Raw genomic sequence first — 115,343 nt, 5'->3', positions numbered from 1 at the left:
GCCCATCCTTATTTTAGATGAAGCCACTTCCGCCCTCGATACAGAAAGCGAGCGCCTGGTGCAACAAGCCATCAACGAACTGATGAAGAACCGTACCAGTCTTGTGATCGCGCACAGACTTTCCACCATCCGTCATGCCGACGAAATCATCGTCATGCACAAAGGCGAAATCGTGGAGCGCGGAAACCATGAGGTACTAATCGAAAAGAACGGGTATTATAAAAGGTTGGTGGACTTGCAGGAAGTGAAGTAAGGATGCTGAATTTTGGATTAGGATGAATCCCGGCTTCATTATCTAACTGACAAAGCGAGGCTCATGGCCCACTCGCTTGTATTGCTTACTGCAATAGTTTTCGCCAACATTCAATTGGCAATAATAAATTCCGCACAAAAAAAATTGGATTTTGAATTTTTGAATTACGGCAACCCATAACTCAACATCCAAAATCCAATAGTCAAAATTACTTTTCTTATCCGTTCTTCACCAGTCCCAACTTCGCTTCCATGCTCAGTGTAGCATGGGGAACGGCTCTCAGGCGGGCCTTATCAATCAGTTTACCACTCACGCGGCATACGCCGTATGTTTTGTTTTCGATGCGCATCAGTGCTTTTTCGAGGTGATCGATGAACTGGATCTGGCGGCTGGCCATCTGGCTCAGTTGTTCGCGTTCCATACTCATGCTTCCGTCTTCCATGGTCATGTAACGGGCATCGTCGTTATCGCCGCCCATTTCATCTTTGCGGGTGATGAGTCCCTGGAGATAGGTCAGTTCCTTGCGGGCTGCATCCAGTTTTTTGCCGATCAGTTCACGGAACTCGTTCAGTTCAGCATCGCTGTAGCGCATGGTTGGACCAACAGGTTCATTTTGCGGCTGATCGAGCACTGATCTTGTGAATTCCGGCTCATATTTAACGGCTACATTGGTAGTTGTTTTGGGGATCACCACCTTGGTTGGCTTTGCCGGTTCAGCTTTTTTAGGCGCCGCCTTGGGTGCTGTATTTTCCGGTGTTGCTTTCTCTTCTGCTTTTTTCTTGGCCACAGACTCTGTTTTAATGGGTTTGATATCCTGTTTCCTTGGTGCGGGCGCCGGGGCTACTGCTTTGGCCGGGGCCTTGGGCGTAACTTTTGGAGCCGCTGCTTTTTTAGCGGGCGCGACCTTTGCGGGCGCGGCTTTCTTTGGGGCAACCACGGGTTTTGTAGCTTTTTTAGCCGTTGTTTTCGCGGGTGATTTGGCAGCAGCTTTCGCTGGAGTCGCTTTTGTTGCTTTCGCTGCGGGCTTTGGGGCGGGCTTGGCGGCGGCCTTTTTAGGGGCGGCTTTAGCCGGCGCAGATTTACCCGTTGCTTTAGCGGCCGGTTTTGCGGGGGCTGCTTTTTTCGCCGGCTTCTTGGCGGCGGACGCGGATTTGGTGGCCTTGGCTACAGGTTTCTTGGTTGCCATACTGTTATCCTTTTTTAGTAACTAACACTTTTAATGGTACATCGTTAACTTCAATTTCAATGCCATCGGTCAGATCCGGTTGAATTTCAAGCCCATCGGCGAGAATTTCGGCGGCGATGTAAGTGCCGAAGGAGCGTATGGCTTCGTTCAGACTATCATGGCCGGACACTGAAACAAGGATGCGGTCCGTTAGTTCATACCCGTTGTCTTTTCTGATCTTCTGAATTCTGTTCACCAGTTCGCGGGCATTGCCTTCGTCAACTAAATCAGGAGTAACGGTAACATCCAGGGCTACTGTCAGAGCGTCTTTGGTGGCCACCATCCAGCCGGGAATGTCCTCGCTGGTGATTTCCACTTCATTAATCTGTAATATTAAGGGTTCGCTATCAATTAACAAAGTATATTGTCCCTCTTTTTCGATTTTGGAGATGTCGTCCTGGGTCATCTCTCCAATGGCTGCTGATGCGGCTTTCATCCTGGCACCCAACTTCTTACCGAGGGCCACGAAATTGGGTTTGATCTTCTTTTTGATGAATCCGTCGGTTTCCGTGAGGTATTGGATTTCCTTCACGTTCACCTCGGACCTGATCAGGTCTTCGATCTTTTCGATCTGAACTTTCATGGCCGGGTTCAGCACCGGGATCAGTATTTTCTGCAACGGCTGCCTTACCTTAATGTTTACCTTTTTACGGAGGGAAAGCACCAGCGAACAGATGTTCTGGGCCAGTTCCATGCGCTCTTCCAGGTCGGGCTGAATGGCGCTTTCCAGGGGTGCCGGGTAAAGGGCGTGGTGGACCGATTCCGCATTTATCCTGCCGGAAACAGCATTCAGGTTTTTAAACAACCATTCAGAGAAGAAAGGCGACACGGGCGCGATGAGCAGGGAAATGGTTTCCAGGCACTCATACAGTGTTTGGTAAGCGGCGATTTTATCGTGTTCGTAATCGCCTTTCCAGAACCGGCGGCGGCATAAACGCACATACCAGTTGCTCAGGTGTTCGTCCACAAACTCCTCGATCAGCCTGCCTGCGGTGGTGGGCTCATAATCGTTGAACGCGGCGGCAACCTTTCCTTTCAATGTATTGAGGGAAGAAATGATCCACTGGTCGATCTCCGGCCTTTCGTTCAGCGGAATGTACGCTTCTTTAAAAGCGAATCCATCCACATTGGCATACAGGGCGAAGAATTGGTAAGTGTTGTACATGGTGCCGAAGAACTTCCGTTGCACCTCGCGTATTCCTTCAATGTCGAATTTCAGACTGTCCCACGGAGAAGCATTGGTGATGAGGTACCAACGGGTAGCATCAGCACCAAAAGTATCGATGGTTTCAAACGGGTTCACCACATTGCCGAGGCGCTTACTCATCTTGTTCCCGTTCTTATCCAGTACGAGGCCGTTGGATACTACGGTTTTATAAGCTACCCCGGGGTATTTTTCTTCCGGCGCTTCAATACCAGCTTTCTTCAATTCCTCCTGGATATCTTCTTTGATCAGCGATCCGATGGCGTGCAGGGTATAGAACCAGCCACGGGTCTGGTCCACGCCTTCCGCGATGAAATCGGCGGGATAGTTTTTTACGAAAACATCTTTGTTTTCGAAGGGGAAATGCCATTGCGCATAAGGCATGGCACCGGAATCGAACCATACGTCGATCAGGTCGGAGACACGTTTCATGGGCGCACCGGAAGAAGCTACCAGGACGATGTCATCCACATAAGGTTTGTGGAGGTCCAGTATGCCCTCATGCAGGTAATGCCTGTTCACATCGCCTCCTAAAACTTCATTCGCTTTCCTGATCTCAGCGTTAAGCTCTTCGATGGACCCGATACATTTTTGTTCGCCACCATCTTTAACTTCCACATAATTTCCATCCGCGTCCACTGTTTTCCAAACGGGCAACGGCGTTCCCCAGTAGCGGCTCCTGCTCAGGTTCCAGTCTACCATATTTTCCAGCCAGTTACCAAAGCGGCCCGTTCCTGTGCTGGCCGGTTTCCAGTTGATGGTTTTGTTGAGTTCCACCATCCGGTCTTTCAGTGCGGTGGTTTTGATGAACCACGCATCCAACGGGTAATACAGGATGGGTTTATCAGTTCTCCAGCAATGAGGGTAGCTGTGTTCGTATTTTTCTACTTTGAAAGCGCGGTTCTCCAGTTTCAGTTTCACGGAGATGTCCACGTTCACATCTACATAATCCTTTTCATCTTTATAATTCTTCACATACCGGTTGCTGAACTCACCGAGGCCATCCACGAATTTGCCTTCGCGGTCCACCATGGTAAGGATGCCGATATTGTATTTTTTGCCCACCTTATAGTCATCGGCACCGAAAGCGGGCGCGGTATGTACGATACCGGTACCGTCTTCAGTGGTCACGAAAGTATCGCAGAGTATGCGGAACGGATCGGCATCAGGAGTAATGGCGCGGATCACGTCCAGGGAATTCGCTTCGAAAGCCAGCAATTGCTCGTAGCGGCAGCCTTCGAGTTCCTTCCCTTTGAATTCGGTAATGATCTTCCAGGGAATGAGTTTGGTTTCTTTGGAATAACCATCGAAATCACCGTTCTCGCCTTCAGCTTTCAGGTATTTGCCCACGAGATTTTTCGCCAGCACCACATTAACCGGAAGATGTGTGTAGGGGTTGAAGGTTTGCACCAACACATAGTCGATATTCGGCCCAACCGTTAAGCCGAGGTTGGAAGGAAGTGTCCAGGGCGTGGTGGTCCAGGCCATGAAGAATACTTCGGCGCCGTGCACCGCATCGTGGAGGAATTTATTTTTTTCGTCCTGCACCGCACGGAACATCACGGTGGCGCTGGTATCTTTTACATCTTTATAGGTACCGGGCTGGTTGAGTTCGTGCGAACTGAGGCCGGTTCCCGCCGCGGGTGAATAAGGCTGAATGCTCACACTTTCGTAGAGCAGTCCGCGGTCGTACATTTTTTTAAGGAGCCACCATAGGCTTTCAATATAGTTGTTATCGAAGGTGATGTAGGGTTGCTGCAGATCGACCCAATAGCCCATTTTGGTGGTGAGGTCGTCCCACTTGTCTTTATACCGGAGTACTGTTTCGCGGCATTTCTGGTTGTATTCTTCTACGGAAATTTTCTTGCCGATGTCTTCCTTGGTGATCCCTAACTCTTTCTCCACCTGCAGTTCAACGGGAAGTCCATGTGTATCCCAGCCCCCTTTTCTTTTCACCTGAAACCCCTGCATGGTTTTGTAACGGCATACAAGGTCTTTCAGGGTGCGGGAGATCACGTGGTGGATACCGGGCATGCCGTTGGCGCTGGGAGGACCTTCGTAGAATACGAATGGCTCCGCGTCTTCCCGGATGGAAACCGATTTTTCAAAAGCTTTGCCGGCTTCCCATTCCGCCAGGACTTCCTTTTCGATAGCGGGAAGGTTCAATTGCTGAAATTCTTTGTATCTGGCTGACATATATCTTTATTCTGCTGAAAATTGGCTTAAAAATGGGTGCAAAGGTACGAAATTAATCAACCAGTGACACCGCTATAGCTGCGGCACAAGGTTTGTTAAATATTCCGTAACGGGCCATAAAACCGAATGGGCGATCGTTAGATGAATGGAAGGTTGAATTCGAGATTACTTAAGTAGATGCATGTATCCTTAGAAAAATCCTCCGGGTTTATCCACATTTTCGATTTTTGGCATAGTTTCTGAAACATAACACGCGTAAATCTGAAGTTCAAAAAAGTTTTTGGAATCGTGCAACGGAACATTCGGATAGATGGTCAAAAATGAACAAGAAAAGCTAACAAACACATTTCTAAATATTTCTACGGTTTAGGGTTTAGGGGTTAAAACAGGGGAGTAGTCTTACTCCCCTCCTTTTTTTATAAAACCACCTCATTTCTACCCAATCTCCCTATTTTGGCACCATTCTTGTTACTTATATTATCAGAAATAAAGTCCAACATTCTCTACAAAACAAATATCACAATACCCAATATCGCATTGATAGCCTTCCCTGAATGCAATGTCCTGACGAACGATCGATCTATGTAAGAAGCCGCCTTGTCCGGGCGGCTTTTGTTTTTTGTATACTTCTTACATACGAAGGAGTATCTCTTCCTTAACGCATATAGTTCACCCATAAATGCTGCAAGAAAAATCCCACCCTTGCGGGCGGGATATGTTTTCGACTGTTGGACTATTTTTCGTCGGCCCTCCGAAGAGTCGGCTTGCCTGCATTGACGGAGCAATAAAGTATTGTAAAGTTGCAGGCAAACGGGCCAGTCATGTTTACGTTATGCGGAAATCCTGTTTACGGTTTCGGGAAATTATACCGCCACGTCTTCCGCCAGCACCATTGTTTTCTCCCCCTCTGCAATTTCCTCCACCCATTCTTTCAGTGTATTTACCAGTGCGGGGTGCACATTCAAACAGGGAATCATCGTAAATTCCTCGCCACCGGCATGGAGAAAAATCTCCTTTCCTTCCTCCGCTATTTCCTCCAGGGTCTCCAGGCAATCGCTCACAAACGCCGGACAGGCCACCAACAGCTTTTTCACGCCTTCACCAGGCAATTGGGCCAGCTTTTCAGCCGTATAAGGTTTCAGCCATTCATCCCTGCCCAATCTTGACTGGAACGAGAACCCGTATTTTTCTGGCGGTATGCCCAGTTTTTCCGTCACCTTCCGGGTGGTGATAAAACATTGGTGGCGGTAACACTGGCTGTGGGCCAGGGAATCCACTTCACAGCAGTCTGGGGTTTTAAGACAGTGGTTGCCGGTAATGTCTCCTTTATATATATGTCTTTCCGGAACACCGTGGTAACTGAAAAGTATTTTATCATAGGGCTGCTGCAGGAAGGGTTTTATACTATCCGCCAGCGCATTCAGGTAGCGTTCCTCATCGTAGAACGGTTTTATCACCGTCAATTCGAAGGGATATTTCCGCTCTTTATGGACCTTTCTCGCGTAAGCCACGGCCGTTTCGTAACTGGACATGGCGTAGTGCGGATACAGTGGCACCAGCACCACTTCCTCCAGCCCGGGTACTTTCAACATCAGTTCATCATAAGCCTCGCGCGGACTGGGATTACCGTAGCGCATCGCGATCGTGACCTGGTCGGCCACTTCTTTCTGAAGCGCATCCCGGAGTTGTTCTGTGAGAACGATCAGCGGAGAACCGTTCTCCGTCCATACCGTAGCATAGGCTTTCGCCGATTTCGGCGCCCGGAACGGGGCGATGATCCCCTTCACCAGCAGCGTCCGTGCCAGCCAGGAATAATCGATCACCCGGGGATCCATCAGGAATTCCACGAGGTATTTCCGCACATCTTTTACTGAAGTGGAATCCGGCGAACCCAGATTCATTAAAACAATCCCTTTTTTCATACTGATTCCTGTTGAGCAGCTGTCCTTAATGCTGAATGATGCCACAAAATTACGTTTCCCGGTTCATCAGCCTTCCATTTCCCCTCATGCCGCCGATGAAAAAGCCCATACAACAGCGCAAATGTGCAATTGTTGCGTGTTTTTCAATTAATTATGACAGACGATTGACATTAAACCATCTCTTTTGAACAACACCAGCGGTAATTTTGCCGTATTGATTCAGAAAGAGCATTGCATGGGAGGAAGTAATAAAGAAATTTCACGCTTTTACGTTGCCGGCATCAACTATAAAAAAACTGATGCCGCCGTGCGGGGGCGTTTTGCCGTGAACGAGGAACAATACGAAAGGATCCTCTTCAAGGCCAAAACCATGGGTATCCGTGAGGTTTTTATTCTTTCCACCTGCAACCGTACCGAAATTTATGGCGTGGCCGAAAACATCGAAGACCTGGCCCAGTTGCTCTGCTCCGAAACCGCGGGCGACTACCAGCTTTTCACCCAACTCGCCTACCTCCGCACCGGAGAAGACGCCATCAACCATATTTTCCGCGTAGCCTCCGGCCTTGATTCCCAAATACTTGGCGACTACGAGATTGTAGGACAGCTTAAACTGGCGGCAAAGTTCGCCAAACAACACGGCTGCATCGGCACCTTTCTGGAAAGGCTCATCAACCAGGTATTACAGTCTTCCAAAGAAATCAAAAACCAAACGGCATTGAGTGGCGGAACCGTCTCTGTTTCTTTCGCCGCCGTACAATACATCCGTGAAAACATTCCTCAGGTAAAAGGCAAACGCATTCTTCTGCTGGGCATCGGTAAGATCGGGCGCAATACCTGCAAGAACCTCGTAGACTATCTTCCAGCCACCGATATCGTGCTGATGAACCGTTCTATCGAGAAAGCGCAGGCGCTGGCTGAAACCATGCAACTTTCCTGGGCCGCTTTCAGCGACCTGGACGCGGAAGTGGAGAAAGCGGACATCATTCTCGTAGCCACCAACGCGGAAACACCGGCCATTCTCCCCATCCACCTGAATGGCGTGGGAGAAAAAACAATTATCGACCTTTCCATTCCCAATAATGTGGCGCCCGAAGTGGCCACCATCCCCGGTATTACCCTTGTGAACGTGGATGAGCTCTCCAAACTGAAAGACGAAACCCTTCAGAAAAGGGAAAAAGAAGTACCTAAAGCGGTACGCATCATCGGCAAGCACCAGCGCGAATTCGCGGAATGGGTGGGCATGCGCCAGCATGTTCCCGTGCTGAAAGCCGTAAAGGAAAAACTGCAGGAAATGCAGGGTCATCCTATCTTTGCGCCTGTATCGGCCCCGGTATGCTGCACCACTTCAGAAGACAAGATTCAGAAAGTCATCAACGTGATGGCCACCAAAATGAGGCGGGAGAACCAACGTGGATGTCATTATATCGAGGCCATCAACGATTTCATCACTCCCGGCGTACATTGATTTCCGCCGGACAACAAACCAGATTTTGAACCAGCCTTTAAGAATAGGTACGCGGGAAAGCCAGCTCGCCGTATGGCAGGCTACCCGGGTACAGGAACTGTTGCGCGATGCGGGCCACGAAAGCGAACTCGTTTACATTAAAAGTGAAGGCGATGTGGACCTCGTTACACCACTCTACGCTATGGGCGTGCAGGGTGTTTTCACCAAAACACTGGATGCCGCGCTGCTTTCCGGAAGAATAGACATCGCCGTGCACTCCATGAAAGATGTGCCCACCCAACTGGCGCAGGGGATTGTACCAGCCGCTGTATTGGAAAGAGCTTCTTATAAAGATATTCTCGTCCATAAAGGAGATACTGCTTTTATGGATGATCCTCGTTCTCTGGCCGTGATCGCCACCAGCAGTATACGCCGGAAAGCCCAGTGGTTAAGGCATTTCCCCAATCATACCATTGATAACCTCAGGGGAAACGTGAACACCAGGCTGCGTAAGGTGGCCGAAAGCAACTGGCAGGGCGCTATTTTCGCCGCCGCCGGACTGGAAAGAATAAACCTGCGCCCCGAGAACAGCATTGAACTCAACTGGATGCTGCCCGCTCCCGCACAGGGCGCCATCATGATTGTGTGCCGCGAAAATGATACACAAATGCTGGAAGCCTGTGCCCCCTTGAACCACCCGCTCACCGAACTGTGCACCTATATGGAGCGCTCGTTCCTGAATACGTTGATGGGCGGATGTTCCACACCCATCAGCGCATGGGCACGGGAAGAAAACGGGAACATTCTTTTTACCGGGAACATTACGGCTACCGATGGTTCGTTGTGGGCCGATATCCATAAAATCGTTTCGCTGGAAGAAGCAAAAAACACCGGCATAACCGCGGCAAAAGAATTGCTGGAAGGGGAAGGGAAAGCAGTAATAGGTAAAGTAAAATCACTCGCTTCCTGATGGGAAACGAAGCGCCATACCTGCTTTGTACACGTCCTGTTACAAACATTCAGCAACAAAAAGCTGCTGAAGCCGGTGTGGTATTGCATGGCATCTCCTTCATCGAAACGGTGGAAAGAAAAACGGAGGCATTGCTGAAACAAGTACAGAAACTGGCCACGAAGGAACTGAATGTGGTATTCACCAGCATGAACGCGGTGGAAGCCGTGGCGGGCATGATTTCAGCCGATGGCACAGTTAAAAAGAACCAACCCAAATGGAACCTTTATTCCATCGGGGGGAGAACGGCACAACTGCTCCGGCAACATTTCCATTCTTCTGTCATCAAAGGCGAGGCCCCTTATGGCGGTATGCTCGCTAAAAAAATCATCCTGGAAAATCCCCGGGGACCAGTTGTTTTTTTCTGTGGGAACATCAGGAGAAATGAACTGCCGGATCAGTTGCTCAAACACGGATTCTCCCTGGAGGAAATTACGGTGTACGATACCATTTCCACCCCACAACAACTGGAAATAAAATACAACGGGGTGTTGTTTTTCAGCCCCAGCGCCGTGGAAAGTTATTTCTCCCTGAATCCACCGCAACAAGATCAATATTTCTTCGCGATCGGACAAACAACGGCGGAGGCCATCCGTTCTTTCTCTAAGGACAATGTGCTTTTTTCTCCCACAACGGATAAGGAGGCCCTGATAGAAACGGCCATCGATTTCTTCAAACAACAAAAGACGACAAAACATATACCATGAGTACATTACAGAACGACCTGCTGCTGAAAGTATTGAACGGAGAGCAAACCAGTCGCCCACCGGTTTGGATGATGCGTCAGGCAGGGCGTTACCTTCCCGAATACATGAAGCTGCGCGAAAAGTACGGCTTCTTTGAAAGGTGCCAGACGCCGGAACTCGCCTGCGAAATCACCCTTCAACCCATCGATATTGTAGGTGTGGACGCCGCGATTCTTTTTTCAGATATCCTCGTTGTACCCCAGGCTATGGGTCTCGAAGTACAACTGATCGAAAGCAAAGGGCCGGTACTCCCCGACCCCATCAAAACAGCGGCCGACATGAACCGCATCCGCGTACCTGATGTGAATGAAACACTGCAGTATGTGTTTGATGCCATTCAACTCATCAAAAAAGAACTGAACGGACGCGTTCCGCTGATTGGCTTCGCGGGCGCCCCCTGGACCATCCTTTGTTATATGGTGCAGGGCAAGGGAAGCAAAACATTTGATGAGGCCAAAGCTTTCTGTTACACCCAACCGGAACTGGCGCATCAACTGCTGCAAATGATTACCGATACCACCATCGCTTACCTGAAAGCACAGGTGAAAGCCGGCGCTGATACCGTACAGGTGTTCGACAGCTGGGGCGGGCTGCTGGGTAAAGATGATTTTGAGCACATCTCCCTGCAATACATCCGTCAGATCGTGGCGGCGTTGAAGGATGAAGTGCCCGTGATCGTATTCGCAAAAGGCGCATGGCATTCACTCGAAAGCATGGCGGCAACAGGAGCTAAAGGACTGGGCATCGACTGGTGCATTCCGGCACACCTCGCACGCCAGTTCGCAGGAGACAACGTGGTATTGCAAGGCAATTTCGATCCGGCTAAACTGCTGTCACCCATCCCCGTTATTAAGAAAGAAGTAAAAGCCATGCTGGACGCGTTCGGCAACAAAGCCCATATTGCTAACCTGGGTCATGGTATTCTGCCCAATGTTCCCGTTGACCACGCGAAAGCCTTTGTGGACACGGTGAAAGAATACACATCATAGAATTGTAAAAAGAAAAACAGTTGACGAAGATCAGTTTTTCCAACCCGATTGGAACGGAGTTTTGCCGGAATAAAATTGTTTTTTATGAACCTACATTCAACCGAACTTATGCCCGAAGCCATCAGTGAAAACACCGTAAAGGAAGACTGGATCAGTTTCATTCATGACCTTCAGAACAAAATATGCGCGGCCCTCGAAGCCAGCGATGGCAAAGCTGTTTTTGTAGAAGACAAATGGGAACGCCCCGAAGGCGGCGGCGGAAAAACACGGGTAATCGCAAACGGAAACGTCTTTGAAAAAGGTGGTGTAAACACCAGCATCGTTTATGGTGAAGTAACGCCGATGATGCGTTCGCAATTAAAAATTGACGGTCATTCCTGGTTTGCCTGCGGCCTCTCGCTGGTGATTCATCCCTACAATCCATTCGTGCCCACAGTGCATTGTAATTACCGTATGTTCGAACTGTACAATGAAGACGGATCACTCGCCGACAGGTGGTTCGGTGGTGGAACAGACATTACCCCCTACTATCTTGACGAGGCAGATGTAACGCATTTCCACCGCACGTATAAAAACGCCTGCGACCAGGTCGATCCCTCCTTCTTCCCTGCTTTCAAGGAACATTGCGATCAGTATTTCGTGAACTGGCACCGTAACGAAGAAAGAAGAGGATTGGGCGGTATCTTCTACGATTACCAGCGTCCTTCTGAAGATAAACCTGTTGCGTTGTGGTTCGATCTGGCACGCGCCTGCGGATACGGCTTCATCGACGCGTATATTCCCATCGTGGAGAAAAACAAAAACGCAGGCTTCACGCCCGCCAACAAACACTGGCAGGAGATAAGAAGGGGACGTTATACCGAATTCAACCTGGTCCACGACCGCGGTACCATCTTCGGCCTCAAAACCAACGGGCGCATAGAATCTATTCTGATGAGTCTTCCGCCCACCGTTCGGTTTGAATACAATTATTATCCTGAACCCGGATCGGAAGAAGATAAACTCTTCCAGGCCTGCCTGCATCCGAGAGACTGGGTTTAGTGCACAAAATATATTTATGATCAGAAGAAACAGGATACTCCGCCAAACACCCGCCATCAGAAGCTTAGTGGCCGAAACCATACTCAGGCCCGAAGATTTCATCGTGCCGCTTTTCGTGGTGGAAGGAAAAAATGTGAAGGAAGAAATCTCTTCCATGCCCGGCTATTTCCGGATGAGCCTCGATCTGCTTCAGACTGAAGTGAAAGAACTGTGGAGCATGGGACTTCGCTCGGTGTTGCTCTTCATTAAATGCGACGATGCGAAGAAAGACAACAAAGGTACCGAAGCGCTGAACCCTGACGGATTGATGCAGCGCAGCATCCGGACCGTGAAAGATGCCTGTCCGGATATGCTGGTGATGACCGACGTGGCGCTGGACCCCTTCTCTTCTTTCGGCCACGATGGCATTGTGGAGAACGGTGAAATTGTGAACGATGCCACAGTCTCCGTGCTGGCGGCTATGAGCGTGAGCCATGCGGAAGCAGGCGCCGACTTTGTCGCCCCCAGCGATATGATGGACGGCAGGATACGCGCCATCCGAGAAGCACTGGAAGCGCACGGCTATACGAAAACAGGCATCATGAGTTACAGCGCGAAATACGCGTCCTGTTTTTACGGACCTTTCCGTGATGCCCTGGACAGCGCGCCCGGCTTCGGCGATAAAAAAACCTACCAGATGGATCCCGCCAACAGAAGGGAAGCGCTCCGCGAAACACTGATGGATGTGGAAGAAGGTGCTGACATTGTGATGGTGAAACCGGCGCTGGCCTACCTCGATATCATTCGTGAAATCAGGGATGCCGTAACCTTACCCGTGAGCGCCTACCAGGTGAGTGGAGAATACGCGATGATCAAAGCCGCGGCGGAACGGGGATGGCTAAACGAAGAAAAAGCCATCCTGGAAACGCTCACATCCATTAAACGTGCGGGCGCGGATATGATCGCCAGCTATTTTGCCAAAGATGCCGTAAAACTGATCGGCTAAACAGCACATATACCAAAGTATTTCAGATGAATAAAAGTATTGCCCTTTTCGAACGTGCGCAGCGCACAATCCCCGGAGGCGTGAACTCTCCGGTCCGCGCCTTCAAAAGCGTTGGCGGCACCCCCATCTTCATGCAGAAGGCCAAAGGTGCTTACCTGTACGATGCTGATGGCAAAAGATACATCGACTATATCTGCTCCTGGGGCCCCATGATCCTGGGTCATGCCTATGAGCCCGTTATTGAGGCCATCCGCGAAAAAGTGGCCGACTCCACCTCATTCGGGGCGCCCACCGAACTGGAAATAGAGATGGCCGAACTTATTGTATCGATGGTGCCGAACGTGGACCTGATCCGCATGGTGAGCAGCGGTACTGAAGCCTGTATGAGCGCGATCCGTTTGGCACGTGGTTATACCGGCCGGAACAAGATCATCAAATTTGAAGGCTGTTATCATGGTCACGCCGATTCTTTCCTTGTAAAAGCGGGCAGTGGGGTGGCCACTTTCAACATACAAGCCGTTCCCGGCGTAACCGGCGGCGTGGCCAATGATACACTGACTGCAGCCTACAATGACCTTAGCGCTGTAGAGAAACTGGTATCAGAACACAAAGGAGAGATCGCCGCGCTCATCATCGAGCCAGTTGCGGGTAATATGGGTTGTATCCTGCCCGAACCAGGCTTCCTGCAAGGATTGAGGGAAATATGCACCCGCGAAGGCATCGTGTATATTTTTGATGAAGTGATGACTGGCTTCCGCCTCGCCCCTGGCGGCGCGCAGGAAAAACTGCACATTGACGCCGACCTGGTTACTTACGGAAAAGTGATCGGCGCCGGTATGCCGGTTGGCGCCTTTGGCGGAAAAAAAGCCATTATGCAACAGATCGCGCCACTCGGTTCCGTTTACCAGGCCGGTACCTTGAGCGGGAACCCGGTTGCGATGATCGCCGGTTATACTTTACTGAAAGAACTGAAGCAAAATCCTTCGATTTATAGGGAACTGGAAGAAAAAACCGCATACCTGGAAACGGGTTTACGGAACGTACTGGATGAAAATGGCGTTTCGTATAAGATCAACAGGTTGGGCAGCATGATCAGTCTGCACTTCTCCAACCATGCGATCACCGATTTTAAATCTGCTTCGGAAGCGGATATTCCGAAGTTCAACCAATATTTTCACCACATGTTAGCGCATGGCATCTACCTGCCACCATCAGCCTACGAAAGCTGGTTCCTGAGCAACGCTTTAAGCTATGCCGACCTGGATGAAACCATTCGTGCAACCGCAGATTTCGTTAGAAACCATTAACGGCACCAAAACATTTCCCCGTTGCGTCGTAGCGTCGTTGCGAGAGATTTCTTCAAATATTTTTCTCGCAATTGCTTCGTGCCTTGCAACGCTACGGCGCAACGCTTTATTTTGCGCGAAATTAGCGCAGCAGCAATTCACAAGGCTTTAGCCCGGTTTGCTTTTTAAATGCAGTAGAGAAATGTGAGATGGAGGAATACCCCAGCATCATGGAAACCTCGGTAACACTCAGCCCACCTTCATAGAGGAGGTGGCGGGCATGGTTCATTCTTTCGTTCTGGTAGAAATCAAAAATGGTGGTGCCGAACATTTCCTTGAACCCTTTCTTCAGGTAACATTCGTTCATCGCCACTTTTTTGCTGAGTTCCTTAATGGTGATGGGATCGCCGAGGTTTTCGAGGAGCAGTTCCCGGGCACGGGTCACTTTTTCGCGGTCGGTTTCGTTGGAAAGGAATTTACAGGTAAAAGTGAGGGCCTCGGCTTCCACTTTGTCTTCCAGCATACACTCCATGCTGTACAGCAGCAGTATCTGCGTTTGCGCATGGATGAATATATTGGCGAGCGATTCCTCATATTCACTGTTCAGCACCTGTTCGAGGACCAGACGGGTCTTGTTGTTGATGGAAAGCGCTTTCGAAAAAGTAGTGCTCCTTTCAAAACTCAGGATGGAATAAGTAATATCTGATTTATCCTTCCCGCGTGCGTACTGCGCCAGGTGATCGGGATTAAAGCGGAAACTCAGCACATCCAGTGTATCCACCCTTCCGCCGCAGAAATCCTCCGTTTTATCCTTACAATCGCGGCAGGCCCCTTGCGTATTCTTACAATACACATTTCCTGTAATACAAAATTTCAGTTCAAGGTAGGATTCTTCCTGTTGTGCGGGATCAACATGATACACCAGCATGCCCACATCTTCAGCGGACCATTCGGGGAAACGACGGTAACGCTGCACCTGGTACTGAATACCTCCCTGCATGGTACTTTTCCTGGATTGCACCAGTTCCAGGTCGCCCTGGCTCATTTTACCACGCCTGGATAAAGCCAGGATATCATTTTTCACGAGCATAGGCTGCAAAGTTAGCTGCTGGAGTTGAAAACTGGTTTTGCCGATTGTCATGGAATGGTAAACCTTAACGGTGTTAGGTATACTCGGCGTACCCGGTGGCACCGTTAAAGCGGTGCCGCCGGGTACGGTGTTTTCCCGGTCGTAAAACCCGTCTTTTTCTCCCCATTGAGTGGGTATAAAAACATGTGGCGTGAATTGGCCTAACCCCCTAATTTTCTTACATTTGCTGGAATAATCCGATCGGAAAAAAGGATTAGGAGCAAGCATTTATGAGCACAGAAATTCAGGAACCAATCAGTACACCCGTAAACGGGTATGGCGCAGATAGTATCCAGGTATTGGAAGGCCTTGAGGCCGTAAGAAAAAGGCCGGCAATGTACATTGGCGATATCGGGGTGAAAGGTTTGCACCACCTTGTATATGAGGTGGTTGACAACTCCATAGATGAGGCCCTCGCCGGGTATTGTAAAAATATTTTCGTTACCATCCACGAAGACAATAGTATTTCCGTGCAGGATGACGGCCGTGGTATCCCCACCGGTATGCACCCGAAAGAGAAAAAATCAGCCCTGGAAGTGGTGATGACCGTTCTCCACGCGGGTGGTAAGTTCGACAAGAACACTTACAAGGTGTCTGGTGGTCTGCACGGTGTGGGTGTTTCCTGCGTAAACGCGCTTTCCCGCGATTTACTGGTGACCGTTCACCGGGAAGGAAAGGTTTTCCAGCAGGAATATAAGATCGGCGTACCCCAGTATGCCGTAAAAGAAGTGGGCACCACCGACCGTACAGGTACAACCGTTCATTTCTGGCCCGACACCACCATCTTTACCGTTTCTGAATACAACAGGGAAATCCTGGAAGGAAGGCTGCGCGAACTGGCTTACCTGAACAAAGGCATCAGCATCACGATCCGCGACCTCCGGGAGAAAAATGAAGAAGGTACGCCCTACGAAATCAACTTCTTCAGCGAAGGAGGTATCATTGAATTCGTGGAAATGCTGGACCGCAACGGTAAAAGGACACCACTTATCGGCAGTACATTGTATGTTGAAGGGTATGACGAAACCGCGCATGTTACCGTAGAAGTGGCCATGACCTACAACAACGATTTCAAGGAACACATTTTCTCTTACGTCAACAATATCAATACGATAGAAGGCGGTACACACGTAACGGGCTTCAGAAGGGCGCTTACCCGTGTGTTCAAGAACTACGGTGAGAAACAGGGCCTTTTCGAAAAAGCCAAGGTGGAAGTAGAAGGTGATGATTTCCGGGAAGGACTCAGCGCCATCATCTCCGTGAAAGTACCGGAACCCCAGTTTGAAGGACAGACGAAAACCAAGCTGGGCAACAGCGAAGTGAGCGGTATCGTGGAAACCACGGTGGCCCGCGTACTGGACGCCTACCTGGAAGAGAACCCCAAAGAAGCGAAGAACGTTATTTCCAAGGTGATCCTCGCCGCCCAGGCCAGGGTGGCCGCCAAAAAAGCACGTGAACTGGTGCAAAGGAAAACCGTGCTCAGCGGAGGTGGTCTTCCCGGTAAACTGGCAGACTGCTCCGAAAGGGATCCGGAAAGATGCGAACTGTATCTCGTCGAAGGAGACTCGGCCGGTGGTACCGCCAAACAGGGCCGCGACCGTAGCTACCAGGCGATTCTCCCACTCAGAGGTAAAATTCTGAACGTTGAAAAAGCACTGGAACATAAGATATTAGAGAATGAGGAAATCAGGAATATGTACACAGCCCTGGGTGTTACGGTAGGAACGCCTGAAGACCCCAAGGCGCTGAACCTGGTTAAACTCCGCTACCACAAGCTGATCATCATGACGGATGCCGATGTGGACGGATCGCACATCGCCACCCTGATCCTGACCTTTATTTTCAGGTATATGAAGGAACTGGTGCTGAACGGGTACGTTTACATCGCCCAGCCACCACTTTACCTGGTAAAGAAAGGCAAAGAACAGGTCTACGCCTGGAACGAAGAACAACGTAAAGCGCTGGTGGAGAAACTCGGCGGTGGCAAGGAAGATTCCGTTAACATCCAGCGATACAAGGGGTTAGGAGAAATGAACGCTGAACAATTGTGGGAAACAACTATGAATCCCGCCACCAGGACCCTGAAACGCGTAACCCTCGAAAGTGCCGCCGAAGCCGACCTGGTATTCAGTATGCTGATGGGCGACGAAGTAGCTCCCCGCAGGGAATTTATTGAGACACACGCTAAGTATGCAAAAATTGACGTATAAACCCTACCTTTAACGCAATTAACTACAATGCCTGTTTTGCTTGCAACAGGATTGTACCATTTAAGAACCAATAATCTCGAGCAACATGAGCAACAACGACATCATCACAGCTTATTGCGTGAAAACTAAGGAAAAGGACGTACCCATGCAGGATGCGGTAGTTACCAAAACCTCACGCGGTGGCTATATGGCGCAGGGCCATGATGGTAAAGGAAATAAACTCACCACCATGCTGGGCGAGGCAAAAGCGCTGGCCGCCATCAAGGCCGGTAATGCCAAACAAGGATGGTAAGAAAAAAGTCCCGCCAAACGGCGGGATTTTTTTTCACCCTACATTTGCCGGAAATCTCCGGAATTCATGCAAAGCCCGCTCTCAGCTATCCTTAAGAATATTTCGATGCCGGCCAGTCCGCCCTCGCATTATAAAAGCCGCGTATTCCTGCTTTCCCTCTGTTTCTTTCTTTTCTGCGGCAGCGCCTCCGCTCATTTTTACTACGACAGGAATTTTCCCTTTGCGGGTACAGCCCCAGATCTTTCGAAGATGCTTCCGGATTCCGCTGGAAAAAGTTCATTCTGGTCGATAAAGAACAAAACCTACTTCGTTGCCTTCAAACAAAAGCTCCTTGCCGAAGGACATCCAGAAAATGATTTCCGCTTCCAGGCCGATCTCGCCTTCTGCAATTATATTTTAGGAGATCCGCTGGCGGCAACTACTCTGGAAAACCTATACAAGAGTCACTCCGAAGAATCTAACCTGGCCGCGAACTTATCGCTGATCTATGAACAAAAAGGAAATAAAGAAAAGGCACTTCAGTTGGCAAAACGTAGTTATGCCCTTTTCCCCGGCGCCTGGTTCGGCAGTGGGCAACTACGGATCGACCTGCTTCAAGGAAACAATAAGGTACTTGCACTGAATGGCAACACGCCTTTTGACCATTGGCTGAACGATCCAAAGCAAACCATTGCCGCAAATACGGATACGCTAATGCTGCAACTGGCCTGGCAACTGCATTTGCGTACGGCCATTTTCCCTTCTCCCGATTCGGTTACCGCAAAGTTGCTCATCGCTTTCGCCGATCTCGTGGCCAAAACGAATACCCGTTCCACCGCCAAACCATTCTATGAAGCGGCATTACAATACGCCCCCGGGCAAAAAGCGTTTATCACAGCGCGTTTGGCGCTGATGGACGCTTCAGCAAAAGAAGTAAAAAAGACTTTCCGCTGGGCGGCATTGGTTTGGGGCGTTCCCATTCTGGCACTGCTTATCGCATTTACCGGGAACATCATCAACAGGAGAAAAAAACAGGCGGGAATCAGTTCATCGAGCGCTTCGCAAGGTCCAGGAAACGGAACACGTCTTCCATAGATTTCATCGGTTCCACCACCAGGAAGAAGTGCTTCCCGGTTTGTTTGAGTTTGGCTTTATTGGTACCGCGTTGAATGAAATCCAATAATTTATTGAAGGTTTCAGATTCAAAATAAGGAGAGTCGGGTTTGTTCACGAAGTAACAACGCAGCGTATCGTCTTTCAACGTGAGTTTCTCGAAACCGAGTTCCACGGCTATCTTCCGGCAACGAACTGTGGTAAACAGGTCCTCCACCTGGTGTGGTACAGGTCCGAAACGGTCGTTCATTTCGTGGTGGAAAGCGGTCAGTTCCTCTTCCGTATCGCAGTTGTCGAGGCGGCTGTACAGGGATAACCTTTCGGCGATGCTCTCCACATAATCGTCTGGAATAAGTATTTCGAGATCGGTATCGATGGAGCAATCCTGCACATAATCTTCCTGGCGGGAAATCTCTTCCTTAAACAGATCCCGGAACTCGGTACGTTTCAGTTCCTTGATGGCTTCGTCCAGTACTTTCTGGTACATTTCGAAACCGATCTCAGCCATGAAACCTGTTTGTTCTCCACCGAGCAGGTTGCCCGCGCCACGGATATCGAGGTCGCGCATGGCGATCTGGAAACCACTGCCCAATTCGCTGTGCTGTTCCAGTGTTTGCAGACGTTTACGGGAATCGGTGGGCAGAGTACTCATTGGCGGCGCCAGCAGGTAGCAGAACGCTTTGCGGTTGCTCCGGCCCACGCGTCCGCGCAGTTGGTGCAGATCACTTAATCCGAAATGGTGCGCGTTGTTGATGATGATGGTATTCACATTGGAAATATCCACACCGCTTTCCACGATGTTGGTACACACCAGCACATCGTATTTCTTATCAATGAAATCGAGTATTTTCTCTTCCAGTTCGTGCCCTTCCATTTGTCCGTGCGCATAAGAAATACTGAGGTCCGGACAAAGTCCCTGGATTAGTCCCGCCATTTCCTGGAGCCCCTGCACCCGGTTGTGGATAAAGAACACCTGGCCGCCGCGTTCCGTTTCAAAATAGATCGCGTCCCTGATGAAATCGTGGTTGAACACCTGCACTTCCGTTTGAATGGGCTGCCGGTTGGGAGGTGGAGTATTGATGATACTGAGGTCACGCGCGCCCATCAGGGAGAACTGCAACGTTCTTGGGATAGGCGTTGCCGTTAAGGTGAGGCAGTCCACGTTTGTTTTCAGCGTCTTCAGTTTCTCTTTTGCCGCCACACCAAACTTCTGTTCCTCATCGATCACGATGAGCCCCAGGTTCTTGAAATGCACATCTTTTCCAAGCAGGGCGTGCGTTCCCACAATGATATCAATCTTCCCTTCTTTGAGCCGCTGCAAGGTTTCTTTCTTCTCTTTGGAAGATTTGAACCTGTTGATATAATCCACGGTAACGGGGAAATCTTTCAACCGGTCACTGAAGTTTTTATAGTGCTGGAAAGCGAGGATCGTGGTTGGAACCAGGATCACGGCCTGTTTATTGTCGCAGCATGTTTTGAAAGCCGCGCGGATAGCTACTTCCGTTTTACCGAAGCCCACATCGCCACAAACGAGACGGTCCATCGGCGACGGGTTTTCCATATCTTTCTTCACATCGGCCGAAGCCTTGCTCTGGTCGGGCGTATCCTCGTAAATGAAGGACGCTTCCAGTTCGGTTTGCATGTAATTGTCGGGCGCGTGTGCAAACCCTTGCTGCGCCTTTCGTTGCGCATACAGTTGTATGAGATCGAAGGCGATTTCTTTTACCTTCGTTTTCGTTTTCTCCTTCAGTTTCTGCCAGGCATCGCTGCCAATCTTGTTCACTTTCGGCACCGATCCTTCCTTCCCGGTATACTTGGTGATCTTGTGCAGGGAGTTGATGTTCACGTACAGGATATCGTTATCCTTGTAGATGATGCGGACCGCTTCCTGCAGCCTGCCGTTCACTTCCAGCTTCTGCAATCCGCTATATACCCCCACCCCGTGATCAATATGCGTAACGTAATCACCGGGTTGAAGCTCGCGCAAAGTACGCAGCGTAATGGCTTTGTTCTTATTGTAAGCCTGCTTAACCTTGTATTTGTGGTAACGCTGGAATATCTGGTGGTCCGTGTAACAAACCGATTTTACATCGTGATCGATGAACCCTTCATGGATAGCGACCGGAACGGGCACGAATGGTATTTCCGAATTGAGGTCGGTGAAAATACTGTGTAAACGCTCCAACTGGCGCGGGTTTTCCGCGAACAGGTAAATACCGTACCCTTTCTGTTCCCAGTTCCTGAGGTCTTTGATGAGCAGGTCGAAATGCCGGTTAAAGGCGGGTTGCTCTATTGTGTTGAATTCAATTTCAACCTTTGCGAAATGTGATTTATACCCGATCTCTATCAGGTGGAACGCATCCAGTTTTTCGCGGATGGAATCTGCCGGAACGAAGTCCTGAACGGAAACCTGTTGCTTCACCGTGGTTTCATCGTCCTCTTCTTTGGGCGTGTATGGGATATCGAGGTAAAGTTGAAGGTCCTCTTCCTGCACGCGGATCTTTTCTTCCACCACATCCCAATCCTGGAGCCATACGATGGTTTCTTCGTCCACGAATTCAAGCAGGGACACTTTCTGGCCGGAATCGAACCTTGTTTCCACATTGGGAATGATGGTAACCTGGAGCAGTTTCCGTTCGCTCAACTGGGTTTCCGGGTCGAAGATGCGGATAGAATCCACATCGTTCCCGAACAGTTCAAGCCGGTAAGGTTTTTCGTTCCCGTAAGAATAGATATCGAGGATGCCACCGCGGACGGCGAACTGGCCGGGTTCATACACAAAATCAGTGCGCTGGAAACCGTATTCCACGAGTTGCGTCATTAACGCTTCGGGGCTGATCTCATCCCCGGCTTTCAGCCGGATGATGTTACCGGAAAGCGTTTCGGGCAACACCACTTTTTCGAACAACGCTTCCGGGTAGGTGACGATGATCTTTTTCGCGCCTTCCCTTCCGCTGAGCCGGGTGAGCGCCTCGGTGCGCAGCATTACGTGACTGCTGTTGAGCAGGCGGAAATTCTTTTTGTTCTTGAAGGAAGAGGGAAAATAGAAAAGATCGAGCGCTTCGGTGAGGTTCTCCAGCGTATTGTGAAAATAAGCTGCTTCTTCCGCATCATTCAAGATAATGAGGTGGTTGCGGTGCTTCGTAAATTCGTGTTTGAAAACAGCCGTTACCAGGAACTGGCTGGCGCTTCCGTGCAGGTTTTTACAGAAGATGCGTTGGGGTTCCTGCATAGTGAGCCTGTCCGCCAGTTGAAAAAGACGGGGGTGCTTCGCTTGTATGTCCAGTAACTCCTGCAGGTTCATCGTGCCATTCTGTACCGTTCCTTGCGGAACAGGGCGCAAAGGTACGACGATTCTTTTAATACACGGCCTTGTAGTCGAGCATCAGCCGGAGCGGTGTAACCGAATCTTTGCCCACGTGAACCGGGTTCAGGTTCCCGAACTGGTCCGATATGTTGGCATAGAAGAGGGAATCCACCCCCATCAGCACGGAGTAATCCCCCGCCGGAAGTTCAATGGAGAAGGTTCCATCCTTTTCTGTTTTGAACGATTTTACCAACGGGCTGTTGATCTTTTTGTAGAAAGAAGGATTGGCGGCGGCTTCAGCCATAGCAGGGGCAGTGAGTTCGTGGATGAACAGGGTACACTGAATGCCCGGCGGGGTATCAGCGGGATTGTCCGGGGAAGGCATCCTGTTCCCAGCCACCCAGAGTACCTGGCCGGAAATACCCTGCTTCAGGGCATTCCCTTTGTTGCCCGGGCGGGTGCCGCATGCGTTGAGGATGATCATCGACAGAATGGGTATTATTAGCTGAATTTTAGCCGATTTGAAAATCTGTTTCATAACTTGTATGCGTAATTAGATAAACATTGCTCACCTGGTGGCCAGAAGCCTGCTATTGCGTAAATTAATGATTAATCATACACCTTATATGAAGAAGGGCTGGAAATACCTGTTGTTGACCGCGTTAATCGGCTTTTGCGCCACAGTTTCCAGCCAGGAAAAAACGAATGTGGCGGCGTTGACCCGCTTGAAAGCAAGTTTCTCGGATTACGAAAAAGCCAGTTTGTCTAAGGCGCTTCAACTTTCTAAAACAAAGGGCTGGCCGGTAAGCAGCCGCGACGCAGCGGGAAATTTCATCATGTTGGCGGGTGTGGATGAGAATGGCTTTCCGGTCTATATCTCAAGTCATAATAATCTGACATCAGCAGCAACAGTAGGCACTAACCAGTTGTGGGCAGGCGGCACCACCGGGCTGAACCTGAACGGAAGCAGTGCCAGTGTACGTGGCAAAATGGGCATCTGGGACGAAGGCATGGTGAGGGGGACACATATAGAACTTACCGGCAGGGTGATACAGCAGGACAACGCTTCCACGCCACAGAACCATGCCACGCATGTAGCAGGTACATTAATAGCTTCAGGCGTGAATCCATTGGCCAAAGGAATGGCCTTTGGTTTCCAGCAATTACAGGCTTACGATTTCAACAGTTATCAAACGGAAATGGCTGGGGTAGCAGCCAACCTGCTCCTATCGAACCACTCCTACGGACAACCGGCAGGATGGCAATTCAACAGTACACAGAACAGGTGGGAATTTAACGCGCCCAATGGGGCCACGGAAGATTATAAATTCGGCTATTACAGCGCTGACGCGCAAAGATGGGACGAACTGGCTTACAACGCACCGAACTACCTGATCGTAAAGTCTGCCGGAAACAACAGGAGCCAGAACGGACCCGATCCCGGTAGCGTGTATTGGGGATATGACGCAAGCAATAACCTCGTGAACAAAGGGGAAAGACCGCAGAACCTGAGCAACAACGATGGTTACGACATTATTTCCACGTATGGCACCGCGAAAAATATCCTTACCATTGGTGCGGTTGATGCCCTTCCATCCGGGTACTATTCAGCATCGGACGTCAAAATATCGGATTTCAGCAGTTGGGGTCCAACTGACGATGGCCGGATCAAACCTGACCTGGTTGCTGTGGGAACCAATGTATTGTCTTCGTACGCCGGAAGCGACAACGCTTACACCAGCATCAGCGGTACCTCCATGGCTACGCCGAACGTTACGGGCTCTCTTCTATTGTTGCAGGAACTGTACGCCCAGAAGAACGGCAACGCAGTGATGAGATCGGCCACGTTAAAAGGTATTGCGCTGCACACGGCGGATGAAGCAGGAGCAAACCCTGGTCCGGATTATATTCATGGATGGGGTTTGCTGAACATGGTGAAAGCAGCCGCGGTAATTACGAACAGGAACGCCGGTTCCCTCATAGAGGAGCGCACACTCAATTCAGGTACCCCGCAAACCATTACCGTGGTCGCTTCCGGAAAAGAACCGCTGGTGGTGTCCATTTGCTGGACAGATCCGAAAGGAGAAGTGACCTCAGGGACACCGCTGAACAGCAGAACCTCCAAACTAGTTCATGACCTTGACGTGCGCGTGACCCGTGGATCCCAGTCGTTTTTACCTTGGAGACTGAATGTGCTCGCACCTTCCGCGGCAGCCACCAGAGCGGACAATACCGTGGATAATTTTGAAAAGATTGAGGTGCTTAATCCTATACCCGGCGAAACCTACACGATTACCGTTTCCAACAAAGGAACACTGTCGCAGGGTCCCCAGGCATATTCCCTCATTGCAACAGGGGTAAACGGGATAACCTACTGTACGTCCGCTTCCGCTGGTACAGGTGGGATTCTCGAGCAACTGGTGGCAGGCAGCACCACGTACACCCCCGTGGACCCGAGTGCCTGCGTTGGCTACATGAACGTTACGGGCAGTACTATTTCGGCAGAACCCGCCTCTAACCTCTCCTTTAGTGCTAAACTTACCAATTGCGGCGCTGGAACGAACGCTAAAATGGCCAAAATATTCATCGACTTCAACAACAACGGCACTTTCGATGTGAATGAACAGGTCGCGGCCACGGTTACCGGCATTACAGGAAACGGTACTTTTTCCGGGACAATCGCCATTCCCGCCACTGTTTCCATCGGAAGCACCACCAGGCTGCGACTCGTGATTCAGGAAACAACAAACATCAATAATATTAGTGCGTGTGGAAACTACGGCAATGGTTCCACCTACGATTTCCCTGTCTCTTTTGTGAAGCCATCCAAAGATGTGCGGGTCACCTCCCTGGTGTATCCGGCACCAGGTGAATGCGCCAATCCCGCGCAGCGCGTTACGCTCCGTTTGAGGAACCAGGGCACTGGTATGCTGGACAGTATTCCTGTTCGGGTGATCATTAAGTCGGGCGCTACGGAAATCGTGAACAACCTGAATTTTTACAGAGGTAAGGTGCGCGCCGGCTCGGAAGTGCAGTATACCGGTCAGTTCACCTTCGCCACAACGCCGGGTGCAAGTTACACCATCGAAGCGTATACCACTTTTGATGCATCGAATGATCAGAACCTGGCCAACGATACGGTTCGACAAAACATCACCATCGCCGCGGCCAGCGCCGCACCCACCGGCACCGCCACCATTTGCGGCCCGGGTACCGCGCAACTTCGCAGTAATGAGTCTTCAGGCAACCTTTTATGGTATACCACGAGTAACGGTACAGTGCCCATAGGTGCAGGGCAAAATGTGAATACCACCAGTATTCCGGCTAATAATACTTTTTACCTGGGCAGAAACGATTTCCGGAGTGTGGCGGCACCAGGCATCACTACTTTAGGCACCTCAACAGCCACGTATAACAGGTTTACCGCCTTTAATAACTTCAGCAACAGCACCCCCGTTATAATTGAAGGATTCCGTGTTTATACCGCTACATCGGGAAAAATTACGCTTACCGTAGCCAATCTTCAATCGTTCAATGGAACAAATATTTCTTACATACCGCTCGCTCGAACCGTGCTAGATGTACAAAGAAGCAGAAACGCGGATGGCTCCGACGCAGGCAGGTACTATCAGGTGAACCTGCCCGTGAATGAAACCGGAGATCATATTTTACTGATGGAGCTGGAACAGACCACTAACGGCGATACCGTTTACGCCATCATCAACCAAAACCTGGCCACCAATCCCTACCCCATAGGAAACGCCTTTTTCCGGCTCACGGGGAACAGCAACTACAATAACGATAATCCCAACAATTTCCAGAAATTCTTCTACCTCACTTATGATATTGTGGCGCGATCACAGGGTTGTGCAAGCGCTTCAAAAACCCCGATAGTAGCGCAACAGAGCACGGCCCCCGTTATCACACAAAACAGTAACCTGCTTACCAGTAATGTTACCACCGGTCTGCAATGGTACAGGAACAACATCGCCATCCCTGGTGCGACCGGTGCTACCTATACCATCATTGAACCAGGTTCCTACCGTGTGGACGCTACTGTTTCAGGATGCACCGTGCCTTCCAATACGATCAACGCACTCGTGACCGCGTTGGTTGACCTTGACAATATTTCCAATGGCGTACTGGTGGCCCCGAACCCCAATAACGGGAACTTCGAACTCGCCTTCCAGACCACCCGGACCGGTAAACTCGCCATTGCACTGTACAACACGCAAGGTCAGGCAATTTATAACGAAAACCGCAATACCTTCACCGGCACCTACCGCAAAAACTTCGCGTTGCAACACCTTGCCAACGGTATCTACTGGCTGAAGATCACCCACGCAGGAAAAGAATGGACCCAGAAACTGGTCATCGCCAAATAATGCTCAACCGAATTCCATAACCAAAGAGGGCGTATCGTTTTCGATACGCCCTCTTTGGTTAATTGAGTTGTATTTCTAACCGTATACAATAATAGTACATCCTGCAATGAAGCCTGTCTTTGCGTCCTTGCTCCTGCGAGGTACGAAGCAGCGCATTGCGAGGTACGAAGCAATTGCGTGAAAAGGAATTTAACCCATTGACAAAAGAATATTAAGTACAGCCCTTCTTCCGGCAATACGCAAATCAGGAAAGATCAAAAAAATCTAACGGAAAACTACTAGTAAGCGCGCTTCTTGAGCGTAGCGGAAACATCTCCCGCCTGAGGCTCCTGCTTCAATGGCACCACGGGCACATTGGCATTGCTCTGCGGCAATTGTTGTTTCAGCGCTGATATTTCCTGGTGCAATTTGAGTATCTCCGCGTGGTTAGAGATCATTTCATTTTCCAGTTCAAAAATGCGGGATTGTTTTTTTCTCAGTTGACGGGTACGAATAAAGAACCCTATGCCTACAAGCGTAGCGGCAAGCAGTGCAAACTGAATGATGTTGAGCGAGATTGTCAGGGCAACCAAAGTAGTAGATTTAATCGTTTAACATAACTACGGAGGATAAATCTTTTCAGATTTACCTTTTTTAGTAATTGGTTTTCCTGGATTTGAATAGAGGTTATTTCTGCAAAATTAACCGTTTCTTATTGAAAGGTTGACATTTGCTAAAAAATTTCCGCCAGAATAAGTGTTTTCACCTCATCCATGTGTACCCGCTTTTGCTCCATAGAGTCCCTGAAACGAATGGTAACCGTGCGGTCCTCTTTGGTCTGGTGGTCCACCGTAACACAGAAAGGCGTACCAATCGCATCCTGGCGGCGGTATCTTTTACCGATGGCGTCCTTTTCTTCGTAGAAGCATTTGAAGTGAGGCTTGCATGCATCCATCAGCTCCCGGGCCAGTTCGGGTAACCCGTCCTTTTTGGTGAGGGGGAACACGGCCAGTTTGATGGGGGCCAGTTTGGCCGGAAACTTCAGCACCACACGACTATCGGCCTTTTCAGGCGTGCTCAGGTCCTCTTCCGTGTAGGCGTGGCTCAGCACCATCATTACGGAGCGGTCCAGCCCGATGGAGGTTTCGATCACATACGGGATATAGTTCTGGTTGATCTCCGTATCGAAGTACTGCATTTTCTTTTTGCTGTATTCCTGGTGGTTGCGGAGGTCGAAGTCGGTACGGGAGTGAATGCCTTCCACTTCCTTGAAACCGATGGGGAAATCGAATTCAATATCACAGGCGGCATCGGCATAGTGGGCCAGTTTCACATGGTCGTGGAAACGGTATTTTTCCGCGGGAATGCCCAGGCTCTGGTGCCATTTCATGCGGGCTTCCTTCCAGTATTCGTACCATTCCTTCTGTGTTCCGGGTTTAATGAAAAACTGCATTTCCATCTGCTCGAATTCACGCATCCGGAAAATAAACTGCCGGGCCACGATCTCGTTCCGGAAGGCCTTCCCCACCTGGGCGATACCGAAAGGAATCTTCATCCTGCCGGTTTTCTGCACATTGAGGAAATTCACAAAAATGCCCTGGGCGGTTTCGGGACGGAGGTAAACCTTATTGTCTTCTTCGTTTTCGGAGGAAACGGCGCCGAATTCGGTGGAGAACATCAGGTTGAACTGGCGCACATCGGTCCAGTTCACGGTTCCGCTTACGGCGCATTTGATCTTTTTCTCATCGATCAGCGTTTTCAGTCCGGCATAGTCATCTGCCGCTTCCAGTTTTCTCATTTCAGCGATCAGCGCATCGGCTCCGGCGGTATCTCCTTTGGCTTTCAGCTCTTCCGCGTGGGCCTCAATCAGGTGGTCTACCCGGTATCTTTTTTTGGAATCTTTGTTATCGATCATGGGATCGCTGAAATTATCAACGTGTCCGCTTGCTTTCCAGGTGGTGGGGTGCATGAAGATGGCCGCGTCGATACCCACGATGTTCTCGTGCATTTGCGTCATGCTTTTCCACCAGTAATCACGGATGTTCCGCTTCAGTTCGCTGCCCCACTGGCCATAGTCGTACACCGCTGCCAGTCCATCATAAATTTCACTGGAAGGGAAAATGAATCCGTATTCTTTACAATGCGAAATAATCGCCTGGAATGTATTCGTATCGTTTGCCATAGGCTGCAAATATATTTTATTCCGGCTGATCCTGTAGCGCTTTTTCGGATTCAATTTCAACCTGTTGAATCCAGACGGCGTATTCGTTGGGGTATATTCTTTCCCCTTTGTGCATGGCATACACCCTGGTAAATTCCGCCCCGAAATACAGGATCATGGAGGAATAATACACCCAAAGCAGGATCAGGATAAGGGACCCTGCCGCACCATATACGGAACTGGCCTGGTTGCTGCCCAGGTATAAACCGATCAGGAACTCCCCCACCATGAAAAGAATAGCGGTGGTAAAAGCGCCCGCCCGCACATGCCGCCACTTTACTTTGGCATCGGGCAGCACTTTAAAGATGATTCCGAACAGCAGAGAAGTAACGAGGAAACTGATGGACAGGTTGATGATGTAGACCAGGTAGGAAGAAAGGTCAGGCAGCAATGCCGTGATGCGGTCAAGCAAAAGGCTGAGCAGACTGTGCACCATTAGTGTTACCAGCAAGAGAAAGCCCAGTCCCACCAGCATGGAAAAAGAGATCAGCCGGTTCAGCAGCATTTTCAGGAAGCCCCGTTTGGGCTTCGCTTTCAGGCGCCATATATAGTTAATGGAATCCTGTATTTCTCCGAACACGGTGGTAGCGGTTACCAGCAATGTGCCGATCCCGATTACGGCGGCGATTCCGCCGGATTGTGATTCCCTTGAAGCCCTGATGGCCCCTTCAATTTGTTTGGCCGCCTCGGCGCCTACGAAATCCGATATCTGGTTGAAGAGCGAGCCTTCTATCGCCTCCCTTCCCAGGAAAAGATCACTCACCCAGATGATCACCAGCAGCATGGCGGGCAGGGAAAAGACCGTATAATAGGCCAGGGCCGCGCTCATCCGCAAAACTTTATCGTCTATAAAATCGATGGCCGCCTGTTTGAGTACCTGGAAAGTTGATTTCATGGGAGATCGCCGGTTTTTAGGTGATGAATAAGGGACGAAGCCGCTACTGGTTTTATGGAAAAACCGTACCATTACCCGCTCAGGGCCTCAACTTCTCATTCTCCGTATGGCGCTTTCCATCACGATGCGTCTTTTTCTCGAAATTCTTTTCCAGCGCTTCAGTAAGGTCCACCCCGGTCTGATTGGCCAGGCACAGCAGCACCCAGAGTACATCGGCCATTTCATCGCCCAGTTCCTTGCCTTCGTCGGAGGCTTTAAAAGACTGCTCTCCATATTTTCTTACCATCAGCCGGGAGAGCTCCCCAACTTCTTCCATCAATATGCCCAGGTTGGTGAGTTCGTTGAAATAGCGGACACCAATGGTTTTGATCCATTCGTCCACGCGTTGTTGGGCATCTTTAAGTGTTAGTGTTCCTTCCATTTTCTATTCTTTTTGTTTGGTGTCCATAAAGATGGTGACCGGTCCATCGTTGAGCAGCGATACTTTCATATCGGCTCCGAAAATACCCGTTCCGATCTTCTTTCCGAGGTCTGCTTCAAGTTGAGTGATCATTTTTTCGTAGAGCGGAACGGCGATTTCCGGTTTACTGGCCTTGATATAGGAGGGCCGGTTTCCTTTTTTGGTGGCCGCATGCAGCGTGAACTGGCTCACCAATATCAGGTCTCCGCCGGTTTCCAGTAAACTCCGGTTCATTACGTCCTCTTCATCGTTAAAAATGCGCAACTGGACGATTTTTTTGCTCAGCCATGCAATGTCTTCTATCGTATCGCTGTCCTCAATACCCAACAGGACGAGTAATCCCGGTCCAATGGCGGCGCATGTGGTTCCATCCACGGTAACGGAAGCCTGGGATACCCGTTGAATAACGGTTCTCATATAAATGAATGAATTGAGTAATTTTAACCTGTAAAAGAAAAGAAAATAACAGAAAGCATCCCATGAAAATTGATCTTTCCCCTGAAATAAGCTTCCAGACGGCGCGCAGTGGTGGAAAAGGAGGGCAGAACGTGAATAAAGTGGAAACCATGGTGGAAGGATACTTTGACGTGGCCGCCAGCCGTTTATTGAATGAACAGCAGCAAGCGATGGTATTTCAGAAACTGGCGAACCGGATCAATGCATCGGGTGTTTTACTCGTTAAGTCGCAGGAAGAACGCTCACAATTAGGCAATAAACAACGCGTTCTGGAAAAAATGAATGAACTGGTAGCGTTGGCCATCACGCCCAAAAAAGCAAGGATAGCCACCAGGCCCGGAAAGGCAGTTAAAGAGAGAAGGCTCATACAAAAGAAGCAACAGAGCGAACGGAAACAGAACAGATCTCGTATAAGAAAGGGTGAGGATTATTAACTAAAAGAAACCGCATGAAATCAGTAATAAGGCAGTTATATGTATTATTCCTCCTGGCCATGCTCTTCACTTCCTGCCAGCGGGAACTAAGCACTGAAGGCGAGGAACCACCTGTTCCCACCTATCCTGTGCGGTTCTTCTTCGAAAACTTTGTGGATACTGAACCACTGCTTGCAAACAGTCAGTACACTACCCCCCAGGGAGAGGCTTTTGAAGTGCGCACCTTTAAATACTACATCAGCAACCTGGAACTGAGCAATTCCACAACAGGAAAAACAAGTTATGCCGCAGATTTCTACCACCTTGTGGACAACTTCAAAGCTGATTCAAAAAATTTCGAAGCGCGGTTTGAAGCGGGTACTTACGATAAAATACGTTTCCTCATAGGCGTGGACAGTACACGAAACGTCTCCGGTGCCCAAGCTGGCGCGCTGGACGCTAAATTGGGGATGTTCTGGACCTGGAATACCGGGTATGTATTCGCGAAACTGGAAGGTAGTTCACCTGCCGCAACAACACCAAACAAAGAGTTCTCTTATCATATAGGTGGTTTTCGTACCGGTGAATCCGCACTCCGTTATGTTGAATTCACCATTCCGTCTCCTGGAACATTAACGGTTGGACCTGGCGCAAACGGACAAGTGGCGATCATGGCCAATGTGAATACCTGGTTCAACAGGGTGCATGATCTTCCCATTGCCGGAAGTTCATTCATTCACAGTCCGGGCGGAGCCGCCATGCAATACGCCGACAATTACAGTGGCATGTTCACCCTACTGGCCGCCGGAAATCCCTAATATGAAAAAGCTCACCGTCATATCCTTCGCCCTGGCCACCTTATTTCTATTGGTGCTGCCTGCCGCGTGCAAAAAGGACAACGGTTTTTCCACCACGCCACTGACACTTGAAATCCCTGACGGGTTCCCAACGGAAACAACGGTATTCGCCAACAACCCGCTCACCAAAGAAGGATTTGAACTGGGTCGCCGCCTTTTTTATGATGGTAAATTGTCTAAGGATGGCAATTTCCCCTGCGCTTCCTGCCACCAGCAATTCGCGGCATTCGCTACGTTTGAACACGCCTTTAGCCACGGTTTCAACAATGCCTTCACCACCCGTAACGCGCCCGGCCTTTTCAACCTGGCCTGGCACAGCGAATTCCATTACGATGGCGGCATCAATCACCTTGAAGTACAACCGCTGGCACCTATTACCGCCACCAACGAAATGGCTGAAGACGTAGAAAATGTATTGAACAAACTACGCGCGGATTCCGCTTACCCGGAACAATTCAGGAAAGCTTTCGGTTCCCCGGAAATCAATAGCCAGCGCATGCTCCGGGCAATTACACAATTCGTGGGAAGTATGGTTTCCGCTGATTCGAAATACGATAAGGTAAAAAAAGGCACCGCCACTTTCACCCCGGTGGAAGCCGATGGATATGCGCTTTTCAAAGCCAACTGCGCTACGTGTCACAAGGAGCCGCTGTTCACCGACCTCAGCTACCGGAACAACGGGTTGGACATAAACCCCTTTATCAACGATTATGGGAGAATGGGCATCACCCGCAGAAAAGAGGATTCACTCAAATTCAAAGTACCGAGTTTAAGAAATCTGGCACTCACCTATCCTTATATGCACGATGGCCGGTTTTTCTCTATTGAAGCGGCTGTGCAACATTATATGAGCGGCATCCAGCAAAGCCCTACCCTGGATCCTTTGCTGCGCAACGGCATCCCGCTTACCCAGGGGCAGAAAGCCGCTATCGTGGCGTTTCTCCGCACATTAACCGACGAAACATTTATTGCCGACCCGCGCTTCAGCGCCCCGGAATAATCAGTCGTTTTCCTTGCGCCGCTTGGTGCGAAGGGTTTCCAATACTTTCCGCTGCAGTTCTACTTCCTCCCCCTGTTTTTGTATGGCGGTCTTGTTTTCTGCCATACTTTGTTCCAGTTGCAGTTTCTTTTTTTCCAAAGCAACAGAATCACTTTGCAGTCCCTGGAATTTCCTTTCCGCCTTCCGGATCAGTTCTTCCTGGGAACCGATCTCCAGTTCCAGCGCATGATCGCCCGCCAGCGGATGCAGGCTGTTGGCGAATTGCTTCACACCTTCCGCCAATGCGCCATCTGCACTTCTTCCAATAAAATTTTCAGCACCTTTTGCGGTGAGGATGGTTAATATAGTGGCGTCTTTATCTTTCCGGCCCTTTCGTTCCGTTTTCACATAAAGGTCCACGGATTCGGAACCAAGTTCCTTTAAACGCACCCCTTTGTATTCAGTATACCCTTTGTTGTTTTTCCCGGAGTACCCTCTTTTTTTCATTTCCTGCTTCACCGCTGTTTCCACCACATCGGGTGGATAAGGCAGCTCGGAGATGGTGGCGGGATATGTTTTTTTATTGTAGGAAGCCGTGCCTTCTGTGCTTTGAGCGAGGGCAGACACGCCAAAAAAAAGGACGGAAAGGAGAAGGGTAAAATTGCGCATACGCATAAGTTTTTGCCTGCTAAAGATACAAAAACCAATTGCTTCCAGTAGGTTTGTCGAACATTCGATTACCATTGAGCAGCATTAAACAACTGGCAGGACAAACTTTCTGGTACGGGCTCAGCAGCATGGGCGCCCGCTTCCTTAATTATTTGCTTACCCCTTACCTTACCGGCACCATGACCACCGAAGGGTATGGTGAAATGAGCATTGTGTATGGCGCCGTGCCTTTGCTGAACGTGATTTTCGCTTATGGACTGGAAACCGCTTATTTCCGTTTCGCGAAGCAGGGTAAGGAGCGGGAAGTGTACAATACTACTTCGCTTTCCATCATCTTCACCACTCTAATCTTCACGACCCTGCTCATCAGTTTCAGGGAGGAACTGGCAACGCTGGCGCTGATTCCGGCACACCCGGATTACATCACCATGATGGCGCTTATCATCGGACTGGACGCGCTGGCCATTCTTCCGTTCACCAAACTCCGGCAGGAAGGAAGGCCCATTAAATTCGCCACCATCCGCATCGCCAGTATTCTGATCAATATCGGGGCGGTGTATTTCTTTATTTCCGTATTGCCGGAATTGAAAGAGCAGTATCCTAACAATACCATCTTTGCGCTCTATAATAAGGATCACCAGGTAGGCTATGTGATCATGGCCAACCTGCTGCAGGCCTTCTTCACCCTTATTTTCCTTTCCAGGGAATGGCTCTCCATCAAATTCCAGTTCAACGCACGCCTTTGGAAGGAGATTATGGTCTACGCGCTCCCACTTACCATCGTGGGCTTCGGAGGCATGATTAACGAAACAATCGACCGGCTGATGTTGCCTTGGCGACTGGGTATAGACGTGGAAGCGGCCAAAGGAGAAACAGGCATTTACAACGCGGTGTACAAGCTTTCGCTCCTCATTACTTTGTTTGTGCAGGCTTTCCGTATGGGCGCCGAACCGTTTTTCTTCAAACAGGCTGAGGGGGAGAACGCGCAGAAAACGTACGCCAGGGTCATGAAATTTTTCGTGATCGCTGTTACAGGCATGTTCCTGTTCGTGGCCCTTTACCTGGAAGCCTGGAAACACTTTATCCAGAACCCGGAAATGTGGGTAGGGCTGAAAGTGGTGCCCATCCTGCTTTTCGCGAATATCTTCCTGGGCATATACTATAACCTTTCGATCTGGTATAAAATTTCGGGCAGAACACGGGCGGGCGCCACCATTACCCTGGTGGGCGCGGGCATTACGCTGCTGGTGAACTATTTCTTTATCCCCTATTTCAGTTATATGGCTAGCGCCTGGGCCACATTCCTCTGTTACGGTACCATGATGGTCATCTCTTTCACCTGGGGTCAGAAAGTTTACCCGGTTCCTTACGCCTGGAAAAAACTGCTCGCCTACATGGTCATTGTGGCCCTGTTGTTCTTTGTGCACAAGGGACTCACGGCAGTTGTTGCCAACAAAGTATTTTATTACGCGCTCGCTACATTATTACTGGCGGCATACGGATTTTTCATTCTCCGGGTGGAAAGAAAAGAATTCAAAAGGTTCCCGGTGATCGGGAAATACCTCTAGCGGTTAAGAAAGGGATTATGTTTTTTCTCATATCCGATTGTTGTGGGTTCTCCATGCCCGGGATATACCACCGTTTCGTCAGGCAGCGTAAAAAGTTGGGTTCGGATACTGTTCAGCAGCACCTCCATACTTCCGCCCGGGAGGTCGGTTCGGCCGATGCCTTCGTGGAAAAGCACATCTCCCCCTATCACAAAGCCCTGTTCCGCATGGTAGAACGAAACACTTCCGGGAGAATGTCCTGGTGTAAACAATACCTGGAGACGATCGGCCCCAAAAACAACATCGGTACCTTCCTGTAACCAGTGCATCGGGCCGGTGTAAGGTTCAAAGGGTAGTTGCCACATCAGTCCGGAGGCGGGGGCCATTTTATACACCTGCTCTTCGGCGGGATGGAGCCAGGGTTGCAGCCCCCAGGTTTCGGCCACAAACTTGTTTCCGAAGACATGATCGAGGTGTCCGTGGGTATTTAACAAAAGTTTTACTTCCATTCCCCGAACTTCAATCCATTGTTTCAAAACTTGCTTTTCTTCATCAAAATAACAGCCGGGATCAACAACTATACATTCATTTTTTTCGTTATGAAGTAGGTATGTATTCTCCCGGATAGGGCTGAACGTAAATGTTTCGAGGGTGAGCATAATTTTTAAATGATGGATTTTGAATTTTGAATGATGGCTGTTGAGTGCAGAAAAGTTGAAGGAATTTTAGCGAACGCACAAGGCAGGTGCATTTTTTGCTGTAAAAACCAAGCCAATCCAATTCAAAATTCAACATCCAACATCCAAAATTCCCAAAAGGAATTAACCCGAAAGGTATAATTTTAGATTCTAATTCAATAGTATGCAATTTCTTAAGAATAAAATTGTCGGGAGCCTGCAGTTGTGCTGTATGCTGCTGGCAACCCTTACATCCGTGGCGCAGGTGAGTTCTGTTGAATTCGGGAAGAACAGGGTACAACACAGAAAATTCACCTGGCAATACTACCAGTCGCCCAATTTTAATACCTATTTCAGCGATAACGGGCTAACGCTGGGCAAATATGTGGCGCAACTGGCGGAACAGGAACTGGGGCAACTGGAAAATTTTATTGAAGAGGGACTGCAACGCAGGATCAACCTGGTGGTGTACAATAATTTCGATGACCTTCAGCAATCCAACATCGGTGCCAACATCGACTGGCAGAATACGGGTGGGATCACGAAACTTGTGAACAATAAAATGATCGTGTACTTCACCGGCGATCACAACAACCTTAAAAAGCAAATTCGCGAGGGCATTGCCCGGGTATTGCTCGAAAACCAGCTCTTCGGCGAGGACCTCGGTGAATTCGCCGCCAACCAGGCCCTGCTCGATCTTCCTAAATGGCTCACCGACGGCTACGTGAAATTCGCCGCTGAAAACTGGAACGCCACACTCGACGACCAACTTCGTTCCGCCATGCTGAACGGCAGCTACCGTAACTTCTACCAGTTCGCTTTCGATAAACCTGAACTCGCGGGCCAGGCATTCTGGTTCTATATCGCCGAAGTGTATAAGATTGAAAATGTTCCTTATTTCCTATACCTCGCGAGGGTTTATAAAAACCTAAACACGGCCAGTCAGCGGATATCCAAAAAGAAATTTAAAGGGCTGCTCTCCGATTTCATGACCTTCCAGCAGGAAAAATATTACAAAGATATCCGGTCCCGCCGCAACGTTCCCAAAGGAACCGTTTCCGTAGTGGAACAGGTAGGCCCCCGCAAAGATTTCTTCCGCTTCTCCCCCAACCCGGCTCCCCGCAGCCAGACCTATGCTTTGGTGGAGTTTAAGAACGGGCAATACAGCGTTGTACTGTACGATAATTTTATCTTCAGAAAAGTACTGCTGAAATACGGGGTGCGTTCCCGCGACAATGAGATCAATCCCAACTACCCGCAACTGGCCTGGGATCCGAAAGGAACCCGTCTTGCAGTGCTTTATACGGAAGAAGGTAAGATCAAACTATTCGTATATGATGCCCTTAAAAGGTACAAGCCCGTGAAACAGGAACTGGATATGTTCAACCAGATTCAGGACATGAAATATATGCTGAACTCGAATACCCTCCTGTTCAGCGCCGTGCGCAACGGGCAGACCGATATCTACATTTACAAAATTGAAACACAACAGATCGAACAGGTCACCAACGATATTTACGATGACCTGGACGCCACGTTCGTGAGCTTTCCCAATAAAACGGGAATCATCTATTCTTCCAACAGACCGTCACCCGATGCGCCCACCGGCGATAGTATTCTTCCCAACGGCAGGTACAACATTTACCTCGCCAGCAACTGGAACGAAAAAGAAAATTACCGCCAGCTCACCAAACTCACCAATATGCAGTTTGGCGACGCCCGGATGCCCACCCCTTACAATAGCTACCATTTCACCTTCGTATCCGATGAAAATGGGATCGCCAACAGGTACGCGGGCTTCTTCTCCACCCGCAGGGCCGGTTTGGATACCCTCGTGATCATCGGAGAAGACATCCTTCGCAATCCCGAAAAATCGGAGGTGGATTCTACCCTTAAATTGTGGGGTAAGAATGATATCGACTCACTGGCTTTCGTTTCCATCACCAGCGATTCCGCCTACGTATTCCCGATCACCAACTATTCCAGTGGTTTGAAAGAAACCAAGATAGCAGGTGAAACCGGCGTGGTAAGTGAAGTAACGCAACAGGACGATTTCAAATACCTCTACAAACTAAAAGTGAATGAGACGGCGTTGAAAAGAAGAAACGTCTCCGCCAAACCTACCGAATGGATGAAGCGCAGGATGCAGGAAGAAAAGATCGCCAGCGGACAGGCCACCATATTTAAACCGGCCGCGCCGGATACCACGAAGAAGAACATCTTCCAGACCGAATTCGGAAACGATACGGCCGTTACCAACCTTCCAGTATTCGATGATGTGCCGCAAAAACAATCGGTGCTTGCAAAATCAAGGCTGTTCGATTATAAACTGAAATTCTTCAGCGATTACGTGGTGGCAGGATTCGACAATAATGTATTGGTAAACAAATTCCAACCTTACCAGGGCGGAACAGGTCCTGTTCGTCTCGCCAACAACAACGTCATCAACGGGATCATCAGGATGGGTACCTCTGACCTTTTCGAGGACATTAAGTTCACCGGAGGATTCAGGATCAACCCCAACCTGAGCGATAACGAATACCTTTTCAACTTCCAATACCTTAAAAAAAGGATTGATTGGGGCATAACGTATTATCGTTTATCCGAACGTGGCCCAGCCTTGTTCTCCGATGGCTCCAATGTCAGGATTCCGTTGCTCGCGAAGCTGTACTCCAATCTATACCAGGCGAACTTTAAGTACCCTTTTGACCGTATCCGCAGTTTGCGGGCCAATGTAGGCATGCGGAGTGACAGGTACACTTTTAAATCAGATATTTATATACCGCCTACACGAAGATTTGAAGATACGACTACCAACTTCCTGTTAACGCATATTGAATATGTGTACGACAACTCCATTAATCCCACACTGAATATCTGGAATGGGCTTCGTTACAAGATATTCATGGACTGGAACACAAAAGTCAGCAATGTGGGCCAACAGGAAGGACGCTTCCTCTTTAATGTGGGATTCGATGCCAGGAACTATGTGCCCATTTACAGAAACCTGATATGGGCCGTGCGTGCAGCGGGCGACTTCTCCTGGGGAACACAAAAAATGATCTATTACCTGGGCGGTACCGATGGATGGCTCTTTCCAAAGTTCAATGATGCCAACAAGCCCGATCCCGATAACAATTATGCCTACCAAAGCCTTGCGCTTAACCTCCGCGGTTATAACCAAAACGCTGCAAATGGAAACAACGCCCTCACCATCAATAGTGAAGTGAGGTTACCGGTATTCACCACCCTGTTCAACAAACCCATCAACAACGCATTCCTGCGCAATTTCCAACTTGTTCAGTTCCTGGACCTGGGAGCGGCATGGAATGGAGCGTATGATAAGTTGTCGCGGCCATACCAGGTATATAATGACGAGGGAAATACAGGAAACCCAATTGCAGTGAAAATAAAAGCGGCCGGCTTAGGCCCCTTCGTTGGGGGATATGGTTTTGGCGCGAGAAGTACCTTACTGGGTTATTTCCTGCGAGGAGATTTTGCATGGGATATGAACGGATTTTTCAAAGGAAAGCCAATGTTCTATCTCTCTATGGGACTGGACTTCTAAATAACTGTCCTGCACTTTACGGTAAGCGCCCGGCCTTGTGTCGGGCGTTTTTATTGCATTGCGTTGTACCTTCCCCTTATGAAACGATTGCTTTTAACCTGCAGCAAACCTTTACTGCTCCTTTGCACATGTTGCATCTTACTGGCGGAACTCTACGGTCAGCGCAAACTTCATTACAGGCCCGAAGGAAATAGCTTTGTAAAAGCTTCGGGAGAAAGAAAATTCAACCGGGCATTGTACGGCACCAATACAGGCTTCCGCGCCGAAACCGGTGATCTGCCGGAATTCGCGCTCTATATGCCGGGCATGGGGGGCAACCTTCGATTTTTCATCCGCAACGGCAACCGTTCAAAACCGCTCACAAAAGCTGATGAGATCCAAACTGTTTACAGGCCCGGCACCATGGAATATATTGTAAAAGATGAACTGTTCGGGACCGGGCAACTGAACATAAAAGCCGCCGCGCTTGCGGACCAGGAAGGCCTGGTGCTTGAAATGAGTGGCAGTGGTTTGCCCGCAGCGCTGGAGCTTTATTTTGTTTACGGCGGCGCTACGGGTAAAAAATTCTCCCGCGACGGTGATATCGGCGCTGACCCCGAATCATCGTTTTACCTTCAACCAGATTACTGTAAAGGCAATACTTTCATACTGCACCAACAATCATTCAGGCTACTTTACGGGGCTACGCAAAAATTAAGTGTCTCCGAATACGAATCTCTGTTCGCTGAAAAAAAAGCCAAAGCCATCCATGGTGTATTTCCGGGAGCATTGGCAATAGGTGACGCGACGGATTTCCAGGATACCCTGAAAGCCGGATCCGAAAAAAACGCGCCTGTTGTTTACGGCAAAACAACGGTAAATGAACAGCAGCAATACCTCCTTTTATACCATCCCGGAACTGAACGGAATTTTCTTACAGTCTCGCAATTGCCTTCCCTTTTCAAAGAAGCATTGCTTTCCGCCACCACACTCGCCAACCGTGTACAATTGGAAACGCCCGACCCGTATCTGAATACATTAGGTGGCGCACTCAGTATGGCGGCCGACGCCATCTGGGAAGACCCGACCTTCCTACACGGCGCCGTGGCATGGCGCATGCGGCTCAACGCCTGGCGCGGCGCTTATGCCGCTGATCCGCTGGGATGGCACGACCGGGCACAACGGCATTTCTCCAGTTATGCCCTCTCGCAGTTGACCACTCCTTTAACTGGTCCCATTGTGGCCGATACCGCACTTAACCTGGCGCGGCAACAGGAGAAAATAGGCAACAGTCTTTTCAGCAGCGGATACATCTGCAGAAATCCGAATGGAGACATACGGCCCCATCATTATGATATGAACCTTGTTTTCATCGACCAGCTGTTCACGCATTTCAACTGGACCGGCGACACGGCCTTTATGCGGAAGATGTGGCCCGTAATAGAAAGACACCTGGCCTGGGAAAAAAGAAATTTCGACGCCGATAACGATGGGTTGTACGATGCGTATTGCTGCATCTGGGCCAGTGATGCGCTCCAATACTCCGGCGGCGGCGTGGCACATTCCTCCGCCTACAATTACAGGGCCAATAAGCTCGCAGCGGTTGTTGCAAGAAAGATGGGTTTCCCTTTTAAGCAATATGAACTGGAAGCAGCACGCATAATGGAAGCCGTGAACAAACAGTTATGGCTAACCGATAAAGAATGGTTCGCGGAATACATGGATGGCAGCTGCAACAAACTCGTTCACCATGCTGCGGGGCTCTGGACCGTTTACCACCTGATGGAGTCGGGCCTGCCCGATGTAACCCAGGCCACAAAAACGCTCCGGTACGTGGATACGCATATCCCTCATTTGCCTATGGAAGTGGAAGGCTTTAAGCCAGGGGAATTGGTCCTCTTGTCTACCACCAACTGGCAGCCCTATACCTGGTCGATCAACAATGTGGCGCTTGCGGAAATACTACATACTTCGCTGGCGTACTGGCAGGGGCAACGCAAAGAAAAAGCATACCAGTTGTGGCGAAGCGCTTTGATAGAAAGTATGTATTTCGGCGCATCGCCCGGCAGCTTTCAGCAACTGTCTGATTACGATGCTTTCCGGGGAGAACTGTACCGCGATTTCGCCGATCCTGTAGGGATGGCCGCCAGGTCGTTGGTAGAGGGCTTATTTGGCATAAAACCGGAAGCGCTGAAAGATACCCTTTTTATTGAACCGGGATTTCCTGCGGCATGGGACCACGCCAAACTAAAGTTGCCGTTGATAGATATGTCGTACCGGAAAGATGGCAGGAAAGAGACCTACCATATTAACCAGCGGCTGCAACAACAACTCCACCTCGAATTGAAAGTACCCGCCCGCGGCTGGCGCATCAGTAAGTTGCTCGTAAATGGTAAAGTATACCGGAACTATTCTACAAAGTCTGGAGCAACCTATCCCCAACTATCCATCAAAGTACCGCGTGCCGCTTCGTATGCGATCGAAATATTTTGGGAGGAAACACTGGTTCCACAGGAATACCAGGCGGAGATAGAGGTCAACAATAAACAGTATACTTTAAAAAGAGCACATCTTTCCCTGGGACTGAATGCACTCCGAGAAAAAACATATTCCCTTCCCGCTATAAACACAGATAAAACTGTTTTTTACCCGGAAACTAAAGGAAATTTCCACTGGAATGAGCCGGTTTTTATCACTGTAAAACCTGGTGTTTCCATAGCGGTTACCGGTGAAGGATTCAACATCATCAACAGGAGCAATAATGGAAAAACGATTACGGTATGGGTGAACGGGAAAGAAAAAAACAGGATCGAAGTAAAAGGAAAAAGTACTTCAGAACGGATCATATTAATGGAAGATGAACTGGTGGCGGGCACGAATACCATCACCTTAAAAAACGAGGATGGAAAAGTGCTTACAGAAGAAAAATACATCAACTGGAAAGTTCCGATCCGGGAAGCGCAAAGGCATATTTCATTGGGCGCTCTTTTCAACAGCAAAGTGACGGACATCTTCTCCAACAAATACCTTTCCCCACGGCCCGCCACGCCTACGTTGCAACTGCCCACGCAAGGCATCGGGAACTGGTGCTATCCATTGGTGCAGCCAGTCATCAACGATAGTGGTATCCGTTCAAAAGCAGGTGTGAACTCAGTATTTAAACTCGCTTCCGGACTGTCATTTTCCACACCATCCGATACAGGAAAAAACATTGTGTTTACCTCCACGTGGGACAATTATCCGGACAGTATTTCTTTCCCCATTTCAGGCAGCGCCTCACATGCGTACTTCCTTATGACCGGCTCCACCAATCCCATGCAAAGCCAGCTGGTGAACGGTTATATCAGCATTCAATATACAGATGGAACTACCGCCACACTTGAACTGAAGAACCCCGAAACCTGGTGGCCCATTGAACAGGACTACCTGCACAATGGCGGCGCGTTCATCCTTTCACAACCTGCACCGCCAAGGGTCAGCCTGCAAACGGGCAGGGAAATCACGCACGATTACCTATACAGCACCATAAAAGGATTCAGCACACGCGCTATTGATGGCGGGGCGGCAACCGTACTTGACCTCCCGCTTGATCCGGGTAAAACACTGTTGAGACTTACCGTAAGAACACTGGCCAACGATGTGGTGATCGGACTGATGGGTGTAACGTTTACAAAATAAAGAAGGGGTTCCCGAATAGGTCCCCCTTCCTGCGACAAATCCAAATACAAACTTGACTTATGGTTGGATAAACAATCCTGCGATCACCAATACATCCGCTTTGGAAAGCGGTTCATCAAAAGATTCCGTAGCGGCGCTCATAGAAATGTTACCGCCCACGCCTGCTAAGGAGGTGATGTTCACGCCAGCCTGAGAAACATTGTTCTCTCCAGCGTATACAGCATCAATGGCCGGGAAACCACTATCATTAGCCCCTGTAATCCATGGTTTCTGGGCGGCTGCCGCGGGCACCACGGCTTTGCGCATCACCCTGATGTGTGCGGCGTGCCTTGCTTCCACGGAATGGATATTCAAGGCGGCGGTGAGGTAAGCGCCACCTTTGGTCAATTCTTTCGCGCGTCCTTTGTAAGCCCGTACACCAGTATCTTCAAAAGCCTGCGCCACGGTAAGGAAGGTGGCATAGTTCGCGAAAACGTTTCCAAAAGTCTGGTTATTCGTAAACGAGAAAGTTGGCTTGGCGACAACGGCCGATGCACCACCCACCGAAGTAATGACCGTTTTCAAAAAATTCACGTGCGCTACCTCATCATTCTTAATCTTGGTGATGGCCTGTGTTGGCGCACCGGCGGGGATGGAGGTACTTGAGGTGGCAAGCGCCTGTGTATAAAATTCCGCCTCGAGATACTCTAGCGTTAAAGCGTAGTTGAGAATTTCCAATACGGCGGCATTGTTGGAAGACTGTGCATAGGTTTTTTTGAAGAAAGAGCCCAGCGCGACAGGAACCGCAGCCAAAGCAACTTTACCACTGAGTCCCATGAATTCACGGAGTGCAGAACGGCGGGAAGCCATTTTATCCTGTACTTCCGGATCAACCTTTTCTTCGATTACACCGATAATATTTTGAAGGTTCATAACAATTAAGTTTAGTGTGGATGATTAAATCAGGCGAGGTTATTAGCGCTCACTTTTGTTTTCAGATAGGCGTTGGCGATGGCCACCACTTCTTTCGGCGCCATGGCCATGTCCATTCCGTTGGCATCGGTGGAATCTGCGAAAGTGCCGTTGGTAATCAGGTCGCGGATATAAGCCGCATGGCGGGCTTCCACGGAAACGATCTTTCCGGCGAGTACGAGAAAATCGCCATTGGTGAGAATATTTCCCGCGCCATTGTACGCGGAAACACCGAGGTCCTCAAATGCCTTTGCGGTAGCGAGGATGCTGGCCCTGGAACTGAAGTTCACCGCGGAGAAGTTAACTTCCAGGGAAGCAATAGCACTGGTGCTGAGCGCCGCTTTAAAGAATTCACGGTGTGCGATTTCGTGGTCGCGGATGTCTTTTAATAAAGCCTGTTCCCCTGCGTTAAAGATGGTGCCGAAACTGGCGCTGGCGGCTACTTGTGTATAGAAAGCGGCTTCCAGTTGCTCCAGCGCATAGGCATAGTTGAGCACACCCGTATCGCCACTGCCTACATCAACGGCGTCATCCATGTTGTTGTCGTCATCTTTGTCGCAGGATGAGGCAAGCACAGCAATGCCTGCGGCTGCGCCCGCATAACCAAGGAATCTTCTCCTGGAATGTTTGTTCGTTGCGTGTTGGTTCAGGGCAAAAGGATCCTGATCCAAGAATTGCGTGTTGGACATACTTATTTTTTTAGAATGATGAAATACGGGGAACCGGCTACAACACCGGAGCAGGGTTTGCTTTGGATGATATACGGGGGAAGATTTGGTTTGGATTTAACATTTAAAGTTTTTTTCGGCTTCGGCAGGAGTGGCATCACGGATACCCGCAGCGTATTTTCCTCCGACCGGTGCCACCGAGGTGGTTTCCGATTCCCTTCATCCGCTATTTTCTCCGTAACTAATAGGTATAAAAACGGATTGAAGATAATTTGCTGGAATCAGTATTTTTCGGGATTAGCCATCGTTGAAAACACGGTTTCGGCGAATGTATTTTTCTGAAGTCGTGTAAGGTATTCGTGAAATGGTTATGGATTGCTGAGGAGAATTTCCATTTCTCGCTATTGCTTCATTCCTCGCAACGCAACGGCGCAACCCTTAATTAGTGGAAATTACTTTTTACGGCGGGCAGCGATGCATCGATTAAATCAGTAAGATTGGATTTACGGCCAGCAGTAGCGTAGCCTTTGAAGGATGGCCGGTTACTTCGCGTGTACCCGGAAGCTGGTATATTACTTCTATCAGATGGTAAATGCTGAAACACGTAAGGGCGCACCTTTCGGAACACCCTTACTTTTTCATAGTATCAGAGGAAATGGTTTTTAAGCCGATGCAGGCCGGAGGAAATTGACTTTCGCAATTTTAATCATAAGATAAAAGACGGTCATAAGAAAAGAATAACTCAGCGTCATGGCCCATAGTTCAAAAGAGTTTGCGGGAAAGAACACTGCGTTGCCAATGTCTTTTATAAGTTCGAAAGGATTAGACACCACATCCCAACTGTTGTAACGCCAATATCTGCCAATGTAAACACCGAAAGCATTTACTACCATAAAGCCATAGACGAAGATGAATTCTTTGAACCGGGATTTATAGGTGATAAGTCTTTCCACCCGGCTTACCGATATAAATCCCAGCAAACAGCCGTTCCAGGCGAAGGACAATATTAGCAGCAGGTCGTACCATAAAGGGATATTGCCGCGCTGCTTCAGGTGAAAGAGATCGGTAATGATATAAAAGCTGTTCGGCAGAAAAAGCAACCATCCCGCCAGGAAAAGAACACGGATCAACCCGCTGTATTTTAACGCAAGCTGCGCGAACAGCAAAGGCAGTGCGCCTAGAAAAAGGTTCCAGATCAGGAAGTAGAACGACCAATCATGCACGACCAGCGAACGTGCCACTACCAGGGCGATGCTGAAACAAACGGAGAGTACTGTAAGCCAGTAAAAATCAGATTTCTTGAGTGTTGTATGATTATTGTTCAGCGCAATGTTCATGCTTGTAAGAATTTAGGAATGAAAATGATGAGTCCTACCACCAGCGCAATGATTGATGTTACAAGCACTGCCGCGGCGGCCATGTCTTTGATGAGCTTCACCAAACGGTGCGGACCTGGGTGCAAGAGGTCCATCGTTTTTTCGATGCACGCGTTCAGTATCTCCGCGCACCATACCATGCCGATGCACAATAACAATACGATGATTTCCCAGGTCGCCATCGGAAAGTACCAGACTCCGGTCAGCACCAATACAGTGGCGAGCAAATGAATCCAGGCATGGGGTTCCCCGCGCATGAAGGCGGAAAGTCCCTGGAACGCATAGCGGAAGCCCGCTATGCGTTGTGATGGAGAGAATAGTTTTTTGAATACCATGTTTTAGCTGTTTGAAAGTGCGGGCGTTCCGTACCAGTTTATTCTTCTGGAAAAATACATGATCAGCGCCAGGGTGAAGAACAGTCCGATGCTGCCGAACAACAGCGCGTTGTCCTGTGCCTGGAGCAGGATATAAATGAAGAAGTAGAGCAGAAGCAATACCACACCGGGCAGCAACGCGAGCTTCCATTTTCCGAACAGGCTCTTCGAATAAAGGGTAATCAGTATTACCGTTGCGAGCGTGGCGATGATATAGGCCATGTCGAAATTCAGGTACTCTGAGAAAGAAAGCAGTAAGGTATAGAATATGCTCAACGCCAGACCAATCAACACATATTGAATGGGATGGACGCTTCTTTTCTGCAGTACTTCAATGAAGAAAAACAGGGAGAACGTTAACCCGATAAATAAGATGGCGTATTTCGCGGCGCGCATGGTTTTGGCATAACCATCCGCAGGCTGGATCAGGTTCACGCCGAAACGAACGTTCCCTGGTTGATGGGCCGAACCCTTCCAGTATTGCGGTAGACCGGCATTCTGCCCCAGCAGTTTCCATTGCGCTGTGAAGCCGGAATCGGTCACCACATGTTCACCCAGAAAATCACCGTCAAAAGAAGGGTCTTTCCACGTACTCTGCAAACTGGCCTGTGTACTTTCCGCCGAAGGCGAGATGAAGAAGCTGTGGGATCCCTTTAGTTTGAGATGAATGGAAAAGTTATAACCGGAAATAGAATCCAGTGTTAAAGGCACGGTTGTTACCAGCCCCTTCCCCACCACATCATTATTCTCCGCGCCCGGTGAGAACTTATGCGCCGCGCCATTCCATTGCAACACGATGTTCTCTTCCATCCCCCGCGCATCGGTGAGCCCCATGATGATGTGCGCTTTCTGCGGCAGCATCTGCTCGGGCCGCAACTGCAATACCGTTGGATCTACGGGTTTAAAGTTCCCGCTCATCGTTACATCACTGCGGTACAATATTACCTGGTATAAACTGCGTTTTCGTACTTCCGGATCAAGTTTTCCCTTTACCAACAAGTTCTCGGGAAGAAAATACGCGTTCAGTTCCCGTGTCACGATCTTTCCATCCGCCGTCTGAACCAATTCCTGGTAAGGTACCACAAGTATGGGACCGGTCAACGTTTGCGCCGAGGCCCATTTCCCGCTGACTTCAGCCTGTACTTCGGCCTGCCGCTGCTCCCGTTCACGCACAAGGTCTATGATATAGGAAGCAGGGATCAGCAGCAGTAATATCAGGATACCGATCATGGTTCCCTTGAACAAAAGTTTGAATTGCTGCCAGAAGGGAATTGAAGGCGTAGAAGGTTCTTGTTCCATTTTATAAAGGTTAAAGTTTTAAAAAGCGCTTTGAATTACAAAGTATTTAGACAAAAAAAATTATCCAAGCAGTTTGATCATTTGCTCCAATGCTTCCAGGTGCGCCTTAAATGCTTTTTCTCCGGCTTTGGAGACCTGGTAAGTCGTGTTTGTTTTACGGCCGATGAATCCCTTCTGTACCTTCACGAATCCCTGCTCTTCCAATGTTTTCAGGTGCGAAGCGAGGTTGCCGTCGGTTACTTCGATGAGTTCCTTCAGTTCGTTGAAGCTCACTTCATTGTTCACCATCAGCGCACTCATAATGCCCAGCCTGATCCTGGAATCAAAAACCTTGTTTAAATGTTCAATGGGATTCTTCATAAATTTCCTGTTCTTCAGCTCCCGGACCGCGCATCGTATTTTCTCCACATGATGATCCCGTAAAGGATATGCAGTACGCCGAAACCAGCGGCCCAAAAGTACAATCCTTTACCGGGAATCCATACATTCACCAGTCCAAGGATCACTTCACAATACCCCAGGTACCGTATGTCATCGAAAGTATATTTACTGGCATTCACCAGGGCCAATCCGTAAAAAATAAGACATGCGGGCGCCACAAAGCGCCAGTCGCTGTGCCACAGCATCCCCAGAATAAATACAGCGCCGGCCGTAAAAGGAATCAGAAAACTGCCCGCCAGTTTACGGGAGCCCGTGTCCCAAAGTTTTTCTTTCTGTTTGCGTGTTTTCTGCCAGGTAAAATAAAAGCCGCTCAGCAACGCGAGGGCCAATACGATCATTCCCAGTTGAAAGAGTTCTGTCTTCAGGAAGGAAAAACGGTCGTTCCGGTAGCCGGTTGTTTCATATCCTTCATAATAACCGTCCAGTATAAGTTTCGCTCTCGCGGCCCCTATCAACGCGATCACACCTGCACTTACACCGCTGAGCCCGCTGAGGGAAAGGAACCGGGAGGAACGGGACATCATTTTCCGGATGTCCGACAATGTTTCTAAATGTTCTTCTTTGGATTGCATAAAAGCACTTTGCACTTCAAAGTAAAGACAAGTTTCTCAATCCCGCAACAGTTTTTACAAAAATTTATGTTCCGCCTACCCCACCGGCTGGCCGCTTCCACATTCATTCACTACATTTGTTGCATGGCACGCTCGTGTATGCTGGTGTTTCTGCTTATCTTATTTCTGGCAGGAAGCACTTACGCGCAACAAAAAGTATTGATGGGTACAGTGAAAGACGCTCACAGTGATGAGATCATTCCCTTCGCCTCCGTATCGTTTCTAAAAAATAAGGCCGGTCTGCTCACCGATTCCTCGGGGCAGTTTCTGTTCCGTTTTGAAAAATGGCCCCAGGATTCATTGGAGATTACCTATGTGGGTTACCAGGCTTACTATTATCCGCTTTCCGATACCATTTCAGAAGATACCATCCGCCTAACTTTCGCTTTGGAAAGGGCCAGCATCGGCGCCGTGGTGGTAAAGTCTAAGTTCAACCGCGGACTTTCGGTGTGGAGAAGAATCGTGAAGAACAAACCACGCAACGACCGGTACCGTTTCGCCAACTTCTCGTACGAATTGTACAACAAGTTGGAACTGGACCTGAACAACATCAATAAGGATAAACTGAAGAAAGGATTGTTCACCAAACCCGTGGGCTTTATTTTCGATAATGTGGATACCACGGAAGAAAAACCTTTTCTTCCCGTTTACCTCACGGAAAGTATCTCCGATTATTTCTACCAGAAATCACCTAAGCGTTACCGTGAAGTATTCAAAGCCAGTAAAACGATCGGGATCGAGAACCAGAGTCTGGCGGAGAAACTGGGTGGCATGGACCAGAACGTGAACGTGTACAACAACTTTATTCCTGTTTTCGACAAACAATTCGTGAGTCCCGCAAGTGATAACGGAGACGCTTACTATGAATACCGTGTTACCGACACGCAATACGTGGCCGGAAAACGGTATTACCACCTGGTGTTTTCACCGAAAAGAAAGGGAGAAAATACTTTTGAAGGAGATGCCTGGATCCATGATACTACCTTCGCTATCCAGAAGATGAACCTGCGCCTGGGCAAGGAAGCGAACATCAATTTCGTGGAGAAACTGAGTATGATCCAGGAGTATAAACTGATCAATGATTCCACCTGGTTCTTATCGAAAGACAAGTTCGTGATCAACATATACCCCGTAGGAAAGAACAGTGTGGGGTTCATCGGACGAAAAACCACCACCTATAAAGATGTGGACGTGAACAGCAATAACGTGATCGCGGAATTGCAGAAGAACAAAGTGCCGGAGGAAACCATCCTTCCCCCCGAAGCCAGGGAAAAAACAGATTCCTTCTGGACCGAAAGCCGCCACGAAATGCTTTCCAAAAACGAAGCTGCGGTTTATGCCATGATCGACACCCTGCAAAAGATGCCGCTCTTTAAACGGTACACAGACATCATCGGCTTCCTGGGAACAGGTTACCTCAATACCGGCAACTTCCAGATCGGCCCCTGGTACAACTGGATCAGCGGAAACAGTCTTGAAGGCATCCGTACCCGCTTCGACCTCGGCACCAACAAGCATTTCCACAAAGACCTCTGGCTCCACGGTTATCTCGCCTACGGCTTCACCGACCAAAAAATAAAAGGGAAAGCCGAAGCGCTGTACCTCCTGAACAGGCATCCCCGCATGTACCTCTACGGCTCCTACGCCAAAGACCTCGACAACGGACAAACCTATTACGACGAGATCAGTGCCGACAACATATTCTCACTCGCCATCCGTAAACAAGGGGTGCCCCTGAAATTCATGATGATCGAGGAACAACGTTTTGAATTCTTTAAAGAATGGAACATCGGTTTCTCTGCATTGCTCACCACCAGCAGGAAAACCTTCGATCCACTACGCAATCTTCCAGATAAATCCTATTTCAACAACGGCGCAAAAGGCATTCCGCTCACGAACTTTGAAACCTCATTGCGCCTTCGTTTCGCCTACCTAGAAAAATTTCTGGAGAACAATTTTTTCAGAACAAGTTTAGGTAGTCCGCTCCCTATCGTGGAAGTGAAATACAGTAAAGGCATATCAGATATCTTCAACAGCAGTTACGATTACCACAAAATAAGCGGCAGCATCTCCGACTACCATAAGATCCCGCCCTTCGGCAGCGTGTATTATAACCTTTTCGGCGGAAGAACAATAGGTACACTCCCCTACATGCTCCTTGATATTCATCCCGGCAACGAAATCTATTACTACAACAAATACGCCTTCAACATGATGAACCGCTTCGAGTTCATCGGCGACCGGTACACAGGGTTCAACGTGGAACATAATTTTGGAAACGGCATCTTCCGCCTTACGAACATCACCCGCAAACTCAAATTCCGCCAGTTCTGGAGCGCGAAAGGCATCTGGAGTACACTTAGTGATGCCAACAAACAACTGAACTTCGTTCCCGACGCGCCATTCCGCGCACTGGATAAGAAACTCTACCTGGAACTGGGCACGGGGGTGGATAATATTCTGCGGGTGTTCCGCGTGGATTTTGTTTGGAGAGTACTGCCCACGCCATTGCCGATACGGCAACAGCAGCGGTTCGGGGTGTTCGGGAGCTTCAGGGTGGCTTTCTGATCACGCGAAGACGCACTGCTTCGTTCCTCGCAGGAGCAGGGGGCGCAAGGAGGGGTTGAGTGTGTGGCGGGTTGAGGAATAGCGGAGAGAGATTTTCTCGCGATTGCTTGGTTTCTCGCAACGGCGCGGCGACGCAACGGGCTGTTGAATAGCTGACGAATGGTTGGTATTTATGATATTTATTTTCGGTTATCCCTTACTGTGAAATATTTTAATTTTTCCCCAGAAGAAAAAAATAAGTGCCGTTAATAATAATCTCAACAAGAAATTAAATCAACGACCAGCGTTGCGTCATTGCGTCGTTGCGAGAAATAAAACCAAAAGTACCTTTACAATTAAACAGCAACTCCCCAATAATTAAGGCCTTGCTGCCTTGCTCCTGCGAGGAACGAAGCAGTGCTTCTTTCCGTTGCATAGTGCGCAGCACAAAGCAATCGCGTGAAAAAAACTACCCCACCGCCTCCACCGCCCGCACAATCACCTCGCAAGCAGCCACAATCTCTTCTTCCGTAATACTCAGTGGCGGCCCGATTCGCAAACACTCCGGCGCGAAAAGAAACCAATCCGTTAACACCCCGTTCTCAATACAGAAATCAATTACTTTTTTATTGGTGTCGAAGGAATCGAATTCGATCGACAGCCATAGTCCTTTGCTGCGCACCGCTTTGATGCGGGGGTGCTTCAGGTTGGTAAGGAACAACGCTTCTTTCTCCGGGATATCCTGCATGTAACCCTCTTCTATCAAAGCTTTCATCCCGGCGTAGCCGGCCGCGCAACACACCGGGTGACCACCAAACGTGGTGATATGCCCGAGTACCGGATTCTCCGTTAAGGTCCACATATTTTTATGGGAAGAAACAAAGGCGCCCAGGGGCATCCCGCCGCCCAGGGCTTTACCCAGCAATAAGATATCGGGTACTATGCCGTATTGTTCAAAGGCCCATAAAGTACCTGTTCTGCCAAAGCCTGCCTGTATCTCATCCAGTACCAGTAAGGTGCCGGTGGCGGTGCATTTTTCGCGGAGCGCCTGCATCCATTCGAAGGAAGGTGCGTGTACGCCCGATTCAGCCTGGATGGTTTCCGCAAATACCGCCGCTACATCTTCGGTTATATATTCCAGTGAGGAATGCTCGTTGTAGTTCAAATGAAGAATATCGGGCAGCAAAGGACGGTAGGCGTTCCGCCAGTATTCATCACCGATCATACTCAGCGCGCCTTGTGTGCTGCCATGGTAGCTTTTGTTGAAAGCGATGATGCGGGTACGACCTGTAACACGTTTGGCCAGCTTCATCGCACCTTCCGTGGCTTCCGCTCCTGAATTGGTGAAGTAAATGGAGTCCAGCGCAGCAGGAAGATGGTTGGCCAGCAATTCGGCATAGGCCACCTGCGGGGTTTGCACCAGTTCACCATACACCAGCAGGTGCATGTAGGTTTCAGCCTGTTCTTTCACGGCCTGCACCACAGCAGGATGGCAATGACCAATATTGCATACACTGATCCCGGCGATCAGGTCGGTATAAGTCTTGCCATCGGCGTCCCATAAGGTACAGCCACTCGCTTTCACCACATCTATCGCCAGCGGCGCAGGCGAGGTTTGTGCTACGTGTTGCAGGAACAACTGTCTTTTTCCCAGGGCTTTTACTTTCAATGCGTCCATGCGGCAAAGTTGCGCTATTTATTGGTTTTCTTGCCTATTTTGCGTGTTATAACCAATACAAAAAGATATGCCCGTTATTCTGCCCGTGAACGGAATTGAACCCAGCTTCGGAGAGAACTGCTTCATCGCCCCCAATGCCACGATTGTGGGAACGGTGGTGATGGGCAACGATTGCAGCATCTGGTTCAACGCGGTAGTAAGGGGAGATGTGAATGCCATTTACATGGGGAATAAAGTAAATGTGCAGGATGGCGCGGTGATCCATTGCACGTACCAGAAAACAGCCACTAAAATCGGCAACAGTGTTTCCATCGGACACAATGCGATTGTGCACGGCTGCACCGTGGAAGACAATGTGCTGATTGGGATGGGCGCTATTGTGATGGACAATGCCGTGATTGGCAACCATTCCATTATAGCGGCAGGCGCAGTGGTGCTGGAAGGTACCATTGTGGAACCCGGATCCGTTTACGCCGGTGTTCCCGCCAAAAAAGTAAAAGACATCTCCCATGAGCTGATCCACGGGGAAATTGAACGCATCGCCAACAATTACCTGATGTATTCGGGTTGGTTCAAATAATAAGCACGGATGGAATTCGTTTTAAAGAAAATCCTACCCATGAAACCTGTATCACATCTTTTGAAATGTACGCTCCTGATGGCAGCCGCAATGATATTGCTGACCGCGTGTTCCCGCAAAAGCGGATGCCCCACCAATGGAAAGAATGTGGGTGCCGAAAGATTAATGAGTGGAGAGAAACTTCCTAAAGCAAAGAAATTCAGGGCTTAACACTACCATTTTTTTTCTTCTATCGACTCCAGGATATTGTAATAGCTCACATACCTGTTCTCGGAGATAATACCTTCGGCCACGGCATCTTTGATGGCGCAACCCGGCTCGTTGATGTGCAGGCAGTTGTTGAACTGGCATTCCTGCAAAAGCGCGCGCATTTCCGGGAAATAGTGGGAAAGTTCCTGTTTGGGGATATCTACCAGTCCAAATTCCCTGATCCCCGGGGTATCAATTATTTTCCCCCCGAAAGGCAGGTCGAACATTTCGGCGAAAGTAGTGGTATGCATGCCCTTTCCACTCCAATCGCTCACTTCGGTGGTACGCAGGTCCAGTTCAGGGAATATTGCGTTGATAAAGGTGGATTTTCCCACGCCGGAGTGTCCGCTCATTAAGGTGGTTTTATCTTTCAGCAAAGCCTTTACCTCTTCCACCCCTTCATTTTTCATCACACTCATACCGGCCACTTTGTAGCCGATAGCGGTGTACATTTCCCGGAGCGCTTCCAGTAAAGCGTGTTCCTTCTTCTTATATACATCCGTTTTATTGAACACGATCACCGCGGGCACATGGTATGCTTCCGCCGCTACCAGGAACCTGTCCAGGAATCCCTGAGAAGTGCGGGGTTCCTTCAGTGTGGCGATCAGCAATACCTGGTCGAGGTTGGCTGCCACGATATGCTGACTGAATTGTTTATTTGGGGAACGGCGCGCGATATGGTTCTTCCGTTCATGAATATGGGTAATGGTGGCTGTTTTTTCCAGTTCATTTTCCACTTCCATATCTACCCAATCGCCAACGGCAACCGGGTTGGTGGAGGTAATGCCATCAATTTTGAAAATGCCTTTGATCCGGGCGTTCCAGGGTGCTCCGCTTTCGGTTTTGGTCTGGTACCAGGAGCCGGTTGATTTGTAAACGAGTGCTTTCAGTATGGTGTTTTTAGAATGATAAGCTTGGATTGGAATTTGTGCCGAATCCAACGCAATCTGCATAAAATTCAACATCCAACATTCAAAATCCAAAATTCTTTTACGGGAACTTCCGCAACAACGTGTAACGCAGTATCATCTCCAGCGCCAGCAATCCCAGCGCAAGTACCACGAATGGGAAGAATTTTTCGTTTGAACGGGTATATGTGGTTACTTCAATTTTAGTTTTCTCCAACTTGTCAATCTCCTGGTAGATGGTTTTCAGCCCTTCCTTGTCTTTGGCGCGGAAGTATTTGCCTCCAGTTTCCTCTGCGATGCGGGTGAGGAGTTTTTCATCGATGTTCACCTTTTCGATCTGCATGATCACGCCGCGGGAAGTTTGTTGTGGTACCGGCGCCATTCCTTCAGAACCTACCCCGATGGTATATACTTTTATGCCCAGTGTTTTCGCCATTTCCCTGGCCGTGGAGGGATCGATAAGACCACCATTGTTTTCCCCGTCGGTCAACAGGATCACAATGCGGGAAGCGGCTTTGGAGTCTTTTAGGCGGTCCAGGCTGGTGGCGAGCCCGGAACCGATGGCGGTACCATCTTCTAAAAATCCACTTCTCATGCTGAAGAGCTGGTTTTTGAGGATGGCTTTATCCGTGGTGAGTGGGCATTGCGTGAAACTTTCTCCGGAGAAGATCACCAGGCCTATGCGGTCGGTGAGGCGCTGATCAATGAAATTTGCGGCCACTTCTTTCGCGGCTTCGAGCCTGTTCGGCTGGAAATCCTGGGCCAGCATACTGCCGCTCACATCCATACACAACATAATATCCACCCCTTCCCCGTTGAACTGTTCTTCCGTGTTTCGTTCCTGCGGTTGTGCGAGCGCAACAATGAGCGCGGCCATACCCAGCGCTCTGAAAATGAAAGGCAGGTGCCTCAGGTACTGCTTCCAGGAACCGGATTGGAAATGTTTTGTAGTAGATACCAGCAAGGTGCTTTTACCCTGCCTCAGGGAACGGATGTACCAGAACACCATCAGCGGGATCAGCAACAGCGCCCATAACACCCAGGGACGTGCGAAAACGATATGTTGCAGCCAGTCGTACAGCACTATGGTTGGTTGTTTAAACTTTTAATAATGTGGCGGATGCTGCCAATATGCGTGCTGTGCTCGTTCGGTGCCGGTTCATACTTCGCGAACTTCACCAGGTTGCAGGTACGCAGGGTTTGCGCCAGCAATTTGTAATCATCCTCCGGCAAAGGCGTTTTCTCCACTTCCAGCAGCAGGTCGTAAGTTGTTTTTCCAAACGCGTTCCAATTGAACTTTCGTTTCAGGAAAATGCGGAAAATGTAGGTCAAGCGCGTGTACCGTTCTTTTACCGGCATCTCCTCCGTTTCCAGGTCGTTCAGCAATTTCATGGCTTCTTCGTAAGGAGAAAGGTGCTCGTACCGCTTGATGGCCGGATGCTTATTGCGGTTCTTTCTCCACCAGAAAAAGATGAGCACGAGCGCCAGCAGACTGCCAACACCGGCGATCCAGTACAACCAGTTGATGTCGCCTTTTACTTCCTGTATATCTTTGATATCGTGGTATTCCTGCGGAACGCCGTTGGGAGAATACGTGACTTCAATAGGAATGGAATCGGACCGGTAAATGCGATCCCCCACTTCCAGGTGAAACGGCGGGATAACCTGCCTGCCGGAATCGAAACTGGTGAGCACCAGTTCCTGTTGAAGCAGGACCATTCCGCCCTGAATACTGGTATCTATCTTCCCCTGTTCAATCAGTTCAAAACCCGGAAGCGAATCGGCGATGGGAAAACCGGTAATCGCATTCTGGTCGCCAGTAACGGATATGTTTAACCGAAACTGATCGCCGATGAATAGCTTTTGCTTATCAGCTTTGGCCTGCACCTGCAACTGGGCGAATGCGGACAGGCAAATGAAGTTCAGCAGGAAAATTGGTATATATCGTAATGGGTTCTTCAACACTTACATTCTTTTGATAAAAAACTGTTGCAGCACTTTCACATAATCCTCATCTGTTCTGATGTAGAGCAGGTCGGCGCCCGCTTTCTTAAAATGTTCCTGGCACTGTGCTTCGTTTAAGCTGAACTGTTGTTTATAGGCGTACTGCACTTTAGCGCTGGAAGTATCTACCCAGGTAGTGGCGCCGGTTTCAGCATCTTCCACTTCCATCAGGCCAACGCGCGGCAGTTCCATATCCATTTTATCATAAACCTTTATACCGATCAGGTCATGCCTTCTGGCGGCCACTTTTAAAGCATCTTCATATTGTTCATCCACAAAATCGCTGAGCAGGAAAGCGATGCAGCGGTGCTTCAGCATATTGTTGGTGAAACGGATCGCTTCTTCAATGCGGGTGCCCTTTCCTTTGGGTTCGGCGGTGAGCAGTTCCCTTACGAGGTAAAGAATATGGTCGCGTCCTTTTTTCGGGGGGATGTATTTTTCGATCCGATCCGAAAAGAATACAGCGCCTACTTTATCCTGGTTCTTCATGGCGCTGAAAGCCAGTACGGCGCATATTTCAGTGATAAGGTCCTTTTTACGGAGGTGAGAAGTGCCGAAGAGAGAACTCTTTGAAATATCTACCATCAGCATCATCGTGAGTTCACGCTCCTCTTCAAAAACTTTGCTGTACGGGTGCCCGAGCCTTGCGGATACGTTCCAGTCGATGAACCTGGTATCGTCTCCCGCCTGGTATTCGCGTACTTCTTTAAAAAGCATACCCCTTCCTTTGAAGGCGGAATGGTATTCGCCTGCGAAGAGGTGGTTGGTGAGCTTTTTACTTTTTATTTCGAGTTCACGTACCTTTTTTAATATGGTCTGGATGTTGCTCATAGGTTATGGCACATCGATGGCACGGAGTACTTCATCCACCACATTTTCGGCACTGATGTTCTCGGCTTCCGCTTCGTAGGTGAGCCCTATGCGGTGGCGCATCACATCTTTGGCGATGCTGCGTACATCTTCGGGTATCACATAGCCTCTTTTCTGGAGGAAAGCATGTGCACGGGCCGCGAGCGCCAGGTTGATGCTGGCCCGGGGCGAACCGCCATAACTGATGAGTGGCTGGAGTTTGGAGAGTTTATACTGATCCGGGAAACGTGTGGCGAACACGATGTCCAGGATATAATTTTCAACTTTTTCGTCCATATAAATCGAACGGACGAGGTCCCTCGCTTCCAGTATTTCCTGCATGGACACCACGGGATTCACCTTCGCGGCTCCTTCCCCGAGTACCTGCTGTCGGATGATCTGTTGTTCTTCGGATTTGGAGGGGTAGCCCACGACTACTTTCAGCATGAACCTGTCTACCTGCGCTTCGGGCAGCGGATAAGTGCCTTCCTGTTCCAATGGGTTCTGGGTGGCCAGTACGAGGAAGGGTTCCTGTAAACGATAGGTGTTTTCGCCGATGGTCACCTGTTTTTCCTGCATGGCTTCGAGGAGGGCGCTCTGCACTTTGGCGGGGGCACGGTTGATTTCGTCGGCGAGGATGAAGTTGGCGAAGATGGGCCCCTTTCTCACCACGAACTCGTGCTTTTGCTGGTTGTAGATCATGGTACCCAGCACATCGGCGGGAAGCAGGTCGGGGGTGAACTGAATCCGGCTGAAATGCGCGTCCACCGCTTGCGACAGTGATTTGATGGTAAGGGTTTTGGCCAGACCGGGAACGCCTTCCAACAGTACGTGCCCGTTGCTCAATAACCCGATCAGCAGGCGATCGAGCATGTATTGTTGTCCTACGATCACTTTGGAAAGCTCCTGCTGCAATCTTTCCGTGAAATTGCCCGCCAACTGTATCTTCTCGTTCAGCAAACGGATATCCTCGGCTGTTTTCACCATACTTTTAAGCGATTGGTTTAGATGTTCGTGTTGTGCAATTTAAAGAAGTATGCAAAGAGTTGGCCAAAAAAAGAACAGGGTGGCCCAAGGAAATGATGAGCGGATCCGTTTTTTTCCGTCCGGCAAACGATAAAAAAACGGGTTGCCGCTTTGTGTAAACACGCGGATGGTAGCGGAAAAGCACCTCGGTGGCACCGGTTTTACCAAAAACTACAGATTTCACCATTATCACATAGCATAAAACGAAGCTGAAATCACGGACAATTTTCCTGACAAAACACCTGCTTACGAAAGGTATTTTCCTACAATCGGCACTCTTCTACCTACCCCGAAGGCCTTGGTACTTACCCGGATGATGGGACAGAACTGGTTGCGTTTGTATTCGTTGGTGTTCACAAGTTTCAATACCCTGTTCACCAGTTGCGGATCAAATCCCGCGGCAATGATGGCGCCGGGTCCCATCCTCTTTTCGATGTATTGGAAAAGCACCTGGTCGAGTTGGTCGTAGTCGGGCAGACTATCGCTGTCCTTTTGGTTGGGCCGCAACTCGGCGGAAGGCGCTTTGGTAATGATGTGTTGGGGGATAATTTCTTTGTGCCGGTTGATGTACTGCGCAAGGGCGTACACCTGTATTTTGTACACATCGCCCAGCACGCTGAGCCCGCCGGCCATATCGCCATAAAGCGTGCCGTAGCCGGTGGCCAGTTCACTTTTATTGGAAGTATTCAGGAGGATATAACCGAATTTATTGGCGATGGCCATCAGTATATTTCCCCGTATCCGGCTCTGCATGTTTTCTTCCGCCAGGGAAAAAGGCAGGTTACCGAAAATGGGTTGTACGGTTTCCAACATGGTTTCATACACATCCTTAATAGCCACGATATCATAAGGATTGCCCAGGTTCCTGCTGAGTTCCACGGCATCGTTCACGGAATGTTCTGTGGAATATGGGGATGGCAGAAGGATGGCACGAACATTTTCCGGACCGAGTGCTTCACAGGCCAGCGCCAGGGTAACAGCACTGTCGATACCGCCGCTGCTGCCAAGGATGGCGCGGGTGAACCCCATTTTTGAAAAGTAATCGCGGATGCCCATCAGCAAAGCCTCATACACCTGGCCGATGTTCCTTTTTTCGACGAGGTAATCCGATAAGGTAGCAGAAGTGAGTGCCGGAGAAGGTTCTACCGGCAGCGGAGGTTGTCCTTGCACCAATGTTATTCCTTCTTCGTTCCATTCCACCACGGCTGTATCTTCCGTGAAATAGCCCAGTTCGGAAACCAGTTTCGCCGATGCGTTGTATACAAGGCTTCCTCCGTCGAAAACGATCTCGGTTTGAGAACCTACCGCATTGCAATACACCATGGGCAGTTTGTACTTCCGCACATTGGCCTGAACAATGGCTTTCCGTGCCTCATCGTGGTCGTAATCAAAAGGAGAAGCGGAAATATTGATCATGATATCGGGCTGTTGCGCCATCAGCACATCCATGGGGCAAACTCTGTACAGTGGATTATCGCCCAGGTTCCAGATGTCCTCGCATATGGTAATGGCCAGTTTTTTTCCTTTGAATTCCAGCACCTTCCATTCGTAAGCGGGTTCAAAATAGCGGTATTCATCAAAAATATCGTAGGTGGGCAGCAATGTTTTGTGTACTTCTCCCTGTATCTTCCCTTCATACAATAAAAACGCCGCGTTGAACAAGTCTTTCCCTTCCCTGATGGGGTTCCTGGCGGGGGCGCCTATAATGACACCAATGCCCCGGGTATGTTCCGCGATGCGCTGAATGGTTTGATACGATTGCTCAATAAAATCGCTGAATTCGAGAAAATCGCGGGGCGGATAGCCGCATACGGAGAGTTCAGAAAAAACAATAAGGTCGATCCCCTCCAGCTTTGCGGCTTCGATGGCCGCGATCATTTTGTTCCCGTTCTGTTCAAAGTTCCCGATATGGTAATTCTGCTGCGCAAGTTTTATTAACATGAGGCCTTGTTTTGAGGTTGAATGAAGCATCTTCACAAAATGCAATTAACGGTCCCGGTTCAACTGCAAGTTGCTAAATTTACGCTCACATTTACAAGCTATTGACTATGAACCGCAAATTTAGCGTCCTTCCACTTATTTCAGTCATCCTGATCACATTAGCGGGTTGCGGGGGTTCCGGCCATCCCGATGTGTCGCATATTAAGGTAAAAATGGACGTGCTCCGGTTCGACAGCGCGGTGTTCGCAGCCGATACGGCCCAACCGCAGCAGGCATTGCTGCAACTGAAGCAGCGTTATCCTTCTTTCACCAATGATTTCTCCCAATATATTCTGGGCATCGGGCCAGTGAGTGATACCATGCCACCCCAGGCAGCGCAGGCTTTTCAATTCTTTTTGACGAGTTATCGTCCGGTTTATGATTCGCTCGCCGCAACGCGGAAAGCCTGGGACAAAACAGAGCCCGCGCTCCTGGAAGCGTTCAGGCACTTAAAATACTATTTCCCCGAATACGCTGTTCCGGAAGTTGTAGTGTATGTTGGTCCCTTTGATGCGCCCGGTGTCGCGCTTACCGAAAACGCCATGGCCATCGGGCTGCAACTGTATGGCGGTAAGGATTTCTTTTTCTACAAAACCATGCAGGGTCAGGCCATGTTCCCCGAATACATCTCACGGCGCTTTGAACCGGCTTATATTCCCGTGAACGCGATGAAAGCCGTGCTGGACGATATGTACCCTATTGATCCCAACGAAAGTTCCCTGCTGGAGAAAATCGTTTCTTCAGGAAAACAACTCTACATGCTGGATCTGTTGCTTCCTGGAACACCTGATTCCTTAAAAACCGGCTTTACTGCGGATCAACTGGCTTTCTGCAGGGAGAACGAGGGCGCCATCTGGAACGTACTGCTCAAAACAACGGACATCTATACACTGGACCAATCCATGATACGCATATTCGTTGGCGATGCGCCTTCTACAGAAGTACTTGGCCCTAACTCTCCCGGCAATATAGGGCAGTTTGTGGGCTGGAAAATGGTGCAGAAATACATGAGTAAGTTCCCGGAAATAAAGCCCGATTCGCTGATGCGGATTGGGGCGAAAGATTTGTTTTTGCAGAGCGGGTATAAGCCGAAATAAGAGTTTGACTTGACCGCGGTAAAGAAAAGTTCGCTATTTCAGTCCGAGCTTTTCCATGAAATTTTTAGCAGGAAGAAAATGAACTTTCTTTCCTGTTTTACGATCGTTCAGGATTCCCCTGCGAACAAGTCCTGCAAGATCATTTCTGGCCGTCTGGTTACTCACTGCGAACCTGGTTTCAATTTGCTTTACCGAGAAATACAAGGAGGGATCACGCGTTATTTCGTGTATAATAGCGATCTGGCGATCATTAAAATCAGTATTTCTGAGCATGGTCAACGCCTGTTGCTTCTCTGCATTTTTTCTGCCAACATAAGACTTCAGGTCCTGTAATGCAATATGAATGGCCCTCAGGTTATACATTACAAAATATGTAAGGTCGTTACTGTCGCGTTCCGTATGCAAATAAGCCATAGCGTACCGGGACTTTGATTTGAGGATAATCCTGGATACCGACATGTATTCAATAAGCCAATACCCCTTTTTAATCAGGTACCAGTAAAATATAGTTCTGGCTGTTCTTCCGTTACCATCGGAATAAGGATGTATGTAGCCAATCAGAAAATGTAAAACAATAGCTTTTGTAATTGGATGTATGAAGAATGCGCCGGTGTCTTTATCGTTCGCAAATGCACAAAAATCCTCCATAAGCTCATCCAGGTGTTCGAATGATGGGGGAACATGCAATACTTTTCCTGTTTGATTATCGATCACTTTTACCTTGTCATCACTTCGGAAAGCGCCTTCCTCCTCCTTTGAAAGCGTAGAACGGGTGAGCGTACCGTGCAAATGATTCAGGTTTTTAATGGAAAATGGTTCTTCTTTGTGTTCCATGATCCATTTCATGGCGTTGAAGTTGTTGAGGATCATCTGTTCCGAACTGTTTTTCGGCTTTCTGGCTGTTTCCAACATTTCTTTTGCGACCCTCCTTGTAGTAGCGGCACCCTCAAGCTGACTGGAGGCAATGGCCTCCTCCATCAATGTGCTGATAAGATAACGCTCCTTTTCAACGGAGGGTATAAGATGATCGCCCTGTAAAAACCCACCCAGGTGCATGTCAAATTCATGAAGGTATTCCTGCACAATAGAAGGTGAAGCTATTCTGAATCTGAAATTTTCCCTTTTTGAAGGTGTGATAACTTTATAGGATGCGCGTCGTATTTTAACCGCGTACCATAGTTTCAAAGGATCAAATCCCCAGCTTCTGGCGATGTATTTCCATTTATCCCAGTAATAATATTTATTCTCTGTCAGTTCCAAAAATTCATAGAACCTTCCGGCAGTAACCAGGTCATCAAGGATAGAACCATAATTAAATTCTTTGCCCTGAAGATTGGGCGGAAGTTCCGGAATGCGCATATTTCTTCATATTTGTTCACAAATTAGGACTTTTAAAGTAGAAATCTCCTAATTTATTAATGATTAGGAGATAATAATAAAAGATAGATAATTGATATTGAATTATTTAATAAAAATTATCTCAAAAAAACCAAAATAAAAGATCATTATAACCTCAACACAGACTCTTCCACCGCCACCGGCCAAAAAACCCTATTTTTGCGCCCAATAACCATATCATACAATGACGATCTCTTACAATTGGCTGAGTGAATATCTTCCCCCCATGCCCGGCCAGGCGGCCGGGAATACCCAGATTGAACCGGAAAGGCTTTCGAAGATACTCACCTCCATAGGACTGGAAGTGGAATCAATGGAGAAATACGAAGCGGTGAAAGGCGGCCTTCAGGGCCTGGTGACAGGCGAGGTGCTCACCGCTGAGCAACATCCCAATGCCGATAAACTGAAACTCACCACCGTGAATACCGGTGGCCCTCAACCGCTGCAAATTGTTTGCGGGGCTCCTAATGTGGCCGCCGGACAAAAAGTGATTGTGGCCACCGTTGGTACCACCATCTACCCTAAAACCGGTGATCCGTTAACCATGAAAGTGGCCAAGATACGTGGCATGGAAAGCTACGGCATGATCTGCGCGGAAGATGAGATTGGCCTGGGTGAAAGTCATGCGGGAATTATGGTATTACCTGCTGATACGCCTGTAGGGATGTCTGCTGCGGAACTCTTTAAACCCTATTCAGATATCATTTACGAGATCGGTCTTACCCCGAACCGCATGGACGCGATGAGCCATCTTGGTGTGGCGCGCGATGTTTGCGCTTACCTCACCCACCACGAGAAAAAGGATTTCAGGGTGAAAACACCGTTCGCCAACGGGTTCAAAGCCGACAACCAGGACCTGCCCATCAAAGTAACCATCGAGAACAAAGAAGCCTGCCAGCGGTATGCCGGCGTGAGTATATCTGGCGTGAAGATCGGCCCATCCCCTAAATGGATGCAGGATAAACTACAGGCCATCGGCGTGCGCCCGATCAATAATATCGTTGACATCACAAACTATATTTTACACGAAACGGGCCAACCCCTGCACGCCTTCGATGCCGATGCAGTAAAAGGCAACACCGTTATCGTGAAGAACTGCGCTGAAAATACGCCCTTCATCACGCTTGATGAAAAGGAACGCAAACTCCACCCAGAAGACCTGATGATCTGCAACGCAGAGGACCCCATGTGCATCGGCGGTGTGTTTGGCGGACTCACAAGTGGCGTAAAGGATACTACCACAAAAATCTTCCTGGAAAGCGCCTGGTTCAATCCTATTGACATCAGGAAAACTTCGTTCCGCCACGGGTTGCGTACCGATGCCGCCACCCGTTTTGAAAAAGGGGTGGATATTTCCAATACCGTGAACGTACTCCGCCGTGCCGCACTGCTCATCAAAGAGATCGCCGGAGGAGAAATTTCATCGGATATCGTGGATGTGTACCCGAACCCCAAAGAGAAGGTGCAGGTGGCCCTCAAGCACCATTACCTGAAAAAACTCAGTGGTAAGAATTACCATCCCGATACCATGCGGAAAATCCTTACCAGTCTTGGTTTCGACTTCCTCAAAGAAGGGATGGACGATACCTGGTGGGCCGTTCCTTACAGTAAACCCGATATCACCCTTCCGGCCGATATCGTGGAAGAGATCATGCGCATAGATGGCCTGGACAATGTAGAAATTCCCGAAGCTATCTCCATCACGCCTTCCGTAGAAACCGACGGCCACAAATACCATTACCAGGAAAAGATCGCCGGTTTCCTGAACGGGATGGGCTTTGCCGAGATATTCACCAACTCCATCACCAACAGCGCTTATTATGATGAAGAAGTGCTGCAGCAAACGGTGAAGATGCTCAACAACCTGAGTGCTGAACTGGATGTGATGCGTCCCTCCATCCTGGAAACAGGACTGGAATCCGTAGCCTTCAACCTGAACCGCCGTCAGAAGAACCTGCGTTTCTTTGAATTCGGCAAAACCTACCATACTTCAGGACCTGGCGCGTACAGCGAGCAACAACACCTGGCCATCCTGGTTACAGGGAATAAAGTCGCCGGCAGCTGGAACGCCAAAGAACAGGCGGCAGATTTTTATTACCTGAAAAGCGTGGTGCTGAACATATTGAGCGCCTGCGGCCTGAAGCCTGAAAAACTGGTGGAAGCGCCTGCAACGGCCAATATGGCGCAGGGACTGGAAGCGGTATGCCAGGGCTATTCGCTGGTTCGTTTCGGAGCCGTAAGCAATGCCTCACTCAAAAAATTTGATATCAAACAACCCGTGCTGTTCGCCGATTTCAACTGGGATCAACTCATGAAAATGGCGGCCACACAACAAAAGGCTTTCCGCGAACTGCCCAAACAGTTGCCGGTAGAACGCGACCTGGCCCTCGTGGTTACAAGCGGCACGGCTTTTGAAAAGGTGGAAGCGGCCATCAGGTCGGTGAAACTCCCGTTGCTGCAACAAGTCCGTCTTTTCGACGTGTTCGAAAGCGAGAAACTGGGCGCGGGGAAAAAGTCGCTGGCCGTGAACTTCACGTTCCTCGATGAGGAGAAAACCCTCACCGATAAAGAGATCGACGCGATGATGCAACAACTGATGAACGCGCTCGAAAAAGAACTGGCCGCCGAAATCAGGAAAGGTTAACCATGCACCAGCAACTTGAACATACCAAACGCATTCAATCCAAACTCCAGGGCCTGGTGAAAGAACTCACCGGGCTCCGGAAGGAAAATGCCGAACTAAAACAACAGGCAGCGGCCTGGCAGGAAAAGCTGGCCAGCCAAACCAACCTTGTGGGCCAACTCACTGAACAATTGGAACTGCTGAAAATGAATACCGGCAAAGGCTGGGATGATGCCACACGGGAAGCCATGGAAAAACGCCTGCAGCAATACATCAAAGAGATCGACCGCTGCCTCGCCATGCTGAACGATTAATCCAGAACACAATAGACATTATGTCCGAAGCGCTTATTCCAGTAAATATCCTCATCGGCGACCGCACCTACCGCATCCGCATTCATCCCAAAGATGAAGAAGGAGTGCGTCGTACCGTGAAAAAAGTGAACGATAAAATTCTGGAATTCAAAACCTCATTTGCAGGAAAGGACATGCAGGACTATATCGCCATGGTGATGATCTGGCTCGCCTCGCTTACCCTGGAACAACCCGAAGCCTGGACGGATTTTTCGGACCTGGATACCGAGTTGGAAAAAATCGAAAAAACCATCGATTCATGCCAGCCTGACAGTAATTTGGAAATTTAAGTGTTTGGACGGAGATTTGAGAGCAAGAACAGGCACACCATTCTTAAATAGGATAAAATAATGAATATGAATCCAGGCAAAGAATTCGAAAAATACGCAGTGAAGCACAGAGGCATGTCCAGCCTCACGTTGCACGACTACAACAAGCACATTACCAACACCATCGATCCAAATCTCGTTACCAATCTCACCCCGAATATCATTGAGGAACGTCCCATGAACATCGCCGTGATGGACGTGTACAGCCGTTTGATGATGGACCGCATCATCTTCCTCGGTTACCCCATCAACGATGAAGTGGCCAACATCATCATCGCACAGATGTTGTTCCTCGACAGTACCGACCGCGCCCGCGATATCCAGATGTACATCAATTGCCCGGGAGGTGCCGTATATTCAGGATTAGGTGTGTACGATACCATGCAGTATGTTTCTCCTGATGTATCCACCATCTGTATTGGAATGGCCGCTTCCATGGGACAGGTACTGCTTTGCGCAGGTACCAAAGGAAAAAGGACCGCGCTGAAACACAGCCGCGTAATGATCCACCAACCCAGTGGCGCCATCGGCGGACAAGCCAGCGATATCGAAATCACCGTGAACGAGATCAGGAAACTGAAAAGAGAACTGTATGACATCACTGCTTTCCACACCGGGAAAGATGCCAAACAGATCGAAACCGACAGCGACCGCGACTACTGGCTCACCGCCGAAGAAGCGAAAGCCTACGGCCTCGTGGATGAGGTATTGATTCAGAATCCAAGGAAAGAACACAGAGACTAATAATTTTGGATTTTGAATTCTAAATTTTGAATGAAAAGTGCACCTGGCGCTCAATTCAAAATCCAACATCCAAAATTCAACATTCAAAAAAATTACACCATGAATCTTTCAAACTATAATAAGATGGCCTTCAGGATGGACGAGGAAGAAGAAAAACAACCGGAAGATAAGAGAGATGACCTGATGATGCTGAATAAGAAACTTGAAAAATATTTCTTCGACAAAAGAAGCGTGTACCTCTGGGGACCCGTGGAAGATAAATCCGCAAGGGAAATCGTAACGAAACTCCTGTTGCTCGATGCGCACGAACCTGGCAAAGAGATCAAATTCTACATCAACAGTCCGGGTGGTGTGGTTACCAGCGGTATGGTAATTTACGATACCATGCGCATGATCCAGTCGCCGGTAAGCACCATTTGTATGGGACTCGCTGCCTCCATGGGTTCTATCCTTTTAAGTGGCGGTAAAAAAGGAAAACGCTTTATCTACCCGCACGGTGAGGTGATGATTCACCAGCCAAGTCTGGGAGGCTACATGCAGGGCGTAAGCGCCGATCTTGAAATACAGGCCGTTCAAACCCAGCGCGTAAAAGAACTGGGCGCAAGGATACTTGCGGAGAATTGCGGTAAGAAATTTGAGCAGATCATGAAGGATTTCGACCGCGATTACTGGATGGATGCCAAACATGCCGTGGAATATGGCATTGTTGATGGTGTGATCGACAAATTATAACAATCAGCTATTTATCCACAATTCCCCTGTAATTTGCCGTTTTATGCAGCATTACAGGGGTTTTTCATAGTCTATTACTATGAGGAGTGCCTATTAAAGGGTACCTTTACGATCAGAAACGAAACAATACATGGCGAAGAACAATTTACATTGCTCCTTTTGCGGCCGCGGCAGAGACGAGGTGAAGATCCTTATCGCGGGACAGGAAGGGCATATCTGTGAGAACTGTGTGGAACACGCCCAGGAGATCATTGAGCAGGAACTGATGGTGCGCGACGACAATCCATCCTCTCAATATAAACTCACCGTGAAAAAACCCATGGAAGTGAAAACCTTCCTGGATGAATACATTATCGGTCAGGACGATGCCAAAAAAGTACTGGCCGTGGCGGTGTACAACCACTACAAAAGACTTCAGCAAAAAACCACCGATACTTCTGAGATTGAGATCGAGAAAAGCAATATCGTAATGGTGGGCGAAACCGGTACGGGTAAAACCCTGCTGGCCAAAACCATCGCCCGTTTGCTCAATGTGCCTTTCGCCATTGTGGACGCGACCGTATTCACCGAGGCCGGATATGTTGGGGAAGATGTGGAAAGCATCCTCACCCGCTTGCTCCAGGTCTGCAACTACGATGTACCCGCCGCTGAAAAAGGCATCGTGTACATCGACGAGATCGATAAGATCGCACGTAAAGGCGACAACCCCTCCATCACGCGTGATGTGAGCGGAGAAGGCGTGCAGCAAGGTTTACTGAAACTCCTGGAAGGTACCGATGTGCTCGTGCCGCCACAGGGGGGCCGTAAACACCCGGAACAGAAACTCATCAAGGTCAACACGCAGAATATCCTCTTCATTTGCGGCGGCGCATTTGATGGCATCGATAAAGTGATCTCCCGCCGGGTGAACACTAACGCGATCGGCTTCAATGTGAACAAAGAAATGCAGGACGCGGCTAAGAAGAACTTACTGCAATACGTGAATGCGCAGGATCTGAAGTCATTTGGTCTTATACCCGAATTGCTGGGTCGCCTGCCCGTGGTTACCTACCTGAACCCGCTGGATGCACCTACTTTGCGTTCGATTCTTACCGAACCAAAGAACTCACTCATGAAGCAGTACATGAAGTTGTTCGAACTGGAAGGCATCAGCCTTACGATCGATAACGCCGTGTATGATTTTATGGTGGAGAAAGCCATGGAATACAAATTGGGCGCAAGGGGTCTCCGTTCCATCTGCGAAAGCATTCTTACCGACGCCATGTTCGAACTGCCCTCTTCTAATGAGAAATCGTTCCATGTCACGGAAGAATATGCGAAAAGCAAGTTCGAGAAGAGCAAGATGAATATGCTGAAAGTAGCCTGATAACCGAATAAATCACACGTCAATGAATGATCTGCTGGATCGCCTGAAAGCGGAAGGTTTAACAGAGGAGCAGGCTTACAAAGCCATTTCCGTAATCAAAGATTTTACAAAAGAGAAATTCCCGTTGTTCGCGGGAGCGATTGATAAACTGTTTGATAAGTATAAGCCGAAGGAAGAAGATTTTCTGGATTAGAAGTTCAATTCCGGTGGGTTTATAAATAGGAAAAGCCTGTATCGCACTAACGATACAGGCTTTTTTTGGGCCTCACCCCGCCCCCTCTCCCGGGGGAGAGGGACAGCGTTCAGGGTATTCGATTCGGTTAGTGGGGAAAGACGAATATCCCTTCATTAACGTTATGGTAAATCGTTGAGCACTGTGTTGCTGAACACTTGGGTTGGATTTCTTGCAGGATCAACTCAAGTAGTGGAACTGTATTTTACTTGTTGCCGACTTCGATGACCTGGAAACTTTTTGCCGGAACGGTAAGTTGAAGCATTCCTTTTTTAACGCTGCCTGTACTTTCTTTGGGTGTTACGGCAGTGGGCTCTTCCACAGAATTATACTGCATCAGATCGGTGGAAGAAAGTGTTTTTACCCCTACTTTCTTCGTGTTTTTCCAACCAGTTGGTTGGATATTAATCACGCGTTCCACCGCTGCGTTGTTCACCAGTTTCACGTACAATTTACCAGTTGGCTCATCTATTACAGCACTTGCGTACAGGCTGTCCTGTCCGGTAACGGGAACGCCGTTCAGGAGTGCGGGTACTACTTTTGTGCCCTTGTAATTGGCGTAAAGTTTCTGAACATAATAATTCGGGGTACCCACTGCTTTCAGGTTATCGAACCAGATCAGGTCTGGGCGCCACTGCCAGGCTTCCACGTGGGCGAACAGGGGCGCATAGGCACACATTTGCACCACGTCGGCATTGCGTTCCAGACCGGTCATATAAGCCGCTTCCGCCAGGGCGCTGAGCCAGGTATTGCGCGATTCGGGCGCCTTATCCTCTTTACCATGGGCGGCGTATTCACCCGCGAATACTTTGGGACCGGTGCGGTCGTAGGAGTCGTAGCGCTTCGCGTTGTTGAAAAACCAGTCGGGACTAACATAATAATGCTCATCAATGAAAGCGGGGCCCAGCTTTTTCAATTCTTTCCAGGCGTACTCGAACTGCGGACCTGAATAATACGGGCCGGAGCCGGAAATGATTTTTATTTCGGGGTATTTTTCTTTGAGCCTTTTTTCGAAACGTTTGTAACGTTCAATATACTGCACATCCCACTGTTCGTTGCCCACGCCCAGCATGGTGAGGTTGAAGGGCGCCGGGTGCCCCATATCGGCGCGGAGCTTTCCCCACTTCGTTTGTACGCTTCCGTTAGCGAATTCTATCAGATCCAGCGCATCCTGTATGTAAGGTTCCAGTTCGTCGAGGTCCACCACTTCACCGGTATTGTACTGGCAGGCCATACCACAGTTGAGGATGGGCAGCGGTTGCGCGCCGAGGTCTTCGGAAAGGAGAAAATATTCATAGAACCCCAGTCCGAAACTCTGGAAATAATCGGGCGCTGAACGGTGTGCGAATTCGGTGTTCCAGCGGTTGATGATAAGTTCGCGGCTTTCTACCGGGCCTACCGTTTTTTTCCATTGGTACCGGTTGTTCAGGTCGCGCCCTTCAACGATACAGCCACCTGGAAAACGAACGAAACCGGGCTTCATATCGGCGAGCAGTTGCACGAGGTCTTTGCGCAAACCACCGGGTCTGCCTTTCCAGGTATCGCGGGGGAACAGGGATATCATATCTGCATCCACAACGCCCGTTCCCTTGAATACGAGACGGAGTTTGCCTTTGGCCGTGGTTTCCTTTGCGGTTACAGCCGCCACGTATTTCTTCCAGCCTGATCCCGAAGCCGCCACAGGCGAACTTCCGATTACCTGGTTCTTCTCATTTAAAAGTTCTATTTCCAGTTGCACATTGCGTGCCCTGCCCATATCGGCCCACATCGAAAAATCGTAGGTATCATTCGCTTTCAGCCCCATACCGCGGAAGCCTTCGTTCACCAGCTGGTAACCGGAGTCCGGTGCATTGATGGTGATCTTTGCATACCTCGGGTTAGCGCTGCTCATTTCCTGGTGATTGGTGATCAGCACATTCCCGGTGTTCCGCCTGGTTTCCCGCCAGCCCATCATGGGCATAGAAAATTCAAAAGAGCGGTTCTTCACCAGTTCAGCATAAAGGCCGCCATCGGCGCCAAAGTTGATGTCCTCAAAAAAAACACCCCACATGGTGGGTTGAACCGGGGCAATGGTTTTACCTGCCTGCACCACAATGGTAGCGGGCGATTGAGCCGTTGCGGTGGTAATGGAGAGCATACCGGAAAGGGCCAATGCAATGGAAACTTTTTTCATGATGTCGTATTTAAATAGCGAAGCAAACAACGGGGTTATTTTTTCAGCAATTGCTGCATGTTATCGAATTCAGCTTTCGTGACGGAGAAAACGGTACCATGACGCGTGCCTTTCGGAAACTGAACTTTGTCGGAGATATCGGTCCAGTTCACCAGGTCCTTAGAAGAAACGGCGCCATATTTATGTTCGGTGTATTTGTCGAAGTAAACGATCCATTCATCGCCAACTTTAATTACTGTTGGTCCTTCGGCCCAGTATTTTCCGGTGATGGGGGCAGATGGTTTTCCGTATCCACTTGTCAGTTTTTTACTGGTGGCGGTGCGGAGGTTTTTCTGGGCCACGGGTACTTTTGTTTCATCCTTCAGGAACATGACGAATTTCTTTCCAATCTTATGGATCGTGGCATCAATTACATTGAAGCCCTGATCATACATCACTTTCGCGGTGGAAAATTTCTTAAAATCCTTTGTGGTAACATAATACATCCGGTGGTTATTGTCGTTGCCGGGAATATCCGTTTCCGGGAAACGTCCGGGAATCGTCGTAGCCCAATAGATCACATATTGTTTTTTCTTTTTATCGTAAGTGATCTCGGGTGCCCAGCAGTTCTTCGCTTCCGGTTCGTGCATCATGACAGGAATGAATTGTTGTTCCGACCAGTTCACCAGATCAGGAGAAGACGCATATCCGATACCACGATCCTTCCAGCTTACGGTCCATACCATGTGGAACAGGCCATCCGCGCCTTTGATGATGCAGGGGTCGCGCATGAGTTTATCGCTGGCCACTGTGGGTTTCAACAGCGATTTATCATTGTTCATCGCTTCCCATTTCAATCCGTCCATGCTGTAAGCCATGTGTAGGCCATCTTCTCCATTCCCTTTAAAATAGCTGAACATGTAAACTTTATCCTGGGAAAAAGTGGATAGAACAGGAGAAAAAAACAGCACACTAAGCAGTGCTTTAACGAAGACTTTTTTGAACATAGCTTAACCGGTTGGGGGAAATCCCGTAAGTTTTAAAAATACATTTTTATTTCAGATCGAGGGCATGGTCCACCTTCGCGTCTTGCCCACTCCAGATGGCCGCGGAGGACCAAGGCGTGTCCGGATCAGCCCAGAAAGGATCAGTTTCCGGCAGGCCCAGCGGGAGGAAGATGGTTGCGCACAAGTAAAGCGACCCCGTGGTGATGTAAAAATCAGCCAGACCTGGTTGTTCTCCATAAAGGCCCAGCGTGAGCCATCCCTTTTCATTAAAAGTTTTTGGCGCACCCAATGTCCGCGTAATCACTGCGGTAAGGGCACCGCGTACCTGCGCGGGCTTTAAACCTGGCGGCAATCGCTTTCGTGCCGCCATATCGGCCAGGTGCTGGAAAGCGCCGCCACGGTACACGATGGAACGACCGATAGCGGGAAAGCTTCCATCAGCATTGATGAGGCGTTCCTGTATCTCCGCGTACCGCTTACTGATCTTATCGAACTTCGGCACGAACCAGTTGTAACTCTTTCCGGTAACCTCCAGGATCGCGGTGAGGTAGGGCTGGATCACATAACTATTGTAATAATCCAGCGCGAAGTTCATGCCATCGGAAAACATGCCATCACCGGTGTACCAATGCTGCGCGAATTCCCTCACACCAAATTCAATTCTAACTTTATCATAAGGATAGCCATATTTCAGGAAAAACGTTTCTATCATCGCCTGGAAGAGAATCCAGTTGGAATAAACCGGAACAGTGTTCCGTGTTCTCACAAACACCTCCACCGTTCTTTTACGGGTCAGTTCATCGGTGTTTTCCCAGATCCACGGGCAGCGGACCAGGCCCAGGGCGAGGAAAGAAGCATCCACCAATGGTTGTCCACCGTCCCACAACATATAATCGTTGGTGGAGGAATCCACTGCGTTGGCCAATGCTTTGAGGGTCCAGGCGCGGTATTGTGCACGCAGGGCCTTTTCGTTGGCATCACCGGCTTCGCTTTGGAGCCAGGGAGCGATGCCGCTCATGGTGCGCCCGAAAGCTTCCAGGTAGCTTACCCGCGTGCGGTGATTCCTGTTATCGATATTGGGCGCTGTTTCTACCGGCATATTGATTTTAAGGCTATCATTGGCCAGGTTGTACAGCACGGGGCGCACTACTTTCTGCATGTGCATCAGCCATTGCTGGCGCACAGTGGCTGGTGGTTGCGTGGTTGGTTTCCCTTTCTTCTGGGCGAAGAGGGGGGAAGAAAGGAGGCAGAGGAGTAAGAATTTCGCTGGGCGCATGTAAGTTTATTTCTGACAGTATTAGTTTTCAACTGGTAAGGTATCCGTTGCGTCGTAGCGTCGTTGCGAGAAAAAAATAATTTCTCGCAACGACGCTACGACGCAACGGGAAAACTGCTATTCCACTAACCGCATGATATAACTATAACTGTACTTCTTATCCATCAACCGGAACTCCCTGTGCGGTTGCGCGCCCCAGCTGTTATCGCCACCCACGCCACGTTGGCGCAGATCGATGTGGAGGAACACATTATCACGGGGTTTCACATCAGTGGGATGTTGCTGCTTCTTGGTGAGTCCCGGATCCAGGTCTTCAGTCATTACGTTGAGCGCGCTAAAGCCGAGGGGTTGGGTGCCTTCTATCACAAGACCCTGACCTGCGGCATTCTTCAGGGAGAGCCAGCGGGTATCGGTGTGGTAACCGTTTTCCTGCGGACGGATATAGTGCTTCACCCATTGGTTCTGCACCTTATCTTTGAATAAGCCAATAAAAGAAGCGTTGTTCCTGTCCTCGTAATTCTCCCATGGGCCTCGGCCATAGTATTCCAGGTTATCGAATTGTCTGGGCAGTTCCAGGCGCATACCGAAGCGCGGCAATTCAGGCAGTTTCTTCCCGGTAAGATCGATGGACGCGGTCACTTTAATGGCACCATCATTTTGAATGAGGTATTCCACCGCATAAGGCGCCTGTACATCATTCAATTCATATTCAACGGTAATTTTCATGCCTTCAGCGCTCTTCTCTCCTACTGTTACTTTCTTCACCTCTTTGTTGAGGTGGGCCGTGCGCCACGCACCTGCATAAGATTGAAAGTTCGCACCAAAATCGTTGTCGGTTGGCGCTCTCCAGAAGAAGGGCTGGGGGAACCTGCCCACCACACGGTGGTTGTTGATGGTATAGGAATTCAGGTTGCCATTGCGTGTATCAAATTCACCGCTTACATTGCCGGAAGTAAATTTCAACCTGTTGCCTTCGGTGGTCACTTTCAGTTCGCCACCTTTATCGAAATCGTGCGCGAACCAGGATACGCCGTTCAGGCTAAATTGTTCCGTAGCCACTTCGTGACCGGCCGGCACCAATTCAGTAGCATTCTTCGTGTAAGCATGAAGGTTAACGAAGAACTCTGTTCCCGGCAAAGCTTTGATCATGGGCAAAGGAAGTTTGATGTCCTTTTCTTTTCCCGGAGCGAGTTCTACGGTGAATGGACGCAACTCTCCCTCGGTACCGTTATTGGCAAGCGCCCATTTGAACTCGAATTGATCGAGGTTGGTGAACGCGAAATCATTTTTCACCGTTACAATACCCAGCGCCGCGTCTTTCACTTTAAAATTAATGTGCTGGTAATACCGTTTTACTTCGTACAAACCGGGGTGCGGTGTTCTGTCCGCTGCAACCAGTCCATTCGCGCAGAAGTTTTCATCGTTCTGCAAATGGTATCCGCCGAGGTCTCCGCCATAAGCCCAGAAAGTACGGCCGTCGGTGGTTTTCGTTTTCAGCCCCTGGTCTACCCAATCCCAGATAAATCCCCCCTGCATTTGTTTGGAGGATGCCACGATGTCCCAATAGGTTTTGAAGTTCCCACTGCTGTTGCCCATGGCGTGGGAGTACTCGCACATGATGTAAGGACGCGTTTTATCCGTGGCCGCGGCATATCTTTTCATATCGTTGATGCCGGGATACATGGGGCAAACGATATCGGTATTGCTGTTTTCACCGGCTTGTTCGAATTGAACCGGACGGGAAGCATCGCGTTGTTTCATCCATTTGTACGCCTCGTAGAAAACGGGACCGTTTCCACATTCGTTGCCCATGCTCCAGATGATGATACTGGCGTGGTTCTTATTTCTTTCCACCATACGCTGAATCCTGTCGAGGTGTGCCGGTGCCCACAAGGGAAGGTAAGCGGGATGTTTTGATTTATCGAATCCACCCTGCCACTCAGCGCCCATACCATGTGTTTCAATGTTGGCTTCGTCTACGAGGTACAAGCCATATTCATCACAGAGTTTGTACCAGCGGGGATCGTTGGGGTAATGGCTGTTTCGCACCGCGTTGATGTTGAACAACTTCATCAGTTTAATATCGCGGATCATCGATTCGGTGGTAAGCGTGTGGCCATCCACCTCATCGTGTTCGTGGCGGTTGGTGCCTTTCACCAGCACGGGCATCCCGTTCACATGTAATTGCGCGTTCTTAATCTCAACTTTACGGAAACCTGTTTTGGAAGAAGTGATGCCGATTGTTTTACCGGCTGCATCTTTCTGGGTGATGAGGCATGTATAGAGGTTCGGGTATTCCGCACTCCATTTTAAAGGATTCTTCACCGTTCCGTTGAACGCAACCTGGGTGATATCACCGGTTCCACCCGTGATTTTTTTCTCTTGCCTGAACACGTTTTTTCCCTGCTTATCCAGCAGTTCCACCACGATAGCGCCTGCATTGGAAGCGCCTTCAAATTTCCGGACATCAACAACCGCAGAGAAAATACCGTTCGTATATTTTGCATCGAGGTCAGCTTTCAGGAAGAAATCCCAGATCGTGGATTTGGGATAAGCCTGCAGGTAAACATCACGTTCGATGCCGCTGAGTCGCCAGAAGTCCTGGTCCTCCAGGTAAGATCCATCATGCCAGCGGTACACCTGAACCGCAAGCAGGTTCTCTCCTTTCTTCAGCAGTTTTGTAATGTTAAACTCCGCCGGTGTTTTGGCGGCTTTGGTCATGCCGGCCTTTTGGCCATTCACATATACCTGCGCATAACCTGATATGGAACCGAAATGAAGGATAATCTCCTGACCGTCCCAGTTTTCGGGTACGGTAAACGTTTTGCGGTAGGTGCCTACAGGGTTGTAATTATTATCTACATACGGGGGATTCCTCGGATGCGGATAAGTAACATTCGTATAGATAGGAATACCGAATCCTTTCATTTCCCAGTTGGAAGGAACGGGAATGCTCTTCCAGGCCGCATCATTCAACGAGGGCGCGTAAAAATCTTTCACGGCATCCGCGGGCTTATCGGCATACACGAATTTCCATGCACCGTTCAACGAACGGTAGCGGGAAGATTGCGCGTAATCATCTTTGGCGGCTGTGGCAGCATCGTTATACAACATGAACGTAACATGCGATTTCTCTTTGTGCTGGTCGAGGATCGCAGGGTTTTCCCATTCATTCTGCTGTGCCCCTGCGAACAGTGCACTGAAGATGGCGAGAAAACTAAAAAGCAACTTTTGCATGAGCGCTTATTTAATTGGTTTGATCTGAAATGTGTACGAATAATTTTTAAAAGGAAGCCTGTATTGTTCCAGTGGCCAGGAGCGCCAGCTGTCGATACCGCCAACGCCCATCTGCATCATATCGATATTGAGTTGGGTCTGCGGGTGCTTTACGAGATCGGCGGCATGGCGCTGGTGCTTTTCCTTTACATCGTCAAGGTCGGCGGTGAAGTAATGCAATGCGCTGGCTGAAAACAATGTATCGGCTGTAATTTCCAGTCCGTTTCCTTTCGCGTTAAAGATACGATACCAACGGATACCGGTTTTATTACCGGTTTCCTGGGGACGCACATAAGGATAGAACTGCTGGTCCACCGTTTGTTTGTAGATGCCGACCGGCGCGGCCTGGAACCGGTCGTTGTAATTCTCTCCAGGGCCACGTCCATAATATTCAATAGTATTGAACCATCCGGGTAATATCCATTTCATGCCAAAACGCGGCAGCATCGGGGTTTTAAAACTTGTATCGGCAAGCAGGGATTGTGTTACCTGGATGGCGCCGCTGGCATTCACTACATATTGTACATCAAGGGTGGCATGCACTTCAGGCATATTGAATACCGTTTGTACGGTAGCCAGTCCATCTTTTTGTGTTACTTCCATCTTCACCATTTTCATATGCCCGGGAGCCGTTCTCCAAACGGAAAGCGTATTCTGCAAATCAGCGCCCATATCATTGTCGTTCATGGCGCGCCAGAAATGGGGCTGAAGCATGAACCCTGTATCCAGTAAGGTGTTGCCTTTGTACGTGTAGGAAGAAAGCAAGCCAGTTGTTTTCGAAAAACCGATTTTCAGGTCCTTCGAACGCAGTATAGTTTGATTGGTTTGTTCGTCTATAGTAATTGCTGTACTGCCGGATACCGGTTGGTAGGGCGCCGGAACACCGGCAATATGAAGTTGCTCCATCGCCACCACATGGCCCTTTTCCACGAGTGGCTCCGCTTTTTTCAAGGTGTACACCAGGTTTAAAAACGTTTCTCCTTCCGGTATTTTTCCCATCGGAATTGTGTGCAATTTCTTTTGTTGTGCGGGTACATCGAGTGCAGCGATGGTTCCTTTGCGGACAGATTTTCCGTTCACCACAAGTTCCCAGTTCAGTTGGATATTTTCCGTTCCGGTAAAGAACTTCTCGTTGAAAACCTCCACCGTATTGTTCCCCTTCCAGGAAGTATGGATATCACGGTACACCTGTTTCATTTCCCAGGCGTGGGGGTTCGGCGTTCTGTAAGCGGTGAACATCCCGTTCGCCGAGAAATTCGCGTCGTGACGAATATAGGATGGTTCATAATCACCGCCGTAGGTAATTACGGTATCTCCTTTTTCATTCACTTTAAAGAAACACTGGTCCACGAAATCCCAGATGAACCCGCCCTGCAACGCGTGCTGGTTGTTGCGGATGATGTTCCAGTAATCCACGAAATTCCCAAGGGAATTGCCCATGCCGTGCGCATACTCACACATAATCAGCGGACGGGCAGGCTTTTTGTTTTTCTCCGCGTATTGCCGCAAGCCTTCCGGAGAAGGATACATGGGACAGATTACGTCTGAATCCCATTCCCAGGTAAGGGTGCGGTAATCGCTCACGGCCCTTTCGTATTGAACCGGGCGTGAGGAGTCACGCTGTTTCATCCAGAGGTAGGACGAGTAAAAGTTATAACCGTTGCCCGCTTCATTGCCCATGCTCCAGGTTACGATGCTGGGGTGGTTCTTATCGCGTTCGATCATTCTTTGCATCCTGATCAGGTGCGCGTCTACCCAACTCGGACGGTTGGCCATCGTGTGGTTGATATCATACCCCATGCCATGTGATTCCACGTTCGCTTCATCCACCACGTACAAACCATATTCATCGCAGAGTTCATACCAGTATTCATCATTGGGATAATGAGAAGTACGCACCGCATTGATGTTGAATTGCTTCATCAGTTTAATATCACGCAGCATGGCTTCTTTCGATACCACTGTTCCGGTATGGAAATCCATTTCATGGCGGTTCACGCCTTTAATGAGGACAGGCTTCCCGTTCACGAGAAACTGTCCGTTTTTTATTTCCACCTTCCGGAAACCGGTTCTTTGGGGAATGATCTCCAGCAACTGCCCTTTAGGGTCGAAGAGCGATATATTCACGTCGTACAACTCCGGTGTTTCCGCCGTCCACAAAGCCGGTGATAACACCGGGAAGCTGAAGGTGTTTTTCTTTTGTCTGTTCCAGTTGATCTCCTGGGTATATATTTTCTTTCCTTTATAGGAAAGTTCAAATACGGCCCTGGTTCCTGGCTCCGGAACTTTGTTCAAATCCACCGAAACCTTCAGCCATCCGTTTTTATATTGCTCATCCAGCCCCGGGATCATTTCGATATCATAGATATGAACCGGGTTACGGGCCATAAGGTAACAATCGCGCGTAATGCCGCTTACGCGGAACATATCCTGGTCCTCCAGATAAGCCGCGTCGCACCAACGCATGATGCGCAATACAACAAGGTTTTTTCCAGGCTTCAGGAAAGTGGTAATATCGAATTCGGAGGCGAGTTTGCTGTCTTCTCCGTAGCCCACATATTGGCCGTTCACCCAAACGCCCAGGTTCATTTTGGCGGCGCCAATGTGCAGCACCACCTGCTTTCCGTTCCAGTTGGCAGGCAATTCCACTTCCTTCCTGTATATGGCGGTGGGATTAATATCCATTGGGGTGAGTGGAGGATCGGGCCGCATCAGGTGCGTGAATTCAAACCCTGCGCTGGAATAATGCCGGTAACCGTATCCGTTGAGTTCCCAGTTGGCGGGCACCTGGAACTTATCCCATTTGCTGTGATCGAAGGCCGGGGAGAAAAAATCCGAAGGAAGTTCAGCAGGTTTTTCGGCCCATTTAAAAAACCAGTCTCCGTTCAGACTGAGATAAGCGCTGCTCTTCGACCAATCCTTTCCTTCCGCCTGCTTTGCATCGGGGAAAGTGTAATACGAGGCGCGCATGGGCATCCTGTTCTCTTCGCTGATCTTTTCATTGGTCCATGGGAATTTTCCCCGCAATTCTTCCGCGTTTGACGACCTCATCCGGCGTTGTTCACCTACCGGACTGGATTGACCAAAGACGCAGTTCGCGACCAATATAAAGGCTATCGCCCACAAATTTTTAAGTAATTTCCTGTTCATACGTTTAGCTGGATTAGTTCAAACGCCCCGTAGCACCATCCGCTACGTAAACGATTACACAACCCGCAATTTACCTTTGATCCTCCACACTTAAGGGGTTATTTTCTCTTTTTTTCGGGTACTGATTCATACACATCCACGGGCAGAATATTCCCTTCCGCATCAAAGCGCATAGGGGAAATACAGGTTTCACGGTTATAACCATTCCCATCGGGAATCTTAAACCGGTGGTAGGCGATGTACCATTCATCTTTTCCAGGCACCTGCACCACGGAATGGTGTCCCGCGCCTTTCACAAGGTCGCGCCCCTTCAATACCGGATTCTTTTCAGCTTTTATATAAGGTCCCAACGGCGATTTCGAAGTAGCATACGCCACGGAATACCGGGGATCACGGGTATCATATTCCGACCACATCAGGTAATAGGTGCCGTTGCGCTTGAATACGAACGATCCTTCATTGTACCCCTGCGGCCTGAAACTGGTAAGCGTGGTACTGTCGTAGGAAACCATATCATCGTTCAGCTTCACCATATTGCAGTTGCCCTGTCCCCAATAGAGATATGCGCTCCCGTCATCGTCTACGAACACCATCGGGTCGATCATCTGGCCCCGAAGTTTTCCTTTTGGAACGAGGGGTTTCCCGATCGGATCTTTGAACGGACCGGCAGGCTTATCGGAAACAGCCACACCGATATTTACATCGGCCGAAAAATAGTAATAGTATCTTTTATTCTTATAAGCGATGGCTGGCGCCCATGCACGCTCGTCGGCCCAGGTGATGTCTTTTTTCAGGTCGAGAATCGTACCCTCGGGTTTCCAGTGGATGAGATCAGCAGAAGACCAGGCGGTAAAATGATCACTCATCCAGCCGGTGGTACCATCTGTAGTAGGGTATAGATAAAACTTTTTCCCGAAAGCCGCGATATGCGGATCGGCGAACACACCGGGCAAAGCCGGTGCCGGTGGCTTTAACGTATCTACCGATGCCTGCGCGGTTATGGCAGAAAGAAAAAGAATACTGACTAATAGTTTCATCCTGAAGTATTTTGGTTCCACCTCAAAAGCCGACTCCCGTTGCGCCGTAGCGCCGTAGCGAGAAATATTTCTCCTTTGTTGATGGACATATTTTAAAGTTCACGCATTGTTTCCTCCTCGCAATGAAACAGCGCGTTTTAAGGTTTGTGTTTTATTTCCCAGATACCTGGTTCTCCTTCAGTAACACAGATGCGGATAAACCTGGCTTTACCGATATTCTTTGCAAGATGCGGGGAACGAACGGCAACAGTTTCCTGTGTGGCGCACCTGGTCCATATTTTACCATCGTTAGATTTTTCCAGATACCATGCATGGCCATAAGCCGGAAAAACAAAGAACATTTCAATTGTTCCAATACGCTTTACTTTTCCGAGATCATATTGTATCCAGGGTTTGATGTCGTTGGTTTCGGCGCGCCAGCGGGTTCCGTTTGAGCCATCCACCGTATGGGCCGGAAGATAGGTCGCTGTCCTTTCCACTTTTAGTGTGGATAAACCTTTCGTGGTGCGGGCAAGATCGGGATCGGGGGCGATGGTACCTTTCACGATACGATCCTTTCGTATAGACGAAGCCGTTACAACCGCTCCGGAAAAGGGGTTAGCCGTCGCTTTTCTTTTTGAAGGGAAAATATCCACGCCTTTAAAATCTGGGATTACCGGTTGTATGGTACCATCCGCATTGAACACCATCCTGTTCGCGAATACCTGCCTTGTTGTTCCGCCTTCGCCGTATTCCAGGTAAACAAAAACGAATTCATCTTTTCCCGGCAGTTGAAATACGTTTCCATGCCCCGGGCCCCATACGCCCGTAGCCGTATCTGAACGGATGAATATGTTCTTACCGGAAGGCACTTCAAACCCATCCAAAGATGTCTTGCGGCTCATCATGTAGGCGTTGGCATAACTCGCATCGCCTGATTGCGTGTAGAAATAATAGTAAATATCCTTCCGCCTGAACATGCCCGGTCCTTCCGAATAGGCGCCATGAAGGGTTGGAACGGTAATCACCTTACTTACCTGCCGCTGGAGGTCGTCGCTCACTTCCACTGCCTGACGCTGGCGCCAGAAGATATAGGTTCTGCCATCCACATCTACGAATGGCTCACCATCAATATCATTCACAATGGGTTTTGCATCGGTGTCTTTTGCAGGAAAATGAACGCCGTCTCCATTGATGAAGCGGAACGGCCCTGCGGGGTTATCCGATTCCACCACGTAGGTACCCACCTTGTCGTCGGGTGTAACGATGGTTGGAAAAAGATAAAACCTGTCCTTCCGCCGGATGGGTTTTCCGGGTGCCCAGTAGCGGAAATAACCCGTTCGCTGTTCACCCTTTTCGTTCGTATAGGCATAACCTTTGCTCCAATCCATGCCCATCTCCAATACACCTTCAAAGCTCCAGTTTTTAAAATCCACAGACTTCCAAACGACAGGAGGTCCTCCCTTTGCAAGACCATGGTCCACATCGGTGGTGGCATACATATAAAATGTATCACGGAACATCACCAATGAAGGGTCGGCAATATTATCCGGAATAATGGGGTTAAGATTGATGTTCTTTTTCACCTGTGCGCCCGCATTCCACGCAACGAAGCACAGCGATATGGCAAGCAGTTGTTTCATTACCTGTTTTCTTTATAGCGTTTCATCGCTTCAACATAATAATAATCCGCATACGTGAGCGGCACGTCCACTTCTGTTCCCTGAGGAATATGCCCGACACTGTGCTGCAGGATAAATCCGCCATTGGTACCGGGCGCTGCATTGTATGGCGCGGCTGAAAGTGAGCGGATCATGGTTTCACCTGCATTGTAATATGTTTTTGCTTTCTCCTTCCCGGTGTATTTGTACAATTCCATGAAAGCGGCGGCCATTACGGCTCCGGCGGAAGCATCGCGTAATGCTTTGGGGATATCGGGTGCGTTAAAGTCCCAGTAAGGAATTTTATCGGCAGGAAGATTAGGATGGTTCAGGATAAAATCGGCGATGTGTTCCGCCTGCTCCAGGTATTTCTTATCTTTTGTGGCGCGGTACATTACGGTGAATCCGTATAGTCCCCATGCCTGTCCGCGTGCCCAGGCGGACGCATCCGAATAACCCTGTGCGGTCTTCTTTTGTTTTACGGAACCATCGGTTGCGTTGTAATTGATCACATGATAGGAACTGAAATCGGGGCGGAAGTGATTTTTCATGGTCGTGTTCGCGTGCGTTACCGCGATGTTGTAGAAAGAAGAATCACCTGTTTCTTTGGTGGCCCAGAACAGCAATTCAAGGTTCATCATATTGTCGATGATCACCAGGAAATCGTTGTTGCGCGAATCCCAGGAGCGGATGCAGCCTACGGTTGGGTTGAACCTGGAAGCGAGTGACTTCGCACTGTTGATGAGGATTTGTTTGTATTCGGGGGTAGGATTTTTGAGGTACACGTTCCCGAAACTGCAGAACATCATAAAACCGAGGTCGTGTGTGGTTTTGTTGAACTGCTCTTTTTCCAGGGGCTTCAGAATACGTGTCAGTTCTTTCTCCAGAACGGGGTTCTTCGTTTGTTCATGGAGGTAGAACAGTGTACCGGGATAGAAACCGCTGCACCACCAGCCGGATCCGCTGAACTCGTGTTTCCCTGTTTTGGGGAAGAAGGTTTTTGGAAACTTATCTTCAGGCAGTGCTTTCATCAGCACCTGGTATTGGGCGTCTCCGTCTTTGAATTCCTGTTCGATGGTTTGCAATAATGCAGGATCTTTTTTAAAAGAAGCCTGCTTTGTAGCGGCGCATCCTGCGAGGGTGAATACTGTGATGCCTGCGGCCAGCAGGCGGCTGGTGAAATTGGAGTGTTGCATGCTTGTTGAATCTATAATCTGGTTAATTTTTTCGGGTTACATTCTAAAACCTGGACATCCTGTGGCGGTATATTCGCTTTTCCTTCTCCGTCTATCTGTACCACTTTCTGAAGAAACAGGTGTAACAGTTGTTCTTTCTTCCACAATTCCGTATCAAAAGAGGGTTCCCATGCGCCTACCGGTTGCACGGAAAGATCGGTGATCCGCCATTTATTTTTTGAAGACTTCCCGTACCAGGCCATGGACGGCTTTTCTCCCCTTTCAGCATCACGGAACAGGAGGTAAATTGTTTTCTTTTTTTTCTTGCCTGTGATCAGCAACTGCGGCCGGGAGATGGGAATGCTTTTGGTGCCCACACCACTCAGGCTGAAAGCTGTGGTTCTGAAACCGGCATTGTTCATCTCCCATTTTTTACCCGAGAAGTGAACGATGCGGTACTGCGGTACGTTGGAATCCATATCGCGCCAGTAAGTGGCGATATAGGGATTCCCGTTTGCATCGGCGTTCATTGAGGTCTGGTTGATGAGTTCACTTTTCTGCGGGATGCGCCAGGCATACTCGGCGGAACCCGCGGTGATGGGAAGCGTGTATTGTTCACCGCTTGTTTTTTCCCAGGTATGTCCACCATCGCGTGAGCGGGCGTAACACAGGTCGTGGTTGCTGGCCACGTCCGCGGACTCGCGCCATACCCAGGAAACATGAATGGTGCCTTTGGCATCTACAAAAGCCTGCCAGTATGCATTTCGTTGTCCTTCTCCGTCAATCAGCTTTTGTTGGATGGTGTTCCATTTTTCGGTTTGAATATCGTATGTATTCATCACCAGGTTTCCTTGCCCTGACTGTCCTTCTCTGAAGAAGAACAGCAGGTTTCCGTTGGCCATGCGGTAGAATTCGGGATAGGTAACTTTATTTTCCGCGAAGCCGGTCATGGGTATTTCGGGACCAAGCTTCAGCGAACCGGGCGCTATCCCTTTGGCGTAGTGCAATTTGTTGCCGTGGTGGTCCCAGGATACATGCAGTGTACCCTTTCCATCCACCATGATGCTGATGGAATTATGGGCATCGGCGGCGTTTCCTTTATAAGGTGTCCGTTCCAGTTGCCATACCGTATCCTTCAACGGGCGTTTCCCCAGCACCATATAACGATCGGCATTGTAGTAGGCGATGTACTGTGTATCGTTGAGAGATACGATGGAATTCTTCCGGAAAATCACCGCGTTCACGGAATTGTTGCCCCAGGCATCTGTTGCAACGGTGTGCAAATCTGTTTGTGCAATGGCCGCAAAAGGGACAATGAGCAGCAACATCCCCCGGAAGATGGCGGACAAGTAGAACCGTTTTAAAGTAATTGTCCTTGTCATCCTGCGAATATAATTCTATATATCAGGGTTTTAGACCAGTATTTTAACTGATACCAGTACCAATATTGATATTTGAAATACAATCAATGGCTTTCCATCAAAATTTGCTCGAATAAAAAATAACCCCGCTAAAAGCGGGGTCAGTAAAACGCAAGCAATCGTAGAGAAAATTTCAATTATTTCAACGCCTCACGGGCAATCACAATCTTTTGGATCTCTGAAGTGCCTTCTCCTATCGTACAAAGTTTACTGTCGCGGTAGTATTTCTCCACCGGGAAGTCTTTGGTATAGCCATACCCTCCAAACACCTGTACCGCTTCATTGGCTGTTTTCACAGCTACCTCGGAGGCATAGTATTTGGCCATCGCCGCCTCTTTGGTCATAGTAAGACCATTATTTTTCATATTCGCTGCCTGAAGCGTCAACAATTCCGCGGCCATTATTTCGGTGGCCATATCGGCCAGTTTAAAGGATATGCCCTGGAAGGTTGCAATGGGTACCCCAAACTGGTGGCGCTCCTGGGCGTATTTTCTCGCTGCGTCGTAAGCTCCCTGGGCTATGCCCAGGCTCAGTGCAGCGATAGAGATTCTTCCTCCGTCCAATACTTTCATCGCCTGTACAAAGCCCTGCCCTACTTCTCCAAGACGCTGGCTATCGGGCACCCGGCAATTATCGAATATCATTTCAGCCGTTTCGCTGGCGCGCATCCCCAGTTTGTTTTCTTTTTTGCCGCCGGAAAATCCAGGTGTCCCTCTTTCCACAATGAACGCCGTGGAGTTGTTGCGCGCTCTTGGTTCCCCCGTTCTGCATACCACTACTGCCACATCCCCACTGATGCCGTGCGTGATCCAGTTTTTAGTGCCATTGATCACCCACTCATCTCCTTCCTTCACAGCCGTGCATTGCATATTGCCGGCGTCGCTGCCCGTGTTCGCTTCCGTGAGTCCCCATGCGCCAAGCCATTCTCCGCCAGCCAGTAGCGGAAGATACTTCTCTTTCTGCGCTTCGTTTCCGAATTGCAAAATATGCCCGGTACACAGGGAATTATGCGCCGCCACACTCAGTCCGATAGAACCGCATACCTTTCCTATCTCTTTCAGTACGTGCACATATTCCTCATATCCCAATCCCGCGCCGTTGTATTTTTCCGGCACCAGCACGCCTGTTAATCCCAATGCCCCCATTTCCCGGAAAAGTTCCCTTGGGAAATGCTGCGCCTCATCCCACTCCATCACATGCGGCCTGATGTTCCTTTCGGCAAAATCCCGTGCTATCTGTGCTACCTGCGCTGTTACTTCTGATTGTGCAAAGTTCATGTATCATTATAGTTGTACCACAATGATAAGGAGTTTACCGTTAAAAAACTAACAATCGTTAGCCAATTTTTAAAAATGTGTTAGTTCCTGAAATCAAGGTATTCCCCCAACCAGTTCACCTGCACCGAATCCAATGAAAGCAGCTTATGCAGCTCCTCCACATCTTTGATACCCCCATGCGCCTCCCGGTAGGCCACCAGTTGCTTCGCCAGTTTCCACCGGATCAGCGGGTGTGCCGCCAACGCTTCCTCCGAAACGGTATTTACCGCTAACCTACGCACCTGCTCCGGACTCTCCTTTAAAAAAACGGCGATCTTCCGGAACACAGAATCCTTCAGGCCATAAGTTTGCCCCACCTGTTCCTTGCGCACGAATCCACCCAGTTTCTCCCGGAAAGCAATGATCCTGGCGCCGAGTACCTGCCCTATCCCAGGTAGGGCATCCCATTCTTCTAAAGTCGCGGTATTGATGTCTATGGATGGTGGTGGCCTTTTCGGCGCGTAATAACTGTTTTGTCTATCAGGTAAATTTTTACCCGCTGCGCCTTGTGCCTTATATGGCGCTTTCTTTTCATAATTATATTCAGGATAAGCAGGCAATGCCGTATCCTTCAGCACGGCTGCTTTCTTTTCCTTTATCGTTCCCAGCAGGGAAGCCAGTTGAGCATCTCCCAACACCACTTCTTCCTCTTTCCAGGGGTTCCACCAGGGGAAACTATACACCACAAGGATCAATCCTACAAGCACCAACACGCCCGTTCGTTCCCGGGCGGAAAACATGAACCACTCCCTCCATTTCATAACACACTGTTTAAGCATGTAAAATTAAGGGTGCGTTCAATACAAGACAATCCGTATTTACACCGTAATTTTTAGACCATCATAGGCAAGATGAATGCCCTCAGGTAAGGTAGCCGACACTTCTTCGTGTGTGCCTAACTGGTGGCTGATGTGCGTGAAGTACGCCGTGGGTACATTCAGCTCCTGTACCAGTGTTATCGCTTCTTCCAGGTTAAAATGAGAGATATGTTTTTCTTTCCGCAGCGCATTCAGCACCAGCACTTTGCTGCCTATTATTTTTTCTTTCTCTGCCTGATCAATTCTATTGGCATCCGTGATATAGGTGAAATCACCGATCCTGAATCCCCATACCGGCATTTTCATGTGCCATACCATAATGGGACGCAACGTGATGTCCCCGATCGTAAAGGGTTCCATCCCGATGGTAATCAATTCTATTTCTGGAACACCAGGATATTTTTTGTCTGCAAAGGCGTAAGGGAACTCGCGCATGATCACTTCTTCTGACGCATCATTGGAATACACGGGCATGGCGCGTTTCATGAAATAGTTGAAAGCGCGCACGTCATCCATTCCGGCGATATGGTCCTTATGAGAATGTGTAATCACCACACCATCCAACTTACGTACATCCGCACGCAACATCTGGTAACGAAAATCCGGAGTGGTATCAATTACAATTGTGGTGGAAGCTGTTTCCACCAATACGCTGGAGCGGAGTCTTTTATCATGCGGATCCGGGGAAGCGCATACGCTGCATGGGCAGGCGATCATGGGTACGCCACTGCTGGTGCCGGTACCCAGGAAGGTAATATGGTAAGGACCGCTTCCGTTCATCAGGCTTCCTGTTTCTCGGCGGCATGGCGCGCGATCACTTCCTCATAAGTTTTACGCGTCTCAGGGTGCAGGAACCCAGGATCAAATGAAATATTCGCGATGATATCTATCAATGTATTGATCCTTCCCTCCAGTTGCAGAAATTTATTGAGCACCACAACTTTCCTGTCTTCCAGGATGCAGTAACCGCTCTGGAAAGTACCGCGTTCGTAACGCACCACATACTCCATTTCATCGAGTATCTTTTCGATCTTGTTTAATGTTGCCTGGTTGTACTTCATAGCCTAATCTCCGTTTTTACAGGTTCACAAATCTACGGCAGGCAGGTGGTGGTAAGGTATTAGTTTTTACACAGGTTGTGGAAATTATTTTAACCTCCTACTTACTGCTCATCTTAATCACCGGTACAATCATTTCTTCCATGCTGATGCCGCCATGCTGAAAACTGTTCTTATAATAGTTCACAAAATGGTTGTAATTATTGGGATAACAAAGGTACCCGTCTTCTTTCGCAAAGATAAAAGTAGAGTTCACCGTGGGCGAAGGCAGACCGATATCTTTGGGCTCCCGGAACGCCAGCACGTCTTTATTGTCGTAATTGAGGTTCCTGCCATGTTTATAACGCAGGTTGGTGGTGGTTTGTTTGTCGCCAATCACTTTGTACGGTGTTTTCACGCGCACTGATCCATGGTCCGTTGCCAGCACAATACGTATTTTCTTGTCCGCGATCTTCTTCAGCGCCTGGTGCAGGGGAGAATGTTCGAACCAGCTGGCCGTAAGGCTTCTGTAGCTGATTTCATCGCTGGCCAGTTCTTTAAGCACTTCCATTTCCGTACGCGCGTGGCTCAGCATGTCCACAAAGTTGTATACGATCACATTCAGGTCGTTGCCCATCAGGTTATGGATATTGTTCACCAGGTTGCTGCCGTCGTGGTGGTTCAGCACTTTGGTGTACGAATATTTGATATCGTCCCGTTTTAATGCCCGCAGTTGGGCGCGGAAAAACTCTTCTTCGTATAGGTTTTTTCCGCCCTCATCGTCATCGTTTTTCCACTGTACCGGGAACTTCTTTTCGATATCCGCAGGCATCATGCCAGCGAATATCGCGTTGCGGCAGTATTGGGTAGCTGTGGGCAATATGCTGTAAAAAGTTTCTTCCTCCTGTATCCTGAAATTCTCGGCGAAGATGGGCTGGATGGCCTTCCACTGGTCGAAACGCAGGTTGTCGATCAGGATAAAAAATACGGGTGTGCCCTTTTCCACGTGCGGCAGTACTTTATACTTCACCAGCGAATGCGACATTACCGGGGCCTCCGTGCTTTTAGGGTGTACCCAACCGCCGTAATTCCTGGAAATATATTTGTAAAACTCTGTGTTGGCCTCCTGCTTCTGGGTTTGCAGCACTTCCTGCATTTCCGGGCTGTCGCTTTTTTCCATTTCAAGTTCCCAGTACACCAGTTTGCGGTAAATCTCCATCCATTCGTTGTAATCCGGATTGCTGTTCAGGGCCATGAACAGGTTGCGGAACTGTTGCTGGTAAGCCGATGTGGTCTTTTCCGCTACCAGCCGCTTGTTGTCCAGTATTTTTTTCAGGCTCAGCCAAACCTGGTTGGGATTCACCGGTTTGATCAGGTAGTCTGCGATCTGGCTTCCGATCGCCTCATCCATCAGGTTTTCCGTTTCATTTTTCGTAATCAGCACCACAGGAATCTGCTGGTTCACCTCTTTGATCTTGGCCAGGGTTTCCAATCCCGTAATGCCGGGCATGCTTTCATCCATCAACACCACATCAACCGGGGAATCGCGCACATAGTCGATGGCATCGAACCCATTGGTCAGTGTATGCACTTCATAACCTTTGTTTTCCAGGAAAATTTTCTGCGATTGCAGGCTTTCGATCTCATCATCCACCCAGAGTATCTTTGCAATTCCCATTTTTATCATTTAAACTGTTATTCTTCAATTATTTAGGAGGTCAGCTTTGGTTTTACATAGCGGCATCCTTGCGTCGCACACTTGTACTTCATCGCTATGGGCAGCCAGCCGCTTTCTACGAAACCACCCGTAAATAAAGGGCATCTGTAAATTTAAGTGATACGCCCCGGCATTTCGTACTTTTGCGCACTATTTAACCACGTCTTTAACAATAAATATGGTGCCTGCTACCAGGAAGATCATCAACGACCCCGTTCACGGCTTCATTACGCTGGATACCCCGCTCATCCGCAAGCTGGTGGCGCACCCGTTCTACCAAAGACTGCGCCGCATCCACCAGATGGCCTTTGCCCACCTGGTGTACCCAGGCGCCGTCCATACCCGGCTCCACCATTCACTCGGCGCGTACCACCTGATGTGTTGCGCCCTCAACGAACTGAAAAGCAAGGGTATCGACATCACGCCCGAGGAAGAGACCGCCGCCAAAGCCGCCATTCTATTGCACGATATCGGCCACGGCCCTTTCTCCCACGCCCTGGAACAGGTCATCATCCGCGACGTGCACCACGAGTCCATCTCGCTGATGATCATGAAACACCTCAACGAGGAATTCGGGGGTGAACTGGACCTGGCCATCCGTATTTTCACCGATCAGTACGAAAAACCCTTCCTCCACCAACTGGTAAGCGGTCAGTTGGATGTGGACCGCCTCGACTACCTTACCCGGGACAGCTTTTTTACCGGCGTTTCCGAAGGCGTGGTGGGCTACGACCGCATCATCAAGATGCTCACCGTCCACAACGGGCAACTGATGGTGGAGGAAAAAGCCATCTACTCCATCGAAAAGTTCCTCGTTTCCAGACGGCTCATGTACTGGCAGGTCTACCTGCATAAAACGGTCCTCGGCGCCGAAAAAATGCTGATCCGCATCCTCGAACGCGCTATGGAACTGATGCAAAATGGTGATCCCCTTCGCGCCCCAACGCCCGCCCTGCAGTTCTTCCTCGAAAACAACGGACAGAAAGATCTGTTGAAAACCAACCTGTTGCATTTCTGCCTGCTCGATGATACCGATATTCTCGCGGCGGTAAAAACCTGGATGTTCCATCCCGACAAAATTCTTTCCCAACTTTGTCGTTTTCTAACGGAACGCAACCTGTACAAAGTTAAACTTCAGGCAAAACCTTTTGAAGAAAGCTTCGTGCAGCCCTTGAGGCATACTATTTGTCAAAACCAGGGGATCACTGAAAATGAACTTAAATATTATTTTTTCTCAGGTGAAACGGAAAGCACCATGTACCATCCCGGGGAAGAAGGCATTAATATTCTGTTCAAGGATGGATCGGTAAAAGGGATTTCGGAGGTGGACAACGCGCTTATTCACCACCACCTCTCGGCTCCGGTTAAAAAATTCTACATTTGTTATAAGGGATAATGTAGACCCGGTTGTTATAATATAGTTTGTTGTCAAAATAAGTATATAAGAATAAAATATTCTATGCAATTCAGCGCCGCACAAATAGCCATGCTCATCCAGGCCAAAGTAGAAGGAGACCCGGAAGCGACCGTGAACGATTTTGGTAAGATCGAGGAAGCAAAAGCCGGCCAGTTGGCCTTCCTGGCCAACCCCAAATACGAGGAATATTTGTATACCACAGGCGCCTCTATTGTAATTATCAATGATGCCCAACAGGTGCGTCAGTCCATTAATGCCACGCTGCTGCGGGTTCCCGATGCCTATTCCGCTTTCGCGGCCCTGCTCTCTAAATACCAGGAGATGATGACGCAGCAACTTTCCGGGATTCAGCAACCCTCTTATGTGGCCAGTACGGCTACGATGGGAGAAAATTGTTACATCGGCACCTTCGCTTATATCGGTGAAAATGTAAAACTGGGCAAGAACGTAAAGGTATTTCCCCAGGTGTTCATTGGTGATAACGTGACCATTGGCGATAATTGCATCCTTCACCCAGGTGTTAAAGTTTACCATGGCTGCCGCCTAGGCAACAATGTATCCGTTCATGCCGGAACAGTGATCGGCAGTGATGGTTTCGGCTTCGCCCCCCAATCCGACGGCAGCTTCCGCAAAGTCCCCCAGATCGGGAATGTGGTGATTGAAGATAATGTTGAAATTGGCGCAAATGCTACCATAGACCGTGCAACAATTGGTTCAACACTCGTAAAATCGGGCGCGAAACTCGACAACCTGATCCAAATCGCCCACAACGTGGAAGTAGGCAACAATACCGTGATCGCCGCCCAGGCCGGCGTAAGTGGCAGCACCAAACTGGGCAACAATGTAATGATTGGCGGACAAGCGGGTATTGTGGGCCATATCCAAATCGCCGATGGCGCACGCATCAACGCACAAAGCGGCGTGAGCAAAACCATCAAGACGCCGAACGCCGCCGTGACCGGAAGCCCTGCTTTCGACTATACCAGCGCGTTAAGAAGCCAGGCCCTCAGCAGGAACCTGCCCGACCTGGAAAAAAGATTGAAAGAACTGGAACAAGCCGTGAAAGTATTGCTGGAAGAGCGTTCCGTTCTCAACAGTGAAGGATAACCCGAAGGCGCGGAGGGCGCAACCAGGAAAAATCTTCAGATGAAAATAAAGTGCGCAGACTTCCTCGCCAAAGAAGGGAAAAAATGCAAACTGAGCAAATTCCCCACTGCTTATACCGGGAAAACGCTCGATAAGGACGCTGGTGAAAAACTACTCGAAAAAAGCAAGCAACAACTCGCCGAGATGCAGGACATCCTGTATGCGCATGATGAATACCGTGTCCTCGTAGTCTTACAGGCGATGGATGCCGCCGGGAAAGACAGCGCCATCAAGCACATCATGAGCGGCATGAACCCTTCCGGCGTTAAAGTGGCCAACTTCAAGGTGCCCAACAGCACCGAGCTGGACCACGATTATTTCTGGAGACACTACAAAGAACTGCCCGGCCGGGGTGAAATCGGCATCTTCAACCGGTCACATTATGAAAATGTACTCGTTACCAGGGTACACCCCGAGTACATCCTCAACGAAAAGATTCCCGGTATCGATTCAGTAAAAGACATCACCCCCGAATTCTGGGAAAAACGAATGGACCAGATCCGGCGCTTCGAGAAAAACCTGGCTGAAAACGGGACCGTCATCATTAAAATATTCCTGCACGTTTCAAAGGATGAACAAAAGAAACGTTTCCTCGAAAGGATCGAAGACCCTTCCAAAAACTGGAAATTCTCTTTTGGCGACCTGAAAGAAAGGGCATTGTGGGAGGAATACCAATCGGCCTACGAAGCCGCGATAACCGCTACCAGCACCAGTTTCGCGCCATGGTACATCGTGCCCGCCGACGACAAGTGGTTCACCCGCCTGGCGATCGCGGAAATATTAGGTGACCAGTTTAAAAAATTAAAACTGACCTATCCCGAAGTAAGTGCGGAAACCAAAGCTGAATTAGAGAAAGCCAAAGCGATGTTGCTGAACGAGTGAGACCGGATTATACCGCCATGATCTCTTTTTCTTTCACCCCAAGATGCTTCTCCACGATGGCGATGTGCTTGTCGGTGAGGTCCTGGATGTCTTTTTCAGCATCTTTCGCGGCGTCTTCGCTCAAACCATCTTTCTGCAATTTTTTCACCTGTTCAATGGCATCCCTGCGGATGTTCCGGATGGCCACTTTGCAGCTTTCACCTTCACCGGCGGCTCTTTTTACGAGTTCGCGGCGGCGTTCTTCCGTGAGTGGCGGGAGAAATATGCGGATCACGTTACCATCGTTCTGAGGGGTAACACCGATGTTGGCGGCCATGATGGCACGCTCGATGGGCTGAATCATGTTCCTTTCCCAGGGCTGGATCGTAAGGGTGCGGGCATCCATCACGCTTACGTTGGCCACCTGGTTCAAAATGGTGGGACTTCCATAATAATCCACGTGAATACCGTCCAGCATTTGCGGGTTGGCTTTTCCGGCGCGGATCTTACCTAATTCCTGTTCCAGATGCTCAAGGGCCTTGTGCATGGTTTCCTTCGCATCGTCTAGTATCATGGATAATTCTTCAGACATATAGATTCAGTTGTGCGGAGCAAAGCTACTGAACACCTTGCAATTATGCCCGAACCTATTGCAGTTTTTCTTTCGTGAAAGTAAAAAGGGAACGTTTCGCGATAAGCGTGGCTTCTTCCTGCTCTTTGGTTTTGGCCACAAAAAAGCGCGGACGTGGCTTGTAGTACCAGGCAATGGAGAAACTTCCGTAAGCCAGGGCGATCATGGTGCATATTGTTGCCGTACAACCAATCAGTTGCCCCAGGAAAGTGGCGATCATAATAAATACGATGTTCAGCGATACCAGTACAAGCGTAATGGTGCGGTGCGTCATACCATAATCCAGCAATAAATGGTGCACATGGTTCCTGTCGGGACTGAACGGGGAGCGCCTGTGCAACATGCGTACGCTGAATACCCGCAATGTATCCACCAGGGGAATGATAAGAATGGAGAAACCAACCGCAGGAGCCGCTGGCACCGGAAGGGCCGAGCTCTGGTCGGAAACATTGATGAATTTAATAACGAGGATGGCCGCCACCAATCCTGTTAGCAGGGAACCGGTATCGCCCATAAAAATCCGGGCGGGGCTGAAATTAAAAATTAGGAAAGCCAGCATGCTGCCGGACAAGGCGAAAGAAAGAATCGCATAACTGGTTTGTTCCACCGCGATAAAATAAAGTCCGAAGAGCGAAGCGGCCAGCACCGCCAGACTTCCGGCCAGGCCGTCTATACCGTCAATGAGGTTGAAAGAGTTGATGATCACGATGATCGTGAAGTAAGTGAGCGCCAGGCTGAACATTTCCGGCATATCGTAAACCCCCAGGAAACCGTGCATGCTTTTGATCTGAACACCACCTTTATACACTATGATGAAAGCGGCCAGCAATTGCCCGATGAACTTCTTCACAGGAGAGATCACCAGGATATCGTCCTTAATACCCAGGAAAAAGATGATAAAAGCCGCAGCAATGTAATACTGAAATTCCGGCGCGCTTCCCGGAGGCAGGCTGATGAGTATAGCCAGGATAAATCCAGCGAAAATACCCAGTCCCCCCAGTGAAGGAATCGGATTGATGTGTACTTTTCTGGCATCGGGAACATCAAATAATTTTTTCATCTCCGCCACCCGGATAATGACAGGTATGGATAAGAATGTGATTGCAAAGGAAAGAGAGAGTGAGAGTATTACATCAAACATGCGGTTGTGGATATATACGTGAACAAAATTATAACTTAAAATCCTAACTGCCCATTAACATGCCATTAATTGTGGCCTTCTACACAAAATCACCTACATCCGTCAAAACACCACCTGCAAAAACCAGGCCCGCACGTTCAATTTCTTAATACATTTAAAATTGTAATACCTTAGTTTTGTAATCTTCAAAACAAAACGAACATGCCAGCTTTAAAAGACATTGCAACCCAAATCCGCAGAGACATCGTAAGAATGGTTCACGGCTGCGCCAGTGGCCACCCCGGTGGCTCTCTCGGCTGCGCCGATTTTCTTACGGCCCTCTACTTTCAACAGATGAAACATGATCCGGCCTTCAATATGGACGCCAGGGGCGAGGATTTGTTCTTCTTATCTAACGGACATATTTCACCTTTATTTTATTCAACCCTCGCAAGAGCCGGGTATTTTGACGTAAAAGAACTGGCCACTTTCCGAAAACTGAACTCCCGCCTGCAAGGCCACCCCGCCACCCACGAGCACCTGCCCGGCGTGAGAATCGCCTCCGGCTCCCTGGGCCAGGGCATGAGCGTGGCCATCGGCGCGGCGCTTACAAAAAAACTGAACAACGACCCGCAACTGGTGTACTCCCTCCATGGAGACGGAGAACTCCAGGAAGGACAGGTATGGGAAGCGATTATGTTCGCCGCCCACAATAAAGTGGACAACCTGATCTCCACCATCGACTGGAACGGTCAGCAAATTGATGGGCCCACCAGCAAAGTATTGAGCCTTGGCGACCTCGCCGCTAAATTCGCCGCCTTCGGCTGGGAAATCGTTCACCTCGAAAAGGGTAACGATATGGATGAAGTGGTGGCCGCACTGGATAAAGCCAAAAGCCTTACCGGTAAAGGAAAACCCGTCGTGATCCTGATGGTGACCGCTATGGGAAGCGGCGTCGACTTTATGGAAGGCAGCCACGAATGGCACGGTATCGCTCCAAACGATGAACAACTCGCTAAGGCTTTGGCCCAGTTGCCAGAAACACTTGGCGACTACTAAAAACGACTGATCACTTTCTTATACGAATAAGCCCCTGCTTCAACACAGGGGCTTATTCGTATAAGAAGATCATAGCAGTCAGGCTCCCTTTATCTTCTTATTCGTCACCCATACCCCCGCCAGTATAATCCCCAGGCATCCGATCTGCAGTAACGTAATCTCTTCGTGGGCAAGAAAGCCCCAGATCAACGCCACGAACGGGATGCCGTAAGTAACCATGGAAGAGAAAATCACCCCCGCGCGCTTCACCAGCATATAAAAAAGGATAGAAGCCAGCGCCGTTCCCAATGCACCCAATACAACCGAGGCACCTGTGGAAAACAATACCGGAGTAGCTGTAAAATCGTGGTTGAAATACCCGCTGATAAAAAGAGTCAGCAGCGCAGGAAGCAAAAGAAAACCCAATGCGGCAGAAGCGATATGAATGGAATCGATGCCCTGTAAATGCCTGCTCACCAGGTTTACGTTCAGCCCATAACAGATGGTGGCCACCAATACCAGCGATGAGTAAGAAACATAAGAGAGATCGGGAACACCTTTAGACAGAAACAATAAGCACAATCCAATAAAGCCGATACTCACCCCGAGCCATTTGTTCCAAGATACTTTCGCCTGAAAGAAAGAAACACTTACCAATATGGTGAACAGCGGCGTTAACGCGTTCAGGATACCGGCCAGTGCGCTATCGATCCTGGTTTCGGCTATGCAGAACAGAAAGGAAGGGAAAAAATTACCCAGTAAGCCCGACCACACGATTAAAACGATCTTTTGTTTGGGAATGTTGCGAAGGGCCCGGATGAAAAATGGCAGCAATACAATACCTGCGCTCGCCATCCTGAGGGCCGCCACCTGGTAAGCGGAAAGCGCTTCCATACCCGTTTTCATGAGTTGAAACGAACTGCCCCATATTACTGAAAGCCCTATAAAAAGGACCCAGTTCATCCATTTGTTGTCCTGCATACGATTGAAAGGATACGAAGGTAGGCAGATTTTTTGCTGTGCTGGTGAAAACAATTTCAATGGAAAGGCCGTAATTTACCTGACCATTCATTATTCACCTTTAAACAATTACCATATGGGATTCGTCAAGGAATTTAAAGACTTCGCCGTAAGGGGCAATATGCTTGACCTGGCGATCGGTGTAATCATCGGCGGCGCTTTCAACAACATCGTGAAATCTTTGACCGATGATATCATTACACCGCTGTTGCTTACACCTGCATTGAACGCATTGAACCTTTCCGACCTGCAGGACCTTACCATGTTCGGCGCTGTAAAGTACGGCATGTTCATTTCAGCGGTCATCAACTTCATCATCGTGGCTTTTGTGCTTTTTATGCTGGTACGTACCATCAACAGGATGAGGAAGAAGGAAGCAGAAGCACCGGCAGCGCCACCAGCGCCCACGGCATCGGAAAAACTACTCATGGAGATCCGCGACGAACTCAGAAAAAAATAAGAACGGCTTTCTATCCTTCCGTTCAATTGCTATTTTTGCGGGGCCGCCTACCAAAGGCGGCCTCTTTTCATTAAACAGGATACCATGAAACTGACCGGCCTTTCCGCCTTTGTACTGCTCCTATCTCTTTCCCTTTCAGCACAAGATGCCACCGTTAAAAAACTGAGGGAAGATGCGTCAAAAAACGTGACCAAACCCAATGAACAACCGGAAGGATGGATGCAGAAAGGATTGCTGAATATCAACTTATCGCAGGGGAGTTCTTCCAACTGGTCGGCAGGCGCGGATAAATTCACTTTCGCCAACAATCTTTTCCTCAACTACCAGGCATTGTATAAAAATGGAAAGAACTTCTTCGATAATAATTTCGATGTGAACTATGGTATGGTGAACACCACCTCCACTGGGTTCCGGAAGAATGATGACCGCTTTGATGTACTTTCCAAATACGGCCGCCAACTGGATACCTCCGGCGTTTGGTTTTTCACCGTAATGGGCAATTTCCGGACGCAGCTCACCGATGGCTACCGCTACTTTAAAACAGCCGCCGGCGCCGATACCAGCGAACTGTCGTCCAGCTTCCTTGCGCCCGCCAACTTATTGCTCTCACCCGGTATTGAATGGCGGCCCAATAATACGTTCAGTGTATTTCTTTCCCCTGCTTCCTCGCGGTGGATCATCGTAAGCCGCCGCACCAACAGGCTGGCCGAACTGTATGGCGTGGAGCCTGGCAGCACCTACCGCTACGAGATCGGTGGATTCCTTACGGCGAATTACAACAAAGAACTCGCGAAGAACATCAGCTACAAAGGAAGGCTCGACCTCTTTTCGAATTACCGGAACAACCCGGCCAATGTAGACGTATTCTTCACTAACTTATTGGCACTCAAAGTAAACAAATGGCTGCAGGTTACTTATAACCTCGATATTATTTATGATGATGACGCGCTGAAGCCGGAAGGATCGCGCTGGGGAACGCAGATCAAATCACTGCTCGGCGTCGGATTCGCCACCAGTTTTTAAGGGCATTTTGCTTACTTTTGACCACTATGGCCGCAAATACTCCCTCCTACCAGATTAAACTGCCGCAGTTCGAAGGTCCGTTCGATCTGCTGCTGTTCTTCATCGAAAGAGATGAACTGGATATCTATAATATTCCCATCACCAGGATCATCAAAGACTTCCTGGAATACATTCACGGGCAGGAACAACTGAACATTGAATTGTCCAGCGAATTCATCCTTTTCGTGTCCACGCTCATGCGCATCAAGGCCAAGATGCTGCTTCCCCGCAAGGAACTGGACGCCCAGGGCAACGAGATTGATCCCCGCCAGGAACTGATCGATAAAATTCTCGAATACAAAAAATTCAAGGAAGCCTCCACGCAACTCAGCGAAATGGAAGCCATCCGCATGCTGATGGTGAAAAGAGGCAACCTTCAGAAAGACCTCTCCAATATCGGGGAGGAAGCCGGGGAAGGAACGGAAATACAGGCCATCTCCATGTTCAAACTCATGAAGGCTTTTGAACGGGTGATGCAGCGCTTATACGACAAGAAAAACCAGCCCGTGCACACCGTGGTGCAATACAAATACACCATGGAGCAAAGCCGGGAAGCGATGATAAGCCTGGCCTCCCACAAAAAGACCATGTCGTTCGAGAAGATATTTGAATCGTGTAACGACCGCGTTCATGCGATCTTCATGTTCCTGAGTATGCTGGAACTGGTACAGATGAAATTCCTGAAGATCATGACCGGCGAGGGCCGTAACAATTTCATCATCGAATACATTGAGCCGGAGAACAGGGAAATTGCGGAAGCGGGCGAAACGCCCACTCCCGATCCTTTATTGCAATAATGTTTCTACCGTAACTGTTTCTCTTAGCATGGCGCGTACCGCGTCGGCGATACCTTCGGCATCGTAACCACATTCGCGGTGCAGTTCTTTCAGGGTGCCGTGTTCCACCAACCTGTCGGGAATACCCAATATAGTGACTTCCGCCTGGTAATTGTGTTGGGCCATGAACTCGAGGATGGCGCTGCCGAATCCGCCCACAACGGTGCCGTCTTCCACGGTAACCACTTTCTTATATTTTGAGAATACTTCGTGCAGCATTACTTCATCCAGAGGTTTCACAAAACGCATATCGTAATGCGCAGGGTCAATTCCTTCGGAACGCAGGCTGCGGATGGCCGCGGCGGCAAAGTTGCCGGGATGTCCCAAACTCAGTATCGCCACATCTTTCCCATCTTTTAATTTGCGGCCGGTACCGATGGTGATCTCCTGCAAAGGTGTGCGCCATTCAGGCATTACTCCTTCCCCCCTCGGGTAACGGATCACAAAAGGATAACCGTTGGAATCGAGTTGAGCGGTAAACATCAGGTTACGCAATTCCGACTCATTCATCGGCGAACTGATGATCATATTGGGAATACACCTGAAATAAGCGATATCGTAAGCGCCATGGTGCGTGGGACCATCTTCTCCCACCAATCCGGCGCGGTCCAGGCAAAGTACCACGGGTAGTTTCTGAATGGCCACATCATGCACCACCTGGTCGAAGGCCCGTTGCATAAACGAAGAATAGATGTTACAGAAAACGCGCAATCCCTGTGTGGCCATGCCTGCCGAAACCGTTACGGCGTGTTGCTCGCAAATGCCCACATCAAAAGCGCGGTCGGGCATCTTATCCATCATGAACTTCAGCGAACAGCCGCTGGGCATCGCAGGTGTAACGCCCATGATATTGGGGTTCATTTCCGCCAGTTCAATCATTGTATGACCAAATACATCCTGGTATTTCGGCGGTTGAGGCAAATCAAATTTCTTCTTGTAAATCTCTCCGGTAATTTTATCGAAGAGCCCTGGCGCGTGCCATTTGGTCTGGTCCTTTTCTGCCAGGGCATATCCTTTTCCTTTTACGGTAACGATGTGCAGCAGTTTGGGGCCGGGAATATTTTTGAGGTCACGGAGCGTGTCCACGAGCTTCGTGATGTTGTGCCCGTCTATCGGACCGAAATACCGGATCTTCAGCGCTTCAAAGAGGTTACTGCTTTTGGTGAGCATGCCTTTGATGGTATGGTCCAGTTTGCTGGCCATTTCGCGTGAAAAGCGTGAACCGATGGGCAGTTTTCCCAGAGCGTTCCACACATCATCCTTCAGTTTATTGTAGGTATGTGAAGTGGTAATATCCGTCAGGTATTCTTTCAGCGCCCCAACATTGGGGTCGATGCTCATACAATTGTCGTTGAGAATGATGAGCATATCGCTATCTGCAACACCGGCGTGGTTCATGGCTTCGAACGCCATGCCAGCGGTCATGGAGCCATCGCCGATCACGGCAACCGATTTCCGGTCCTCTCCCCTGTACTTCGCGGCCATAGCCATACCGAGGGCGGCAGAGATGGACGTGGAGGAATGTCCCACACCGAAAGTATCATAGTCACTTTCTGATCTTTTGGGGAATCCGCTCAATCCTTTGTATTTGCGGTTGGAAGGGAAACTTTCCCTTCTGCCCGTGAGTATTTTATGCCCGTAAGCCTGGTGGCCCACATCCCATACCAGTTGATCGTAGGGTGTATTGTACACATAATGAAGCGCCACGGAAAGCTCCACCACGCCTAAACTGGCGGCGAAATGCCCTCCGTGGATACTCACCACGTCAATAATATACTGGCGCAGTTCTTCGCAAACCTGTTGCAACTGATCTTTGGTAAGCAGTTTCAGGTCGTCGGGGGTATTGATGTTTCTGAGCAGTGGGCCCGCTGTGATCTCCATGTAAGCAAATGGTTAATATGGGTGCAAAAATACAATAATTAGGCCATGACAACCCATTAATAACAGGATGAAAGGCGAAAGGTTGAACCATTAACGGAAGAAGCGCTGAATATATTTTCCGGGAACACCATCGGTGCGTTCGAGTGAGAGCAGGAATATGCCCTGCGCGGTGCCAGGCATGTTGAAGCGGTGCTGAAAAACACCCGCTGAGGTTACCCGGAGTTTTTCGGTGTGGATGGCCTGGCCGATGCTGTTGTAAACCGCCAGCCTGTATTCGGTGCGGTCCGCTTTCCATTGCAGTAATACCTGTTTGGAACCGGGCGCGGCCGCAAGCCGGAAACCCGTTTCAACAGGTCGCGTATCGGAAGACGGGAGAAGGGGATTGAGTACGGACCCGCAGGGAAGTATATTGAAACTAAAGGACTTAAGGTCACACCCCATCGCCGAGGCGATCACCACCTTGTAGCGCCCTTCTGAAAGGTTATCCAGGGGTATATTCGGAGCGGTATTGTCCGTACCAAGAGTGTACAGGTCGTTGATGGTATACTGGTTGTCGTTATCAGCATCTTTTGCGAGGGTATAATCCATCGGAAAAACACTGGTATAATCTGAAGCGAATACTTCAATAAAAGCGGAGCCGTTGGATGGGCAGGCAGTTCCGTTGGTAACGGTGAGTACGGCGGAGAGCGACGAATTATCGCCGGCGGAATTGTTGCTTTCACCGGCGCTTTGTTTGGATTCTTTCAACCAGCCGCAGTCGCCGTCAAGCAACCGCGCGAAAGTATTGCCTCTTCCCGTGGACATGCCCAGCACTTCATAAGTGAAGGACATATTATCGAGGTCGAATGTGAACGGTGTACAGCCCGAGTTAGAAGAAGTAGTGATCGAAGCGGAAGGTTCGGCAGGAAGGTTTCTGATCACTGCATCCACTACAGTTCCGGTACTATTAAGCAATACCACTTGTTCCGCACCGCTTCCACCATCTGTGAAAAGGCCTGCTCCGGTAGTAGGAATTGTGCCGCTGGTGCAATTGCAGGTATTCCAGTTCAGTTGTGCGGTAACCGATTTGGTGAGGTTTCCGCAACCGGAAGGGAGTACGTCCATGCCGGCGATCACATAATATTCACCGGGTAACAGAATCGTATTAGCGGGAATGGTGATGGAGTAATCGCCATCGGTAAGCACATAGCAGCCGATATTGGCCGGGCCGGGACCGAAATTATACAACTCAACAAATTCTGAGGTAACAGGGCATCCGTTGTCGGGCCAGGGCATGTACTCATTGATTACAACCCGCCCCTGCCCATTGGCAGCACCCGCCCACAGCAGCGCTACGAGCAAGCAACCCGGGATGCGGGTCCATAGATGATGGAGGTACGGTATGGGTTTCAAGAGAACGGATTTTCGAATAGTGAAGTTAGCAACAAACAGCATAAACTACCAAATCACCCCATACCCCTAAAAGACATTTTTCCTTGTGCTAAAGGTTTCTATCTAAATGTTTAAACACCATTTACACCCCGTTTTTACCATTAATACTTTTCGGTTTCCGTGACAGGGGTAAATGGTTAGATTTGTAAGTACAGAACCTATATGCTGAAAAAAATTCCCCGATATTGGTTGTTCCAGGTGGCAGGCTGGAGTTCCGTTACCATCTCCTACATTTTCCTGGCCTACACCTTCAATGAGCTTTCTGAAAGTATCATCGACCAGCTTTTTATATTCATCACCACCGGGCTGGCCACTTCCCACCTGCTTCGTTCCTACATCAAGCAGACCAACTGGCTCCTGTTACCGGTGGAAAAAGCCATGCCCCGCCTGCTGATGGCGCTGGTGGTGGCCTGCCTGATTGCCGCAATGGCCAACATACTGATTTCCAATGTGTTCATTATTCCCAAGAAGACGGCTACCCCATCCATGAGTTTCAATTCGAAACTCCTTACCAAGATGATTGATTACGGTATGTTCCTTACGCCCTGGATCCTCATCTATTACTTCTACCATTACATCAATAAGATCAGGAAACAGGAAGTGGATACCCTGCGCCTGGAAGCGCTGGTAAAAGAACTGGAACTGAAAACCATCAAATCACACATCAACCCGCACTTCATTTTTAACGCGCTCAACAGCATCCGCGCACTGGTGGACGAGGACCCGATCCGCGCCCGGACCGCCATCACGGAACTCAGTAATATCCTCCGCAGCAGTCTACAGGCCGAAAAACAGGAAACCGTTCCGCTGGAAAAAGAATTGAACATCGTAAAAGATTACCTCGCCCTGGAACACATCCGTTTCGAAGACCGGTTACAGGTTGAATACGATATTGATGAAGACACCCTGGACCAACCTATACCGCCCATGATGCTGCAAACACTGGTGGAAAACGCCATCAAACACGGCATCAGCAAACAGGTGGATGGCGGACTGGTGCGCATTATCTCCGATTTCAAAGATGACCACCACGAGCTCATCATCCAGAATACGGGCCGCCTTAATGGCGGAAAGAACGGCGACGGTTTTGGCCTGAACAGCACGCAAAACAGGCTCAGCCTGCTTTTTGGCGAAAAATCAGATTTCGAAATCAAAGAGATCAACGGCAATATGGTGGAAGCCAGGGTAACCATCCCCGTGGTGGAACATTACTGATTTTTAATGTTAACTTAGTTGCCGCCAAATACCTAAACACACACTTTAAATTTTTTACGCATGATCCGCGCGATCCTGATCGATGATGAACGCCTCGCACGCAACGAACTTAAAAAATTATTGCTGGAATTCCCCGAGATCGAAGTAGTGGCCGAAGCCGCCAATGTGGAAGAAGGCATCGAAAGAATTGATACCCTTCAGCCCGATCTGATCTTCCTCGATATCCAGATGCCGGGAAAAACCGGGTTCGACCTGCTTACAGAGCTTGACCGTGCTCCGCACGTTATTTTCACCACCGCCTACGATGAATACGCGCTGAAAGCTTTTGAAGTGAACGCGCTGGATTACCTGCTGAAGCCCATTGAACCCAAACGCCTTTCCGACGCCATACACAAACTCCACCAGCAAGAGGAAAAAGACCAGCAGGCCGGTGGTGAACTCAATGTGAACAGGAGTCTGCTCGGAGAAAATGACCAGGTTTTCGTAAAAGACGGGGAAAGGTGCTGGTTTGTGAAGCTCTCCGAAATCAGGTTGTTCGAAAGCGTGGGCAATTACGCGAAGGTATTCTTCGGCCCCAACAAACCGCTCATCCTGAAATCACTCAACGCGCTCGAGGAACGCCTCGATGAGAAGATATTCTTCCGCGCCAACCGAAAACATATAGTGAACCTGCGGCTGATCGATAAGATAGAACCCTATTTCAACGGGGGCCTGCTCCTGGAAATGAAAGGCGGTGAAAAGATAGAAGTGAGTCGCCGGCAAACCGTGAAGTTTAAAGAAATGATGAGCTTGTAAAATTCTCTATATCAAACAATATTCAATGAGAAAAATAGGAGGGCTTGTCCTCGCACTGATAGTATCCACCACTGCCGCTTCGGCACAACAACTGGAGAAGGTCATCAACATTAAAGAAGTTACGCGCATCGAATCCATACTGGCCGCCGATGATATGGAAGGAAGACGCACTTTTACACCTGGTATCGATAAGGCTGCCGCGTTTATAGCCGAAGAATTCAAAAAAGCAGGACTGAAGCCGGTTTCAGGGAACTCCTTCCTGCAATCATTTTCTATGGTTCGGCCAGATATCAGGAACATAAACGCTTCGCTGAACGGGAACGCGTTCGCGGAAGAAAACATCATCCTGCTTTCCGTAGAAAAAAAGATAGACATCAAACTGCCCGGTTCTTATAAAATCATCAATATCTCTAAAGAGGATGATTTCCGTGCCAAGGGATTACCGCTGCTCACCAGCGCGGAACCGGTCATCGTGGCCGTTGACCCGGCGCATACTTCTATTTTTAAAAGGTTGAAAAATTACAAGCAGGACCGGATGAGCGATGCGGCCAATGTGGTATTCGTGCTTACCTCCGACCCCATCAACACTTTATCGGTTTCCGCAGAAAACAATACGGAGGAAAAGCCCCTCGCCAACGTAGTGGGCATACTTCCCGGCAAGTCAAAACCAGATGAATACGTGATATTTTCGGGTCACTATGACCACCTCGGGATCGGTAAGGCCGTAAACGGTGACTCCATTTATAACGGGGCCAACGACGATGCCGCGGGCACTACCGCCGTGATGATGCTGGCGCAGTATTTCGCGAAGCAAAAAAACAATGAAAGAAGTATCGTTTTCGCGGCCTTCACCGCGGAAGAAGTGGGCGGATACGGCTCCCAGTACTTTTCCCGCCAGTTCAACCCCGACAAGGTAATGGCCATGTTCAATATAGAAATGATCGGCACCGATTCTAAATGGGGAAAAAACAGCGCCTACATCACCGGATATGAAAAAACGGATATGGGTAAAATACTGGCAAAGAACCTTGAAGGAACTGATTTCACCTTCCACCCCGATCCATATCCCGACCAGGACCTTTTCTACCGCTCCGATAACGCCACCCTCGCCCGGCTCGGCGTTCCGGCCCATACCATCTCCACCTCCAAAATGGACAGCGAAAAGCATTACCATACCGTGGAAGATGAACTGGCAACCCTCGACCTGGAGAACATGACAAGGATTATCCGTGCCATAGCCCTCAGCAGCAGGTCCATCATCGCGGGGAAAGACACCCCCTCAAGAGTAGATTCCGGTTCGTTACGTTAATGGAATTCAATATCTTTGCCCACTTTACCAAAGGCATACAACCACAATGGATAACCAATTCAACCCGGATAAGCAACATACGATCAAGTCAGATATAAGCATTTTCGGCACAGGACTGCATACCGGCGCTAAAGTGAACATGACCCTGAAACCCGCCAATCCCGGCTTCGGTTTCCAGTTCAAAAGAATTGACCTTCCAGGTCAGCCCGTGGTAAAAGCGGATTGCGATTATGTTTCGGATACCAGCCGCGGTACCACCCTCGAACACAACGGCGCCAAAGTAAGTACCGTGGAACACATCCTGGCCGCACTGGTGGGTCTTGGCGTAGACAACGTACTGATTGAAGTGGACGGACCCGAAATTCCCATCATGGACGGCAGCTCCCGCCCGTTTATAGAACTCATCGAAAAAGTCGGCGTTACCGAACAGGAGGCCGCGAAAATATGGTACAGCATCGACCAGAACATCAACTTCTACGATGAAGCCAAACGCGTGGAAATGGTAGCCATGCCCTCCATGGATTATAAGATCACCACGCTGATCGATTTCAACTCACCCGTTTTGGGCACACAACACGCCGGCCTGAAAAGAATGAGCGACTTCAAGAATGAAATCGCCGCCTGCCGCACGTTCTGCTTCCTCCACGAACTGGAAATGCTGCTCGACAACAACCTCATCAAAGGAGGTGATATCAATAACGCGATCGTGGTGGTGGATAAGCCCCTGACCGAAGCCGAAGCCGATAGGCTCGCAAAAGTTTTCGGTAAAGAAAAGATCGAAGTAATCGGAGAAGGGTACCTCAATAACCTGGAACTCCGTTTCCCCAACGAACCCGCACGGCACAAACTGCTCGATGTGGTGGGTGATCTTGCGCTGATCGGCTACCCCATCAAGGCACGCATCATCGCTAACCGCCCGGGACACAGCACCAACGTGGCTTTCGCGAAAAAGATCAAGGAATACATCAAGAAGAACAAGCACATCAAAGATGTACCCGTTTACGATCCCAACCAGGAACCGGTTTACAACCTGCTCCAGATCGAAAAAACATTGCCACACCGCTACCCGTTCCTGCTCATCGATAAAGTGATCGAAATGAGTGACAAACACATCATTGGGGTGAAAAACGTCACGTTCAACGAGCAGTTCTTCCAGGGCCATTTCCCCGGAAATCCTGTAATGCCCGGCGTATTGCAGGTGGAAGCGTTGGCGCAAACCGGCGGCATTCTCTGCATCAACGCCATGCCCCCGGGCCAATACGATACTTATTTCCTTAAAATCGACAATTGTAAATTCAGGCAGCAAGTAGTGCCAGGCGATACACTTTTACTGAAAATGGAACTCTCCGCCCCCATCCGCAGAGGGATCTGTGAAATGAAAGGAACAGTGTATGTAGGCAATAAAGTAGCCACCGAAGCAGATCTTGTGGCGCAACTCGTTAAAAGAGAAGCCTAATCCATTATTAACTTTCATTCAGCATGATCCATCCACACACCTATATCCACCCGAATGCCAAACTCGCCACGAACGTAAAGATCGACCCCTTTACCGTAATACATCCCGACGTAGAGATCGGCGAAGGCACCTGGATAGGTTCCAACGTGACCATCATGGAAGGTACCCGCATCGGAAAGAACTGTATGATCTTTCCCGGAGCAGTATTGGGCGCACTTCCGCAAGACAGAAAATACACCGGCGAAAAAACCACCGTCGAGATCGGCGACAATTGCGTGATCCGCGAATTCGTGACCATCCACCGTGGCACCACCGACCGCTGGAAAACAGTGATTGGTAACAATTGCTGGATCCTCGCCTACACGCACATCGGACACGATTGCATCATCGGTAACAACTGCACGCTCAGCAACAGTACACAACTCGCGGGACACGTTGTACTGGGCGATCATGTGGGTATGGGCGGCGTTTGCGCCGTGCACCAGTTCGTGCACATCGGTCAGCACGCGTTCATAGCCGGAGGTTCACTCGTTTCCAAAGATGTTCCTCCTTACATCAAAGCGGCCCGTACGCCTTTAAGTTATTCCGGCGTAAACTCCGTTGGACTGAAGCGCCGCGGGTACAGCATCGAAAAAATCAACCACATCCTCGATATCTACCGCATCATCTATAATAAGGGCAGGAACACCAGCCAGGCCCTCGAATTCATTGAAGAGGAACTGCCTGCCAGCGATGAACGCGATGAGATCGTGACCTTCATCCGCGAAAGCGGAAGGGGTATCATTAAACGGTTCACCAAAGGGAACTCGGATGAGGATTGAGGTGGAAAACGCCGGAAAACGCTTTAACCGTGAGTGGATATTCCGCCACTTTACCCATTCTTTTGTTGCAGGAAAGGCTTACGCGATTACAGGTCCCAACGGATCGGGGAAGTCAACTTTTTTGCAGGTACTCTCTGGAGCACAGGCGGCAAGCGAGGGAAAAATAACCTTCTTCCCAGATGCATCAGTTTCAGCCGATCCTGAACAGCATTTTCAATATATCTCCATCGCGGCGCCCTACCTGGAAGTCGTGGAAGAAATGAGCGCCCCGGAATTCCTCCGCTTTCACAATACATTCAAACCCCTGCTCAAAGGATTTTCCATTGCAGAAATTCTTTCCGAAGTAGGCCTCGAGAAAGCGAAGAACAAACAGATCCGCCTCTTTTCCTCCGGCATGAAACAACGAATGAAGCTGGCGCAGGCATTCTTTTCAGACACCCCCATCCTCCTGCTGGATGAACCCTGCACCAACCTCGACAAAGAGGGCTATGCCCTGTACCATAGGCTGGTAGAACGTTTCGCGCCTCAAAGGTTGGTTGTTGTAGCCTCCAACGATACCCAGGAGTATGGCTTCTGCGATACGGTCATCAACCCCTCCGGCAAATAGAGTTACTGATGTGATATTGATCACGTCACCGGAAAAGCAACTGGCTTATTTTTGTGCAGAAAAACAAATACGATGAACCAGTCCTTCCAATCCATCATCAACAGCAATACCCCGGTGCTCATCGATTTCTATGCCCACTGGTGCGGCCCATGCAAAATGATGCCCCCGGTACTCAAAGAAGTAAAAGATAAGCTGGGTAACAATATATCCATCTTCAAGGTTGATGTGGATGCCCACCCTGATGTTGCCGGAGCCTACAATGTCAGCTCTGTCCCTACCCTGATGCTTTTCAGAAACGGAAAATTACTATGGCGCGAACCAGGCGTTAAATCCGCCCCTCAATTGTTGCAACTTATTCAACAATATGCTTCCTGAATATCCCTGTACAACAGGTAACCCATAAATCCCCTCACCCAACAACTGAACTACTACAGGTTGAAAGCCTATAGGTTAAAAAAGCGCTGAAAGTCTATACAATCGCATCGCCTGTTCTTTTTGTTTTTATCGATGTAGCAACAAAAGTTTGCGGTAGCTAAAGCCTTGCACTAAACCCCATCGCCTGAGCTAGCGCATTTGAGACCAGTCAAGTCACCACCAACTCCTCCAAAGGATCTTCCCTCCCACCAACAAGCCTCCCCTAACCAATGCCTCCCAAAAAACAAACGGTTCCAAACCCCGGCGCCGGCCTGTAAATTTTTCGTGTAGAAAAAGCGGGTGGCCAATCCACCATCCAAAAAATAAAAATCAACCCTCCCTAACTCAACCTCCGTTCGCTTTTTCACGCGAAAAATTTACAGGTCGTAAGCCGGCATCACCTCCTCACCCATCAACCCACATCCAAATCAATTAATCCTGTTAATAACCAGGTTATCATAATAAACATAATCCGTAGAAGACACCCCCCAATCCGCCAAAGAACTACCGCCCCTGAAAGTATGGAACGCCATGTTCTTCACCAACCGCTGATTATCGTTCGTGGTCCAACGAATGGCCTGATCCAGTAACGTCGTATTATTGATCCTGATACGGATCCATCCATTGGTGCTGCTGCCCGTATTGCTCTTTACATAAATGTGTACATGGTACCAGGTCCCTTTACTAAGCGCTCCCGAACTGGGGAACGACTTCCCGAAGTTATTTCCGAATTGCCCGGGCTGATCCTTGTAGTACACATACGGATGCAGGTACACCCGGCTGGGATTGGAATTGGGAGAATACCACATCAAACGAACGCTGCCTCCGTTTCCGTCCGTTCCCGGATCTCCACCGGTATTCCCTTCCCCGATACGGAACCCGAATCCGACCTTACCTCCTCTTCCCCAGTTGAACTCGGAATGAAACCGCATATCATAGTCCAGTGAATATTCCGATCCATCAGAAATGTCCACATTCGCGATCACACCGCCAGCTCCGGTAAGCGCATTCGGCAGCAAAGTAATGCGGGCGCTTTTGCCCCCGTCTTTTCCATTGGAAATGTAGCCCCTTGAATCTACCCAACCGCTCACATTACCGAAATCGGTAGCCGCCTGCGATTGTGTATAGGTAGTAAATAGTGTTCTGTTTTCCCAGTTGATGGTGCGATCGTTGTAAATAGCGTCGGAAACAATCGCCGGTTCGTTGTTTACCGGCGCTGGTTCAGGCTGCGGCAGCGCGGTATCTTTTTTACAGGAGAACAGGACAAGGGTGGCCAGCAACAGGCCCAAAGGCTGAAATTTTCTTTTCATAATGGTGCAATTTTTAGTACCTCCAATTTGAAAAGAAATGACCGCAATACCATTTTTAGTGCTACGCCAAAACTACTACCAGCGTTTTTTTCTTTATTGATAATCAGTGTTTTTCTAGCCCGCTAAAGGGGAGATTATCTTCAACCCATATTATGATAGTAAAAACAGCAACCATGCAACGCCCGCCGCAACCAATGTATTCAGAAAATTCACGGCATCGTTGCCCAACAATTGCTTCCTTTCGAGCCAGGCCCCCAGAAAGGAGTCTGTGAGATTACCCGTTATCCCCGCAGCAAATACAATGTAAGCAGCACGACTTTGACCATTAAAAAGATAAAATACAACGCCAATCATGGCTGCACCCAGTATTCCCGCAAGTGTTCCTTCTAAACTTACTACCCCATCGGCACCCGGTGCTTCTCGCCGGAAAGTGGCAATGTTGAAAAAACGTTTTCCCCATACCATGCCCAGTTCCGAAGAAAGTGTATCCGATGTGGCGGAAGATAAAGCTGCCGCAATCAATAGTTCAGCGATAAATTTTTCAGGGAACATAAGTGCAGCCAAACCTGCCAACATAGGCACGCCTCCATTGGCCAATACCTGCCAGGCCGCCCGCCTTTCCTCGTGCACCGGCCTTCCAAGCATGGCGGCCTTTTCTCGCTTACGGTAGGCTGTAGCCGCTGTGGCCGATAAAAAGAATACCGCCAGCAATACAAGGGAAGAGAACCCTGCACCATAATACAAAACCAGCCCCAGCACCATCGCCCATATTGCCCCGGCAAAGGTTAGTTTACGGAAGCGAATACACAGTACTCCGGTAAGTAAAAGGAGGAGGCTTACAAAAATTTCCTGGTAGCCTGGCGTAGTCATGCTGCAAAGATGCGTTTCCAATACCATATTTTCACACCAGTATCCTGTCTTTCGGAGGTTCCTCCCCTGCGGCGAAAATACGGATGCTATCCAAAGTGGTTTCCGCTATCTGTGTAAGCGCTTCTTCCGTGAAGAAGGCCTGGTGTCCGGTAACGAGTACATTGGGGAAACTCATCAACCGCTGGATCGCATCGTCTTCAATAATCTGGGCGGAAAGGTCCTTAAAGAAAATTTTCTCCTCCTGCTCATACACATCGATACCAAGGTAGCCCACCTTTCCTGTTTTCAGCGCCTGAATGATGTCGGCAGTATGCAGCAACCCGCCGCGGCTGGTATTGATTATTGTACAGCCATGCTTAACAAGATCAAGAGTTTCCCGGCAAATAAGGTGTTTGTTCTCCGGCGTAAGCGGACAATGCAGGGAAATAATATCCGACTGACGCATCACTTCTTCAAAAGACATGTATTGCACCCCCGCTTTTTCCAATGCCGCATCCGGGTAAGGATCGTAAGCAATTACCCGGCATCCGAACCCCTTCATGATCCTACAGAACGCCTGGCCAATTTTACCGGTACCAATCACGCCGGCGGTTTTACCAAACAGGTTGAAACCCAGCAATCCGTTCAGGGAGAAATTTTGCTCACGTACACGGTTATACGCCTTATGTGTTTTACGGTTCAGGGTGAGCAGCATGGCCACAGCATGTTCAGCCACGGCTTCCGGAGAATACGCCGGAACCCGGCATACGCGAACACCGGAACGCTTCGCGGCTTCCAGGTCCACGTTATTGAAACCCGCGCAACGCATGGCAATCAGTTTTATTCCTTTTCCCGCCAGCACGTCTATTACAGGGGCGGGTAACTTATCGTTCACAAAGGCACATACGCCGAAAGTTCCGGGTTGAATGGCTTGTACGATATGCGGCCCAAGATGCGTTTCCAGGTATTCCAGTTCAAAACCGTAGGGCGCATTGGCTTTATCGAAAAATACTTTATCGTATGGCTTGGCGGAGAAAAAAACGATCTTTTCTTTCATAGTTCAGGTGAATGATGAAGGAATGGTTAAGATGAATGTAGGAAAATTTCAGCGAAGCGGTTTCACCTATCTTTGCAGACCAATGCTTCATTATGAAAAAAACGCTTTGCTTTACCGTTTTATGCCTGCTGTCAACCTGGTGTTTTTCCCAGGAACTTCATGTGATGACTTTCAACATCCGGCTGAATACAGCTTCGGACAGTGCGAACGCCTGGCCATTCCGTAAAGATATGGCCGCGAGCCAGATCCTCTTCCATAAGGCACATACCATTGGCGTTCAGGAAGCGCTTCACAACCAGATGATGGACCTGAAGGAACGTTTGCCACAATACAAATACACCGGCGGGGGCCGGGACGACGGTAAAACGAAGGGAGAATACAGCGCTATCTTCTACGATACCACGCGCCTTCAAATGCTTGCCACGGAAACCTTCTGGCTTTCGCAAACCCCAACCGTGCCTGGTAGCAAAGGCTGGGATGCCGCCATTACCAGGATCGTGACCTGGGCCAGGTTCCGTGATAAAAAAACCAATAAGGTGTTCTACCATTTTAATACCCATTTCGACCACAAAGGACAAGAAGCCCGGAAAGAAAGCGCCAAGCTGCTCCTCCGGAAAGTAAAGGAGCTCGCAGGAAATTATCCCACCATCATCACAGGCGATTTCAACGCTACTCCCTCCGATGAACCCATTCGTGTTTTGCTGGAAGCTGAACCCGATTTGCGTTTCACCGATGCCAAAAGCATTTCGGCCACACCACATTATGGCCCTACCGGAACGTTCACCGGTTTCGGTCCGAAAGAAACCTCCAACGACCCCATAGATTATATTTTCATCCGCAACAATTTGAAAGTACTGCAACACGCCACGTTGTCGCAAACATGGGGAGGCCGTTTTTCTTCCGATCATTTCCCGGTGTTTGCCACCGTATCTTTATAGGTATGATGAACAAATCAGACTGGGAAAAATACATCGTTGCGCAACCGCTATTTCCTGTAGTGGAACTATTGCCGGGGGAAAAGTTACTGGCCATGAACCTCACTGCTTCCAATACGGAACTGTCTGCTGAACTGGTGCGTGATACCCAAGCATTTTCAGCGTACATCACCCGTCTTCTTTCCTCGAAGGGTTGCCGCTACGGCATTGGCGGCTACAACGAACACCGCACCGTTTACGCACGCAGCAACGTTTTTGACGGCACTGAACCACGCCGCCTGCACCTGGGCGTTGATATATGGGGAGAAGCGGGCAGCCCCGTATTTCTTCCCATAACAGGAACCGTGCACAGCACGGCATTCAACCAGCAATTCGGTGATTATGGGGCCACACTTATCGTGAAACACCACACCCCTGTTGGTGATTTTCACACGCTGTATGGACACATCTCCTTGCGTGATATTGAAGGACTACAGGAAGGTGCGCTACTGGAAGCCGGGAGCGAAATCGCCCATTTTGGTATTCCCGCAGAGAACGGGGAATGGCCACCGCACCTGCACTTCCAGGTAATATTAGATATGCAGGGAAGGAAAGGTGATTACCCCGGAGTATGCGCGTTTTCAGAAAGCGCACAATGGTTAGAGAACAGCCCGGATGCGGGGTTGATGACGGGGTTGCGGGAAAGGGAGGTTGTTGCAGGCTAGGGTTGTGTTCACGCAGTTGATTCGTTTCACGCAAAGACGCGAAGGAGCGAGGACGCAAAGCCTTAATTGGATTAATAAAGGTTTCAGTGCCATAATTTTTTCTCGCTACGGCGCTACGACGCCACGGCCTGTTGAATACCCCAAGACTGGCTGGTTTTCAGGATACAATTTTCAATTATTCATTCCTGTTGGCGCTCATATACCTTTTTCAGGATGAATAAAAAATGAATTGGTTGATAGTGCTCTGGCAACAAGAAATTAAATCAACCGCCAACGTTGCGCCTGCGAGGTACGAAGCAATTGCGAGAAATAAAATACTAAAAAATCCAGCAGCCAGCCCAACAATTAATGCCTTGCGTCCTCGCTCCTTCGCGTCTCGTATGTTTGTGTTGTTGTAATAATTTAGCTTAATCAATGTGAAAAGTCAGGGAACCCAAA

General features: G+C 49.2%; 95 protein-coding genes (1 of these 95 running past the window's edge). 45 read left to right on the top strand and 50 right to left on the bottom strand.

Annotation, left to right across the window (positions count from 1 at the left end):
• On the top strand, positions 1-253 hold the 3' portion of the coding sequence (locus M4J38_RS17165) for an ABC transporter ATP-binding protein (protein WP_251761034.1). Its footprint begins 1,574 nt before the window's first position; 253 of the gene's 1,827 nt are visible here — the last part of the coding sequence; its start codon lies off the left edge, out of view; it ends in the stop codon at positions 251-253.
• A 217-nt stretch (positions 254-470) separates the two neighbouring features.
• On the opposite strand, the gene M4J38_RS17160 is transcribed toward M4J38_RS17165, so the two are convergent.
• From M4J38_RS17160 to hemH, 3 genes are all read right to left on the bottom strand, one after another.
• Positions 471-1,439, bottom strand: a complete 969-nt coding sequence (locus tag M4J38_RS17160) for a TraR/DksA C4-type zinc finger protein (protein WP_251761033.1) — start codon at positions 1,437-1,439, stop codon at positions 471-473.
• A 4-nt stretch (positions 1,440-1,443) separates the two neighbouring features.
• A complete protein-coding gene (gene ileS / locus M4J38_RS17155) occupies positions 1,444-4,878 on the bottom strand; it encodes an isoleucine--tRNA ligase (RefSeq protein ID WP_251761032.1) in 3,435 nt (1,144 codons plus the stop codon).
• A gap of 863 nt (positions 4,879-5,741) precedes the next feature.
• Positions 5,742-6,800: a ferrochelatase gene (gene hemH, locus M4J38_RS17150; protein ID WP_256469242.1), complete on the bottom strand. Its 1,059-nt coding sequence runs from the start codon at positions 6,798-6,800 to the stop codon at positions 5,742-5,744.
• A gap of 184 nt (positions 6,801-6,984) precedes the next feature.
• Here hemH and hemA point away from each other — a divergent pair, with 184 nt between their 5' ends.
• The 7 genes from hemA to hemL all read left to right on the top strand — a co-directional run bounded on the left by hemA (position 6,985) and on the right by hemL (position 14,321).
• Positions 6,985-8,265 carry a glutamyl-tRNA reductase gene (hemA, locus tag M4J38_RS17145; RefSeq protein ID WP_251761030.1) on the top strand — a complete coding sequence of 427 codons (1,281 nt, stop codon included), beginning with the start codon at positions 6,985-6,987 and terminating at the stop codon, positions 8,263-8,265.
• Between the two features lie 25 nt (positions 8,266-8,290).
• Positions 8,291-9,214, top strand: a complete 924-nt coding sequence (gene hemC / locus M4J38_RS17140) for a hydroxymethylbilane synthase (RefSeq protein WP_251761029.1) — start codon at positions 8,291-8,293, stop codon at positions 9,212-9,214.
• The gene (locus M4J38_RS17135; RefSeq protein WP_251761028.1) at positions 9,214-9,960 is read left to right on the top strand and encodes a uroporphyrinogen-III synthase; all 747 of its coding nucleotides are present in this window, start codon (positions 9,214-9,216) and stop codon (positions 9,958-9,960) included. Before hemC ends, M4J38_RS17135 begins: the two co-directional genes overlap by 1 nt.
• A complete protein-coding gene (hemE, locus tag M4J38_RS17130) occupies positions 9,957-10,988 on the top strand; it encodes a uroporphyrinogen decarboxylase (RefSeq protein ID WP_251761027.1) in 1,032 nt (343 codons plus the stop codon). Before M4J38_RS17135 ends, hemE begins: the two co-directional genes overlap by 4 nt.
• Positions 10,989-11,096: 108 nt before the next feature.
• Entirely contained in the window at positions 11,097-12,029 is a 933-nt protein-coding gene (gene hemF, locus M4J38_RS17125) for an oxygen-dependent coproporphyrinogen oxidase (RefSeq protein ID WP_374662954.1), read from the top strand.
• Positions 12,030-12,045: 16 nt separating this feature from the next.
• On the top strand, positions 12,046-13,014 hold the full coding sequence (hemB, locus tag M4J38_RS17120) for a porphobilinogen synthase (RefSeq protein ID WP_251761025.1): 969 nt from the start codon (positions 12,046-12,048) through the stop codon (positions 13,012-13,014).
• Positions 13,015-13,040: 26 nt separating this feature from the next.
• The gene (gene hemL / locus M4J38_RS17115; RefSeq protein ID WP_251761024.1) at positions 13,041-14,321 is read left to right on the top strand and encodes a glutamate-1-semialdehyde 2,1-aminomutase; all 1,281 of its coding nucleotides are present in this window, start codon (positions 13,041-13,043) and stop codon (positions 14,319-14,321) included.
• Between the two features lie 121 nt (positions 14,322-14,442).
• Here hemL and M4J38_RS17110 read toward each other — a convergent pair whose 3' ends face one another.
• Positions 14,443-15,390, bottom strand: a complete 948-nt coding sequence (locus M4J38_RS17110) for an AraC family transcriptional regulator (RefSeq protein ID WP_251761023.1) — start codon at positions 15,388-15,390, stop codon at positions 14,443-14,445.
• 269 nt (positions 15,391-15,659) lie between these two features.
• Between M4J38_RS17110 and gyrB the strand changes: the two genes are divergently transcribed.
• The 3 genes from gyrB (at position 15,660) to M4J38_RS17095 (ending at position 19,005) form a co-directional block, all read left to right on the top strand.
• A complete protein-coding gene (gene gyrB, locus M4J38_RS17105) occupies positions 15,660-17,639 on the top strand; it encodes a DNA topoisomerase (ATP-hydrolyzing) subunit B (RefSeq protein WP_251761022.1) in 1,980 nt (659 codons plus the stop codon).
• 85 nt (positions 17,640-17,724) lie between these two features.
• On the top strand, positions 17,725-17,931 hold the full coding sequence (locus M4J38_RS17100; protein WP_251761021.1) for a hypothetical protein: 207 nt from the start codon (positions 17,725-17,727) through the stop codon (positions 17,929-17,931).
• 66 nt (positions 17,932-17,997) lie between these two features.
• On the top strand, positions 17,998-19,005 hold the full coding sequence (locus M4J38_RS17095; protein WP_251761020.1) for a type IV pilus biogenesis/stability protein PilW: 1,008 nt from the start codon (positions 17,998-18,000) through the stop codon (positions 19,003-19,005).
• Here M4J38_RS17095 and mfd read toward each other — a convergent pair.
• Positions 18,953-22,327 (bottom strand): transcription-repair coupling factor, encoded by a 3,375-nt coding sequence (mfd, locus tag M4J38_RS17090; RefSeq protein ID WP_251761019.1) that lies wholly within the window; start codon positions 22,325-22,327, stop codon positions 18,953-18,955. The two genes, M4J38_RS17095 and mfd, sit on opposite strands and share 53 nt — an antisense overlap.
• 55 nt (positions 22,328-22,382) lie before the next feature.
• Complete coding sequence (locus M4J38_RS17085) at positions 22,383-22,868, bottom strand: hypothetical protein (RefSeq protein ID WP_251761018.1); 486 nt, start codon at positions 22,866-22,868, stop codon at positions 22,383-22,385.
• Positions 22,869-22,956: 88 nt separating this feature from the next.
• Between M4J38_RS17085 and M4J38_RS17080 the strand changes: the two genes are divergently transcribed.
• Positions 22,957-26,715, top strand: a complete 3,759-nt coding sequence (locus M4J38_RS17080; protein WP_251761017.1) for a S8 family serine peptidase — start codon at positions 22,957-22,959, stop codon at positions 26,713-26,715.
• Positions 26,716-26,993: 278 nt separating this feature from the next.
• Here M4J38_RS17080 and M4J38_RS17075 read toward each other — a convergent pair whose 3' ends face one another.
• The 5 genes from M4J38_RS17075 to dtd form a co-directional block, all read right to left on the bottom strand.
• Positions 26,994-27,287, bottom strand: a complete 294-nt coding sequence (locus M4J38_RS17075; RefSeq protein WP_251761016.1) for a hypothetical protein — start codon at positions 27,285-27,287, stop codon at positions 26,994-26,996.
• A gap of 140 nt (positions 27,288-27,427) precedes the next feature.
• Entirely contained in the window at positions 27,428-28,876 is a 1,449-nt protein-coding gene (locus tag M4J38_RS17070) for a glycine--tRNA ligase (protein WP_251761015.1), read from the bottom strand.
• 16 nt (positions 28,877-28,892) lie between these two features.
• Positions 28,893-29,810 (bottom strand): YihY/virulence factor BrkB family protein, encoded by a 918-nt coding sequence (locus M4J38_RS17065; RefSeq protein ID WP_251761014.1) that lies wholly within the window; start codon positions 29,808-29,810, stop codon positions 28,893-28,895.
• Positions 29,811-29,889: 79 nt separating this feature from the next.
• On the bottom strand, positions 29,890-30,231 hold the full coding sequence (locus tag M4J38_RS17060) for a nucleotide pyrophosphohydrolase (RefSeq protein ID WP_251761013.1): 342 nt from the start codon (positions 30,229-30,231) through the stop codon (positions 29,890-29,892).
• A 3-nt stretch (positions 30,232-30,234) separates the two neighbouring features.
• Positions 30,235-30,687, bottom strand: a complete 453-nt coding sequence (gene dtd, locus M4J38_RS17055) for a D-aminoacyl-tRNA deacylase (protein WP_251761012.1) — start codon at positions 30,685-30,687, stop codon at positions 30,235-30,237.
• Between the two features lie 62 nt (positions 30,688-30,749).
• On the opposite strand from dtd, the gene arfB reads away from it, so the two are divergent.
• Genes arfB through M4J38_RS17040 form a run of 3 tightly spaced genes read left to right on the top strand, consistent with a single transcriptional unit; the run spans position 30,750 to position 32,996 of the window.
• Positions 30,750-31,160, top strand: a complete 411-nt coding sequence (gene arfB, locus M4J38_RS17050; RefSeq protein ID WP_251761011.1) for an alternative ribosome rescue aminoacyl-tRNA hydrolase ArfB — start codon at positions 30,750-30,752, stop codon at positions 31,158-31,160.
• Positions 31,161-31,174: 14 nt separating this feature from the next.
• Positions 31,175-31,957: an MbnP family protein gene (locus M4J38_RS17045; protein ID WP_251761010.1), complete on the top strand. Its 783-nt coding sequence runs from the start codon at positions 31,175-31,177 to the stop codon at positions 31,955-31,957.
• 1 nt (position 31,958) lies between these two features.
• Complete coding sequence (locus M4J38_RS17040; protein WP_251761009.1) at positions 31,959-32,996, top strand: cytochrome-c peroxidase; 1,038 nt, start codon at positions 31,959-31,961, stop codon at positions 32,994-32,996.
• Here M4J38_RS17040 and M4J38_RS17035 read toward each other — a convergent pair whose 3' ends face one another.
• Positions 32,997-33,644 (bottom strand): hypothetical protein, encoded by a 648-nt coding sequence (locus M4J38_RS17035; protein ID WP_251761008.1) that lies wholly within the window; start codon positions 33,642-33,644, stop codon positions 32,997-32,999.
• 74 nt (positions 33,645-33,718) lie between these two features.
• Between M4J38_RS17035 and M4J38_RS17030 the strand changes: the two genes are divergently transcribed.
• Positions 33,719-35,212 carry a lipopolysaccharide biosynthesis protein gene (locus M4J38_RS17030; RefSeq protein ID WP_251761007.1) on the top strand — a complete coding sequence of 498 codons (1,494 nt, stop codon included), beginning with the start codon at positions 33,719-33,721 and terminating at the stop codon, positions 35,210-35,212.
• Here M4J38_RS17030 and M4J38_RS17025 read toward each other — a convergent pair.
• Positions 35,209-35,850: an MBL fold metallo-hydrolase gene (locus tag M4J38_RS17025; protein WP_251761006.1), complete on the bottom strand. Its 642-nt coding sequence runs from the start codon at positions 35,848-35,850 to the stop codon at positions 35,209-35,211. The two genes, M4J38_RS17030 and M4J38_RS17025, sit on opposite strands and share 4 nt — an antisense overlap.
• 202 nt (positions 35,851-36,052) lie before the next feature.
• On the opposite strand from M4J38_RS17025, the gene M4J38_RS17020 reads away from it, so the two are divergent.
• Together M4J38_RS17020 and M4J38_RS17015 are read left to right on the top strand one after the other, a co-directional pair.
• Positions 36,053-39,436: a hypothetical protein gene (locus M4J38_RS17020; protein ID WP_251761005.1), complete on the top strand. Its 3,384-nt coding sequence runs from the start codon at positions 36,053-36,055 to the stop codon at positions 39,434-39,436.
• A gap of 78 nt (positions 39,437-39,514) precedes the next feature.
• Complete coding sequence (locus M4J38_RS17015) at positions 39,515-43,093, top strand: DUF4450 domain-containing protein (RefSeq protein ID WP_251761004.1); 3,579 nt, start codon at positions 39,515-39,517, stop codon at positions 43,091-43,093.
• Positions 43,094-43,150: 57 nt separating this feature from the next.
• Here M4J38_RS17015 and M4J38_RS17010 read toward each other — a convergent pair whose 3' ends face one another.
• The 7 genes from M4J38_RS17010 to M4J38_RS16980 all read right to left on the bottom strand — a co-directional run bounded on the left by M4J38_RS17010 (position 43,151) and on the right by M4J38_RS16980 (position 48,774).
• Positions 43,151-44,005, bottom strand: a complete 855-nt coding sequence (locus tag M4J38_RS17010; RefSeq protein ID WP_251761003.1) for a ferritin-like domain-containing protein — start codon at positions 44,003-44,005, stop codon at positions 43,151-43,153.
• A 29-nt stretch (positions 44,006-44,034) separates the two neighbouring features.
• Complete coding sequence (locus M4J38_RS17005; protein WP_251761002.1) at positions 44,035-44,733, bottom strand: ferritin-like domain-containing protein; 699 nt, start codon at positions 44,731-44,733, stop codon at positions 44,035-44,037.
• A gap of 641 nt (positions 44,734-45,374) precedes the next feature.
• Positions 45,375-46,049, bottom strand: a complete 675-nt coding sequence (locus M4J38_RS17000; protein ID WP_251761001.1) for a DUF1361 domain-containing protein — start codon at positions 46,047-46,049, stop codon at positions 45,375-45,377.
• Positions 46,046-46,423 (bottom strand): diacylglycerol kinase family protein, encoded by a 378-nt coding sequence (locus tag M4J38_RS16995; protein ID WP_251761000.1) that lies wholly within the window; start codon positions 46,421-46,423, stop codon positions 46,046-46,048. Before M4J38_RS16995 ends, M4J38_RS17000 begins: the two co-directional genes overlap by 4 nt.
• 3 nt (positions 46,424-46,426) lie before the next feature.
• A complete protein-coding gene (creD, locus tag M4J38_RS16990; RefSeq protein WP_251760999.1) occupies positions 46,427-47,761 on the bottom strand; it encodes a cell envelope integrity protein CreD in 1,335 nt (444 codons plus the stop codon).
• Between the two features lie 60 nt (positions 47,762-47,821).
• Positions 47,822-48,121: a transcriptional regulator gene (locus M4J38_RS16985; RefSeq protein ID WP_251760998.1), complete on the bottom strand. Its 300-nt coding sequence runs from the start codon at positions 48,119-48,121 to the stop codon at positions 47,822-47,824.
• 14 nt (positions 48,122-48,135) lie between these two features.
• The gene (locus M4J38_RS16980) at positions 48,136-48,774 is read right to left on the bottom strand and encodes a hypothetical protein (protein WP_251760997.1); all 639 of its coding nucleotides are present in this window, start codon (positions 48,772-48,774) and stop codon (positions 48,136-48,138) included.
• A gap of 66 nt (positions 48,775-48,840) precedes the next feature.
• Between M4J38_RS16980 and M4J38_RS16975 the strand changes: the two genes are divergently transcribed.
• Positions 48,841-51,381, top strand: a complete 2,541-nt coding sequence (locus tag M4J38_RS16975) for a DUF5686 family protein (protein WP_251760996.1) — start codon at positions 48,841-48,843, stop codon at positions 51,379-51,381.
• Positions 51,382-51,829: 448 nt separating this feature from the next.
• On the opposite strand, the gene M4J38_RS16970 is transcribed toward M4J38_RS16975, so the two are convergent.
• Entirely contained in the window at positions 51,830-53,038 is a 1,209-nt protein-coding gene (locus M4J38_RS16970) for an aspartate aminotransferase family protein (protein ID WP_251760995.1), read from the bottom strand.
• Between the two features lie 67 nt (positions 53,039-53,105).
• Here M4J38_RS16970 and M4J38_RS16965 point away from each other — a divergent pair, with 67 nt between their 5' ends.
• Both M4J38_RS16965 and M4J38_RS16960 read left to right on the top strand, forming a co-directional pair.
• Positions 53,106-53,618 carry a gamma carbonic anhydrase family protein gene (locus M4J38_RS16965; RefSeq protein ID WP_251760994.1) on the top strand — a complete coding sequence of 171 codons (513 nt, stop codon included), beginning with the start codon at positions 53,106-53,108 and terminating at the stop codon, positions 53,616-53,618.
• Positions 53,619-53,657: 39 nt separating this feature from the next.
• Positions 53,658-53,828 carry a hypothetical protein gene (locus tag M4J38_RS16960; RefSeq protein WP_251760993.1) on the top strand — a complete coding sequence of 57 codons (171 nt, stop codon included), beginning with the start codon at positions 53,658-53,660 and terminating at the stop codon, positions 53,826-53,828.
• Between the two features lie 2 nt (positions 53,829-53,830).
• On the opposite strand, the gene rsgA is transcribed toward M4J38_RS16960, so the two are convergent.
• The 6 genes from rsgA to M4J38_RS16930 all read right to left on the bottom strand — a co-directional run bounded on the left by rsgA (position 53,831) and on the right by M4J38_RS16930 (position 60,595).
• On the bottom strand, positions 53,831-54,820 hold the full coding sequence (gene rsgA / locus M4J38_RS16955; RefSeq protein ID WP_251760992.1) for a ribosome small subunit-dependent GTPase A: 990 nt from the start codon (positions 54,818-54,820) through the stop codon (positions 53,831-53,833).
• 37 nt (positions 54,821-54,857) lie between these two features.
• On the bottom strand, positions 54,858-55,859 hold the full coding sequence (locus M4J38_RS16950) for a VWA domain-containing protein (RefSeq protein ID WP_251760991.1): 1,002 nt from the start codon (positions 55,857-55,859) through the stop codon (positions 54,858-54,860).
• Positions 55,859-56,737, bottom strand: a complete 879-nt coding sequence (locus M4J38_RS16945) for a BatD family protein (RefSeq protein WP_251760990.1) — start codon at positions 56,735-56,737, stop codon at positions 55,859-55,861. Before M4J38_RS16945 ends, M4J38_RS16950 begins: the two co-directional genes overlap by 1 nt.
• A 3-nt stretch (positions 56,738-56,740) precedes the next feature.
• Positions 56,741-57,610, bottom strand: a complete 870-nt coding sequence (locus M4J38_RS16940) for a DUF58 domain-containing protein (RefSeq protein ID WP_251760989.1) — start codon at positions 57,608-57,610, stop codon at positions 56,741-56,743.
• Positions 57,611-57,613: 3 nt separating this feature from the next.
• A complete protein-coding gene (locus M4J38_RS16935) occupies positions 57,614-58,615 on the bottom strand; it encodes a MoxR family ATPase (RefSeq protein WP_251760988.1) in 1,002 nt (333 codons plus the stop codon).
• Positions 58,616-58,900: 285 nt separating this feature from the next.
• A complete protein-coding gene (locus tag M4J38_RS16930) occupies positions 58,901-60,595 on the bottom strand; it encodes an NAD+ synthase (RefSeq protein WP_251760987.1) in 1,695 nt (564 codons plus the stop codon).
• Between the two features lie 107 nt (positions 60,596-60,702).
• Between M4J38_RS16930 and M4J38_RS16925 the strand changes: the two genes are divergently transcribed.
• Positions 60,703-61,731, top strand: a complete 1,029-nt coding sequence (locus M4J38_RS16925) for a hypothetical protein (RefSeq protein WP_251760986.1) — start codon at positions 60,703-60,705, stop codon at positions 61,729-61,731.
• Positions 61,732-61,764: 33 nt separating this feature from the next.
• Here the strand turns inward: M4J38_RS16925 and M4J38_RS16920 are convergent, their stop codons facing one another.
• The gene (locus M4J38_RS16920; RefSeq protein WP_251760985.1) at positions 61,765-63,090 is read right to left on the bottom strand and encodes a Fic family protein; all 1,326 of its coding nucleotides are present in this window, start codon (positions 63,088-63,090) and stop codon (positions 61,765-61,767) included.
• A 223-nt stretch (positions 63,091-63,313) separates the two neighbouring features.
• Between M4J38_RS16920 and pheT the strand changes: the two genes are divergently transcribed.
• From pheT to M4J38_RS16885, 7 genes are all read left to right on the top strand, one after another.
• Positions 63,314-65,773, top strand: a complete 2,460-nt coding sequence (gene pheT, locus M4J38_RS16915; protein WP_251760984.1) for a phenylalanine--tRNA ligase subunit beta — start codon at positions 63,314-63,316, stop codon at positions 65,771-65,773.
• Between the two features lie 2 nt (positions 65,774-65,775).
• Positions 65,776-66,066, top strand: a complete 291-nt coding sequence (locus tag M4J38_RS16910; protein ID WP_251760983.1) for a hypothetical protein — start codon at positions 65,776-65,778, stop codon at positions 66,064-66,066.
• A 20-nt stretch (positions 66,067-66,086) separates the two neighbouring features.
• Positions 66,087-66,395: a cell division protein ZapA gene (locus M4J38_RS16905; protein WP_251760982.1), complete on the top strand. Its 309-nt coding sequence runs from the start codon at positions 66,087-66,089 to the stop codon at positions 66,393-66,395.
• Between the two features lie 66 nt (positions 66,396-66,461).
• Entirely contained in the window at positions 66,462-67,178 is a 717-nt protein-coding gene (locus M4J38_RS16900) for a ClpP family protease (protein ID WP_256469241.1), read from the top strand.
• A gap of 99 nt (positions 67,179-67,277) precedes the next feature.
• The gene (locus M4J38_RS16895) at positions 67,278-67,910 is read left to right on the top strand and encodes a ClpP family protease (protein ID WP_251760981.1); all 633 of its coding nucleotides are present in this window, start codon (positions 67,278-67,280) and stop codon (positions 67,908-67,910) included.
• A gap of 130 nt (positions 67,911-68,040) precedes the next feature.
• On the top strand, positions 68,041-69,276 hold the full coding sequence (gene clpX / locus M4J38_RS16890; RefSeq protein ID WP_251760980.1) for an ATP-dependent Clp protease ATP-binding subunit ClpX: 1,236 nt from the start codon (positions 68,041-68,043) through the stop codon (positions 69,274-69,276).
• 22 nt (positions 69,277-69,298) lie between these two features.
• Positions 69,299-69,469 carry a hypothetical protein gene (locus M4J38_RS16885; RefSeq protein ID WP_251760979.1) on the top strand — a complete coding sequence of 57 codons (171 nt, stop codon included), beginning with the start codon at positions 69,299-69,301 and terminating at the stop codon, positions 69,467-69,469.
• 244 nt (positions 69,470-69,713) lie between these two features.
• Here the strand turns inward: M4J38_RS16885 and M4J38_RS16880 are convergent, their stop codons facing one another.
• From M4J38_RS16880 to M4J38_RS16815, 14 genes are all read right to left on the bottom strand, one after another.
• Entirely contained in the window at positions 69,714-71,681 is a 1,968-nt protein-coding gene (locus M4J38_RS16880; protein WP_251760978.1) for an alpha-L-arabinofuranosidase C-terminal domain-containing protein, read from the bottom strand.
• Between the two features lie 35 nt (positions 71,682-71,716).
• The gene (locus tag M4J38_RS16875) at positions 71,717-72,667 is read right to left on the bottom strand and encodes a glycoside hydrolase family 43 protein (RefSeq protein ID WP_251760977.1); all 951 of its coding nucleotides are present in this window, start codon (positions 72,665-72,667) and stop codon (positions 71,717-71,719) included.
• A gap of 46 nt (positions 72,668-72,713) precedes the next feature.
• A complete protein-coding gene (locus M4J38_RS16870) occupies positions 72,714-73,943 on the bottom strand; it encodes a DUF2264 domain-containing protein (protein WP_251760976.1) in 1,230 nt (409 codons plus the stop codon).
• Positions 73,944-74,060: 117 nt separating this feature from the next.
• Positions 74,061-77,180, bottom strand: a complete 3,120-nt coding sequence (locus M4J38_RS16865) for a glycoside hydrolase family 2 TIM barrel-domain containing protein (protein ID WP_251760975.1) — start codon at positions 77,178-77,180, stop codon at positions 74,061-74,063.
• A gap of 6 nt (positions 77,181-77,186) precedes the next feature.
• Positions 77,187-80,369 (bottom strand): glycoside hydrolase family 2 TIM barrel-domain containing protein, encoded by a 3,183-nt coding sequence (locus M4J38_RS16860; RefSeq protein WP_251760974.1) that lies wholly within the window; start codon positions 80,367-80,369, stop codon positions 77,187-77,189.
• Positions 80,370-80,467: 98 nt separating this feature from the next.
• A complete protein-coding gene (locus M4J38_RS16855) occupies positions 80,468-81,406 on the bottom strand; it encodes a family 43 glycosylhydrolase (RefSeq protein WP_251760973.1) in 939 nt (312 codons plus the stop codon).
• Positions 81,407-81,543: 137 nt separating this feature from the next.
• Positions 81,544-83,028 (bottom strand): family 43 glycosylhydrolase, encoded by a 1,485-nt coding sequence (locus tag M4J38_RS16850; protein WP_251760972.1) that lies wholly within the window; start codon positions 83,026-83,028, stop codon positions 81,544-81,546.
• On the bottom strand, positions 83,028-84,242 hold the full coding sequence (locus M4J38_RS16845; RefSeq protein WP_251760971.1) for a glycoside hydrolase family 88 protein: 1,215 nt from the start codon (positions 84,240-84,242) through the stop codon (positions 83,028-83,030). The genes M4J38_RS16850 and M4J38_RS16845 overlap by 1 nt, the downstream gene beginning before the upstream one ends.
• Before the next feature lie 11 nt (positions 84,243-84,253).
• Positions 84,254-85,603, bottom strand: coding sequence for a BNR repeat-containing protein (locus M4J38_RS16840; RefSeq protein ID WP_251760970.1), 1,350 nt, complete (start codon positions 85,601-85,603; stop codon positions 84,254-84,256).
• 176 nt (positions 85,604-85,779) lie between these two features.
• Entirely contained in the window at positions 85,780-86,919 is a 1,140-nt protein-coding gene (locus tag M4J38_RS16835) for an acyl-CoA dehydrogenase family protein (RefSeq protein ID WP_251760969.1), read from the bottom strand.
• A gap of 80 nt (positions 86,920-86,999) precedes the next feature.
• The gene (locus M4J38_RS16830; RefSeq protein WP_251760968.1) at positions 87,000-87,719 is read right to left on the bottom strand and encodes a helix-hairpin-helix domain-containing protein; all 720 of its coding nucleotides are present in this window, start codon (positions 87,717-87,719) and stop codon (positions 87,000-87,002) included.
• 57 nt (positions 87,720-87,776) lie between these two features.
• Positions 87,777-88,556: an MBL fold metallo-hydrolase gene (locus tag M4J38_RS16825; protein WP_251760967.1), complete on the bottom strand. Its 780-nt coding sequence runs from the start codon at positions 88,554-88,556 to the stop codon at positions 87,777-87,779.
• Complete coding sequence (locus tag M4J38_RS16820) at positions 88,556-88,837, bottom strand: hypothetical protein (RefSeq protein ID WP_251760966.1); 282 nt, start codon at positions 88,835-88,837, stop codon at positions 88,556-88,558. Before M4J38_RS16820 ends, M4J38_RS16825 begins: the two co-directional genes overlap by 1 nt.
• A 97-nt stretch (positions 88,838-88,934) precedes the next feature.
• Positions 88,935-90,491, bottom strand: coding sequence for a response regulator (locus M4J38_RS16815; protein ID WP_251760965.1), 1,557 nt, complete (start codon positions 90,489-90,491; stop codon positions 88,935-88,937).
• Between the two features lie 217 nt (positions 90,492-90,708).
• Between M4J38_RS16815 and M4J38_RS16810 the strand changes: the two genes are divergently transcribed.
• From M4J38_RS16810 to M4J38_RS16800, 3 genes are all read left to right on the top strand, one after another.
• Positions 90,709-91,926: an HD domain-containing protein gene (locus tag M4J38_RS16810; RefSeq protein WP_251760964.1), complete on the top strand. Its 1,218-nt coding sequence runs from the start codon at positions 90,709-90,711 to the stop codon at positions 91,924-91,926.
• Between the two features lie 63 nt (positions 91,927-91,989).
• Complete coding sequence (gene lpxD / locus M4J38_RS16805) at positions 91,990-93,054, top strand: UDP-3-O-(3-hydroxymyristoyl)glucosamine N-acyltransferase (RefSeq protein WP_251760963.1); 1,065 nt, start codon at positions 91,990-91,992, stop codon at positions 93,052-93,054.
• Between the two features lie 39 nt (positions 93,055-93,093).
• The gene (locus M4J38_RS16800; RefSeq protein ID WP_251760962.1) at positions 93,094-93,975 is read left to right on the top strand and encodes a polyphosphate kinase 2 family protein; all 882 of its coding nucleotides are present in this window, start codon (positions 93,094-93,096) and stop codon (positions 93,973-93,975) included.
• A 7-nt stretch (positions 93,976-93,982) separates the two neighbouring features.
• Here the strand turns inward: M4J38_RS16800 and frr are convergent, their stop codons facing one another.
• Positions 93,983-94,546, bottom strand: coding sequence for a ribosome recycling factor (gene frr, locus M4J38_RS16795; protein ID WP_251760961.1), 564 nt, complete (start codon positions 94,544-94,546; stop codon positions 93,983-93,985).
• 55 nt (positions 94,547-94,601) lie between these two features.
• Positions 94,602-95,645 (bottom strand): MraY family glycosyltransferase, encoded by a 1,044-nt coding sequence (locus M4J38_RS16790; RefSeq protein WP_251760960.1) that lies wholly within the window; start codon positions 95,643-95,645, stop codon positions 94,602-94,604.
• Positions 95,646-95,927: 282 nt separating this feature from the next.
• Here M4J38_RS16790 and M4J38_RS16785 point away from each other — a divergent pair, with 282 nt between their 5' ends.
• A complete protein-coding gene (locus tag M4J38_RS16785; protein ID WP_251760959.1) occupies positions 95,928-96,764 on the top strand; it encodes a transketolase in 837 nt (278 codons plus the stop codon).
• A gap of 78 nt (positions 96,765-96,842) precedes the next feature.
• On the opposite strand, the gene M4J38_RS16780 is transcribed toward M4J38_RS16785, so the two are convergent.
• Entirely contained in the window at positions 96,843-97,724 is an 882-nt protein-coding gene (locus tag M4J38_RS16780; protein ID WP_251760958.1) for a DMT family transporter, read from the bottom strand.
• A gap of 115 nt (positions 97,725-97,839) precedes the next feature.
• On the opposite strand from M4J38_RS16780, the gene mscL reads away from it, so the two are divergent.
• The 3 genes from mscL to M4J38_RS16765 all read left to right on the top strand — a co-directional run bounded on the left by mscL (position 97,840) and on the right by M4J38_RS16765 (position 100,082).
• Entirely contained in the window at positions 97,840-98,223 is a 384-nt protein-coding gene (mscL, locus tag M4J38_RS16775) for a large-conductance mechanosensitive channel protein MscL (protein WP_251760957.1), read from the top strand.
• 84 nt (positions 98,224-98,307) lie between these two features.
• Complete coding sequence (locus M4J38_RS16770; protein WP_251760956.1) at positions 98,308-99,246, top strand: DUF3078 domain-containing protein; 939 nt, start codon at positions 98,308-98,310, stop codon at positions 99,244-99,246.
• A 26-nt stretch (positions 99,247-99,272) separates the two neighbouring features.
• A complete protein-coding gene (locus tag M4J38_RS16765; protein WP_251760955.1) occupies positions 99,273-100,082 on the top strand; it encodes a ScpA family protein in 810 nt (269 codons plus the stop codon).
• Here the strand turns inward: M4J38_RS16765 and dxs are convergent.
• Together dxs and M4J38_RS16755 are read right to left on the bottom strand one after the other, a co-directional pair.
• Positions 100,071-102,002, bottom strand: coding sequence for a 1-deoxy-D-xylulose-5-phosphate synthase (gene dxs / locus M4J38_RS16760; protein ID WP_251760954.1), 1,932 nt, complete (start codon positions 102,000-102,002; stop codon positions 100,071-100,073). The genes M4J38_RS16765 and dxs overlap by 12 nt on opposite strands.
• A gap of 90 nt (positions 102,003-102,092) precedes the next feature.
• Positions 102,093-103,394: a lamin tail domain-containing protein gene (locus tag M4J38_RS16755; RefSeq protein ID WP_251760953.1), complete on the bottom strand. Its 1,302-nt coding sequence runs from the start codon at positions 103,392-103,394 to the stop codon at positions 102,093-102,095.
• Between the two features lie 201 nt (positions 103,395-103,595).
• Here M4J38_RS16755 and M4J38_RS16750 point away from each other — a divergent pair, with 201 nt between their 5' ends.
• The 7 genes from M4J38_RS16750 (at position 103,596) to trxA (ending at position 110,011) form a co-directional block, all read left to right on the top strand.
• Entirely contained in the window at positions 103,596-104,648 is a 1,053-nt protein-coding gene (locus M4J38_RS16750; protein ID WP_251760952.1) for a sensor histidine kinase, read from the top strand.
• 60 nt (positions 104,649-104,708) lie between these two features.
• The gene (locus tag M4J38_RS16745) at positions 104,709-105,443 is read left to right on the top strand and encodes a LytTR family DNA-binding domain-containing protein (protein WP_251760951.1); all 735 of its coding nucleotides are present in this window, start codon (positions 104,709-104,711) and stop codon (positions 105,441-105,443) included.
• A 25-nt stretch (positions 105,444-105,468) separates the two neighbouring features.
• Positions 105,469-106,752 (top strand): M28 family peptidase, encoded by a 1,284-nt coding sequence (locus M4J38_RS16740; RefSeq protein WP_251760950.1) that lies wholly within the window; start codon positions 105,469-105,471, stop codon positions 106,750-106,752.
• Positions 106,753-106,798: 46 nt separating this feature from the next.
• Positions 106,799-108,208: a bifunctional UDP-3-O-[3-hydroxymyristoyl] N-acetylglucosamine deacetylase/3-hydroxyacyl-ACP dehydratase gene (locus tag M4J38_RS16735; RefSeq protein WP_251760949.1), complete on the top strand. Its 1,410-nt coding sequence runs from the start codon at positions 106,799-106,801 to the stop codon at positions 108,206-108,208.
• A 23-nt stretch (positions 108,209-108,231) separates the two neighbouring features.
• The gene (gene lpxA / locus M4J38_RS16730; RefSeq protein WP_251760948.1) at positions 108,232-109,029 is read left to right on the top strand and encodes an acyl-ACP--UDP-N-acetylglucosamine O-acyltransferase; all 798 of its coding nucleotides are present in this window, start codon (positions 108,232-108,234) and stop codon (positions 109,027-109,029) included.
• Positions 109,019-109,636: an ATP-binding cassette domain-containing protein gene (locus M4J38_RS16725; RefSeq protein ID WP_251760947.1), complete on the top strand. Its 618-nt coding sequence runs from the start codon at positions 109,019-109,021 to the stop codon at positions 109,634-109,636. Before lpxA ends, M4J38_RS16725 begins: the two co-directional genes overlap by 11 nt.
• A gap of 72 nt (positions 109,637-109,708) precedes the next feature.
• Positions 109,709-110,011, top strand: coding sequence for a thioredoxin (gene trxA, locus M4J38_RS16720; protein ID WP_251760946.1), 303 nt, complete (start codon positions 109,709-109,711; stop codon positions 110,009-110,011).
• A 467-nt stretch (positions 110,012-110,478) separates the two neighbouring features.
• On the opposite strand, the gene M4J38_RS16715 is transcribed toward trxA, so the two are convergent.
• The 3 genes from M4J38_RS16715 to M4J38_RS16705 form a co-directional block, all read right to left on the bottom strand.
• The gene (locus M4J38_RS16715; RefSeq protein ID WP_251760945.1) at positions 110,479-111,360 is read right to left on the bottom strand and encodes a polysaccharide lyase; all 882 of its coding nucleotides are present in this window, start codon (positions 111,358-111,360) and stop codon (positions 110,479-110,481) included.
• A gap of 150 nt (positions 111,361-111,510) precedes the next feature.
• Entirely contained in the window at positions 111,511-112,230 is a 720-nt protein-coding gene (locus tag M4J38_RS16710) for a DUF92 domain-containing protein (RefSeq protein WP_251760944.1), read from the bottom strand.
• A 31-nt stretch (positions 112,231-112,261) separates the two neighbouring features.
• Complete coding sequence (locus M4J38_RS16705; protein WP_251760943.1) at positions 112,262-113,266, bottom strand: 2-hydroxyacid dehydrogenase; 1,005 nt, start codon at positions 113,264-113,266, stop codon at positions 112,262-112,264.
• A gap of 92 nt (positions 113,267-113,358) precedes the next feature.
• On the opposite strand from M4J38_RS16705, the gene M4J38_RS16700 reads away from it, so the two are divergent.
• Both M4J38_RS16700 and M4J38_RS16695 read left to right on the top strand, forming a co-directional pair.
• On the top strand, positions 113,359-114,204 hold the full coding sequence (locus tag M4J38_RS16700; RefSeq protein ID WP_251760942.1) for an endonuclease/exonuclease/phosphatase family protein: 846 nt from the start codon (positions 113,359-113,361) through the stop codon (positions 114,202-114,204).
• 2 nt (positions 114,205-114,206) lie between these two features.
• Positions 114,207-114,905: a peptidoglycan DD-metalloendopeptidase family protein gene (locus M4J38_RS16695; protein WP_251760941.1), complete on the top strand. Its 699-nt coding sequence runs from the start codon at positions 114,207-114,209 to the stop codon at positions 114,903-114,905.
• Positions 114,906-115,343: the final 438 nt, after the last annotated feature.

Origin of the sequence: Parasegetibacter sp. NRK P23, from assembly GCF_023721715.1 — a bacterium.
Lineage (GTDB): Bacteria > Bacteroidota > Bacteroidia > Chitinophagales > Chitinophagaceae > Parasegetibacter.
The sequence above is the reverse complement of the archived record's forward strand: the minus strand, read 5'-3'. Positions and strand labels throughout refer to the sequence as shown.

Excerpts from the sequence above, each read along its gene's own strand:
- M4J38_RS17160 (WP_251761033.1), bottom strand. The coding sequence starts at position 1,439 with ATGGCAACCAAGAAACCTGTAGCCAAGGCCACCAAATCCGCGTCCGCC.
- ileS (WP_251761032.1), bottom strand. The coding sequence starts at position 4,878 with ATGTCAGCCAGATACAAAGAATTTCAGCAATTGAACCTTCCCGCTATC.
- hemH (WP_256469242.1), bottom strand. The coding sequence starts at position 6,800 with ATGAAAAAAGGGATTGTTTTAATGAATCTGGGTTCGCCGGATTCCACT.
- M4J38_RS17135 (WP_251761028.1), top strand. The coding sequence starts at position 9,214 with ATGGGAAACGAAGCGCCATACCTGCTTTGTACACGTCCTGTTACAAAC.
- hemE (WP_251761027.1), top strand. The coding sequence starts at position 9,957 with ATGAGTACATTACAGAACGACCTGCTGCTGAAAGTATTGAACGGAGAG.
- hemF (WP_374662954.1), top strand. The coding sequence starts at position 11,097 with ATGCCCGAAGCCATCAGTGAAAACACCGTAAAGGAAGACTGGATCAGT.
- hemB (WP_251761025.1), top strand. The coding sequence starts at position 12,046 with ATGATCAGAAGAAACAGGATACTCCGCCAAACACCCGCCATCAGAAGC.
- hemL (WP_251761024.1), top strand. The coding sequence starts at position 13,041 with ATGAATAAAAGTATTGCCCTTTTCGAACGTGCGCAGCGCACAATCCCC.
- M4J38_RS17110 (WP_251761023.1), bottom strand. The coding sequence starts at position 15,390 with ATGCTCGTGAAAAATGATATCCTGGCTTTATCCAGGCGTGGTAAAATG.
- gyrB (WP_251761022.1), top strand. The coding sequence starts at position 15,660 with ATGAGCACAGAAATTCAGGAACCAATCAGTACACCCGTAAACGGGTAT.
- M4J38_RS17100 (WP_251761021.1), top strand. The coding sequence starts at position 17,725 with ATGAGCAACAACGACATCATCACAGCTTATTGCGTGAAAACTAAGGAA.
- M4J38_RS17095 (WP_251761020.1), top strand. The coding sequence starts at position 17,998 with ATGCAAAGCCCGCTCTCAGCTATCCTTAAGAATATTTCGATGCCGGCC.
- mfd (WP_251761019.1), bottom strand. The coding sequence starts at position 22,327 with ATGAACCTGCAGGAGTTACTGGACATACAAGCGAAGCACCCCCGTCTT.
- M4J38_RS17085 (WP_251761018.1), bottom strand. The coding sequence starts at position 22,868 with ATGAAACAGATTTTCAAATCGGCTAAAATTCAGCTAATAATACCCATT.
- M4J38_RS17080 (WP_251761017.1), top strand. The coding sequence starts at position 22,957 with ATGAAGAAGGGCTGGAAATACCTGTTGTTGACCGCGTTAATCGGCTTT.
- M4J38_RS17070 (WP_251761015.1), bottom strand. The coding sequence starts at position 28,876 with ATGGCAAACGATACGAATACATTCCAGGCGATTATTTCGCATTGTAAA.
- M4J38_RS17065 (WP_251761014.1), bottom strand. The coding sequence starts at position 29,810 with ATGAAATCAACTTTCCAGGTACTCAAACAGGCGGCCATCGATTTTATA.
- M4J38_RS17060 (WP_251761013.1), bottom strand. The coding sequence starts at position 30,231 with ATGGAAGGAACACTAACACTTAAAGATGCCCAACAACGCGTGGACGAA.
- dtd (WP_251761012.1), bottom strand. The coding sequence starts at position 30,687 with ATGAGAACCGTTATTCAACGGGTATCCCAGGCTTCCGTTACCGTGGAT.
- arfB (WP_251761011.1), top strand. The coding sequence starts at position 30,750 with ATGAAAATTGATCTTTCCCCTGAAATAAGCTTCCAGACGGCGCGCAGT.
- M4J38_RS17045 (WP_251761010.1), top strand. The coding sequence starts at position 31,175 with ATGAAATCAGTAATAAGGCAGTTATATGTATTATTCCTCCTGGCCATG.
- M4J38_RS17040 (WP_251761009.1), top strand. The coding sequence starts at position 31,959 with ATGAAAAAGCTCACCGTCATATCCTTCGCCCTGGCCACCTTATTTCTA.
- M4J38_RS17035 (WP_251761008.1), bottom strand. The coding sequence starts at position 33,644 with ATGCGCAATTTTACCCTTCTCCTTTCCGTCCTTTTTTTTGGCGTGTCT.
- M4J38_RS17025 (WP_251761006.1), bottom strand. The coding sequence starts at position 35,850 with ATGCTCACCCTCGAAACATTTACGTTCAGCCCTATCCGGGAGAATACA.
- M4J38_RS17020 (WP_251761005.1), top strand. The coding sequence starts at position 36,053 with ATGCAATTTCTTAAGAATAAAATTGTCGGGAGCCTGCAGTTGTGCTGT.
- M4J38_RS17015 (WP_251761004.1), top strand. The coding sequence starts at position 39,515 with ATGAAACGATTGCTTTTAACCTGCAGCAAACCTTTACTGCTCCTTTGC.
- M4J38_RS17010 (WP_251761003.1), bottom strand. The coding sequence starts at position 44,005 with ATGAACCTTCAAAATATTATCGGTGTAATCGAAGAAAAGGTTGATCCG.
- M4J38_RS17005 (WP_251761002.1), bottom strand. The coding sequence starts at position 44,733 with ATGTCCAACACGCAATTCTTGGATCAGGATCCTTTTGCCCTGAACCAA.
- M4J38_RS17000 (WP_251761001.1), bottom strand. The coding sequence starts at position 46,049 with ATGAACATTGCGCTGAACAATAATCATACAACACTCAAGAAATCTGAT.
- M4J38_RS16995 (WP_251761000.1), bottom strand. The coding sequence starts at position 46,423 with ATGGTATTCAAAAAACTATTCTCTCCATCACAACGCATAGCGGGCTTC.
- creD (WP_251760999.1), bottom strand. The coding sequence starts at position 47,761 with ATGGAACAAGAACCTTCTACGCCTTCAATTCCCTTCTGGCAGCAATTC.
- M4J38_RS16985 (WP_251760998.1), bottom strand. The coding sequence starts at position 48,121 with ATGAAGAATCCCATTGAACATTTAAACAAGGTTTTTGATTCCAGGATC.
- M4J38_RS16980 (WP_251760997.1), bottom strand. The coding sequence starts at position 48,774 with ATGCAATCCAAAGAAGAACATTTAGAAACATTGTCGGACATCCGGAAA.
- M4J38_RS16975 (WP_251760996.1), top strand. The coding sequence starts at position 48,841 with ATGTTCCGCCTACCCCACCGGCTGGCCGCTTCCACATTCATTCACTAC.
- M4J38_RS16970 (WP_251760995.1), bottom strand. The coding sequence starts at position 53,038 with ATGGACGCATTGAAAGTAAAAGCCCTGGGAAAAAGACAGTTGTTCCTG.
- M4J38_RS16965 (WP_251760994.1), top strand. The coding sequence starts at position 53,106 with ATGCCCGTTATTCTGCCCGTGAACGGAATTGAACCCAGCTTCGGAGAG.
- M4J38_RS16960 (WP_251760993.1), top strand. The coding sequence starts at position 53,658 with ATGAAACCTGTATCACATCTTTTGAAATGTACGCTCCTGATGGCAGCC.
- rsgA (WP_251760992.1), bottom strand. The coding sequence starts at position 54,820 with ATGCAGATTGCGTTGGATTCGGCACAAATTCCAATCCAAGCTTATCAT.
- M4J38_RS16940 (WP_251760989.1), bottom strand. The coding sequence starts at position 57,610 with ATGAGCAACATCCAGACCATATTAAAAAAGGTACGTGAACTCGAAATA.
- M4J38_RS16935 (WP_251760988.1), bottom strand. The coding sequence starts at position 58,615 with ATGGTGAAAACAGCCGAGGATATCCGTTTGCTGAACGAGAAGATACAG.
- M4J38_RS16930 (WP_251760987.1), bottom strand. The coding sequence starts at position 60,595 with ATGTTAATAAAACTTGCGCAGCAGAATTACCATATCGGGAACTTTGAA.
- M4J38_RS16925 (WP_251760986.1), top strand. The coding sequence starts at position 60,703 with ATGAACCGCAAATTTAGCGTCCTTCCACTTATTTCAGTCATCCTGATC.
- M4J38_RS16920 (WP_251760985.1), bottom strand. The coding sequence starts at position 63,090 with ATGCGCATTCCGGAACTTCCGCCCAATCTTCAGGGCAAAGAATTTAAT.
- pheT (WP_251760984.1), top strand. The coding sequence starts at position 63,314 with ATGACGATCTCTTACAATTGGCTGAGTGAATATCTTCCCCCCATGCCC.
- M4J38_RS16910 (WP_251760983.1), top strand. The coding sequence starts at position 65,776 with ATGCACCAGCAACTTGAACATACCAAACGCATTCAATCCAAACTCCAG.
- M4J38_RS16905 (WP_251760982.1), top strand. The coding sequence starts at position 66,087 with ATGTCCGAAGCGCTTATTCCAGTAAATATCCTCATCGGCGACCGCACC.
- M4J38_RS16900 (WP_256469241.1), top strand. The coding sequence starts at position 66,462 with ATGAATCCAGGCAAAGAATTCGAAAAATACGCAGTGAAGCACAGAGGC.
- M4J38_RS16895 (WP_251760981.1), top strand. The coding sequence starts at position 67,278 with ATGAATCTTTCAAACTATAATAAGATGGCCTTCAGGATGGACGAGGAA.
- clpX (WP_251760980.1), top strand. The coding sequence starts at position 68,041 with ATGGCGAAGAACAATTTACATTGCTCCTTTTGCGGCCGCGGCAGAGAC.
- M4J38_RS16885 (WP_251760979.1), top strand. The coding sequence starts at position 69,299 with ATGAATGATCTGCTGGATCGCCTGAAAGCGGAAGGTTTAACAGAGGAG.
- M4J38_RS16880 (WP_251760978.1), bottom strand. The coding sequence starts at position 71,681 with ATGAAAAAAGTTTCCATTGCATTGGCCCTTTCCGGTATGCTCTCCATT.
- M4J38_RS16875 (WP_251760977.1), bottom strand. The coding sequence starts at position 72,667 with ATGTTCAAAAAAGTCTTCGTTAAAGCACTGCTTAGTGTGCTGTTTTTT.
- M4J38_RS16870 (WP_251760976.1), bottom strand. The coding sequence starts at position 73,943 with ATGCGCCCAGCGAAATTCTTACTCCTCTGCCTCCTTTCTTCCCCCCTC.
- M4J38_RS16865 (WP_251760975.1), bottom strand. The coding sequence starts at position 77,180 with ATGCAAAAGTTGCTTTTTAGTTTTCTCGCCATCTTCAGTGCACTGTTC.
- M4J38_RS16860 (WP_251760974.1), bottom strand. The coding sequence starts at position 80,369 with ATGAACAGGAAATTACTTAAAAATTTGTGGGCGATAGCCTTTATATTG.
- M4J38_RS16855 (WP_251760973.1), bottom strand. The coding sequence starts at position 81,406 with ATGAAACTATTAGTCAGTATTCTTTTTCTTTCTGCCATAACCGCGCAG.
- M4J38_RS16850 (WP_251760972.1), bottom strand. The coding sequence starts at position 83,028 with ATGAAACAACTGCTTGCCATATCGCTGTGCTTCGTTGCGTGGAATGCG.
- M4J38_RS16845 (WP_251760971.1), bottom strand. The coding sequence starts at position 84,242 with ATGCAACACTCCAATTTCACCAGCCGCCTGCTGGCCGCAGGCATCACA.
- M4J38_RS16840 (WP_251760970.1), bottom strand. The coding sequence starts at position 85,603 with ATGACAAGGACAATTACTTTAAAACGGTTCTACTTGTCCGCCATCTTC.
- M4J38_RS16835 (WP_251760969.1), bottom strand. The coding sequence starts at position 86,919 with ATGAACTTTGCACAATCAGAAGTAACAGCGCAGGTAGCACAGATAGCA.
- M4J38_RS16830 (WP_251760968.1), bottom strand. The coding sequence starts at position 87,719 with ATGAAATGGAGGGAGTGGTTCATGTTTTCCGCCCGGGAACGAACGGGC.
- M4J38_RS16825 (WP_251760967.1), bottom strand. The coding sequence starts at position 88,556 with ATGAACGGAAGCGGTCCTTACCATATTACCTTCCTGGGTACCGGCACC.
- M4J38_RS16820 (WP_251760966.1), bottom strand. The coding sequence starts at position 88,837 with ATGAAGTACAACCAGGCAACATTAAACAAGATCGAAAAGATACTCGAT.
- M4J38_RS16815 (WP_251760965.1), bottom strand. The coding sequence starts at position 90,491 with ATGGGAATTGCAAAGATACTCTGGGTGGATGATGAGATCGAAAGCCTG.
- M4J38_RS16810 (WP_251760964.1), top strand. The coding sequence starts at position 90,709 with ATGGTGCCTGCTACCAGGAAGATCATCAACGACCCCGTTCACGGCTTC.
- lpxD (WP_251760963.1), top strand. The coding sequence starts at position 91,990 with ATGCAATTCAGCGCCGCACAAATAGCCATGCTCATCCAGGCCAAAGTA.
- M4J38_RS16800 (WP_251760962.1), top strand. The coding sequence starts at position 93,094 with ATGAAAATAAAGTGCGCAGACTTCCTCGCCAAAGAAGGGAAAAAATGC.
- frr (WP_251760961.1), bottom strand. The coding sequence starts at position 94,546 with ATGTCTGAAGAATTATCCATGATACTAGACGATGCGAAGGAAACCATG.
- M4J38_RS16790 (WP_251760960.1), bottom strand. The coding sequence starts at position 95,645 with ATGAAAAAATTATTTGATGTTCCCGATGCCAGAAAAGTACACATCAAT.
- M4J38_RS16785 (WP_251760959.1), top strand. The coding sequence starts at position 95,928 with ATGCCAGCTTTAAAAGACATTGCAACCCAAATCCGCAGAGACATCGTA.
- M4J38_RS16780 (WP_251760958.1), bottom strand. The coding sequence starts at position 97,724 with ATGCAGGACAACAAATGGATGAACTGGGTCCTTTTTATAGGGCTTTCA.
- mscL (WP_251760957.1), top strand. The coding sequence starts at position 97,840 with ATGGGATTCGTCAAGGAATTTAAAGACTTCGCCGTAAGGGGCAATATG.
- M4J38_RS16770 (WP_251760956.1), top strand. The coding sequence starts at position 98,308 with ATGAAACTGACCGGCCTTTCCGCCTTTGTACTGCTCCTATCTCTTTCC.
- M4J38_RS16765 (WP_251760955.1), top strand. The coding sequence starts at position 99,273 with ATGGCCGCAAATACTCCCTCCTACCAGATTAAACTGCCGCAGTTCGAA.
- dxs (WP_251760954.1), bottom strand. The coding sequence starts at position 102,002 with ATGGAGATCACAGCGGGCCCACTGCTCAGAAACATCAATACCCCCGAC.
- M4J38_RS16750 (WP_251760952.1), top strand. The coding sequence starts at position 103,596 with ATGCTGAAAAAAATTCCCCGATATTGGTTGTTCCAGGTGGCAGGCTGG.
- M4J38_RS16745 (WP_251760951.1), top strand. The coding sequence starts at position 104,709 with ATGATCCGCGCGATCCTGATCGATGATGAACGCCTCGCACGCAACGAA.
- M4J38_RS16740 (WP_251760950.1), top strand. The coding sequence starts at position 105,469 with ATGAGAAAAATAGGAGGGCTTGTCCTCGCACTGATAGTATCCACCACT.
- M4J38_RS16735 (WP_251760949.1), top strand. The coding sequence starts at position 106,799 with ATGGATAACCAATTCAACCCGGATAAGCAACATACGATCAAGTCAGAT.
- lpxA (WP_251760948.1), top strand. The coding sequence starts at position 108,232 with ATGATCCATCCACACACCTATATCCACCCGAATGCCAAACTCGCCACG.
- M4J38_RS16725 (WP_251760947.1), top strand. The coding sequence starts at position 109,019 with ATGAGGATTGAGGTGGAAAACGCCGGAAAACGCTTTAACCGTGAGTGG.
- trxA (WP_251760946.1), top strand. The coding sequence starts at position 109,709 with ATGAACCAGTCCTTCCAATCCATCATCAACAGCAATACCCCGGTGCTC.
- M4J38_RS16715 (WP_251760945.1), bottom strand. The coding sequence starts at position 111,360 with ATGAAAAGAAAATTTCAGCCTTTGGGCCTGTTGCTGGCCACCCTTGTC.
- M4J38_RS16710 (WP_251760944.1), bottom strand. The coding sequence starts at position 112,230 with ATGACTACGCCAGGCTACCAGGAAATTTTTGTAAGCCTCCTCCTTTTA.
- M4J38_RS16705 (WP_251760943.1), bottom strand. The coding sequence starts at position 113,266 with ATGAAAGAAAAGATCGTTTTTTTCTCCGCCAAGCCATACGATAAAGTA.
- M4J38_RS16700 (WP_251760942.1), top strand. The coding sequence starts at position 113,359 with ATGAAAAAAACGCTTTGCTTTACCGTTTTATGCCTGCTGTCAACCTGG.
- M4J38_RS16695 (WP_251760941.1), top strand. The coding sequence starts at position 114,207 with ATGATGAACAAATCAGACTGGGAAAAATACATCGTTGCGCAACCGCTA.